The 115,343-nt window shown below is 54.9% G+C and carries 96 protein-coding genes, 1 pseudogene and 1 riboswitch (2 of these 98 running past the window's edge); of the genes and pseudogenes, 47 read left to right on the plus strand and 50 right to left on the minus strand.

The window, feature by feature from the left end; all coding sequences use genetic code 11:
- The 5 genes in view from cobN to cobJ are tightly spaced (each overlapping or abutting the next) and all read left to right on the plus strand, a layout consistent with a single transcriptional unit that may run on beyond the window.
- Nucleotides 1–2,954 carry the 3' portion of a cobaltochelatase subunit CobN gene (gene cobN, locus GCE01_RS10640; RefSeq protein WP_099212832.1) on the plus strand. 415 nt of this gene lie to the left of the window's left edge, so 2,954 of the gene's 3,369 nt are visible here — the last part of the coding sequence; its start codon lies off the left edge, out of view; it ends in the stop codon at nt 2,952–2,954.
- Nucleotides 2,951–4,135 carry a precorrin-3B synthase gene (gene cobG / locus GCE01_RS10645; protein ID WP_099212833.1) on the plus strand — a complete coding sequence of 395 codons (1,185 nt, stop codon included), beginning with the start codon at nt 2,951–2,953 and terminating at the stop codon, nt 4,133–4,135. Before cobN ends, cobG begins: the two co-directional genes overlap by 4 nt.
- Nucleotides 4,132–4,773: a precorrin-8X methylmutase gene (locus tag GCE01_RS10650; protein WP_099212834.1), complete on the plus strand. Its 642-nt coding sequence runs from the start codon at nt 4,132–4,134 to the stop codon at nt 4,771–4,773. The genes cobG and GCE01_RS10650 overlap by 4 nt, the downstream gene beginning before the upstream one ends.
- On the plus strand, nt 4,770–5,495 hold the full coding sequence (locus GCE01_RS10655; protein WP_099212835.1) for a precorrin-2 C(20)-methyltransferase: 726 nt from the start codon (nt 4,770–4,772) through the stop codon (nt 5,493–5,495). The genes GCE01_RS10650 and GCE01_RS10655 overlap by 4 nt, the downstream gene beginning before the upstream one ends.
- Nucleotides 5,492–6,244: a precorrin-3B C(17)-methyltransferase gene (gene cobJ / locus GCE01_RS10660; RefSeq protein ID WP_099212836.1), complete on the plus strand. Its 753-nt coding sequence runs from the start codon at nt 5,492–5,494 to the stop codon at nt 6,242–6,244. Before GCE01_RS10655 ends, cobJ begins: the two co-directional genes overlap by 4 nt.
- Here the strand turns inward: cobJ and GCE01_RS10665 are convergent.
- Entirely contained in the window at nt 6,217–6,978 is a 762-nt protein-coding gene (locus GCE01_RS10665; protein WP_099212837.1) for a cobalt-precorrin-6A reductase, read from the minus strand. The two genes, cobJ and GCE01_RS10665, sit on opposite strands and share 28 nt — an antisense overlap.
- Nucleotides 6,979–7,007: 29 nt before the next feature.
- On the opposite strand from GCE01_RS10665, the gene cbiE reads away from it, so the two are divergent.
- The 3 genes from cbiE to cobM are packed head-to-tail and all read left to right on the plus strand — an operon-like array spanning nt 7,008 to nt 9,374.
- Nucleotides 7,008–8,228, plus strand: coding sequence for a precorrin-6y C5,15-methyltransferase (decarboxylating) subunit CbiE (gene cbiE, locus GCE01_RS10670; protein ID WP_099212838.1), 1,221 nt, complete (start codon nt 7,008–7,010; stop codon nt 8,226–8,228).
- Nucleotides 8,225–8,593: a cobalamin biosynthesis protein gene (locus GCE01_RS10675; RefSeq protein WP_086634670.1), complete on the plus strand. Its 369-nt coding sequence runs from the start codon at nt 8,225–8,227 to the stop codon at nt 8,591–8,593. Before cbiE ends, GCE01_RS10675 begins: the two co-directional genes overlap by 4 nt.
- Before the next feature lie 13 nt (nt 8,594–8,606).
- On the plus strand, nt 8,607–9,374 hold the full coding sequence (gene cobM, locus GCE01_RS10680; protein WP_099212839.1) for a precorrin-4 C(11)-methyltransferase: 768 nt from the start codon (nt 8,607–8,609) through the stop codon (nt 9,372–9,374).
- Here cobM and GCE01_RS10685 read toward each other — a convergent pair.
- Nucleotides 9,338–10,426 carry a cobalt-precorrin-5B (C(1))-methyltransferase gene (locus tag GCE01_RS10685; protein ID WP_167386162.1) on the minus strand — a complete coding sequence of 363 codons (1,089 nt, stop codon included), beginning with the start codon at nt 10,424–10,426 and terminating at the stop codon, nt 9,338–9,340. The genes cobM and GCE01_RS10685 overlap by 37 nt on opposite strands.
- 62 nt (nt 10,427–10,488) lie before the next feature.
- On the opposite strand from GCE01_RS10685, the gene GCE01_RS10690 reads away from it, so the two are divergent.
- From GCE01_RS10690 to GCE01_RS10700, 3 genes are read left to right on the plus strand one after another with little or no spacing between them, the layout of a single operon-like run.
- The gene (locus GCE01_RS10690; RefSeq protein ID WP_099212841.1) at nt 10,489–11,805 is read left to right on the plus strand and encodes a cobyrinate a,c-diamide synthase; all 1,317 of its coding nucleotides are present in this window, start codon (nt 10,489–10,491) and stop codon (nt 11,803–11,805) included.
- A 2-nt stretch (nt 11,806–11,807) separates the two neighbouring features.
- Complete coding sequence (gene cobO / locus GCE01_RS10695) at nt 11,808–12,416, plus strand: cob(I)yrinic acid a,c-diamide adenosyltransferase (RefSeq protein WP_099212842.1); 609 nt, start codon at nt 11,808–11,810, stop codon at nt 12,414–12,416.
- Between the two features lie 29 nt (nt 12,417–12,445).
- Nucleotides 12,446–13,888, plus strand: a complete 1,443-nt coding sequence (locus tag GCE01_RS10700) for a cobyric acid synthase (protein ID WP_099213041.1) — start codon at nt 12,446–12,448, stop codon at nt 13,886–13,888.
- Between the two features lie 4 nt (nt 13,889–13,892).
- Here the strand turns inward: GCE01_RS10700 and cbiB are convergent, their stop codons facing one another.
- Entirely contained in the window at nt 13,893–14,885 is a 993-nt protein-coding gene (gene cbiB / locus GCE01_RS10705; RefSeq protein WP_099212843.1) for an adenosylcobinamide-phosphate synthase CbiB, read from the minus strand.
- A gap of 36 nt (nt 14,886–14,921) precedes the next feature.
- Here cbiB and cobD point away from each other — a divergent pair, with 36 nt between their 5' ends.
- On the plus strand, nt 14,922–15,959 hold the full coding sequence (gene cobD, locus GCE01_RS10710) for a threonine-phosphate decarboxylase CobD (RefSeq protein WP_099212844.1): 1,038 nt from the start codon (nt 14,922–14,924) through the stop codon (nt 15,957–15,959).
- The gene (locus tag GCE01_RS10715) at nt 15,956–16,537 is read left to right on the plus strand and encodes a histidine phosphatase family protein (protein ID WP_099212845.1); all 582 of its coding nucleotides are present in this window, start codon (nt 15,956–15,958) and stop codon (nt 16,535–16,537) included. Before cobD ends, GCE01_RS10715 begins: the two co-directional genes overlap by 4 nt.
- A 330-nt stretch (nt 16,538–16,867) precedes the next feature.
- Here the strand turns inward: GCE01_RS10715 and GCE01_RS10720 are convergent, their stop codons facing one another.
- Nucleotides 16,868–17,983 carry a PQQ-dependent sugar dehydrogenase gene (locus GCE01_RS10720; RefSeq protein WP_099212846.1) on the minus strand — a complete coding sequence of 372 codons (1,116 nt, stop codon included), beginning with the start codon at nt 17,981–17,983 and terminating at the stop codon, nt 16,868–16,870.
- 273 nt (nt 17,984–18,256) lie between these two features.
- Here GCE01_RS10720 and glgP point away from each other — a divergent pair, with 273 nt between their 5' ends.
- The 3 genes from glgP (at nt 18,257) to GCE01_RS10735 (ending at nt 22,616) form a co-directional block, all read left to right on the plus strand.
- Nucleotides 18,257–20,764, plus strand: a complete 2,508-nt coding sequence (gene glgP, locus GCE01_RS10725) for an alpha-glucan family phosphorylase (protein ID WP_099212847.1) — start codon at nt 18,257–18,259, stop codon at nt 20,762–20,764.
- Between the two features lie 50 nt (nt 20,765–20,814).
- Nucleotides 20,815–22,314, plus strand: a complete 1,500-nt coding sequence (locus GCE01_RS10730) for a CYTH and CHAD domain-containing protein (RefSeq protein WP_244591180.1) — start codon at nt 20,815–20,817, stop codon at nt 22,312–22,314.
- A gap of 101 nt (nt 22,315–22,415) precedes the next feature.
- Nucleotides 22,416–22,616, plus strand: coding sequence for a hypothetical protein (locus GCE01_RS10735; protein WP_099212848.1), 201 nt, complete (start codon nt 22,416–22,418; stop codon nt 22,614–22,616).
- 8 nt (nt 22,617–22,624) lie between these two features.
- On the opposite strand, the gene GCE01_RS10740 is transcribed toward GCE01_RS10735, so the two are convergent.
- Both GCE01_RS10740 and GCE01_RS10745 read right to left on the minus strand, forming a co-directional pair.
- A complete protein-coding gene (locus GCE01_RS10740) occupies nt 22,625–24,889 on the minus strand; it encodes a TonB-dependent siderophore receptor (protein ID WP_244591181.1) in 2,265 nt (754 codons plus the stop codon).
- Nucleotides 24,890–25,189: 300 nt separating this feature from the next.
- A complete protein-coding gene (locus GCE01_RS10745; protein WP_099212850.1) occupies nt 25,190–26,035 on the minus strand; it encodes a fumarylacetoacetate hydrolase family protein in 846 nt (281 codons plus the stop codon).
- A 153-nt stretch (nt 26,036–26,188) separates the two neighbouring features.
- Nucleotides 26,189–26,390, plus strand: a riboswitch (cobalamin riboswitch).
- A 92-nt stretch (nt 26,391–26,482) separates the two neighbouring features.
- Between GCE01_RS10745 and GCE01_RS10750 the strand changes: the two genes are divergently transcribed.
- From GCE01_RS10750 to GCE01_RS10765, 4 genes are read left to right on the plus strand one after another with little or no spacing between them, the layout of a single operon-like run.
- Nucleotides 26,483–28,708: a TonB-dependent receptor gene (locus GCE01_RS10750; protein ID WP_099212851.1), complete on the plus strand. Its 2,226-nt coding sequence runs from the start codon at nt 26,483–26,485 to the stop codon at nt 28,706–28,708.
- 2 nt (nt 28,709–28,710) lie between these two features.
- Complete coding sequence (locus GCE01_RS10755; protein WP_099212852.1) at nt 28,711–29,469, plus strand: ABC transporter ATP-binding protein; 759 nt, start codon at nt 28,711–28,713, stop codon at nt 29,467–29,469.
- A complete protein-coding gene (locus GCE01_RS10760) occupies nt 29,466–30,419 on the plus strand; it encodes an ABC transporter substrate-binding protein (RefSeq protein WP_099212853.1) in 954 nt (317 codons plus the stop codon). The genes GCE01_RS10755 and GCE01_RS10760 overlap by 4 nt, the downstream gene beginning before the upstream one ends.
- The gene (locus GCE01_RS10765) at nt 30,419–31,411 is read left to right on the plus strand and encodes a FecCD family ABC transporter permease (RefSeq protein WP_099212854.1); all 993 of its coding nucleotides are present in this window, start codon (nt 30,419–30,421) and stop codon (nt 31,409–31,411) included. Before GCE01_RS10760 ends, GCE01_RS10765 begins: the two co-directional genes overlap by 1 nt.
- Before the next feature lie 21 nt (nt 31,412–31,432).
- Here the strand turns inward: GCE01_RS10765 and GCE01_RS10770 are convergent, their stop codons facing one another.
- Together GCE01_RS10770 and GCE01_RS10775 are read right to left on the minus strand one after the other, a co-directional pair.
- A complete protein-coding gene (locus GCE01_RS10770) occupies nt 31,433–32,188 on the minus strand; it encodes an SDR family oxidoreductase (protein ID WP_099212855.1) in 756 nt (251 codons plus the stop codon).
- A 46-nt stretch (nt 32,189–32,234) separates the two neighbouring features.
- Nucleotides 32,235–33,575, minus strand: coding sequence for a GntT/GntP/DsdX family permease (locus GCE01_RS10775; RefSeq protein ID WP_099212856.1), 1,341 nt, complete (start codon nt 33,573–33,575; stop codon nt 32,235–32,237).
- A gap of 399 nt (nt 33,576–33,974) precedes the next feature.
- On the opposite strand from GCE01_RS10775, the gene GCE01_RS10785 reads away from it, so the two are divergent.
- Complete coding sequence (locus tag GCE01_RS10785; RefSeq protein ID WP_099212858.1) at nt 33,975–34,973, plus strand: LLM class flavin-dependent oxidoreductase; 999 nt, start codon at nt 33,975–33,977, stop codon at nt 34,971–34,973.
- On the opposite strand, the gene GCE01_RS10790 is transcribed toward GCE01_RS10785, so the two are convergent.
- From GCE01_RS10790 to GCE01_RS10830, 9 genes are read right to left on the minus strand one after another with little or no spacing between them, the layout of a single operon-like run.
- A complete protein-coding gene (locus GCE01_RS10790) occupies nt 34,974–36,185 on the minus strand; it encodes a tetratricopeptide repeat protein (RefSeq protein ID WP_099212859.1) in 1,212 nt (403 codons plus the stop codon). It lies immediately after the preceding gene.
- The gene (locus tag GCE01_RS10795) at nt 36,182–37,045 is read right to left on the minus strand and encodes an alpha/beta fold hydrolase (protein ID WP_099212860.1); all 864 of its coding nucleotides are present in this window, start codon (nt 37,043–37,045) and stop codon (nt 36,182–36,184) included. The genes GCE01_RS10790 and GCE01_RS10795 overlap by 4 nt, the downstream gene beginning before the upstream one ends.
- Nucleotides 37,038–38,066, minus strand: a complete 1,029-nt coding sequence (locus GCE01_RS10800; protein WP_099212861.1) for a P1 family peptidase — start codon at nt 38,064–38,066, stop codon at nt 37,038–37,040. The genes GCE01_RS10795 and GCE01_RS10800 overlap by 8 nt, the downstream gene beginning before the upstream one ends.
- A 12-nt stretch (nt 38,067–38,078) precedes the next feature.
- Nucleotides 38,079–38,855 carry an ATP-binding cassette domain-containing protein gene (locus GCE01_RS10805; RefSeq protein WP_099212862.1) on the minus strand — a complete coding sequence of 259 codons (777 nt, stop codon included), beginning with the start codon at nt 38,853–38,855 and terminating at the stop codon, nt 38,079–38,081.
- Nucleotides 38,852–39,685, minus strand: coding sequence for an ATP-binding cassette domain-containing protein (locus GCE01_RS10810; protein ID WP_099212863.1), 834 nt, complete (start codon nt 39,683–39,685; stop codon nt 38,852–38,854). The genes GCE01_RS10805 and GCE01_RS10810 overlap by 4 nt, the downstream gene beginning before the upstream one ends.
- Nucleotides 39,682–40,515: an ABC transporter permease gene (locus tag GCE01_RS10815; RefSeq protein WP_099212864.1), complete on the minus strand. Its 834-nt coding sequence runs from the start codon at nt 40,513–40,515 to the stop codon at nt 39,682–39,684. Before GCE01_RS10815 ends, GCE01_RS10810 begins: the two co-directional genes overlap by 4 nt.
- Nucleotides 40,512–41,462, minus strand: coding sequence for an ABC transporter permease (locus tag GCE01_RS10820; RefSeq protein WP_244591182.1), 951 nt, complete (start codon nt 41,460–41,462; stop codon nt 40,512–40,514). The genes GCE01_RS10815 and GCE01_RS10820 overlap by 4 nt, the downstream gene beginning before the upstream one ends.
- A complete protein-coding gene (locus tag GCE01_RS10825) occupies nt 41,459–42,937 on the minus strand; it encodes an ABC transporter substrate-binding protein (protein WP_099212866.1) in 1,479 nt (492 codons plus the stop codon). Before GCE01_RS10825 ends, GCE01_RS10820 begins: the two co-directional genes overlap by 4 nt.
- A complete protein-coding gene (locus GCE01_RS10830; RefSeq protein WP_099212867.1) occupies nt 42,934–44,262 on the minus strand; it encodes an LLM class flavin-dependent oxidoreductase in 1,329 nt (442 codons plus the stop codon). Before GCE01_RS10830 ends, GCE01_RS10825 begins: the two co-directional genes overlap by 4 nt.
- A gap of 153 nt (nt 44,263–44,415) precedes the next feature.
- On the opposite strand from GCE01_RS10830, the gene GCE01_RS10835 reads away from it, so the two are divergent.
- The gene (locus GCE01_RS10835; protein WP_099212868.1) at nt 44,416–46,773 is read left to right on the plus strand and encodes a TonB-dependent receptor; all 2,358 of its coding nucleotides are present in this window, start codon (nt 44,416–44,418) and stop codon (nt 46,771–46,773) included.
- Between the two features lie 42 nt (nt 46,774–46,815).
- Here the strand turns inward: GCE01_RS10835 and GCE01_RS10840 are convergent, their stop codons facing one another.
- From GCE01_RS10840 to GCE01_RS10850, 3 genes are all read right to left on the minus strand, one after another.
- Nucleotides 46,816–49,506 carry a secretin and TonB N-terminal domain-containing protein gene (locus GCE01_RS10840; RefSeq protein ID WP_099212869.1) on the minus strand — a complete coding sequence of 897 codons (2,691 nt, stop codon included), beginning with the start codon at nt 49,504–49,506 and terminating at the stop codon, nt 46,816–46,818.
- Nucleotides 49,507–49,606: 100 nt separating this feature from the next.
- Entirely contained in the window at nt 49,607–50,545 is a 939-nt protein-coding gene (locus tag GCE01_RS10845) for a FecR family protein (RefSeq protein ID WP_099212870.1), read from the minus strand.
- Nucleotides 50,545–50,979, minus strand: a complete 435-nt coding sequence (locus tag GCE01_RS10850) for an RNA polymerase sigma factor (RefSeq protein WP_369690489.1) — start codon at nt 50,977–50,979, stop codon at nt 50,545–50,547. The genes GCE01_RS10845 and GCE01_RS10850 overlap by 1 nt, the downstream gene beginning before the upstream one ends.
- Here GCE01_RS10850 and GCE01_RS17155 point away from each other — a divergent pair.
- Entirely contained in the window at nt 50,887–51,108 is a 222-nt protein-coding gene (locus tag GCE01_RS17155; RefSeq protein WP_244591206.1) for a hypothetical protein, read from the plus strand. The two genes, GCE01_RS10850 and GCE01_RS17155, sit on opposite strands and share 93 nt — an antisense overlap.
- A 98-nt stretch (nt 51,109–51,206) precedes the next feature.
- Nucleotides 51,207–52,802, plus strand: coding sequence for an alkaline phosphatase D family protein (locus GCE01_RS10855; protein ID WP_099213043.1), 1,596 nt, complete (start codon nt 51,207–51,209; stop codon nt 52,800–52,802).
- Nucleotides 52,803–52,818: 16 nt separating this feature from the next.
- On the opposite strand, the gene GCE01_RS10860 is transcribed toward GCE01_RS10855, so the two are convergent.
- The 6 genes from GCE01_RS10860 to GCE01_RS10885 form a co-directional block, all read right to left on the minus strand.
- The gene (locus GCE01_RS10860) at nt 52,819–54,036 is read right to left on the minus strand and encodes a Bcr/CflA family efflux MFS transporter (protein ID WP_099212871.1); all 1,218 of its coding nucleotides are present in this window, start codon (nt 54,034–54,036) and stop codon (nt 52,819–52,821) included.
- Nucleotides 54,029–54,793 carry a DeoR/GlpR family DNA-binding transcription regulator gene (locus GCE01_RS10865; protein ID WP_099212872.1) on the minus strand — a complete coding sequence of 255 codons (765 nt, stop codon included), beginning with the start codon at nt 54,791–54,793 and terminating at the stop codon, nt 54,029–54,031. The genes GCE01_RS10860 and GCE01_RS10865 overlap by 8 nt, the downstream gene beginning before the upstream one ends.
- A gap of 108 nt (nt 54,794–54,901) precedes the next feature.
- Complete coding sequence (locus tag GCE01_RS10870; RefSeq protein WP_373321779.1) at nt 54,902–56,329, minus strand: outer membrane beta-barrel protein; 1,428 nt, start codon at nt 56,327–56,329, stop codon at nt 54,902–54,904.
- A 67-nt stretch (nt 56,330–56,396) separates the two neighbouring features.
- Nucleotides 56,397–57,761 (minus strand): ethanolamine permease, encoded by a 1,365-nt coding sequence (gene eat / locus GCE01_RS10875; RefSeq protein ID WP_099212874.1) that lies wholly within the window; start codon nt 57,759–57,761, stop codon nt 56,397–56,399.
- Complete coding sequence (eutC, locus tag GCE01_RS10880; protein ID WP_099212875.1) at nt 57,758–58,555, minus strand: ethanolamine ammonia-lyase subunit EutC; 798 nt, start codon at nt 58,553–58,555, stop codon at nt 57,758–57,760. The genes eat and eutC overlap by 4 nt, the downstream gene beginning before the upstream one ends.
- A 2-nt stretch (nt 58,556–58,557) precedes the next feature.
- A complete protein-coding gene (locus GCE01_RS10885) occupies nt 58,558–59,940 on the minus strand; it encodes an ethanolamine ammonia-lyase subunit EutB (RefSeq protein WP_099212876.1) in 1,383 nt (460 codons plus the stop codon).
- Between the two features lie 182 nt (nt 59,941–60,122).
- Between GCE01_RS10885 and qhpR the strand changes: the two genes are divergently transcribed.
- The 4 genes from qhpR (at nt 60,123) to GCE01_RS10905 (ending at nt 64,425) form a co-directional block, all read left to right on the plus strand.
- Complete coding sequence (qhpR, locus tag GCE01_RS10890; protein ID WP_099212877.1) at nt 60,123–61,181, plus strand: AraC-like transcriptional regulator QhpR; 1,059 nt, start codon at nt 60,123–60,125, stop codon at nt 61,179–61,181.
- A gap of 43 nt (nt 61,182–61,224) precedes the next feature.
- Nucleotides 61,225–61,647, plus strand: coding sequence for an alternative ribosome rescue aminoacyl-tRNA hydrolase ArfB (arfB, locus tag GCE01_RS10895; RefSeq protein ID WP_099212878.1), 423 nt, complete (start codon nt 61,225–61,227; stop codon nt 61,645–61,647).
- A 16-nt stretch (nt 61,648–61,663) separates the two neighbouring features.
- Complete coding sequence (locus GCE01_RS10900; RefSeq protein ID WP_099212879.1) at nt 61,664–62,221, plus strand: DsbA family protein; 558 nt, start codon at nt 61,664–61,666, stop codon at nt 62,219–62,221.
- Between the two features lie 74 nt (nt 62,222–62,295).
- Nucleotides 62,296–64,425, plus strand: coding sequence for a M3 family metallopeptidase (locus GCE01_RS10905; RefSeq protein WP_099212880.1), 2,130 nt, complete (start codon nt 62,296–62,298; stop codon nt 64,423–64,425).
- Nucleotides 64,426–64,429: 4 nt separating this feature from the next.
- Here GCE01_RS10905 and GCE01_RS10910 read toward each other — a convergent pair whose 3' ends face one another.
- The 3 genes from GCE01_RS10910 to GCE01_RS16880 form a co-directional block, all read right to left on the minus strand.
- Nucleotides 64,430–65,602, minus strand: a complete 1,173-nt coding sequence (locus GCE01_RS10910; RefSeq protein ID WP_099213044.1) for a cytochrome-c peroxidase — start codon at nt 65,600–65,602, stop codon at nt 64,430–64,432.
- Between the two features lie 161 nt (nt 65,603–65,763).
- Nucleotides 65,764–67,416 (minus strand): phospholipase C, encoded by a 1,653-nt coding sequence (locus tag GCE01_RS10915; RefSeq protein ID WP_099212881.1) that lies wholly within the window; start codon nt 67,414–67,416, stop codon nt 65,764–65,766.
- A gap of 12 nt (nt 67,417–67,428) precedes the next feature.
- Complete coding sequence (locus tag GCE01_RS16880; protein ID WP_157091186.1) at nt 67,429–67,596, minus strand: hypothetical protein; 168 nt, start codon at nt 67,594–67,596, stop codon at nt 67,429–67,431.
- A 204-nt stretch (nt 67,597–67,800) separates the two neighbouring features.
- On the opposite strand from GCE01_RS16880, the gene GCE01_RS10920 reads away from it, so the two are divergent.
- The 3 genes from GCE01_RS10920 to GCE01_RS10930 all read left to right on the plus strand — a co-directional run bounded on the left by GCE01_RS10920 (nt 67,801) and on the right by GCE01_RS10930 (nt 73,754).
- Entirely contained in the window at nt 67,801–69,153 is a 1,353-nt protein-coding gene (locus tag GCE01_RS10920) for an inorganic phosphate transporter (protein ID WP_064274565.1), read from the plus strand.
- Nucleotides 69,154–69,344: 191 nt separating this feature from the next.
- Nucleotides 69,345–71,714: a TonB-dependent receptor gene (locus tag GCE01_RS10925; protein ID WP_099212882.1), complete on the plus strand. Its 2,370-nt coding sequence runs from the start codon at nt 69,345–69,347 to the stop codon at nt 71,712–71,714.
- A gap of 12 nt (nt 71,715–71,726) precedes the next feature.
- Entirely contained in the window at nt 71,727–73,754 is a 2,028-nt protein-coding gene (locus GCE01_RS10930; RefSeq protein ID WP_099212883.1) for a phosphocholine-specific phospholipase C, read from the plus strand.
- Nucleotides 73,755–73,800: 46 nt separating this feature from the next.
- Here the strand turns inward: GCE01_RS10930 and GCE01_RS10935 are convergent, their stop codons facing one another.
- The 7 genes from GCE01_RS10935 to GCE01_RS10965 all read right to left on the minus strand — a co-directional run bounded on the left by GCE01_RS10935 (nt 73,801) and on the right by GCE01_RS10965 (nt 81,889).
- Nucleotides 73,801–74,574, minus strand: coding sequence for an SDR family NAD(P)-dependent oxidoreductase (locus tag GCE01_RS10935; RefSeq protein WP_046901882.1), 774 nt, complete (start codon nt 74,572–74,574; stop codon nt 73,801–73,803).
- Nucleotides 74,575–74,598: 24 nt separating this feature from the next.
- A complete protein-coding gene (locus tag GCE01_RS10940) occupies nt 74,599–75,702 on the minus strand; it encodes an ABC transporter ATP-binding protein (RefSeq protein WP_099212884.1) in 1,104 nt (367 codons plus the stop codon).
- 53 nt (nt 75,703–75,755) lie between these two features.
- On the minus strand, nt 75,756–76,583 hold the full coding sequence (locus GCE01_RS10945; RefSeq protein WP_086633853.1) for a carbohydrate ABC transporter permease: 828 nt from the start codon (nt 76,581–76,583) through the stop codon (nt 75,756–75,758).
- 1 nt (nt 76,584) lies between these two features.
- Nucleotides 76,585–77,493 carry a carbohydrate ABC transporter permease gene (locus GCE01_RS10950; protein WP_099212885.1) on the minus strand — a complete coding sequence of 303 codons (909 nt, stop codon included), beginning with the start codon at nt 77,491–77,493 and terminating at the stop codon, nt 76,585–76,587.
- 11 nt (nt 77,494–77,504) lie between these two features.
- A complete protein-coding gene (locus GCE01_RS10955) occupies nt 77,505–78,821 on the minus strand; it encodes an ABC transporter substrate-binding protein (protein WP_099213045.1) in 1,317 nt (438 codons plus the stop codon).
- Between the two features lie 71 nt (nt 78,822–78,892).
- Nucleotides 78,893–80,539 carry an FGGY-family carbohydrate kinase gene (locus GCE01_RS10960; protein WP_099212886.1) on the minus strand — a complete coding sequence of 549 codons (1,647 nt, stop codon included), beginning with the start codon at nt 80,537–80,539 and terminating at the stop codon, nt 78,893–78,895.
- A 327-nt stretch (nt 80,540–80,866) separates the two neighbouring features.
- On the minus strand, nt 80,867–81,889 hold the full coding sequence (locus GCE01_RS10965; RefSeq protein WP_099212887.1) for an aldo/keto reductase: 1,023 nt from the start codon (nt 81,887–81,889) through the stop codon (nt 80,867–80,869).
- Between the two features lie 238 nt (nt 81,890–82,127).
- Here GCE01_RS10965 and GCE01_RS10975 point away from each other — a divergent pair, with 238 nt between their 5' ends.
- Nucleotides 82,128–83,246 carry a THUMP domain-containing class I SAM-dependent RNA methyltransferase gene (locus GCE01_RS10975; protein ID WP_099212889.1) on the plus strand — a complete coding sequence of 373 codons (1,119 nt, stop codon included), beginning with the start codon at nt 82,128–82,130 and terminating at the stop codon, nt 83,244–83,246.
- An 18-nt stretch (nt 83,247–83,264) separates the two neighbouring features.
- Here GCE01_RS10975 and GCE01_RS10980 read toward each other — a convergent pair whose 3' ends face one another.
- Nucleotides 83,265–84,176, minus strand: coding sequence for a LysR family transcriptional regulator (locus GCE01_RS10980; RefSeq protein ID WP_233126160.1), 912 nt, complete (start codon nt 84,174–84,176; stop codon nt 83,265–83,267).
- A gap of 511 nt (nt 84,177–84,687) precedes the next feature.
- Between GCE01_RS10980 and GCE01_RS10990 the strand changes: the two genes are divergently transcribed.
- Entirely contained in the window at nt 84,688–87,093 is a 2,406-nt protein-coding gene (locus tag GCE01_RS10990; protein WP_167386158.1) for a TonB-dependent receptor, read from the plus strand.
- Nucleotides 87,094–87,255: 162 nt separating this feature from the next.
- Here the strand turns inward: GCE01_RS10990 and GCE01_RS10995 are convergent.
- The 9 genes and pseudogenes from GCE01_RS10995 to GCE01_RS11035 all read right to left on the minus strand — a co-directional run.
- Nucleotides 87,256–87,973 (minus strand): annotated as a pseudogene (locus GCE01_RS10995) (IS5 family transposase); the annotation flags it as partial.
- Between the two features lie 183 nt (nt 87,974–88,156).
- Nucleotides 88,157–88,918 carry a cysteine hydrolase family protein gene (locus GCE01_RS11000; protein WP_099212891.1) on the minus strand — a complete coding sequence of 254 codons (762 nt, stop codon included), beginning with the start codon at nt 88,916–88,918 and terminating at the stop codon, nt 88,157–88,159.
- Nucleotides 88,915–89,340 carry a cupin domain-containing protein gene (locus tag GCE01_RS11005; protein ID WP_046901873.1) on the minus strand — a complete coding sequence of 142 codons (426 nt, stop codon included), beginning with the start codon at nt 89,338–89,340 and terminating at the stop codon, nt 88,915–88,917. The genes GCE01_RS11000 and GCE01_RS11005 overlap by 4 nt, the downstream gene beginning before the upstream one ends.
- A 5-nt stretch (nt 89,341–89,345) precedes the next feature.
- Nucleotides 89,346–90,968, minus strand: a complete 1,623-nt coding sequence (locus tag GCE01_RS11010; protein ID WP_099212892.1) for a CocE/NonD family hydrolase — start codon at nt 90,966–90,968, stop codon at nt 89,346–89,348.
- Nucleotides 90,968–92,254 carry a cytosine deaminase gene (locus tag GCE01_RS11015; RefSeq protein ID WP_099212893.1) on the minus strand — a complete coding sequence of 429 codons (1,287 nt, stop codon included), beginning with the start codon at nt 92,252–92,254 and terminating at the stop codon, nt 90,968–90,970. The genes GCE01_RS11010 and GCE01_RS11015 overlap by 1 nt, the downstream gene beginning before the upstream one ends.
- Complete coding sequence (locus GCE01_RS11020) at nt 92,251–93,015, minus strand: ABC transporter permease (protein ID WP_099212894.1); 765 nt, start codon at nt 93,013–93,015, stop codon at nt 92,251–92,253. Before GCE01_RS11020 ends, GCE01_RS11015 begins: the two co-directional genes overlap by 4 nt.
- On the minus strand, nt 93,012–93,809 hold the full coding sequence (locus tag GCE01_RS11025) for an ABC transporter ATP-binding protein (protein WP_099212895.1): 798 nt from the start codon (nt 93,807–93,809) through the stop codon (nt 93,012–93,014). The genes GCE01_RS11020 and GCE01_RS11025 overlap by 4 nt, the downstream gene beginning before the upstream one ends.
- Entirely contained in the window at nt 93,806–94,807 is a 1,002-nt protein-coding gene (locus GCE01_RS11030) for an ABC transporter substrate-binding protein (protein WP_244591183.1), read from the minus strand. Before GCE01_RS11030 ends, GCE01_RS11025 begins: the two co-directional genes overlap by 4 nt.
- A 123-nt stretch (nt 94,808–94,930) precedes the next feature.
- The gene (locus tag GCE01_RS11035; RefSeq protein ID WP_099212897.1) at nt 94,931–95,455 is read right to left on the minus strand and encodes a DUF2165 family protein; all 525 of its coding nucleotides are present in this window, start codon (nt 95,453–95,455) and stop codon (nt 94,931–94,933) included.
- A gap of 219 nt (nt 95,456–95,674) precedes the next feature.
- Here GCE01_RS11035 and GCE01_RS11040 point away from each other — a divergent pair, with 219 nt between their 5' ends.
- Together GCE01_RS11040 and GCE01_RS11045 are read left to right on the plus strand one after the other, a co-directional pair.
- Nucleotides 95,675–96,511: a creatininase family protein gene (locus tag GCE01_RS11040; RefSeq protein WP_046901866.1), complete on the plus strand. Its 837-nt coding sequence runs from the start codon at nt 95,675–95,677 to the stop codon at nt 96,509–96,511.
- Nucleotides 96,508–97,866: an FAD-binding oxidoreductase gene (locus tag GCE01_RS11045; RefSeq protein ID WP_099212898.1), complete on the plus strand. Its 1,359-nt coding sequence runs from the start codon at nt 96,508–96,510 to the stop codon at nt 97,864–97,866. Before GCE01_RS11040 ends, GCE01_RS11045 begins: the two co-directional genes overlap by 4 nt.
- A 44-nt stretch (nt 97,867–97,910) precedes the next feature.
- Here the strand turns inward: GCE01_RS11045 and GCE01_RS11050 are convergent, their stop codons facing one another.
- Both GCE01_RS11050 and GCE01_RS11055 read right to left on the minus strand, forming a co-directional pair.
- Nucleotides 97,911–98,792, minus strand: a complete 882-nt coding sequence (locus tag GCE01_RS11050) for a bifunctional 5,10-methylenetetrahydrofolate dehydrogenase/5,10-methenyltetrahydrofolate cyclohydrolase (RefSeq protein ID WP_099212899.1) — start codon at nt 98,790–98,792, stop codon at nt 97,911–97,913.
- A 9-nt stretch (nt 98,793–98,801) separates the two neighbouring features.
- On the minus strand, nt 98,802–99,557 hold the full coding sequence (locus GCE01_RS11055; RefSeq protein WP_099212900.1) for an IclR family transcriptional regulator: 756 nt from the start codon (nt 99,555–99,557) through the stop codon (nt 98,802–98,804).
- Between the two features lie 153 nt (nt 99,558–99,710).
- On the opposite strand from GCE01_RS11055, the gene GCE01_RS11060 reads away from it, so the two are divergent.
- Genes GCE01_RS11060 through GCE01_RS11080 form a run of 5 tightly spaced genes read left to right on the plus strand, consistent with a single transcriptional unit; the run spans nt 99,711 to nt 104,581 of the window.
- Nucleotides 99,711–100,292, plus strand: coding sequence for an NAD(P)H-dependent oxidoreductase (locus GCE01_RS11060; RefSeq protein WP_099212901.1), 582 nt, complete (start codon nt 99,711–99,713; stop codon nt 100,290–100,292).
- 28 nt (nt 100,293–100,320) lie between these two features.
- Entirely contained in the window at nt 100,321–101,175 is an 855-nt protein-coding gene (locus GCE01_RS11065; RefSeq protein WP_099212902.1) for a bifunctional 5,10-methylenetetrahydrofolate dehydrogenase/5,10-methenyltetrahydrofolate cyclohydrolase, read from the plus strand.
- Nucleotides 101,172–102,041: a methylenetetrahydrofolate reductase gene (locus GCE01_RS17475; protein WP_099212903.1), complete on the plus strand. Its 870-nt coding sequence runs from the start codon at nt 101,172–101,174 to the stop codon at nt 102,039–102,041. Before GCE01_RS11065 ends, GCE01_RS17475 begins: the two co-directional genes overlap by 4 nt.
- Complete coding sequence (locus tag GCE01_RS11075; protein WP_099212904.1) at nt 102,038–103,342, plus strand: lipase family protein; 1,305 nt, start codon at nt 102,038–102,040, stop codon at nt 103,340–103,342. The genes GCE01_RS17475 and GCE01_RS11075 overlap by 4 nt, the downstream gene beginning before the upstream one ends.
- 57 nt (nt 103,343–103,399) lie before the next feature.
- Nucleotides 103,400–104,581 (plus strand): MFS transporter, encoded by a 1,182-nt coding sequence (locus GCE01_RS11080; protein WP_099212905.1) that lies wholly within the window; start codon nt 103,400–103,402, stop codon nt 104,579–104,581.
- Between the two features lie 3 nt (nt 104,582–104,584).
- Here GCE01_RS11080 and GCE01_RS11085 read toward each other — a convergent pair whose 3' ends face one another.
- The gene (locus GCE01_RS11085) at nt 104,585–105,607 is read right to left on the minus strand and encodes an isopenicillin N synthase family dioxygenase (protein ID WP_174694834.1); all 1,023 of its coding nucleotides are present in this window, start codon (nt 105,605–105,607) and stop codon (nt 104,585–104,587) included.
- 312 nt (nt 105,608–105,919) lie between these two features.
- Between GCE01_RS11085 and GCE01_RS11090 the strand changes: the two genes are divergently transcribed.
- The 7 genes from GCE01_RS11090 to nadC all read left to right on the plus strand — a co-directional run bounded on the left by GCE01_RS11090 (nt 105,920) and on the right by nadC (nt 113,845).
- Nucleotides 105,920–106,927, plus strand: a complete 1,008-nt coding sequence (locus tag GCE01_RS11090) for an ABC transporter substrate-binding protein (RefSeq protein WP_099212907.1) — start codon at nt 105,920–105,922, stop codon at nt 106,925–106,927.
- On the plus strand, nt 106,924–108,282 hold the full coding sequence (locus tag GCE01_RS11095; protein WP_099212908.1) for an amidohydrolase family protein: 1,359 nt from the start codon (nt 106,924–106,926) through the stop codon (nt 108,280–108,282). Before GCE01_RS11090 ends, GCE01_RS11095 begins: the two co-directional genes overlap by 4 nt.
- Before the next feature lie 105 nt (nt 108,283–108,387).
- The gene (locus GCE01_RS11100; RefSeq protein ID WP_099212909.1) at nt 108,388–109,458 is read left to right on the plus strand and encodes an NAD(P)-dependent alcohol dehydrogenase; all 1,071 of its coding nucleotides are present in this window, start codon (nt 108,388–108,390) and stop codon (nt 109,456–109,458) included.
- A gap of 99 nt (nt 109,459–109,557) precedes the next feature.
- On the plus strand, nt 109,558–110,439 hold the full coding sequence (locus GCE01_RS11105) for an NUDIX hydrolase (RefSeq protein ID WP_099212910.1): 882 nt from the start codon (nt 109,558–109,560) through the stop codon (nt 110,437–110,439).
- Between the two features lie 81 nt (nt 110,440–110,520).
- Entirely contained in the window at nt 110,521–111,504 is a 984-nt protein-coding gene (nadA, locus tag GCE01_RS11110) for a quinolinate synthase NadA (RefSeq protein WP_099212911.1), read from the plus strand.
- Nucleotides 111,505–111,506: 2 nt separating this feature from the next.
- Nucleotides 111,507–112,976 (plus strand): L-aspartate oxidase, encoded by a 1,470-nt coding sequence (locus tag GCE01_RS11115; RefSeq protein WP_099212912.1) that lies wholly within the window; start codon nt 111,507–111,509, stop codon nt 112,974–112,976.
- Between the two features lie 11 nt (nt 112,977–112,987).
- Nucleotides 112,988–113,845, plus strand: coding sequence for a carboxylating nicotinate-nucleotide diphosphorylase (gene nadC / locus GCE01_RS11120; protein WP_099212913.1), 858 nt, complete (start codon nt 112,988–112,990; stop codon nt 113,843–113,845).
- A gap of 61 nt (nt 113,846–113,906) precedes the next feature.
- On the opposite strand, the gene GCE01_RS11125 is transcribed toward nadC, so the two are convergent.
- On the minus strand, nt 113,907–115,343 hold the 3' portion of the coding sequence (locus GCE01_RS11125; RefSeq protein WP_099212914.1) for a phosphocholine-specific phospholipase C. The gene runs 642 nt beyond the window's last position; the window shows 1,437 of its 2,079 coding nt (coding positions 643–2,079); its start codon lies off the right edge, out of view; it ends in the stop codon at nt 113,907–113,909.

The following is a 115,343-nucleotide window of genomic DNA, read 5'->3' on the forward strand; positions in this document are numbered from 1 at the left end:
AGCATTCCAGACTTACGGGGTTTCTGAGGGAAGGTGGTCCTGAGAATGCACGTCGTGCCCTTTTGCTCATGGCTCATCTTGCCGGATATGGAGATGACGTTTCAGGGCAACCCGCGGCGCTCCCCCCAGCTGGAATTTATCGCCAGACGACAGCGGATTTTTCTTTAAGAGCCACAATCGTTTTCTACCGCGCTCACCTTCTGGCTGCAGATACAGCAGCGATTGATGGTCTTGCCGATGAACTGGAAAATTCCGGGGTCGCGATAGATGTTCTATATGTCGCATCGCTGAAGAACCCGGATGTTGCCGAGTGGATTCAAACCCGCCTGATTGAAACTCAGCCAGACATTATTCTGAACGCGACTTTCTTTTCTGCGCGCGGAAAAGAGGGGGCATCTCCTCTTGATATTGCTGCTGTTCCTGCTCTTCAGGTTTTGCAGCCTGGTGTGACAGTCTCGGCCTGGGCTGAGAGCGGGCGCGGTTTATCGCAATCCGACCTCGCGATGCAGGTCGTTTTGCCAGAACTTGATGGGCGGATTTCTTCGTCTCCGATCTCCTTCAAATCCGAAACAGTCCCGGGGGATGCGGCAAGGCATGAGCCCTTTCAACCGGGTATTGCCGCTGCTGCAGAGCAAGCTCTCGCATGGGCAAGGCTCAAGAAAACACCGTCGCGCGAGAAGCGTCTTGCGATTGTCCTTTCTGATTATCCCGGTGCGGATGGACAGACTGCACATGCCGTCGGGTTAGATACTTTTGCCAGCCTTGAATCCATCCTGCAGGCCTTGAAACAGGCAGGGTATGACTGTGAAGCTGCGAAAATTCCCACCAATAGGGCGTTGGTGGGAGCTCTGTGTGAAGACCTGCCGCAGCCCTGCTTGTCTCTGAACGATTATAACGAACTCTTTGCGCGCTTGCCCGCTCCCTTCCGGGACGCTGTGACCCAGAGTTGGGGCACCTCTGCGGAAGACCCCGCCGTTCAGGACGGTTCATTCTGTCTTAAATTCGTGGCGCTTGGTAATGTTGTAGTCGCTGTCCAGCCCGATCGTGGCAGCGCGCAGGATCGTAAAGCCCAGTACCACGACCCTGATACACCCCCACGCCATGCCTATATTGCGTTCCACCTCTGGCTACGTCATGTCTGCCAGACAGATGCCATGGTTCATCTTGGAACGCATGGCACACTCGAATGGCTGCCTGGCAAAGCTGTGGCGCTTTCCAATCAGTGCGCTCCCGCCGTTCTTCGCGGCGCTTTGCCGGTTCTTTATCCCTTTATCGTCAACAATCCGGGAGAAGCAGCTTCGGCGAAACGTCGTCTCGGCGCAGTCACCATCGGACATATGACACCGCCTGTTATGAAAGCCGGACTTGATCCGGACATGGCAGAGCTGGAACAACTGATCGATGAGTTTGCAGAGGCGGATGGTCTGGACAGGCGTCGTGGCGCCATTCTGAAGCGTGATATTCTGGACCGAGCCACGCGCATGGGACTTCTAAGCGAAAGTGGTGTCAAAGCGGGGGAAGGCGACGAAGCAGAGGCTCTGGCGCGGCTGGATGCTTATCTGTGTGATGTGAAGGACCTTCAGATCCGTGATGGTCTGCATGTTTTCGGTCAAGTAGCACCACATGCCGAGAAACTGGCCGAAATGGTGTCTTCTGTCGCACAGATGCCCCAGCAAATGGTTGCTACTCTGATCGAAGCCAGCGCAGATGCGGAAATGAAGGCACTTCTGGCCGGGCTGGAAGGACGGTTCATTCAACCCGGGCCGTCTGGTGCTCCGACACGTGGGCGAGTGGATGTTCTGCCGACCGGCCGCAATCTTTTCACGCTTGATCCGAGAGCTGTTCCGACGTCTTCTGCGGTAGAGCTTGCCCGGACGCAGGCAAAGCAGATTCTGCTGTGTCATTTGCAGAACGAGGGCGAGCCGCTTCAAAGCATCGTTATAGATCTATGGGGTTCTTCCACCCTGCGCACGGGAGGAGAGGATCTGGCACTGGCTCTGATCCTGATGGGAGTTGACCCCACGTGGGATGCGTCGAGCGGTCGGGTATCAGGATTTGAAATTACACCGCTGGCTGTTCTCGATCGTCCGCGTGTCGATGTAACACTTCGAATTTCAGGATTGTTCCGGGATGCCTTCCCAGCACAGATTTCTCTTTTCGATCAGGTGGTTGAAGCTGTTTCCTGTTTGGAGGAAGGCGAGGAATGGAACCCGTTGTCTGCCCGTGTGAGAAATCTGGAAGGTGAGGCTCGAAAAATTGCTGGAGCGCGGATCTTTGGTGCAGCGCCCGGTACGTACGGGACAGGCATTGAAGACGCTCTAACGCGGAGTAACTGGGAAGACCGGTCTGAGCTCGGCCAGTCTTATCTGGACGACAACGACTGGATGTATGGCGGCGGCCGTGACGGGACACGTAGCAGCGCAGCATTGGCCCAAAATCTGGCACGGGCAGATGCAATCCTGCATGTGCAGGACCATGCAGAGACGGATATCCTCGAAAGTCCGGATTTTGCTGCTCATGAGGGTGGGCTTGCAGCGGCTGCCGCTCTGCTTGGGGCCGATCCCGTCCTTTGGCATGGCGATACGTCCTGTGCGGACGCGCCCCGTCTTCGGAGAGTTGAAAACGAAGTGAAGCGCATCGTTCGAGGGCGTCTGGCCAATCCCCGTTGGCTGGCAGGGATGCAGCGGCATGACTATCGGGGAGGTGCCGAAATTGCACGGGGACTGGACGCGCTCTGCGCTTTTGCCTCGACCCTTTCTGTTCGGTTTGACCAACAGTTTGACCTAGTCTTTGCCGCAACGCTTGGCGATGACACCTGTGATGCTTTCCTGAAAAGCGCTAACACTCAGGCACGTCAGGCAATGCGCACGCGGTTCCAGGATATGATCCGTCGAGGCCTTTGGCACCCGCGCCTGAATAGTGTCTCTGCGATGTTGGAGAGTGGGAGCGAATGACAGTTCCCCCCCTTGTTCGCGGCTGGTGTCCGGATATGTTCGCGCCGATGGAAGCACGAGACGGATATCTGGTCCGTATCCGTTCCCCGCTCGGTGGTTTTGAGGGGCCACAAGTGCTGGCTATTGCAGAGCTGGCAAGACGTTTCGGAAACGGCGTTGTTGAACTGACCAATCGTGGCAACGTGCAGTTGCGAGGATTTTCTTCGACGAGTGCAAAACTCGCGTTAGAAAGCGCACTGGCAGAAGGGCTTGTAGATCCTGATCCAGCAAAAGAGCGACGAAGGGCCATTCTGGTTTCACCCCTTGCTGGTTGGGATCCTGCATGTAATCCGGAAACATTGGACGTCGCCCAGTCGCTTCAGACGGCGCTTCTTGAAGAAAACGCATTGTCGGCGCTGAGCGGCAAGTTCGGTTGGGCCGTTGATGGTGGCGGGTATGTTCCAGAAGGAACGTTATCAGCTGATATTGCCCTTCAGTCCCGCCCGGATGGATGGTCAGTTGTCTGTGGCGCTATGGAAACCGGAGTGCTGGATAACGCTCGGGCTGTCAGAGCAGCCGTGGTGATGTCCCGGGTTTGTGCAGAAAATTCTGACCTTGGCCGACCATCGCGAGACACCGATATAGCAGCATTCGTCCTCGCGAAGGCCGGGCTAGAGGGCATTCCGTGCAAACGGCAGGGTACTCGTCCGGTGTCTCTCATAGGGCCCCTGCCGGGGAAGGTCATGGGTGTTGGCCTGCCATTTGGTCGATGCCATGCCAAAGACTTGGAGGTTCTTGCCGAACTCGCCGGGACATCACGGCTGCGGGTTACACCTTGTCGTAGTGTTCTCCTGCCGCAGCAGGACGGAACATGGCCCGGCTTCATCACCAGTTCGGTAGATCCATTGTTGAGAGTGGAAGCCTGTATTGGCCGTGCCGGATGTGCGAAAGCCACCGCAGATGTTGTCGAGACAGCCTTGGCTCTGGCATCTGATGTGCCGCCCGGCTGTGTGCTGCATGTTTCAGGCTGCATAAAGGGGTGTGCGCATCCCCGTGCGGCAGATATGACGCTTGTTGCTGATGACGGGCATTATGAGGTTGTGCGCAATGGGCGCACAACAGACACGCCATCATGGCACGACAGGGATATTCCGCAGATACGGGCCTTGTTGCGTCATGAATTGAAGGAGACACAGGTTTGAGCGCCGGACCCTCTTCCTACGACTATATTCGGGATGGCGCGGCCATTTATGCCCGGTCTTTCGCAACGATCCGCGCAGAGGCCGATCTGTCGGGCTTTACGCCCGAGCAGTCCAAAATTGCAGTGCGCATTATCCATGCATGCGGAATGGTGGAGGTCGCAAGATCAGTCGCCATGACGTCTGATCTTGTTAGCAAAGCGCGTGCAGCGTTGCAGGCGGGTAAGCCAATCCTATGTGATTCCGAGATGGTCGCCCATGGTGTTACGCGCGCCCGGTTGCCAGCCAATAATGCAGTTATCTGCACGTTGCGCGATGAACGGACGCCAGACCTGGCCAGACAAATTGGTAATACGCGCTCTGCCGCAGCTCTTGATCTTTGGGGCGATCAGATTGAAGGAGCTGTTGTAGCGATCGGGAATGCCCCGACAGCGCTTTTTCATCTTCTTGAGCTCATTGATGCAGGTGGCCCGCGCCCCGCGGCAATTATCGGTATGCCCGTTGGCTTTGTGGGGGCCGCAGAATCCAAGGACGCACTGGCGGCTCGCTCTGACCTTGCGCATGTCATCGTACGAGGACGGCTGGGCGGAAGCGCCATGGCTGCCGCTGCCCTGAACGCCCTTGCCAGCGAGGCAGAATGACAGCTGCAACAGTTTACGTCGTCGGCGTAGGGCCGGGTGATCCGGAACTTATGACGCTCAAGGCAGCGCGGGTCATTTCAACAGCTCCCGTCATCGCCTATTTCTGCCGTCATGACAAAATGGGTCATGCGCGCAAGATCGCTGACTCGCACATTAAGCCGGGCACGAAAGAGCTGCGTTTTGCGTATCCCTTTACGACGGAGCGCCTCGTTAATGATCCGTCCTACCATCCTGATATGTCGTCGTTTTACGATGAATGTGCGAAGCAGATTGCGGTCGAAATAGAGGCTGGCCGGAGCGTTGCTCTTCTTTGTGAGGGGGACCCGTTTTTGTATGGGTCCGCCATGTATGTGTTTGATCGGCTTGAATCTGTCGGGCCTTGCGAAGTCATTCCCGGAATCACAGGAATGAGTGGATGCTGGACGCAGGCGGCACTCCCTATGACGCATGGTGATGATGTCTTGTGCGTCCTGCCTGCCACTATGCCGGAAGATGATCTGGCTCAGTGGCTGAAGCAGGCTGATGCGGCCGTTGTGATGAAACTGGGACGCAATCTTCCGAAGCTTCGCACAGCACTGGAACGCGCGGGGCGATTGCAGGACGCTGTCTATGTGGAGCGGGGGACGCAAGAAGAGGCTCGTGTTCTACCGTTGAATGACATGAACGGTGCGGCTCCTTATTTCTCTCTGGCGTTGTTGCCAGGGCGCCGGGGTGTCCGGTGAGCCAGATCTTCGTCATTGGTCTCGGGCCGGGAAAGCCCAGCCAGAGAACCCCTGAGGCTGAAGAGGCACTTGCTCAGGCAACAGACGTCATAGGATATGGTCCATACGTGGATCGTGTGGATCTGCCAGCGCATATCACTCGCCATCCATCGGATAATCGTGTCGAACTGGATCGCGCTCGCCATGCTCTTGAGCTTGCGGAGCAGGGGCGTTGTGTGGCGATCGTGTCAGGCGGGGATGCGGGCGTGTTTGGCATGGCAAGCGCCCTGTTTGAAGCCATCGATCACGAACCGGATCGATGGAGTGATATGAATGTCACGGTCATTCCCGGTGTTTCCGCCGTTCTGGCTGCCGCAGCCCGTATTGGCGCGCCCCTCGGGGGAGATTTCTGCGTCATGTCCCTGTCAGATAATCTCAAGCCCTGGGAGACAGTCTGCCGACGTCTGACGTTGGCAGCGCAGGCGGGCTTCGTTATTGCGCTCTACAACCCCCGTTCAAAGGCACGTCCCCGGCAGTTGGGCGAGGCTTTCGAAGTGCTGCGTCAGGAATTGTCTGGAACTGTGCCTGTTGCCTTCGCAAGGGCTATTGGAAGGGCCGATGAACGGCTGCATCTGACGGATCTAGACCATGCTGATCCCGAACTGGTGGATATGAGTACACTTGTCCTGATCGGGACCACTCTGACACATCGCATCGAGCGGCCGGATGGACAGGCATGGCTTTACACGTCCCGGTCTGTGCCCGCGTGATCATGGCGCTCCAACCAGTCCAGCGCGTCTTCGACCGTCGTGACACTCTCCGCTGGCGGAAGCGTCGGGCGGTCAATCATGATAACGGGCAATTTCAATGCTCTGGCGGCAATCAGCTTGGCAGCCGTCGCGTCAGCTCCAGCATTCTTGGTGACGAGAACCTGCACCGCATGATCTCTCATGAGCGCGATTTCGCTGTCCACCGTGAATGGAGGGCGGGCGAGCAGAAGCGTGACGTTAGACGGCAGGGACAAGGGATCAGGCTGGTCTATACTGCGCAGAATGTAGTGATGATGCGGAGCCTTCTGGAACGGCAGCAGGTCCTTGCGGCCCGTCGTCAGAAAGACTGTCTGTGCGGCGGTCCCCAGCGCTTCTACGGCGGCATCAATACTGGGAACGAACGTCCATTGGTCGTCAGGTTGGGCTTCCCAGCTAGGGCGGTCTATCCGCAGCAGAGGAAGGCCCATTCGCACACAGGCCGTCACGGCGTGGCGGCTCATTTGTGCGGCGAACGGATGGGTCGCGTCCACCACCGCATCAATGTTCTCTGTGGCCAGGAACGTTTCCAACCCCGAAATGCCGCCAAATCCGCCAATGCGCACAGGGATTCCGGGAAGAACTGGATTTTTCGTTACGCCAGCAAGAGAAAAGACTGGCTCGAAATCCTTTCTTTCCGCGAGGTGCTGCGCCAGTTGGTTGGCCTGTGTCGTGCCGCCAAGGATCAGAACGCGCATGGATTTGGTTCCTTTGCCGGAGCAGGCCAATGAAGACCCCATGGCTGAGCGTTATCGGAATTGGTGAGGATGGTGTCGAGGGGCTTTCGTCTCTCGCCCGTCAGATCGTTCGTCAGGCCGAGTTTGTGATTGGCGGTGAAAGGCATCTTGAACTGGCTGCGAGTTTGATCTCCGGGCAAGCTGAACCTTGGGGTTCACCGTTTTCATCTGGAGTGCGCCGTGTTCTTGAACGGCGCGGACAGCCCGTCACCGTCCTCGCATCCGGAGATCCGTTCTGCTTTGGTGTGGGAAGCACGTTGGCACGTCATATTCCGCCAGAGGAAATGCTCTGTGTGCCCGCGCCGTCTTCAATATCCTGGGCCTGCGGGCGCCTTGGATGGGCTGAACAGGACGTGCGTGTCGTATCGCTCTGTGGGCGACCAATTGAGACATTGGTTCCGCACCTTCATCGGACTATGCGGCTGATTGTTTTGTCAGAAGACGGTAGCACGCCGAGAAAAGTCAGTCAGTTTTTGACTGGGCGAGGCTTTGGACCCTCTCGCATTCATGTCATGGAACGGGTAGGCGGCCTCAATGAGCAGTCGCGTGTAATCGTGGCTTCGGACGGGCTCGAAGATGTCGATCCTCTAAACCTTATGGGAATTGAAATCGAGGCGGATCCAGGGGCGAAGATGATCCCCCTTTCCAGTGGTTTAGAGGACGATCTGTTTGAGCATGACGGGCAGATTACCAAGCGCGAAATTCGTGCGGTTACGCTTTCAACATTAGCCCCGCATCCCGGAGAACTCCTCTGGGACATTGGTGGAGGGGCCGGGTCTGTGGCTGTTGAGTGGATGCTTCATCATCCCGCCAATCGGGCCATCGTCATTGAGAAAAATCCACTACGGGCGGCGAGAATAGCGAGAAATGCCCTGAATTTAGGTGTGCCAGGACTAAAGATTGTGGAAGGCACTGCGCCTGATGCTTTGCCTGAACTTGAAAGACCAGACGTCGTTTTCATAGGCGGAGGGCTGGCACAGGTGGATATTTTCACGCAGGCGAGAGCCGCACTTCCCGTTGGCGGACGTCTTGTCGCCAATGCCGTAACTCTGGAAGGGGAAGCGGTTCTATCCGCTCAATATACGCGCTATGGCGGGACGCTAACGCGGATCGGCGTTGAGCGGCTTGATGCTGTCGGTGGGCTGCATGCTTTCCGGCCCGCCATGCGCGTGACGCAATATGCGACAGTGATTTCTGAGGACAGGTTATGATCGTCGCGGGTATCGGCTGTCGACCAAAAGTGGACGAACAATCCCTGCTGGACCTCATCATGCGGGTGACGTCTGGCCGCAGGTTCGATCGGCTTGCTGCTCCAGAGTTCAGAAAAGCGGAGCCAGCTATTCCAGAGCTGGCAAAACGTTTGAATGTTGAGCTTGTGTGGATTGATACTGAAAGCCTGACGGAGCGTCAGGTAGAGTGCGAGACCCATTCCGCAATTGCTTTTGAAAAGACAGGATTCAGCTCGGTGGCGGAGGCTTGCGCGCTGGCTGGTGCCGGACCAAAAAGCCGTTTGATCGTTATGCGGCAGAGTGGAAAAGACGTGACCTGTGCTCTTGCGCAGTCAGTTGAGACATGAGGAAAGAGAACGGATGACGGTTCATTTTATTGGTGCAGGACCGGGCGCCGCTGATCTTCTGACGCTGCGAGGCCGCGATCTTCTGGCCTCATGTAAAGTCTGTCTATATGCGGGGTCTATCGTCCCGGCGGAAATGCTGGAGCACTGCCCGCCAGATGCCCGAAAGGTGAACACGGCGCCGTTATCGCTGGACCAGATCGAGCAGGAATACATCCGGGCACACGCTGAAGGGCAGGACGTCGCGCGTCTTCATTCTGGGGATCTGTCTATCTACAGCGCGGTTGCCGAACAGACGCGCCGCCTGGATAGGCTCGGTATTCCCTGGACAATGACGCCGGGAGTGCCTGCATTTGCGGCAGCAGCATCTGTCTTGGGCCGGGAACTCACTGTCCCTGAAGTTGCGCAGACCGTCGTGCTGACCCGCGTCAGTGGCCGAGCGTCTTCCATGCCAGCGCGTGAAACGCTCTCAGCCTATGCTGCTACCGGCGCTACACTGGCCATTCACCTGGCAGTGCATGCGCTGGACCGCATCGTCACTGAGTTGCTGCCACATTACGGAGCAGAATGCCCTGTGGCGGTGGTGGCACGTGCAAGCTGGCCGGACCAGATGACCATTCGCGGCACGCTTGGGACACTTCTTGAAAAAGCGGCAGCTAACCCAGTGGAGCGCACCGCTCTGGTTTTGGTTGGTCCCGCGCTGGCGGTTGATGAATTTCGGGAGAGTGCGCTCTATGACCCGGATTATCAGCGCCGGTTCAGGTCTGGATCATCAGCCAGATGACTGCGTCCTACGCAGTTGCCTTGTCGGTTAAAAACCATAACGTCCAAAGCGATACTGTTGTCTTCCAGAACGCTGCTGGCGAACTGGTACGCAGCCCGGGCGATGTGATTACCCAGCGGAATATTCTGCCCGGAAGCAAGAAGAAATGCTTCTGCGACCGTGGGGGAAACTACAATAGCATCGGCCAATTCCGCGCTCGCGCCTGCCTGCGTTGCCAGGGCCGCCAGAGCCGGCATATCTGCGGCCCCTCGCTTGGAATGCAGATCCATCCGGCCCTGAGCCAACTTGGTCATCTTGGCGATGCCTCCGCCGATTGTAAGGCGAGGGACCGGGTGTCGACGAATATATTTCAGGACGCCACCTGCAAAGTCACCCATTTCGATCAGGGCTGTTTCAGGCAATCTGTAGAACGCCTGAACAGCGCGTTCGGAAACATCTCCTGTGGTCGCGGCCAGATGTGGCAGGTTCAGAGCGCGCGCGACGTCGATCCCACGATGAATGCTGTCAATCCAGGCCGAACAGGAGAAGGGCACGACAATTCCCGTTGTACCCAGAATGGACAACCCGCCGACAATGCCCAGCCGACTATTCAGGGTTTTTCTGGCCAGCGTAACGCCATTTTCAACACTGATTGTGACCTCAGCGGAGGCACCCTGAAGTGCGAGACGGATCATCTGGCGGGGGACGGGGTTAATGGCCGGTTCCCCCGGCAGAAGGGGAAGACCCGGGCGCGTAATTGTTCCAACACCATCGCCTGCGCGAAAAATAATATCTTGCCCCTCCGGCAATTGGCGCACATCTGCCCGGATAAGGGCGCCATGCGTAACATCGGGGTCGTCTCCGGCATCCTTGACGACCGCTGCCCAGGCGCCCGTTTTGTTCATCCCATGAGCAGCCAGTGCAAATGCCGCCTGTTTGCCGCCAGGCAGCTCGATGGACACGGGATCAGGAAACGCTCCAGTCTGGAGCGCTATCCATGCAGCTTTGGCCGCTGCGGTTGCGCAGCTTCCAGTCGTCCAGCCATATCGCAGAGGGGAGCCTTGGGCAGTCATCGAAGACAGGATACGATATTTCATGCTGAAAGCGAGACATGCCATCAGAAAGGATCGCTGATATGACCCGTGCGATCATGATTGCTGCGCCTCGCTCAGGGGGGGGTAAAACGACCGCCACGCTTGGTATTCTGTCAGCTCTGAGGGCCAGAAATATCGAAATTCAGGCCGCCAAGACAGGCCCGGATTATATTGATCCAGCGTTTCATGAGGTTGCAACCGGGCGTTCCAGCTTGAACCTCGATAGCTGGGTGATGACGCCTGAGCTTCTCGAGAGCATGCTGGCGCGTGCGGCCGAAGGTGCGGATCTTTTGGTCGTTGAATCTGCTATGGGGCTGTTCGACGGCTTGCTGGGGCCTGCTGACGCGCGCGGTGCACCGTCCGATATTGCGGCTCGTTTCGGTATTCCAGTTATTCTTGTGCTGGATGTATCAGGGCAGGGTCAGTCTGCCGCGGCCATTGCTCACGGTTTCGCCACGCTCGATCCCGCTCTGCATGTTGCTGGTGTCATCCTCAACCAGGTTGCGTCCCCACGACATCTGGCTATGGCTCGCGAGGCCATTCTGGCCGCAGGTATCCCTGTTTTGGGTGCATACATGCGGGACACCACTCTGAAACTTCCGGAGCGACATCTTGGCCTTGTGCAGGCACGGGAACAGGACACACTGAAAGACCTTCTTGCTAGCCTGCGGGAGAGGACGGAAAGTTCGCTTGACCTCGATGCCATCATGGCCGCGGCAGCACCTCTCACTATTGAGGATCATGGCTGTGTTGCCATAAGCCCTCCGGGGCAAAGGATTGCGGTTGCCGATGATGCCGCGTTTTCGTTCCTTTATGGGCATGTGGCGCAGAGTTGGAAGAATGCAGGAGCCGAGCTTGTTCCGTTTTCTCCGCTGGCAGATCAAGGGCCAGATGAAGACTGTGATGTCTGCTGGCTTCCGGGGGGATATCCAGAATTACATGCTGAACAACTGGCGGCATCCCGTCACTTTCAATCCCGTCTGGTGAAGTTCTCGGAGACACGACCAGTTCATGGAGAATGCGGAGGCTTCATGGCGCTGGGAGAGTTTCTGGAAGATGCAAACGGTGTGACGCATAAGATGGTGGGCCTTCTGGGGCACGGAACCAGCTTTGCAAAGCGTAAAATGAATCTGGGATATCGTGAGGCGATACTGGCAACAGACTGCGCGCTGGGGTCAAAAGGCAGTATCTTTCGGGGACATGAATTTCATTATGCCCGCGTGATCCAGGCCGGAACGGACGAGCCTCTCGCAACCTTGAGAGATGGCTACGGCAATGATCTTGGGATGGCTGGAGGTTGTCGTGGGCTGGTGTCCGGATCATTTTTTCACGTGATGGCACGTAGAGACAGGAAGTGAGCATGAACACCACGGATGATGCGGCCCGGCACCGGGAGAAAATGCAGAAACGCAAAGACGTGCAGGACAAAGAAGTCGCGTCAAAGACTGTCGAAAAAGGCGTTCTGGCGGTTCACACAGGCCCGGGGAAAGGTAAGTCTACCGCAGCCTTTGGCCTCGCGCTGCGTGCGCTGGGCCATGGAAAGCGGGTTGTTGTCGTGCAGTTTATCAAGGGCGCCTGGGTGACTGGAGAGCGTGCTGCGTTGGAACGCTTTGACGATCTGGTAGAGTGGCACACGATGGGCGAGGGGTTCACCTGGGAAACGCAGGATCGCTCAAAGGATATTGCTGCCTGCGCCCGGGCGTGGGAGGTGGCGCAAGCTGCCCTGAAACGCGACGATGTCGCTCTTGTGGTTCTCGATGAACTGAATATCGCCCTGCGATACGACTATCTGCCCTTGGAGCAGGTTCTGGAGGACCTGAAAGCGCGTCCTGTCATGCAGCATGTCGTCATAACCGGGCGCAATGCTAAACCAGCCCTTGTGGACGCTGCGGATCTGGTGACGGAAATGACACTGGTAAAACATCATTTCAGTGCAGGCGTGAAAGCTCAGGCCGGGTTCGAATTCTGATGACGCAGCGGAAGGGCCCCAGGGCTCTCATGTTTCAGGGAACGGGCTCCAGCGTTGGGAAATCTGTGCTTGTTGCAGGGATTGCCCGAGCCCTGACACGACGTGGCCTCACAGTGCGTCCGTTCAAGCCTCAGAACATGTCAAACAACGCTGCCGTGACCAGAGACGGGGGCGAAATTGGGCGCGCCCAGGCTCTTCAGGCTCGTGCCTGCGGGGTTCCTCCCACCGTGGACATGAATCCTGTGCTGTTGAAGCCGCAGAGCGAAACAGGATCCCAGCTTGTCGTTCGAGGGAAAGTGCGAGGAACCGTGCGGGCCCGTGCTTATCAGGACGTTAAAACAACTCTCATGCCAGACGTGTTGTCCGCGTTTCGCACTTTGGCGGCAGAAGCTGATATCGTTTTGATTGAAGGGGCCGGATCGGCTTCAGAGGTCAATCTGCGGGAAAATGACATTGCCAATATGGGTTTTGCCGAAGCCGCCGATGTGGACGTCGTGCTCATTGGTGATATCGACCGGGGGGGAGTGATTGCCAGCCTTGTCGGAACCAAAATGGTACTGTCAGAGCAGGACGCAGGGCGGATCAAGGGATTTATCGTAAACAAAATGCGTGGAGACGCCTCGCTTTTTACCGACGGCATGAACATTATTTTACGCCAGACGGGGTGGGAAAAGCTTGGTCTTGTCACACACTGTGCGCATGTTGGTGACCTGCCCGCTGAAGACGCATCTGATCTTGTGAACGAAACGCCAGTAGGCGACGGCTTACGGGTTGTCGTGCCGCAGCTACCCACGATCGCCAATTTCGATGATTTAGACCCTTTGCGATCTGATCCGGGCGTCACTCTGGAGATCGTGGCACCTGGTCGGCCACTTCCAGTTTGTGACCTTGTAATCATACCAGGCTCGAAGGCGACTATTTCTGATCTGGCATTTTTCAAGAAACAGGGATGGGACATAGACCTGAAGGCGCATACCCGGCGTGGCGGTCGTGTTCTTGGCATCTGCGGCGGATATCAGATGCTTGGAAAATCTATTGAGGATAATGAAGGGATCGAAGGCCCCCCGGGTCTCGTTGAGGGCTTGAGCGTACTAGACGTGCAGACAGTCCTGACGAGTGACAAGCGTTTGACCGAGGTAAGGGGATTACTGGTGCCGGAGGGCGTCCCGCTCACGGGCTATGAAATTCATGTCGGGCGAACGACTGGTCCGGCTACTCAGAGGCCATTTGCAACGATAGACGGTGAGCCTGAAGGTGCCGTTTCGCCTGACGGTCGTATTTGGGGAACCTATCTACACGGGGTTCTGTCTGGTGGAAACGCGCGGAAAGCTCTTCTTTCACGTGTAGGGCGCGCCGGGTCTGACCTTCAGGACCATGATGAGCGGGTTGAGGCTGCGCTGGATGCCTGGGCGGATCATCTTGAAGCCTGTATTGACCTGGATGCGCTACTTGCATTGGCCCGACCTGTCTGATCCTTCAAATGCAGAATAGACCAGAAAGAACGGCCAGAGCCACGCCCTGAAAAATGCACGCCCGACGGTAGAGTTGAAGCGCACGCCAAAGATCATTAGCAGTCGCGGTGGCGCGTCCGTCGCCCATCCATGAATCATTGACCAGAATACCGTCATAAACTCTGGGGCCAGCTAATTTTAGTCCTAAGGCTCCTGCCATAGCAGCTTCTGGCCATCCGGCGTTGGGGGAGCGATGATTGCGCGCATCACGCCGAACGGCACGAAATGCATTCGTTGAATTGGCACCGGGGATCGTGAAAGCCGCCAGAAAGATCCAGAGAGCGGAGAGGCGGGAGCCTGGGAGATTGACCAGATCATCCAGCTTCGCAGAGGCCCATCCGAAGGCTTTATGACGGGGGGTAAGGTGGCCGATCATGCTGTCTGCTGTGTTAATAGACTTGTAAGCCGTTGTGCCCGGCAAGCCAAAGAGGGCAGTCCAGAAAAGCGGCGCAACAATTCCATCTGAAAAATTCTCGGCCAGACTTTCAATGGCGGCCCGTATGACGCCAGCTTCATCCAGCTGTTCCGGATCGCGGCCAACAATCATGGACACGGCTTTCCTGCCCGCTGCCACACCGCTTTCCTGCAAGCCCGTGTGAACTGCCCTGACATGCTCCCACAGGGAGCGCTGGGCAATCAGAGTGCTGCCCACAGCGCCTTCGATCCCCCAGGCAACGAGAGGAGGAAAGAGAAGGTCCAGGGCCTGAATGGCCGTGTAGATAATCAGAGTGGGAAGACCGAAAAGAATGGCCAAACTTACAATACCGCCTAGACGTTGCCGGAAAGCGCTATCGTGTGAGCGGTTGAGTGAACGATCCAGTCGCGCGATAAGGGCACCAATCCACATGACTGGATGGCCAATTTTGCGAAAAAGCCAGTTCGGGTAACCGAAAGCGGCTTCAATCGCACAGGCCAGACAGGCGACAGAGAATGTGTGGGACAGGGGAGAGAAAGTCATGGGCCTGCGTGTTTCATCCAGATGCCGTGATCTAGCATGATGCCTACGGTGCTGGAAAACATGCCGATCCATGGTGGCCAGGTGCGGCAGGTTATGAAGCGGTTTCCCCACGCTCCAAAGCCCTTCATCGATCTCTCCACGGGTATCAGCCCGTACGAATACCCTCTTGCCCCCTTGGATGTCGCGGTTCTCACTAGGCTGCCAGAAGCAGCGGACGAGGAAGCGCTTTTAGCGGCCGCTACGACAGCCTACGGCGTACCGAATGCAGGCATGATTGTTGCGGGGCCAGGCACACAGCTGCTGATTGCGTTGCTGCCCTTGGCTCTGAAAGCGGAAAAAGTCGTTATTTTTGGTCCCACTTACTCCGGCCACGAACAGGCGTGGAGAAATGCGGGAGTGGGCGTGTCGATCGTGACGGATCTTCAGGCATTCAGGGCTGCTGCAGGACGAGCGGGGACTGTATATGTCGTCTGTAATCCGAATAATCCAGACGGACGACGCCTGCCTGTCGAGATACTTTTAGAACTCTCGGATCGTTGCGCGACATCCGGTGGCTGGTTAGTCGTCGATGAGGCGTATGCGGATTTCGATCATGAAAGTGCTGCCTCGTCTTTTCCTCGGGCAGGACTCTTGGTTTTGCGCTCTTTTGGGAAAACCTACGGGTTACCCGGTGTCCGCCTTGGTTTTTTAATCGCCTCTGACGGAACAGCGGATCGACTTCGGTCCATGATGGGGGACTGGGCGGTAAGCGCTCTGGCTCTGTCCGCGGGACGGCAAGCACTGTCGGATCAGGAGTGGTTGAACAGCACCAAAGGTCGATTGGAGCGGGATGCCAAGCGCCTTGTAAACCTACTGAAGGGATCGGGTCTCGTCGTTAAAGGAAACACCCTTCTGTTCTGCCTGGTGAGTTTGAATGAGGCTGCTTCGCTGTGGACCTTCCTCTGTGAACGCGGGATCGTGACCCGTGCGTTCCCTGAGCGGCCAACGGAGCTGAGGTTTGGTTTGCCGCGGGATAGCGCGAGTTGGGACCGCTTGGAACGCGCGCTCCATGATTGGTCAGAGATCGCAAAATGAAGCTGTTCTGCTTTGCCCTTCCATCGCTCCCGTCTTCGAAGCGAAGCATTTTTCCACCGAAAGACGAACTGCGTGATGTGACGAGTATGGAACCTGCGTTCTGGCCAAAATCTCTACCCATCCTGATAGGGCGTGCGGCAGATGTTGAGTGGATTGAGGCGTATTCCAAGTGCGCTGTCACCGTGGACGAACGGCTTCGCGGCCGTGATTACGGTGACTGGTGCGGGCAGAGCCTTAAAGCCTTATCGCCTGGAAGTCTGTCAGAGTGGATGACAGACCCCGATTTTTCGCCGCCTTCCGGTGAAAGCCATAAGGAGATGTATGTCCGTCTTGCAGAGTGGCTGTCGAATATCCGTGACGCGGAAAAGTCTGTGATCCTGGGTGTGGATGCTGATGTTGTGCGGGGGCTTGTTCTGCTAGCGATGGGCTTGAATGCAGAAGCGGCAGGGAAGCTTGATATTCTCCCGCAGAGCTGGAACGTCCTGTCTTTTTACAGGACGTGGAGGGTGCAGGCCCTTTCGGTTCCAGACAACAGAATAACGTCTGAAATTATTTTCGGTTCAGAAAGCGATCGTTAATCCAAGCTGCGGCGCCCACGGCCACAAGGATGGGGCCGAGAATAAAAAGTACCGCTGCAAGGGCTACTAAAATAATAATACCGAAAGACATTTTCTTTTTTCCTTATTCAGGATGAAAACTGTTACGCTCTGAAGCACGTTTGCCATAGTTCATGCGCATATTCGCCAAGTTTATGCTTCACAATAACCTCTGAAAAGGGGAACGATATGCGTTATTTTCTCATGATTCTACTCGGGGCTGTCGTCACCCGCTTCTGGCTGCGGATAGCCTCCGTTCAGACGGTTCCGCGTGTCTCGTCACCTGTCCGGGCTCTTCCAACTTTATGACAGTTATTTCTGTACGACAGGAGTATAGGTCAACCTGTAGAGCGACCCGGAAAAATCGTCGCTAACGAGGATACTGCCGTCGGGCATCGGCTGAACATCCACTGGGCGGCCAAAGGTCCGCCCATCGCGATGAAAGCCCCAGATTAACTTCTTTGGCTGTTGCGGATGGCCCTCTTTATCAAATTTGACGGAGACGACCTGATACCCTGATGGAACACTTCTGTTCCATGATCCATGCTCCGCAATCAGCAATGCACCTGTCAAAGAGCGCGCTGCGGCTGAGCCATCGTAAAATCGCAGCCCCAATGCGGCGACATGGGCTCCAAGCTTCAGGGCAGGCGGAGTAAACTCACCGCACGAGTGGCCTTTTCCGTAATGAGGGTCCGGGACGTCTCCCTGATGGCAATATGGATAGCCGAAAGACTGCCGGGGCTGGGTAAGGGTGTTTAGTTCGTCAGAAGGGACGTCATCGCCCATCATGTCCCGGCCATTATCCGTAAACCACAGGTCTTTTCCTGTTCGCCGCCATGCGAGACCAACTGAATTGCGAATGCCGTAAGCAACGTCCTGCCTGTCCGTGCCGTCGGGATTCATGCTGATGATTTTTCCGAGATCGTGCCCCACGTCGCAAACGTTGCAAGGTGCGCCAATGGTCACATACAGCCTGCCATCCGGCCCGAAAGCGATAAACTTCCAGAAATGGTCGCCGTCTTTAAAAGGCAGGTGATCCGTAATGACTTCCGGTTCGGGCGGATTGTCTAGGTAGTTCTCGATATTTCGTAGAACCAGAATGCGTTCGGGTTCCGCGATGTAGAGATCTCCATCATGGTATGCCACGCCTGAAGGGGTTTCGAGGCCGCTGGCAAGTGTCCTGATTTGAACGGGACTGCCTGCATCACCCACTCCAGAGACTGCATAGACCTTTCCGGGCCCCATGGAGCCAAGGAAAACAGTTCCTCTGTCTCCAAGGGCGATTTCACGTGCTCCACGGACCTGTGCCGATATAACGTCCAAATGAAACCCGGGCGCGACAGACAGGCCTTCAGACAAAGGAGCACCCCATGCAGGCAGGGTCAGGCACGAGCCTATCACTGAGAATAGCAAAAGTTGCCGGAGCATGATGCACCTCATCAATGTGAAGCAGGGCTTGAAGGACAGCGCTGGTAACCGCAACGGACGAATGGCTCAGAGGTTTTCAGGTGTTCAGTTACTCTTCCATTTGAAAATGTGATGTCACGAAGAATGTCTGGAGCTCCAAAGCCCTGATACTTCCTCGGTTCTGACGCGTTAGAGGTCCAGTTGCTGCCTTAATGAACGCATTCTGTCCGTCTCTCTGAACATGTTCACCATGTTGGAGAGCGAGTGAGAACAGTCATGGGAGTTTCCAGGTCTATGGTTGACACTTCCCCCCGTAAGCCGCGCGCAGCAGAAGCCGCACTGCGCATGCTGGCACTTGATCTGCATTGGACATGGAATCACGAGGCGGATCTGCTGTGGCAGACGATCAATCCGGATCTTTGGTCCCGAACGTGTAATCCCTGGATAACCCTGACCCGAACACCTAAAGCACAACTGTGGGAAGCTCTACAGAACCCGGATGTCCGCAATCTATTGAAGGCCAGTATGGAGCGCCGGAAATATGAGTTGGAGCGTTCCACCTGGTTTGCGGAGAAATATGCGGACGCGGAACTGTCTGAAGTCGCCTATTTCAGCATGGAGTATATGCTGAGCGAGGCACTTCCCATCTATTCTGGCGGGCTCGGGAATGTTGCTGCAGACCAGCTGAAAGCCGCGAGTGATCTGGGTGTTCCTGTTGTTGCGGTCGGGCTTCTCTATGCGCAGGGTTATTTTCGCCAGGTTATTACTCCGGCAGGTGAACAACGGGCGCTCTACCCATTCAATGACCCTGACCAGCTTCCGATACAGCCCGTCCTCACGCCGGATGGGGACTGGTTCCGGCTCTCTGTCCAAACGGCAACCGGAGAGATCTGGCTTCGCGCCTGGAAAGCCGTCGTAGGTCGGACGACACTGTACCTTCTGGATACGAACGATCCCTCCAATCCGCCCGCTGTTCGCTGCATCACGACCCAACTCTACGGCGGAGATGCAGAACTGCGGCTGAGGCAGGAGATGGTTCTCGGGATCGGGGGGTGGAGGCTGCTTCATGCTCTAGGGCACCGGCCGGATATTTGCCACCTGAATGAGGGACATGCCGCGTTTGCAGCTCTGGAACGAGCTCGGTGTCTTTCCGAAGAAGAAGGTATTCCTTTCGCGCAGGCGCAGGTCATTGCCCGCGCGGGAACGGTCTTCACGACACATACTGCCGTGCCAGCTGGGTTTGATCGTTTTCCGCCTAAGCTGATTGAGAGCCATCTCACGTTCTATGCTGAAGACCGTCTGGGCATGCCAATTCAGGACTTTCTCGCGCTAGGGCGTCTTGATCCGGCGAATAAAGATGAATTTTTCAACATGGCTTATCTCGCCGTTCGGTGCAGCGGGGCCGTTAATGGCGTGAGCCAGTTGCATGGAGCTGTGAGCCGGTCCTTGTTCACGCCACTTTTCCCGCGTTGGCCGCAAAATGAAGTCCCGATCTCTCATGTGACGAACGGCGTGCACACCCCGACGTGGGATTCAGCATCTGCTGACGAACTCTGGACCCAGGTGGGGGGAAGAAGCAGGTGGGAAGGAGATCTCGAAGGGCTAGGCGATGCCGTTCGTCATCTTGATGACGACACTCTTTGGCGCAGCAGGTGCAACTCCCGGGCGGAGTTTGTTCACGTACTGGGGCAGGAGCTTTCCGCAAGGCAATGCATCGTTGGCGAAGAAGGGTTATGGTGCCTGCCTGCGCCGTCGTTGAACCCGGAGGCGCTGACAATCGGATTTGCGCGCCGGTTTGCCACCTACAAGCGTCCAGACCTCTTGTTGTACGATGAGGAGCGACTTGTCCGGCTGTTGCGGGACGCTCATAGGCCGGTCCAGATCGTTCTATCCGGCAAGGCCCATCCGCAGGATCTGGAAGGGCAGGCCATGATCACACGCTGGGTCCAGTTCTGCCAGCGTCAGGATGTCGTGGGAAAAGTGGTATTCCTCGCGGATTACGACATGGCTCTGGCCCAGAAAATGGTTCAGGGGGTGGATCTGTGGCTGAACACACCGCGGCGTCCCTGGGAGGCCAGCGGGACCAGCGGAATGAAGGTCCTGGTAAATGGCGGGCTTAACCTGTCAGAACTCGATGGATGGTGGGCCGAAGCCTACGCGCCAGAAGTCGGCTGGGCGTTAGGGGACGGCTTAGAGCACGCGGGAGATCCGGCCTACGACCATTCTGATGCACAGGAACTTTACAGGCTCTTGGAAGAGCACGTTCTTCCTGAGTTCTACGAACGCGATGCTGGCGGAATACCTAGGGCGTGGGTCGCGAAGATGCGCGAAAGCATGGCGCGTCTGACGCCTCAGTTTTCCGCAAACCGTACAGTTCGCGATTATACTGAACAGTTTTATCTGACGGGTGCGCAGCGCTACAGGCGTCGCCTGTCTGACCATGGGGTGAGTGCTGGAACGGTTCTCGACAGGCAAAACGCCCTCTCTGCTGACTGGAGTGGCCTAAGGATCGGAGAGGTTATCATTCCTGAGAACGGGGGGGATCAGAAAGCGCATGCCTTCATTCATCCCGGAACTCTCGATCCTACATTGCTGCGTGTTGAACTCTACGCCGACGCTCAGGATGGGCACCCGCGCATCAAGTCCCTGACACAGGGAGAACATCTTCCGGATGGCTGGATTGCCTATACTCTTGAGACTGAGCTTCCTGCCCCCGCGGCAGAGTGTACACTGCGGATCATTCCAGCCGCGGAGATCATGAGTGTTCCGCTCGAAGCGCCTTTTATCCTCTGGCAACGGTAGGACATGAAGGCTTACGCTTCATGTGTCGCCATGCTGGAGGAGAAAGAATAATGATCCGAAGCCTTTTGCCGCAACGTCTGACATTTCGCTTTCTACCAGAAGCATGGCCTCTCGTTCGTCACCACACAGGCATAGCACCCGCTTTGAAAAGCGTGCGACCGAGGCATCGGATCCGGACATTTTACGATACCGCATCCGGCATATTGTCTCGCCACGATTGGGCACTCTCCACCGCGCGAGAAGGCCGTGCGTCAGTTCAGGTGCTTGAGCCTGTTTCCTGGGCCGGGTTACTCAACATGACGCGTCCTGAACAATGGGTCTGGTCCCGGAGAGGATTACGTCCAGATATCAAGCTGCTCGAAGGGACTGAAGCTGCAAAACTCGATTTTTCAGGCATAATTCTGCCAATATACCGCACAGATTTTTGGCAGTTACAGGGGGAGGCAGAGGTTGGTACCAGCAGCCTCAAGGTGACTCTGTCTCGCGGGTCAGTTCAGGCTGGAGAGCAGGCGGAAGCTGTTTGTGCACTGGATTTGACGCTCCTGAGCGGTGAAGCGCGAGATCTGTATGCGTTTGCACACACTTTAAATGATCTTCCCATATGGCTGACGGGCGAGACGCTTCCCATGAGGGGAGTGCGGCTGGCGCTTGGACAGTATGATGAGGATGTCACAGTTCAATCGGCGCTACCTTTCGCGGGAGATATGACGGTTGGGAAAGGGTGGAGCCAGTCTGTTCGTGCTTTTCTGACGGTATTTCTTGCTGCGCAGCCTGCGGCTGAACACGGGAGCGTCGATGCTGTGCATGAGATGCGCGTCGCCGTCAGACGGCTTCGAACGATCCTGAAAGCTTTTCGCCCTCTGTTCCCTAAAGGTGCGTTAGCGAATGAGATGTCAGTTTTTCAGCAGATTGGACGGTTTCTCGGCAATGTTCGAGACTGGGATGTTTTTCAGACCGAAATTCTACCGGCTTATGTGAGCGGGGATATTGCGAGTGAATTCGTTCAGTTAGCCAAAGAAAAGCGAGTGTCTGCACTGGCGGAGATGCGACAGAAACTGACTGATCCGAGCATAACGTCTACGTTACTTTCTCTTGGACACAGCACGGAAGACCCGGCAGCTCTTTTCGGAGCCGAGACTGCTGACGCGCTTTTGGAAGACCATGCCCCTGTTCTGCTCGATCGAATGGCGCGTAAAGTCCAGCATCGGGGTCATCACATCGGGCACCTGTCAGACCGCCAGTTGCATGACGTCCGTAAATCTCTGAAGGGGTTGCGCTATAGTATTGAGAGCATTCTTCCTTTGTATAACGGGAGCCGCGTTGAAACCTATATGGGCCATTGCAAGGATTTGCAGGACCTGTTTGGTCGTTTCAACGATGCAGCAACGGCAGAGGCTCTGGTCAGGCAGGCGATAAAAGAAAGGCCTGACCTCACCGAAGCAGGAAATGCGATCGTTCACATGGCGCATCGGGAGCGGAAAAAGATCCTGAAAAAACTTCCCAAGCGATGGAAGATTTTTTCGAAGGACGTCCCGTTCTGGTGTCAGTGAGTTATTTCCTTGTGTGTAGCGGAAACCTTGGGTCCAGCTCTGATTTATGATCCAAACGGGCAGCCAAAAAGCGTGACTGATTGCCGCAAGGAGCAAAAATCATGGAAAAACGCTGGGTTCTTCTGACAATCATTATCCTGATCGCCGGGCTTATCATGATACTGCTGTGGGCCAGACAGACCGACCCGGGCACGATTGGCCCGGACACCCATACGGAAAAGACGGCCCCTCAAGCTTTGAACGCGGCACATCCATATTTATGGAGCCCCGCGTACAATCAAAGAGTTTATGAAGTTGGCTGAGATTTGCTTCAGAAATTAGAACGGAGCGTAAACATGAAGTTCCGCGGCTCTCCGTAGTAGTTGTAGTAATACAGATTTCCCAGTCGCTGATAATATCGTTTGTTGGCGATATTGTTCAGTGTTGCGGAGAGGGAAAGATATTTGTTCCATTGGTATCCAGCCTGGATGGACCCAATAATGTATCCGCCCTGCGTCACGGTGCGGTTTGTTCCGAATGTACTTGTTTGAGCGTTGAACCCGCCGCCGATACTCCAGACATTCTTTTGTGCCCCGCGATATGGCTCGAACCGGTAGTGTGTCCAGAGCTTCCACAGATGCTTGGGCGAGTTGCCAGCATAGGTTAGGCCAGACTGTGTGGCGCTACCGTTATTGACGATCCGGTTGTCGTTATAAGTATAGCTGGCATTGATATCCCAGCCCTCAAGAGGACGGCCAATCAGCTCTGCTTCAGCACCTTGGCTGCGTGTCTTGCCTGTCGCGACGTAGCAGTCATCCACGCCACCGGGTCCACAGATAGCGCCGATGGTGCCGTTATAGATGGCTTCGTTTTTCTGAATAATTTTGTAGCCGGACAGGGTCATGCCCAGGTGCCCGTGGAAGAACTCTCCCTTGATACCACCTTCGAGCTGATTGCCTCGGACCGGTGCGAGGCGGCCGGTGGTATCAAACGCAGACTGAGGCGAAAAAGTCGAAACGTAGCTGACATAAGCCGTGACATTCGGCCACAGGTGCAGAACGCCGCCGATGTAAGGGGTCAGGATGCCTTGCTGGTCGATATCGGTGCTGGTGGCACCAACAGTTGGGGAAATACGACGTGTTTTGCTGACATACCCGCTCACCCGGCCACCAATCAGGATGGAAAAGCGTGAAACAGGCTTGATCTGTGCCTGACCATACACGCCCCACTGCGTGGATGGCTCCCAGTAGCGGTTGGTAATGGTAGGGAGAGCCAGAGACGGAATGGCATTGTTCGCATTAATCGGGATACCGGCCAGCGCCGTGTAGGTCCGGGAGTTTGCACTGGCACCGCCGCCTTCATAGAGATAGCGATCGTAGTTCGCTCCCATCATCAGAACATGTTTCTGCCCGAAGAGGTGAAGCGGCCCGGTGACGTAGGCGTCCAGGCCATCATTCGTCTCGTCATACCGTGTATTGGCTGCGACGAAATTGCCAGTCTTTGCGGACGCGTTATACGCGTTGAGATAAGCGTATTGCAGTGTGGTGGCTGCGGTTCGGTGACGGTAGTTGAGGCGCCCGCGCCAGCCATGAGAGAACAGATGCTCCAGTTGTGCCTCAACTTCAGTCATCGGGACTTCGGATTTGCCCCAGTTGGCACCCACCAACGTGCTCGTCGGCAAGTTCAGATCCGCGCCATTACTGGCACGGGGAAGCCCCATATAACGGGTTGTATCGTTGCTTTGAGACGTGACGGAGACTGTCAGGGTATCATGCCGCGTTAAGTGCACATCTGTGACGCCATAAATCGTCCAGCGACGATCATAGGCATTGTTGTAGAACTGGTTGCGGTCGGTGCCTGCGACGACAAGTCGTGCCGAGACAATTTTTGAGTGCGCGAGAGGGCCGCCGACATCAAGGGTGGCATGGTAATTGTTCCATGAGCCAGCCGAGAACGAAGCATTGCCCTGAAAGTCATCGGTCGGGCGCTTGTGGACGAAATTGACACTCCCGCCGGGTGTGCTGGAGCCCTGAAGCATGCCGTCTGGTCCACGCAGGACTTCAATACGATCGTAGATGGCCAGATCATACTGTTGGCTTAAAGTCAGCCCACTCATGGACGGAACACCGTCATACTGGGCCTGTAACGAGAAGCCGCGGGCAGTGTATCCGCCCGTTCCGTCGCCATACATATTGACGTTCACGCCCGCGACCTGTTTGAGCGCAGCATCAACCGTATTGAGGTTCTGGTCTTTCATCTGCTGGCTGCTGAGAACCGAAATGGATTGTGGAACGTCCAACGGTTTGAGGAGCATTTTCGTCGTAGAGACCGCAGAAACCGTGTAAGTGCCGGTACCATCCGTAGAGGCATTGCGGCGATGACCTTGCACCAGAAGCTGCTCAATGCTGCCGGGGGTCTCATCTTCTTGTGACGCGTGTTTCTGTTGCGTGCGCTGCGATTTTGATGAAGCGGAACGTTCCTCTTTAAGACCGGTCGTTGAAGCTGATTTCTTACGAGCTTCTGGAGATACGTCATCGGTGGTGGCGGCAAAGGCGCCATTCCACGTGCCTGACAGCAAAAGTGCTGTAAAAAGCATTGGGCCTAGATGTGTACGTTGAGGAACGTTCGACGCTGGAAGTCTCATGGAAAGGGCTAACTGCCTCCTGGAAAATGAATTTTCACGAGAATTTCAGCTGACTTTCCCGCATTTCTAAAGTTACAAATGATATTCATTCTCAGAAACTTCAATCTTTAATTCACGTACCTTCGCAGTTGTTACATTGTAGGCAGCATTCCTGCGACGTTGAGCGGGCAAGTCGTTCGTACAAAAAAATAATTATGAAAATGGGTGTTTTTTAAGAATCGCTTCGTAAGAGACGTTTTCCTGTCGATTCAGCTAAGAATTGGCCTTCACGGTCTGCCTTTGAATGCCAAGCCCTTCGATTTCCAGCTCTACGACATCCCCTGGTTCGAGATAGACTGGGTGAGGCTTGATGCCCATTCCGACGCCGGCAGGTGTGCCTGTAGCAATAATATCGCCCGGCATCAGGGTCATGTAGTTGCTGACATGTGAAATGATGCTGCGGACGTCAAAGATCATGTTGGAGGTATGCCCCGTCTGCCGACGGTGTCCGTTGACATCTAACCGCATGGAGAGTGCTTGCGGATCGGCGATTTCATCGGTCGTCACAAGCCATGGTCCCAAAGGCCCGAATGTGTCGCAGCCTTTGCCTTTGTCCCACTGGCTTGTCTGCATCTGAAATGAGCGTTCAGAGATATCATTGGCGACACAATATCCCGCAACATGCTCCAAAGCCTTCTCCGGGGAGACGTAAGACGCTTTTGTGCCAATAATGACTGCGAGTTCGACTTCCCAGTCCAATTTGGTGGCATGTTGGGGGACCAGAATACCATCGCTCGGACCCGTCAGGGCAGAGATGGCTTTCATGAAGACGATTGGCTCTGAGGGGAGGGGAAGGCCTGCTTCCTCGGCATGATCCCGATAGTTCAGGCCAATGCAGATGTACTTTCCGGCACCGGAGAACGGAATACCGTAGCGTGGTGCTTCTGAAACGACAGGGAGAGTGTTCGGATTAATCGCCCGCAAGGCGTCAAGCTGCTCTGGAGACAGGTGGCCAACCGTAATATCAGGCAGAATCCCTTTGAGGCTTCGCAGCATGCCAGTGTCATCAATGAGTCCGGGTGTTTCCTGATCCAAGGGACCAAAACGACAGAGCTTCATCCTGCGACACTTTCTGTCCAGAGTGGGGAAGCATGAGATTAGGCATGTTTTGGTTTTTCTTCCAAGGATCGAAGGGCCTCCATTGTTCAAATTGATAACTTCAGTTATTGATATGTTATAACATACGTGTTTGACTATATGGGAGTTTCGGTTATGCCCCTGCTCAATGATGGTTCCCCGGAAGGGGATGAAAAGGGAACGCAGTGAAATGCTGCGGCTGCCCCCGCAACTGTGAGCGGTGAGGCTGATCACGATGGGTTCTATGAACCCGGCCACTGGGGCGTCAGCCTTGGGAAGGCTCGCGATTTGCCGATGATCCGCAAGCCAGGAGACCTGCCATCGAAAATGGTCATGGACGAAGCGAAAGGGCGGGGTGCACCTGACGCAGCAGGATGGTTCATCCTGCTCATCGTAGTGACGCATTGTTGAGTGAAGTTTGCGTTATCTATGAGGAAAATCAGTTTTGTCGGTGTGTTGCCCGTCGCAGCATTGACCGTTTTTCAGCCTGCGTTCGCCCAGACAGAAGACGTCAGGAAGGCGGCGGCCAAAGCGAAAGAAGAACACATTACGGCGCATGGTCGGGCGCAGCCGCTGAAGGATAGTGCTGTTATCGGGGGCAGACTTGGGCTGACGGTTCAACATAATCCTGCGACGATCAATGTGATTCAGCGCAGCGTGATGGAGCAGCGCGGTTATGCGCACGCTGAAGACGCCGCAGACAGTGCACCGGGTGTTTCTTCCGGTGGATCTCCAGGAAGTCCGGCGCAGATGATGATGCGCGGCTTCAGCGGAAATCAGGTTCTGATCCTGCGAGATGGCATTTATTACGGCCCGACCACGATGGTGAACCGTCCGCTCAACAGCTTCAATCTTGAGAGCGTTCAGGTTCTCAAGGGGCCGTCGTCTGTTCTGTACGGGCAGGGCGCTGTTGGGGGCACGGTGGACATGCGAACGCGTGACCCTGCGTTTGATGGGCCGCATGCTAATGCTCTGGTATCTTATGGCAGTTTCAATACATGGAATGCTGGTGTTGGCAGTTCGGTTCCCATTACTGACACTTTGGCCATTCGAAGTGATTTCAGTCGTACCTCGTCTGATGGATACGTTGCTGGCGCAGACCCACACAGCAACGATTTCACGACAACGTTGCTCTGGCACCCTTCGAAGAAATTTACAGCTCGCTTTGGCGTCGACTATCTGACAGATCGCTTGTCGACGTACTATGGAACCCCTTTGGTCCCGCTGGCGCAGGTCCATGATGGCGTGGGCGGCCTGCTGTCGTCTTCCAAGGGATTAGGCGTAAGCCGATCATCGCTCTGGCGGTATTACAATGCCAAGGATGCAAAAGCTGGCTCGGTTAATGTGACTCCGACGCTCCATCTGACGTGGCAGCCAACGGAGAACATGACGTTCCACAATAAAACCTATGTCCTTTATGCCAAGCGCAACTGGAATAACGCTGAATCCTACAGCTATATCGGTTCAGCCGGGCAGACGGACGCAGCGGGAAATGCCATTGCACCCGGTCGGGTCGGCCGGGATCGGTTCTATGTTTATATGAACCAGCACCAGGTGGGTGACACGCTGGATGGTCAGTTTGATTTTCATGTTTTCGGAATGAAGAACCGTCTGGTCGTCGGTGGAGACGCGTATTATGTGCGGCTCATCCGGAACCGTGGTTTTCCGGACGCGACATATGCGGACAGTGTTTCTCTGAGTAGTCCTGAGAGTACGGCCGTTGGGAGTTTTGCGGGGGAGTATCCATATACCAAATCTCCCACAACCATGGTGGACGCAGGCATTTTCATGGAAGACGTCCTGACCGTGCGGGACGATCTGCGTGTAGTGGGTGGATTTCGCTATGACTGGCTGAAACTGGACCGTCAGAATTATAGCCAGACCGGTGCGTTCAATCCTGCGACCAGCTTCAAGGGGAACTACAATCCTGCCAACTTTAGGATTGGCCCTGTTTATGATCTGACAGACAACATCAGCCTCTATGGCGTGTACACAACGGCTGAAGATCCGCCGGGCTCCAATATCTTCCTGGTTAATAAAGGGCAGTTTTCACGCCTGAGTCAGTCCAGGCAGGGAGAAATCGGCGCCAAGGGTTCTTTCTGGAAAGGGCGCCTGTCCTCTACGCTGTCTCTGTACGATATCCGCCGTACCCGAGTTCTCGTTGCTACCGGTGTGGACAGCGTGGCAACGGCGGGCGTTCAGAAGTCACGGGGTTTGGAATGGCAGGGAGACCTCACGCTGGGGAAACACTGGAGCCTGTCGGGAAATGTTGCCTATACGTGGTCTCGTTATGGATCATTCCATCCTTCAGCGTCAGTGAATGCTTCCGGGAACGAGGTCCCGAACGTTCCGGCTGTAACGGCTAACCTGTGGGGTGTCTGGTCCCGGGTTGCAGATCTGCCGGTCGATCTGGGGGCTGGTATGCGTTACGTATCTGCCCGTAAGGGCGATTACGCCAACACCCTGAGTCTGAAAGACTATGCGCTCGTCAATCTTTTCGCGGCATGGCACGCCTATCGTGGCGTGACGGTTTATGGCCGGGTAGACAATGTGGGAAACAAGCACTTCATTCAGTGGGCTGATACCAGTTATCCGAGTGAAGTGATGTTGGGGGCGCCGCGGTCCTTCTCGATCAGTGTTCAGGCCGGTTTCTGATCGTGCCTGAGGTTGTGCTTCAGACACATGGTGCCGGGTATGACTGCATACTCTCTTTGACGGATCTCTCCGTCAGGGAGGGTGAGCATGTTGCACTTATTGGCCCCAATGGTGCTGGGAAAAGCACGCTTCTGAAGCTCCTTGCTGGATTAATTTCGCCCACGGAAGGGGAGATATTTCTGGAAGGAACGCTGCTCAGCACCCTGTCCAGACCAGCGGTAGCGCGCGAGATTGCATGGCTTTCCCAGACCGATGATGTAACTCCTGAATTCATAGTTGAGGATTATATCGCACTTGGTCGTCTCCCGTTTCGGGGCACTGTCCAAGCGCAGCAGGATACTGCGGCTCTGCAAACAGCAATCCAGTATTTCCGTGTCGAACCTTTTTTAAAACGGTCGATTGGCAGTCTTTCTGGTGGCGAGCGTCAGCGTGTGATGCTGGCGCGATGTCTGGCCCAGACCCCCAAAATACTGTTGCTGGATGAGCCCACCAATCACCTGGACTTTGCGGCGAGAGCAGAACTGTTAAGTTTGTTGCGTGACCTTCCTCTAACAATCGTGGCCGTCCTGCATGACCTGTCTTTCGTGCCTAATTTTGCGCCGCGAGCTCTCTTGATGAGGGACGGAAAAATCATTCTGGATGGGGCGTCTTCTGAGGTTCTGCTCTCTTCGGAACTAGGGCATGCGTTCGGCTTGAATGTTCATCCCGTTCAACTGGATGATGGCAGCACGACGTTCGTTTTTAGGCCGCGAGGCGCATGAAAACGCCTGCCTTTATGCTGTTTCTGGGGATTTGTGGCTTTGCCCTGCAAACGGCTTTCGCCTACCCGGTTACCGTGCAGAGCTGCGGGAAGCCCGTAACGATCACGCATCAGCCAGAGCATGCTGTCATCCACGACGTTAATATGGCGGAAATGGCTTTTGCTCTGCATTTGCAGCCCTATATTCGTGGTTTGACGGGGATATCAGGCTGGAACAAATACACACCGGGTTTCAAAGCTCAGCAGGGCGATATCCCGGAAATTGCGACTCATTATCCCAGTCTCGAACAACTGCTTGATGCCGGAACAGATTTTTTCTTTGCCGGCTGGAATTATGGGATGCATGTCGGTGGAGATGTGACACCCGAGACCTTGGCAATTCAGGGTATCCCGACGCTTGTTCTGTCTGAAAGCTGCTTCCGGGCCGGGCACTCCACAGCTCTCCCGACATTAGACCTTCTGTATGGCGACGAAGAAAAACTTGGAGAGGTTTTTGACCGGGAGCAACAGGCTCGGCAATTGGTCGAAGGCTGGCAGAGGCGCGTTCAGCACATTCAGGATCGTCTCAATGGCCATCGTCCGTTACGTGTTTTCCTTTATGACAGTGGACGCGATCGGCCATTTACAGCTGGCCAATATGCCCTCGCGACAGAGCTGATCCGGCTGGGCGGGGGCGAAAATATTTTTCGTGATTTACCAACAAACTGGGGTGCTGCTTCGTGGGAAAACGCGGGTTTGCGTGATCCTGAAGCTATCTTGGTGATGGATTACGGGGCAGGTGTTTCAGACAGTCTGAAATTTCTGCGAAGCCAGCCATTGCTGACGGAAAGTACGGCCCTGAAGACAAACCGTGTTTTGGTTGTGCGCTATGATGAAATGACGCCGTCTCCCGCGAATATCGATGTGATCGAAAAAATTGCAGCCTTTCTCCACCCGGACGCAGCACCTTGATGAAGCGCGTTCTTAGCATCAGCGCTTTACCGGCTCTGAGTGTGCTGGCATTTTTGGAAGTTACGCTCGGAAGTGCTTCTCTTCCCTGGCATTCGTTGCAAGCGGGACTTTTGGCCGGTCCCGCCAGTCATGATATTGCCGCCCGGATTATCTGGTCCCTGCGAATGCCAAGGCTGGTTCTGGCCTTCTTGACCGGAGCAATTCTTGCCGGTGCAGGAGCACTTCTTCAGGCCGTAACCCGCAACCCCTTGGCAGATCCGTTTCTCTTCGGGTTATCTTCGGGCTCAGCAACAGGGGCTGTTGCTGTCATCGTATTGTTGGGGGACGTTTTCGGCGTCTGGACGATCGCTTTTGGTGCAGTCGGTGGGGCATTTGTAGCAACCTTCGCACTTCTATTGCTAGTATCGTTCAGATCCCGGTCTGGCGCACGGGTTTCAACGGAACGGATGCTGCTGTCTGGTCTGGCGATTTCCTTTGTCTTCTCTACTCTGACAAATCTGCTGATTTTCTGGGGTGACCGTAATACGGCGCAATCCGTTCTGTTCTGGACGATGGGCAGTTTTTCCGCCGCTCGCTGGTCGGCCCTGCCACTTGTCGTGTTGGGGCTTCTGCCCGTGATCTTCGGTAAATGGGCTTTTGGCGCTGATCTGGATGCCTTGATGGCCGGGGAGGAAACCGCAGCGTCCCTCGGGGTGCAAACAAGAAAGCTACGGCTTTGTGTTCTCGGCCTTTGCGCCTTTAGCTGTGCAACGACAGTGGCTTTGTGTGGGCCGATCGGCTTCGTCGGACTGATTGTGCCTCATCTCATAAGGCCCTTCTGGGGACGGTCTGTTCGAAATATCCTTATCCCCGCTATGGTCGCGGGGGGGATGCTGACAATCCTTTCAGATCTTCTCAGCCGCTGTCTTTTGCCGTCTCAGGAGCTGCCGGTTGGGATAGTCATTTCTGCGATAGGCGCCTGTTTCCTGATGGGACTTCTGACACGGCGTTGATGTGTCCTTGGCGCGTTTGCCTCAGAGAGACACCGTGATACCGCCGTCCACATACAAAACATGGCCATTCACAAACGACGATGCGCCGGAAGCAAGGAAAATACAGGCCCCCGTCAGCTCATCAAGCTGTCCCCATCGACCCGCCGGTGTTCGCTTTTCCAACCACGTTGAAAATTCTGCATCATTTACGAGCGCAGCGTTGAGAGGCGTATCGAAGTAACCCGGCGCAATGGCATTGCACTGAAGGCCGTGTCTTGCCCACTCGGTCGCCATCCCCTTCGTCAGATTCCCCACGGCACCCTTGGTGGCCGTGTAGGGGGAGATATTCGGGCGGGCAAGGGCCGTCTGGACGCTGGCAATATTGATGATTTTACCCTGCCTACGGCCTAGCATATGTCTTGCAACAGCCTGTCCAACATTAAAAATGGACGTCAGGTTTGTCTGAAGAACCTTCTGAAACATTTCTGGTGGGAAGTCTTCCAACGGCGCGCGGTGCTGCATTCCTGCGTTGTTGACCAGAATATCAATGGGCCCGGTATCTTCTTCGAAGCGATCGACTGCCGTTCGAACAGCCGCGTGGTCGGTCACGTCAAAAACAAGTGTCTCGACACCTCCCAGTTCCTCGGCTGCGGCCGAGAGTTTGGAAGCATCCCGCCCATTCAGAACGACTTCAGCCCCGGCGGCTTGAAGTCCTTTGGCCAAACTGAAGCCGATACCTTGAGACGATCCCGTAATCAGAGCGCGACGTCCCGTCAGGTCAAAAAAAGATATACTCATGGAAAATCCTTCTTCCTTTGCTGTGTCAGCGCTCTGTCAACGCGGATCAGATGAACATTGAAATACCAACGCAGAAGACCAGTCCCAGAACGGCAATGATCGTTTCCAGAACTGACCAGGTCTTGATTGTCTGCGGCACGGTCAGGCCAAGATATTCTTTCATCTGCCAGAAGCCCGCGTCGTTCATGGGGCCGAAAGCTACGGACCCTGCGCCGGTGGCAATCACCATGAGTTCTGGCGATACGCCCTGCGAGTGCGCGAGGATCGGACCCGCAATGCCGGAGGCCGTACTCATTGCAACGGTAGAAGACCCGCAAGCGACGCGGACGATCGCGGCCAGAAGCCATGCGAGCACGAGAAGTGGAACGTGCGCGCTGACGGCCGCGTCCGTGATGGCTTTTGAAACGCCACTATCAATGAGTTCACGACCAAAGCCACCGCCCGCACCAACCAGAAGCATGATCAGGGCCGTTGGGCCAAGACACTCATTAGTGAAGCGAAGAATGGTTTCTCGTGAAAAGCCGCGGGCCAGCCCCAGCACGTAAAACGACATGACGGTTGCCAGAAGCAGCGCAATGTCCGTGTTGCCGATGAAGTGCAGGAACATGTTTGCTGCGCTTCTCGGCGTCGTAAACATGTCCGCGGAAGAGCCGATCAGCATCAGAATGACCGGGCATGTGATGGTCAGGACGGTAACCATAAAGCCTGGGAGGTTTGTCGGGATTTCACGCTGTACAAACTGTTCTGCCAACGCATTCTTTTCTGTGATGAGAACACGGGGGCTGATGAAGCGCGCAAATAGCGGGCCTGAGATGGCCGCAATCGGTGTTCCCAACAGAACGCCCCAGAAAATCGTTGTGCCCGTGTTGGCGTGATAGGCCGAGAGGGCGAGCAGCGTTGCCGGGTGAGGCGGGATCATGGCGTGCGTAACGGAAAGCGCCGCACCCATGGGAAGGGCCACTCGCAGCAGCGATGTTTCCGTTCGGGCTGCAAGAACGAAAGCGAGCGGGAAGAGCAGGACAACGCCAACTTCGAAGAAGACTGGCAGTCCCACAAGCAGGCCAATCACCATCATCGCCCAGTCAATCCGTTGACGACCCGCGCGCTCTGAAATTGTCAGGGCAATCCGGTCAGCACCGCCGGACTCAGCCAGCATTTTGCCAAGCATGGTGCCGAGCGCAATGATCGTGCCAACGTGCCCGAGGACGTGTCCGGCACCGGCTTCGAAAGATGCGACAACCTTGTCCGCAGGCATACCCGCGCAAAGAGCCAGCAGAATAGAGACGCTGAAGAGAACGATGAAAGGATTTAGACGAAAACGCGCAATGAGTACGACGACTGCAATGATTGCGGCTGTTGCCAGCAGAATGGCAAAGGTTGTTGTCATATGGAACGCAGCCCTGTCAGAACGAGGAAACAGTTCAGAAGCGGAAACCAGAAAAAACCGTTACGTGAGAGGCTCCTGCAGAGAACTGAAACTTTCTCAGACCCATACGCCGATTGCCTCAAAGAACGGATGTAAAGTCTGCGTCATGATCTCGGCAGAAGGCTTCCACCATCGCTCAAATGCGTGCGTTGAAAAATATGAAAGCTGTGAATTTTTAAATTATTCCTGCATTTTTCGGTCTTGGCTCGACAGTAATGAAGCGCCTGAATGACGGGAACTTGAACGCAACGCATCAGTGAAGTGCCGCGTCAGGAGTCTGTACGGTGACAATGGCTACGGCTTTGTCGGTTCGTGCTACGATGCCGCAAGTCTGAACGCATTGACCTCAAGGACCACACAATGATCCCGTTTTCTGTTCTTGATCTTTCAATCATCACACGGGGCGCAGGCCCTCGTGAGGCGTTCAGGAATACAATCGATTTTGCCAAATTAGCAGAAAATCTGGGGTTTCATCGGTACTGGCTGGCTGAACACCATTCAATGCCGGGAATTGCGTCTGCGGCAACGGCTATTCTGATTGGTCAGGTGGCTGGGGCAACGACCCGTATCCGAGTGGGCTCTGGCGGGATCATGCTCCCAAATCACTCGCCCCTTGTTGTCGCAGAGCAATTTGGAACATTGGAGACGCTCTTTCCTGGCCGCATAGATCTGGGTCTAGGCCGGGCACCAGGGGCTGATCAGAGAACAGCCCGTGCTCTGCGGCGCGATCCATCAGCACCTGACAGGTTTCCGGAAGATGTGGTTGAGCTTCTGCATTACTTCGAGCCCATGGCGGCGGAAGATACGCATTTGATACGTGCCATTCCCGGAATGGGCCTGCGCGTTCCGGTCTGGATTTTGGGATCGTCTCTGTTTTCGGCCGTTCTCGCCGCCCAGTTAGGGCTACCGTATGCCTTTGCATCTCACTTCGCGCCAGCACAGATGGAGGAAGCCATTGCCCTCTATCGGTCGCGGTTTGAGCCGTCTGAGAGGTGTGCGCGGCCTCACGTGATGCTGACCGTCAATGTCATTGCAGCGGATGAGGAAGCGGATGGCAAGCGTCTCGCGACGTCGCTATACCAGTATTTTATGGCTTTGCGCCGCGGGCGGCCTATCGCGTTTCCACCTCCTGTCAACAATATCCTGTCGTTGTGGTCGGTAGAGGAGCAGGCGTTGCTTGAGCAGACACTGGCTTATACGTTTTCTGGGTCCAGAGAGAGTGTGACGGGACAACTGAGACATTTCTTGGAACGCCACAAACCTGACGAGCTGATGGTGGCAGTCCCGATTCATGATCAGGACAGTCGCAAGCGTTCGCTTGAAATTACAGCCAGGATCAAGGCAGACGTGGGGGCTTGATCAAGCCTTTGACATGCGCCGCTTCAGGTCCTGATGGATTTGAATGAACAGGTCTCTCTGGGCGTGACTGCCACCAATGTCCTGCAAGTGAGGAAGCGCAGCGTTGAAGGAGAGCAGGGCTGAAGCGTTTTCATTGTGAAGATAGGCGTTTAGCCCACGGGCTAAAGGAATGCCCACCAGATCCCACGCTCGCTGATCTGGTAGGCTTTGCCCGGAGAGGCCCTCGATACGGCGCAGCAGATGCTGCCCTTCCGGACGATGGGCGCGGAGTAGTCCGTAAAGATATTGCAGGGTCAGAAAGGGCTGACTGACATCGTCTTGCCGTGAAGCGAGCCAGTTCGCAAGGTCCGTCCATCGGTCCTCGACATCAGCTCCCGCCAGCTCCAGACGGACCAGAAGGGATACTGCGCCAACCTGATCCTGTGAGAAGCTGCGTTCTCTGGTCCAGCAATGCTGGTCATAAACGGAGACAGCGTCGCTTACCCGATTGCGTGCAAGGTAAAAGAGAGCCAGATGCCACCATAGGTGCGTGTCCATGAAGGAGGTCAGCGTTTTCCAGCCAGCACACCGCTCTTCAAGAAACGCGGTACCTTCATCAATGCGTCCCTGCGTCAGGTAAACATGAGCAAGGGCATGTTGGGCCCACGGCTCCGATGCATCCATGGCAAGGGCTGTGCGGGCAGAACGCTCAGCAGCAGGTAAATCGTGGCACTGCTCATAGGCAAAAGCCAGCATACCGTGCAGGGCGGCAACGTCTCCGGCGGCATCTTCGCTGCGTAACGCAACGGCCAGCATGTCCTCAAAGCGGCCTCGAATGAAATCGTGATACTGGCGAAGCTTCAAAGTCACCAGATCACGCGGCCATTGGGAAAGAATACAATCTGTCAGGCGAATAATAGCCTCTGGATCGTCCGCAATAGAGGCCTCCAGAACTGAAAACAGAAGCTTTTCACGCGGAAGGGCATTGGTAACGGATTGAGCTGCGCGTTCATGATATCGGCGCGCTTCCGACGGAACATCACCTGTTTCAGACAGCATCCAGAGCAACCCGGCATAGGTGTTTGCCAGACAGTCTTCGGACTGATCTGCAACTTCAAGAATTTTGACCAGACGCAGGTCATATCCAAGGTAACCAAGGATAAAATCATTGATGCCAGCGATCGTGGACGCTTGGTCAGCAGAAATATCGTTGTTCAGAACGTCCTGAGTCATGGCGCCTCTCCGGGAGAGGGGGAAAGTCGCTGAAGTTCTTTTTCAATGTACTGGTTTACGACATCAGGCTGTTCCAGCATGATTTGATGACCACAGTCTGGCAGGATATCCAAGGTGCTGGCGGGAAGGAAATCATCTACTTTTCTGACTTCCGCCAGAGGGACGATGCCATCGTTCTGACCCGCAAGAATATGCACGGGTTTGTCAAAATGGCGCAGGATTTCCGTATTGACCGGGGCCGCACCTGAACGGACAGCATTGATCATGAACAGGCTGTTGCGCTTCGTCGCCTGACGCTCGGTTTTGAGTATCTCTGGATCTACGTCTGGAGCCCATGCCAGCTTCTCGAAGCGCGCCTGTAAAGCCGGTCTTGCAAACGAGGCGATCCAGAAGGGCAGACGGTCCATCCAGTTTCCAAACATCGGTCCCTTCAGGGACGGGGCAAGAGATGCTGGCCCCAACAGAATGAGGCCATCAACGGGTATGTCCTCTCCAGCAGCAAGTAATCCGGAAATCCATTCCAGCGTGATGCGGCATCCAAATGAATGAGCGACGATGATACGTTTGCGCGAGGGGAACGCTGCCAGAACAGCGGCAAGGTCTTGTACCGAAAACCGACTGGCAAAAACCTGTTCGTGCTTGGAGCGCGCACTCTCGCCATGTCCAAGCGCATCCCATGCGACGAGATTGACAGGCTCTTTGGAAAACCGGTCCCATTGCAGCCGCCACTGCTGACGGTTCCCACCCAATCCGTGCACGAAAAAGAGCGTTGTGTCACTTCCTGCCTGTTTTGAAGAGACGGCAAGCCTGCGGCCTGGAACGCGGAAAAATGTTTCTGCTGGTGGAATTGTCTCAGTCATGGCTGGTATTCCTCCCAAAACGTTCCTGCCACGTGGGGCGAGTGGGCTCACCCGGCAAGGGCGATGCCTCATAAACGCCGCGCGCGATCGCTCGGGCTGTGACCTGCGTGGCCGTATGCAGAATTTCGGTCCACTCCTCAATGGAAGCGGGCGCGGGTGCATCGCCTGTAGCGATGCCGAACACTGCGTCTCCATCCTGTGGGAGATGCGCGGGGAAAACGCCCCGTGCGACGCCATCCTGCGCCAGAATGGCCAGCCGTTTGGCTTGCGCTTTCGTCAGGGTGGCATCAGTTGCAATAACGCCGATTGTGGTTCCAGCGACGTAATTCGGCTTCATGCGGAGTTTGAGGTCATCTGCTGTCAAATGAGGCGGGAAACCGAGCCCTCCGAATTCCGCGTCCTGTTCGAAAGGCGCGCTCCAGAAGTGCGGTCCGTCTCCAACTGTGGCCGTCCCGACAGCATTGACGACCATAAGCGCTGCGACCGTGTGCCCGCTGGAGGTTATGGCGCTGGCTGATCCAAGTCCCCCTCTCACGGTCGCGGTGGTTGCGCCCGTTCCGGCGCCTTCGGTCCCTAGTTTGAAGGGACCGTGAGATGCTGTTTGTGCGGCCTGATAGCCCAGTTCCGCATAAGGCGAGTATCGCCCCCAGTCTTTATCCCCTCCGTTCACGAGGTCAAAAAGACTGGCCTGCACCACAATAGGCACACGGACCTGGCCTTCCGGCGTAGGAAGAGCGTCAAACTCTCCCCTTAGCCATGCCTGAACGCCGGCAGTTGCATCCAGACCATACGTCGATCCACCGGAGAGTACGATGGCGTGAATGCCATCGACCAGCATTTCTGGCTCCAGTAGCGCGTTTTCCCGAAGTGCAGGGGCTCCGCCAAGAAAGCTGCCTGAAGCGACAACTGGCCGGTCGAACACAAGCGCCGTCACGCCAGTTCTTTGTTGAACATTGCGCACATTTCCGACGCGAATGCCCGGAATGTCCGTGATGAGATTATGGCGAGTTCTGGAAGTCATGGTGGTGTGATTTCAGAGGCTGGCGTTGATGAGGGCGCGGGTTGTTGGGTGTTGAGGGTGCGTCAAAACGTCCGCTGCAGGCCCCGTTTCGACAATTCTCCCACCATCTAAAACAGCAATACGATGTGAAATGTGTCGGATTACAGCCAAGTCATGGCTGACAAAAATATATGACAACCCATGACGCTCCTGCAGATCCAGCAAAAGGTTCAGAACGATGGCCTGAGTGGAGACGTCCAGCGCCGAAACAGCCTCGTCGGCCACGATAACATCGGGGCGGGTTACGAGCGCGCGGGCAATTGCGATACGCTGTCTCTGGCCACCTGAAAATTCCCTCGGATAGCGGCTGATGGCGTCTTCCGGCAGAGCTACGTCCGCCAGAACGTCAAGAACACGACGGTTCCTCTCTTCAGCATTCAAACCGGTCTGATAAAGAGGTTCTGCGACGATTTTTTCAACGGTCTGCCGAGGGTCCAGAGCTCCTTGTGGGTCTTGGAAAATCATCTGGATGTGGGGTCTGAAGCGGTGTCGGGCAGTGCCGGTGGGGGAGGTAATATCCTGTTCTTCAAAGAAAATCAGACCACTTTTGGCACCGACCAAACCCGTAAGGATACGAGCCAACGTGGATTTTCCGCTCCCAGAGGACCCAATAAGTCCCAGTGTTTCGCCCCTATCTACGTGAAGCGAGACATCTTGTAGAATGGTCCTCGGTTTCTGGGGGCGAAACAGCGATGTTCCCCGGCCTGCAACATCGTACTGGATATTCCGGGCTTCCAGAAGGTGGCTCATGGCTCCACCCCAGACGCCAGATTTTCTGGCACTGGCAGGCGTGTCAGCGGCGGATGGTTCACTCCGTGCAGGGACATGCTCAGTAAAGCACGTGTATATGGGTGCTGAGGTGCTGAAAAAAGTGTTTCCGTCTTTGCGTTTTCCACGAGTGTCCCGTGTTGAAGAACCAGAACATGACGGGCTTTATGGCGGATCAGGCCCAGATCATGGGAAATCATCAGAATGGCCATCTGATTTTCAGAAGCAAGATCCTGGACCAGATCCATGATCTCGGCTTGGGTTTGGCTATCCAGTGCGGTTGTGAACTCGTCAGCAATCAGCAGTGCTGGTTTGCACGCGATTGCGATAGCCAAGAGCACACGCTGTCGCTGACCGCCTGACAGCGTGTGAGGGTAGTCGCTGGCTGAGATGCCTGCGCGACTGAGGCCAACACGATCCAGAAGCTGATGAACGGCCTCTTTGATTTCGCGACCTGTCATGGCGGTGTGCAGTCGGAACGTATCCCCGATTTGCTGACCAATCCGACGGATTGGGTTAAGCGCGGTCATGGGTTCCTGAAAAACCATGGCAATCTTCTGACCGCGCAGGCTTCGAAACTGGTGCTCCGGAAGAGAAATGAGGTTCTGGTCTTCAAACAGAGCCTGACCTGACGTTTCAAAGCCATCAGGGAGCAATCCCATAAGCGTACGGGCAAGCGTGGATTTTCCCGACCCAGACTCTCCTGTGACAGCAACGGTTTCACCAGCGTTTATGGTGAAGGACAAAGGATGCAAAATAGCTGTGGAGCCAGCATGGACTGACAAATTTTGAACGGACAGAAGGCTGGTCATGACGGCTGTCCTTTCAGCCGATTGAAAGGGCGCTCCAGAAGGTCACGCAGGCCGTCGCCAAGCAGATTAAACCCGAGCACCAAAACCATCACGGTCACACCTGGAATTGCAACAAGCAGGGGATGGTCAAAAATATGGATTTGATAAGACGCGAGCGTTCGTCCCAGATCCGGCTGAGGAGGCGGTGCCCCAAGCCCCAAGTAGGATAGGCCGGCCTCTGAGAGAAGGGCCAACGCCAGAGAGGTCGAGGCATGAACGATCAGGATAGGCGCGATGTTCGGAAGAACATGGCGAAGGATCGTATCGATTGAGTTCAGTCCGGCCATGCGTGCGGCTGCAATGTAATCGAGCACAAGAATGGAGTGTGCAGCCTGGCGTGTAATCCGGATCTGGGCTGGAATGCCGAAAAGGGCAATAGCGAGAATTTCGCCCGTGGCAGAGGCGCCTTGCGCTGTGACGAGCATGGCGGCGATCAGAATAGGTGGAAAAGCCAGTCCCAGATCTGCTGTGCTCATCACGGCTTTGCCGCGCACACCGCCGTAAGCCGCGACGAGCCCCAAGGCTGTCCCGATGACTGTCGCGAGTGTCACCGCAATTACGGCGATTACCGTGCTGTTGAAAGCCCCTGTCAGGACATAACTCGCAATGTCACGTCCGAACGGGTCCGTCCCCAGCGGGTGGGAGAAAGAGATCGGAGCGTAACGATGCGCGATATCAATCAGAGGAGAGCGGCCACTCCGCCAGATCCACGTAAGTGTTGCTGGGACAAGGCACGCCAAAAGAAGGGCACTTCCAGCAATCAAACTCCTGTTCGTGCGAAGCCGGGTCATGCCCTTTCTCCTGCAAGGCGCGGGTCTAACCAGCGCACAACGATGGAAAGTGCCAGATTGAGCAGCAGGACACCCGCGACAATCAGCATGACAAGGTTTTGTACGACCGGAATGTCACGCTGGTTCACGGCTTCCAGAAGCAGTTTTCCGCAACCGGGAATATTGAACACGCTTTCGACAATGATTGCCCCAGTCACCAGAACGGGAAGCTGAATGCCGATCAGTGTTAGAACTGGGATCAGTGCGTTTGGAATGGCGACTTTCCAGAGAACGCCCTTGCCGCTGTAGCCTTGAGCACGTGCTGTCCGGATAAAGTCCTGATTCAGAACATCGATGAGAGAGGAGCGCATGAAGCGTGCTGTGATGGCTGCCTGGGGGATGGCCAGCGCGACTGTGGGCAGGAAAAGAGCTCGCAGTCCGGTAAAAAATCCTGCGTTCCAGCCCGTAAATCCTCCTGCCGGAAACCAGTGCAGCGTCAGGGAAAACAGCAGCGTCATCATCATGGCCAGCCAGAAATCCGGAATGGATTTGAGGAACTGCAACGTTGCCATGACGGCAAGATCAAGACCTTTTCCACGATGAGTGGCTGCGATGGCGCCCGTGGGTAACCCAATGAGAAGAGCGAGGCCCGTAGCCAGCAGGATCAGAGGGAGGGTGCTCTGGAAGCGCTCAAAGATCAGCCCACGAACGGGGACATCATAGGCGTAACTCGTGCCAGCCTCTCCGTGCAGCAGGCCAGAAATCCAGCGCACATACCGTGTTGCGGGGGAAACATCGAGGCCTAGCTGGTGATGGAGAGCCGCAATGCTGTCCGGGCTTGCATCCAGCCCAAGCATCACTGTGGCCGGATCCCCCGGAAGGAGGTTCAACAGAGCGAACACGATCACACTGGCGACTGTGAGCACCACCAGTCTTCCTGAAATGGCAGAGGCAAGATTGGTCATCATGGTTGCCACGTCACATCTGCCATAGGGCAGGCTGCGATCTGCTGGTCGATCCATAACCCGGAGATACGCCGGTTCAGAACTGTGTCCCGAGGGCGGGAATACAGGAAGACGTTGGGCTCGTCCTGCGCGAGGCGATCTTGCAGGGCGACGGAAAGCCGATGCCGATCCTCCGCGTTGTCACTGGCTTCATACTGTTCGAATAGCTCATGAAACTGCGGGTTCTTGTAATGAAAGTAGATGTTATCCCGATCGTAGATTCCGATGTCATGCGGCTCTGTATGGGCAATGACTGTCATGTCAAAAGAGCCCTGCCCAAAAACGCGTCCCAGCCATGATGGCCATTCCAGCGGTTGCAACGTGACGATCAGGCCAACCTGCTCCAGATAGGCGGCAACGATTTCGCTCGTATCGCGAGCATAGGTGATGGGCGGGTAAGAGAGCGTCAGCTGCGTTCCCGGTTTGATGCCAGCCTCTTTGAGAAGCTCCCGTGCGCGCTCCGGATTATATGGATACCGATCGGGGAGTGCAGCATAGTCTGGGTCATTGGGAGCCATATGAGATTGCAGGACCGTTCCGTCTCCATCGGCCCCAGCCTGAATGAGGGCTTTTCGATCGATAGCGTAGGCAAGAGCCTGACGGACGCGTAGGTCATTGAATGGCCTGCGCGCATTGTTCAGTGCCAGAATGGCTTTGAACGGAAAGGTTCCACGTACGACCTTGAGGTTCGGGTTTCCTGCAAAACGGCCAAGAATTTCAGGGGCAGGGAATGACGGATAAGCATCCAGTTCTCCCGCCAGAAGCGCATTGCTGGCAGCAAGCGGATCAGGCATGAACCGGAATGTGACAGCCTTTAGTTCTGGCGCCTTTCCCCAATAATCGGGATTACGAAACAGCGTGACATGATCGCCTCTTTGCCAGGCTTGGAAGAGAAACGGACCTGTCCCTATGGGATGGCTGGCGTTCTTGTCTGCTGATGAGGGTGACAGGATGGAGGCATCATTCCACGTAAGCTCATAGGTGAAGCTGCCATGGGCTTTTTTGAGTGTGATATCTGCGTGGGTAGTGTCGGGGCAGCTCACATCCGCGATGTTTGTAAAGAATGTACGATCGGGGTTTGTGCTGGACGTTGCTCCCGCACGTAAAAGAGAGAACCGCACATTTTCACAGGTGAGAGGAGTTCCATCATGAAAATGAACGTTCTCTTGCAAAGTAAAGTGATAAACGCGGCCCTCGTCTGAGACAGTCCAAGCCCGTGCAAGCAGAGGTTGGACGTGCCCGTCACGGTCTAGCCGGGTCAGGCCTTCAAAGACGTTGTTATATGTGATTGTGCCGATGGCCTCGCTTGGGCTGCGGGTCGGGTCCAGGCCAGGCGGCTCAATGGAGACGCCAATGCTCATTGTATCGCGCGTCTGGGCCAGTGCGGACGTACCCAGACTCAGACCAGCCATGGTTAAAAGCGCAAAAGATGACTTCATGGGGTCTCGCCGGGAGCCGGACGCTTGAGGCCCAGGTGCTCGCGCAGGGTGGAGCCCTCATAGGCTGTACGAAACAGGCCGCGTCTCTGAAGTTCTGGCACCACATGATCCACAAATGTTTCAAGGCTCTGCGGCAGAATGGGAGGCATGACGTTAAACCCGTCTGCCGCACCTTCCACAAACCACTCTTCAAGCTGATCTGCAATCTCCTTTGGGCCACCATAAATGGACCAGTGGCCGCGAGCGCCGCTGACCTCCAGATACAGGTCTCGCAGGGTCATGTTGCGCTTTTTGGCCATCTTTACCAGAAGTGTCTGACGGCTACGGTTTCCGTTGAAGTCCGCGGGGGCTTCTGGAAGGGGCGCATCAAGGGGCAGACCACGCAGATCTGTGCCCGTCATGCCTCCTAGCAAAAACAACCCGACGTCAGGATGGGTAAGTTCATCAAGTTCACCCTTCAGATCTTCTGCTTCCATCTGTGTGCGACCAACGAGCGGATATACGCCTGGCATAACTTTCAGAGATGCAGGGTCCCGCCCGATTTCTTTCATGCGGCGGTGGAGATCAAGGCGAAAAGCTTTTGCTTCCTCAAGGTCTTGCTGGGCGGTGAAGACCATTTCGGCAGTTTCCGCAGCCAGTTGGCGCCCCGGCTCGGAAGAGCCCGCCTGCACGAGAACAGGTCTGCCCTGCGGCGAGCGGGGAATATCGATCTGCCCCGCTGCAGAGAGAAACTCGCCTTTGAAATCAAATGGACGCCGGCCTTCAGGCGCGAAGAATGCTCCGCTTTCTGTATCTCTCAGGAATGCATCGTCGGTCCAGCTATCCCAGAAATTCTCTACAATCTGTGCAAATTCGCGGGCCTGACGGTAACGGTCTGCATGCGGGACATGGCTTGGACGCCCGTAATGAATGGACTCCTTGACGTTGGCTGTCGTGACAAGGTTCCATCCAGCGCGTCCGCCGCTGATCTGGTCAAGCGAGAGGAACTGCCGGGCGAGGTGATAAGGCACCGAATAGGTGGTGCTGACAGTACCAATCAGGCCGATCTTATCTGTTGTGGCAGCCAGTGCGGAAAGGAGCGTCAGAGGTTCGAAAGACGCCGCATATGTCATCCTGCGGAAGCCATCGATTGTCGCTTCGTCAATGGAGCTTGTAAAATCAGCGATAAACACGGCATCAAACAGCCCCCGTTCAGCGAGGCGTGCCTGTTCAAGCTGGCGTTTGAAATTGCTTCCTGCGTCAGGGGCGGATCCTGAATGGCGCCAGGCTGCCGCATGATGGCCGGTCGGGAGAAGAAATGCGGCGAGTTTCATCTGGGGAGCCATGGATCTTGATCTCTTGCTTATATCGCGGTCAGAAACACAAAAAATTGTTGCATCCACAACATAACCTGTTGTGAATCGTTTTTCTATCCCTTAAACGCAATTAAATAGTTGTTTCTATTAACAACTAAAAAACTTAGTTATTAGGCGGAACCGATGCACGACGTACTTACTGCTCCGTACCGCAGGAATGCCCTCCTTGTTCGTGGGCGTATTGCACTGATTTCCAGCGTTGCATTTCTGCCGCTCTGGAATGTTGCTGCGGCTGCGGACGAGAATGCCCAGACGAAGAAGCCTGCTCAGGCTACGTCACGCAAGGGCAGCGCGCTTTCTGCAAAAGCTGCTCATGCACCGGCTGCGCCTAAAGTTCACGCATCTGAAGCCTCCCGCGTGGAAAACGTTGTCGTGACGTCGGAGCGCAAGGCAGACAGCCCACAGAACATCGGTACGTCAATCAGCGTCGTTTCCGCAAAGATGCTGGAAAATCGGAACATCAACAATGTGTTCGATCTCCAGTACGCTACGCCCTCGCTTCAGATCCAGCCGTCCTACGGCAGTGGGCAGTTCACTTATACGATCCGCGGTGTCGGATTTAGCAATTACTCCAGCAACAATTCCCCGACTGTGGGTATCTATATTGATGAGGTAGCGAACCCGGTCCCGTTCGGTATCAACGGAATGATGTTTGATATGCAGCGCGTGGAAGTTCTGCGCGGGCCGCAGGGCACGCTGTATGGTCGGAATACGACAGGCGGTGCGATCAACTATATCACGAACAAACCGACCGATAAGCTGGCGGGAGGCGTGAGTGCCCAGTATGGTCGTTTCGATAGCGCCAAGATCGGCGGATATATTTCCGGTCCAATCAACGACAAGCTGAAGTTTCGCCTGTCTGGCGAAACACAGCAGGGCGGGGCATGGCAGTACAATCCTGAGGCTCAGGCCCATCTCGGGAACGTCAATCGTGGCGCGGCTCGCCTGTTGGTGGATTATACCCCGTCAGAGAGCTGGAAGGTGGAGTGGAACCTTCACGGTAGTCGGGATCGCTCTGACGGAACGGGCGTCTATGCGTGGGAGCCTATCACCAGCCTCAGTTCCACCAATCCAATGCCTGCGTCCACCAGTCGTTATAATACCCGCTGGGGGACTTCGGAGCAGTTTGCCAAAGAAACTGGTCTGACGCCGGATCAAAAGCCATACAGCCATATCGATACAGGTGGCAGCAGTCTACGGGTTGAGAAGCATCTCCGTGATTTCACGATTACGAACCTCGCCAGCTACGATTACATGCAGCGCGACGAATACGACAATTTCGATGATTCCTCATTGTCTCTGGCGGACGTGAAGTTCAATACGCGGGCTAATGTCGTGGCCGATGAACTGCGTTTCTCATCCAATACATCTGGTCGGCTTCACTGGATTGGAGGCATTTACTACGGTCATCAGTGGCTGAATGACCGGTACCAGTCGGGGTTTGAGGCTCTTTACAATACGGATGGAGACGTCCGTTATTCGCAGACGGTCAATACAATCAGCGGTTTTGGTCAGGTGACGTATGACCTTACGCCAAAGCTGCAATTGGTTGGTGGCATTCGCGTCGAGCACGAGAAGCGCACCCTTGATAACGCCTATGCTCATTACCTCGTCGGCGGGGTGGTGACGAACCCGCAGAACGCTGTCGCCCAGCAGTCGCAATCCTATACGTTGCCATCTGCAAAATTCAGCATTCAGTATCATCCGTTCAGCCATGACATGACGTATTTCACCTTCAGCAAGGGTGTAAAATCCGGTGGCTTCACGGTGTACAATTCATCTGACGTTACGCAGATGACCAATCCGTTCAAGCCTGAACAGCTTTATTCTTTCGAAGTCGGAAACAAGCTGATCCTGCCAAGGTATAACCTGCGGGTGAATGCTGACTTCTTTTATTATGATTATTTTGACCGTCAGGTTCAGTCCATCGCCTACAGCCCGACGACAGGCTCCGCGATTGGTCTGTTCGTAAATGCGCCGCGCTCCCATATGTTTGGTGGCGAATACGAAGTCGAATGGTCCCCGATCCCGGGGCTGCACGTGGCGCAGTCTGGGGCTTATGTCGAAGGTGCCTATGACAAGTTCAGTGCTGTTACGAGCTCAAAGCAGGTCAATGGTGTTTGGGTCGGTGTCACGCAGGATGTATCTGGACGTGGAATTGAGGTGCCTCATTTTACGGCCAATGGTTCCGTCGATTATACGTGGCGCGTTGGAAAATATGATCTCGTTTCAGGTGTGGATTACAGCCTGCGCACCACGAGTACGGCTCTGAACTCAGCCAATACCATTCCAGGCTATACGTTATGGGGCGGGTATATTTCGTTTGCGCCCCATAAGGGCCATTGGAAAATCGAGGGTATTGGTCGCAACATCACCGACAAGCACTATGACGTGACACGCGGCTATTTTGTGGGTGGAGACAACATTGCAGTTGCTGGCCGACCAGCAACCTGGGAAGTCCGTGTTCGCGCAGACTTCTAAAAATGCGAGGGATGGCGTTTTTTGCCATCCCTCTGACGTTTTTCAGAACGAGGCCGCCACCGTGCCAAAGAACATGCGCGGAGGTGTAGGATAACCCACATACGTTGAGCCATCTCCCGCGGTGATGGTGGACCAGGAGCGCGTGTTCGTCAGGTTGCTGACGTTGAACTGGAGCTTCAGGCTCTGCATGTGTGGGATATGCTTGAATGTATAACCAGAGCTGAAACCAAGCTGGAACCTTGGTGGCACCATGACGGTATTCGTGATTGTACCTGGACGAACACCCATATAGGTTCCGAAGAGCTGAGCGTTGAAGCCTGCCTGATTGTAGTTGATGGCGAACTTGTCAGACCAGACGGGAATAGCCGGGACTTTCTCGCCTTTTGTTGCGTAAAGCGTGGTGCCGTCCATGAAATCGCTGCCATAAATGCTGCTGACATAGGATACGGCATCATAGATCGAGAAGTGCTGCCCGAACCGGAGTGTGAAGGACAGATCCATACCATTTGTTGAAACGCTGCCCAGGTTGGCTACAGTGCCACCCACGCCGGAAATTCCCTGATTAGGCGGCTTGATCGAGCCAAGACGATTGAAGAAATCGACATGGTAATACTCAAGCTGACCACTGATCCCCGTGAGTGGGCCAAGAAACAGCGGCCGATTGGTTCGGATGCCTGTTTCATAGGTCCAGGACGTTTCCGGTTTTCCTGTTTTCTTGAAGTCTTCGAACGCTTCCTGGCTGGTCACGGCCCAAGGTGACGTGCTGCCATATCCGGTCTGGGCAAACGAATTCATGTTTTCCTGAATGTTGGCAAATAGCTGCTCATGGGGCGTGAAGCTCCACAAGGCACCAAAAGCAGGAAGAAAGGGTTTGTAAGACGGGATCGTTCCACCAGCCACTGTGTGAGTGCTGGTATCAACAATCGTTTTTGCACCTTTAACCGATGCTGCAAGTGACTGTGGCAAAGCAGCGACGGGCAACGTGCCGTTGGTATAAACCATCTCGGACTTGAAGCCTGCTGTCAGGGTCAGATGGGGCGTTACGCGCCAGCTATCCTGCAGGTGTGTGACAAACGTGTTCGTGTAGAACGCATTCATCCACTGAGTAAAAAGAGGATTGGTCGCGCGCTTATAAGGCGTCAGCGTGTCCGTTGCGGTGAGCGGATACCAAAGACGCCCTTGTGTATTGTTGTTGCGTTCGTACCATCCGCCAATCTCAATATTATGGTGGCCCAGATGATAGTGCAGGGTGCTGGTCAGGCCTCCGCGATAGTCTTCATACTCCGTCGTACGAACAGCAAAACCCGTCCCGCCGGTTGCATTCCAGACCTTCGGGTCAATTCCGGCATTGCTATACGTAAACTGACCATTCTTGATGTATTTGGATCCAGTCGGGTCCAGGTAGCTCCCAAGGATCGTCAGGATAGCGTTGGTGCGAATAGACGTTGCGACCACGCCCGCGCCATCGTCATAATGAAAATAAAGCTGGTTATCCCACGTCAGATTTGGGGAAAATTTGTGCGAAATTTTCAGATAGGTGAAGTAATCGGTTCGCTGCGCTGCTGAGTAATAGTATTTATTATTGGGTGTTCCTGGAGCAGCGGATTTGGAGGTCATGGCAGGATAGTTGGCCATGGCAGCGTTCAAATCAGGGAAAAACGCACCGCGAGCATAGAGGTCTGTAGGCGCCGTCAGTCCTTGTGTGTTGGGCTCTGCCTTGTCCTGCCAGTCAAAATACGCCGTGATGGTGGTTTTTTCACCTTTATGAACAAACTTGCCATTTACCTGATAGCCACCCTGATTGTTTCCTTCACCAAGATTCCAGGGTCTGGCGTCCTGTCGTGAGAAAGAGACATAGGCCGCGTTTCCATTACCAAAATTACCGGTGTCTAGGCGGGCATAGGTGCGAAACGTGGAATAGCTGCCGAAAGTCTGCCGGATTGTTGCGCCGGCTTTTGCTTTCGGGTCCCGCGTATTAAACTCAATCGTTCCGCCCAGGTTACTGGTGGACGCTGTTCCGAGTGCGCCCGCCCCAGAGGACAGGGACGTTTGGCCGATATTTTCGCTGATGGCTGCTCGTTGCGGGGAAAGGCCATTATAATTGCCATAAGCGCCTGCACCGAGCGGCACGCCATCAAGGGTGTAGCCAAGCTGGCTGTTGGAAAAACCGTGAACGTAAATGCTTGAGTTCTGCTCGTTGTTGCCCCAAGGATCAACATTGGTGAACGTCACGCCCGGCAAGAGATCCAGAGCCTGCATCGGGTTCTGACCCGGCATCATTTCCTGCATCTGGTCGCCGCTGATGCTCAAGACAGACCGCGTGCGATGGCCTGTTGCAACAATCTGCTCAATGTCGCGCTCATCCCGGGTCCGCGATGCGCGTATGTGCTTTGGGAGGCGTTTTGTAGCGGCACCACGTCGAATGACCATGCCGCCGCCTGGAGCAACCTCGGCAACCAGGCCGCTCCCATTGAGCAACCGTGTTACGGCTGCGTCAGCTGACAGGTCGCCATTAACGGACGGAGCCTCAAGGTGGTCCACCAGTTCAGGGGAGAAAATGACGCTCTGTCCGGTCTGTTGGCTCAGGGATTCCAGTGCCTGTGCCATTGGCTGACGATTAATGTGAATATTCGCTGTGGCTGACGGTGTAGCCAGAGCAGAATGGGTCAGAATGGTCGTCCCTACAGTCAGAAGCAGAGCTGCGCGAAGGGGGCACCGGACGTTGACGGCCATGTATTCTCTATCCTGTTGGTGATCGCAGAAGGCGGTCTCAACAGGAAGACAAACGAAAACTGAAAAACCTCAGCATTGTTCAACGGTTTTCATGAAACCGTCATAAAGCACGAAAGATGAAAACGTTTCCCTGTTCCTGGAGCGTCAAGGGAAGAAGGCGCGGAAGCATCCGCAAAAACATCTCGCCCTGCGACACAAAATAAACCCCGCTTAACCGCATATTTGAAACAGTTGGCGACGCTAGGATGATCTGACGTTGGCTATACCGTCGGATTTCTGAAACAGCCTCCTCCAGAGGCGTATTGCGAAAAATCAGACGTCCGGTCTGCCAGGAAAGAAGCGCTTCGATGTTGGGATAATCGATGCTCACCGCACCATTCTGGGCGATGCGAAAGCGCTGCCCCGTGCGGATCCAGATATCACGCGCGGCAGTTGTTCCGCTTCGGAGCAATATCCTGCCCCGCAGCGCCGTGATGTCTGTGCAGTTCTGTTCCATGCGGACATTCGCTGAGGTCTGTCGTGAGAGCCGAACTGTGACGTTTCGAACTGAGAGGTGAAAATCTGATGGGCTTTCAGGGGAAAGCAGCACTTGTCCGTGTTCCAGTCTCGCGCGGTGCCCATCTTCAGACAGCGTCATTCGGCTTCCTGAATCCAGAAGACATGTGCCGTAATCAGGCAATGCAATGCGCAGAGTATGCCCAGTCGATGCCTGCAGAACACGGGATGCCCGAGCAGTCTTGTTCATCGGCACAAGTGCTATGAGCGCAGCTGAGGCAAGGGCCAGTGCACTTCTACGCCCTAACGGAAAACCATGCGTATCTGAGCGTTTTGCGGGCGTTGCAGGAATGCTTTGTGTTTGAACGCCGCCGCCAAGCTCCCAGTAATCCGTCAGGAGTTCAAAAGTATTGGCGTTACAGGTGTCCTCACGCATCCACTGTACAAAGCGGGCACGGTCCGTGTCGTTACAATCATCAGCGTGCAGGCGCGCAATCCAGAGGGCGGCCTGTTCCCGAACTGCGAACTGCTTTTCGGAGGGCATTAATGGTCCATCCAGGAAGCAAGGAAGACAAGGGCTTTTGCAATATGCTTTTCCACGCTGCTTTCGCTCATTCCCAGCGTTAAAGCAATCTCCCGATACTTCATTTTTTCAACACGATTGAGAAGAAAGGCCTGCCTTGTCTTTTCGGGAAGCTGTCTGCAACCCTCGTGAAAGCGATCCATTCTTTGGCCTGACGCATAAACGTCTTCCTGGGATGGCCCAGGATCTTCTATTTCTAATGTAATATCCCGATCATCGCTGAAAGATTGTAGGCGCGATGAGGCTTTTTTCAAATCATTGAGATGCAGGTTGAGCGCACTTCTGGTGATGTATGCCTCCGGATGCGTCACGTCGTCTTTGGCGCGTTCATAATAATTCGCCAGCGCCGTCTGCAGATGATCTTCCGCATCGTCGCGATGCGTCAGGCTCTTGATGCGGCGGCAAAGGCGCAGCCATTCCTGCTGACAGGGAAACCAGTTTTCCGCCAAAGCTTCTATCATCCTGTTTTAAAGATGGACTGCCTGAAGCGCTCCATTACGGATTTTGGCGGGGTGGGTCTGTGACAGTTTCATGAAAAGAGGCTGAAAGGCATGGGCAAACGCTCTCATTCGCTGTCTTGGAAAGAGTGCGACCGCTCGATTTCAGCGAAAGATTTTTCATCATGCTTTTAAACCGCCGACGGGTACTGACAGGTCTGGGAGCCGGGCTCCTGTTTTCCTACCGCCTGAAGCAATTGTCTGCTGCCGCCCCGCATAATCTGGACAAAACTCCTGAGTTTGATGCATCGCCCTTTCAGTTGGGTGTAGCATCCGGAGATCCGGCACCAGACGGTTGCGTAATATGGACACGCCTTGCGCCGCACCCGCTGGAAGAGGCAGGAGGAATGAAGCGCCTGAAGCCCGTTCTGGTGGACTGGGAAATCAGCGAGGATGAGCGTTTTTCAACACGCCTGCGGTCGGGGCAAACCATTGCTCACCCAGAACTCGCTCATTCCGTTCATGTTGAAGTTGATGGGCTCCTTCCAGATCGGCCTTACTGGTATCGTTTCCATATTGCCGGACATGAGAGCCCGATAGGTCGTGCCCGTACTTTGCCGATGCCCGGTGCAAGCGTGCAGCGTGTAAGGTTCGCCGCCGCAGGGTGTCAGCACTACGAATTTGGATATTACAGTGCCTGGCGGGCTATCGCGAACGAGAACGTCGATTTTGTTTTCCACTACGGGGACTATATTTACGAAGGAGCCGATATCGGCGCAGGTGTACACACCGTTTATGGAAAGCCATTTACGGCGGTCCGTCGGCACATCGGGCCAGAAATCTATTCCCTCGACGAGTATCGCCGCCGTTACGCGCAGTACAAAATTGACCCGGATCTACAGGCTGCTCATGCCGCTGCCCCCTGGCTGGTGAGCTTTGATGATCATGAAGTTGATAATAACTGGGCAGGGGATACCGATCAGGACGGTACTCCGGCGGATATTTTCCGTCTGCGTCGGGCATCCGCCATGCAGGCCTATTACGAACATATGCCCCTTCGTATCAGCTCTCTTCCGGACGCCAGTCACATGCAGATGTACCGAAGCTTCCGCTTTGGTGATCTGATGAATACGTTCGTGCTGGATACCCGTCAGTACCGGAGCGATCAGGCTTATGGTGATAAAGACGTTCCGCAGGGACCGGATGTCTGGTCACCCGAACGTACCATGATGGGACAACAGCAGGAGGCCTGGCTTTTCAACGGGCTGGGACAGTCTGACACGCGGTGGAACCTGCTGGCGCATCAGGTCATGGTTATGGATCTTGCTCACCGCAAGTCAGCCCATTCGGAGCTGCTTTACAGTATGGATCAGTGGTCCGGTTATATGCATAGCCGTAACAGACTGCTTCAGTTCATCGGAGAGCACTGCCCCGGAAACGTGGTCAACGTGACAGGCGACGCACATCGGCATTATGCGGGTAATCTCGTGATTGATCCCGCCAAGCAGAAGCCAGTGTCGGTGGAATTTCTGGCGACGTCCATTTCGTCAGGCGGTGATGGCGTGGGGGATAATGACGCCCATAGCCAGTCGGTTCGGCGTGAAAACCCGCATCTTAAGGCAACGACAGACAAGCGTGGCTATGTGTTGTGTGATGTTGGCCGGGATGTCTGGCGAGCAGATCTTAAAACTCTGGATCAGGTGAGCAATCACGACGGGCAGCTCTCAACCTACGCCAGTTTTGCAGTTGAGCGTGGTAACCCAGGCCTTCAAAAGGCCTGAACGGATATGTCGACCATCAGGGCGTTTCGTCCTGATGGCTTGAGGTCATGCGAAAGCAGGTCAGCAAGCCTGCAAGAGAGGTAAAGAACAGAACCAGTCCCATCGGTAAGGCACTGGTTTTGCTCAGTCCGACGAGAGGAGCAGCAACGCCGCCAACCAGGAGGTTGAGAGAGCCAAGGATGGCACTCGCACTTCCTGCACGGTGGCCCTGCTTGGCAATGGCGAGAACAAATGTGGCCGTCAAAATCATGCCGATGCACATCATGTAAAGGAAGATGGCTGCCACTAACAGGAAGAGCGGTCCTTTCAGTGTCGCGATAAGTGTGATGAGTGCGGCTGCGGTGGTGATGCAGATCACAGATGCCCGAAGCATTGTATTGGTTCGCGCCATGCTGCCTGCACGGCCAATCAGCCAGCTCCCCCCGACGAGTGCCAGACCATTGATTCCAAACAGAAGACTGAATGTCTGGGGCGAGACGCCGTAGATGTCCTGATAGACGAACGGCGTACCGGCCACATAGGCAAAGCTGCCGCCATGGATCAGTCCCACAGTCAACGCATGCCCAATGAATTCCCGGTCCGTCAATAGACTATGGAATGTCTCTAGCGTCGAGCGTGCTGAATTGGGGAGGCGACGGTGTAATTCAAGCGTTTCATTCAGGCGCCCGCCGACGAGACCTAGCGCCACGACGCCGAAGCCTGTCAGGAACCAGAACATGGTGCGCCATGTTGCTGATGGCAGGGCCAGAATGGCTCCACCCATCATTGGTGCCACCATAGGGGCGACAGCATTGATGATCATGAGTCGGGAAAAGAAGCGGGCAAGTTCCGGTCCATTAAACACGTCTCGCACCACCGCCCGGGACAGAACCAGTCCGGCTGATGCTGTGAGGCCTTGAAGAAAGCGGGCAACGATGAACGCTGTGATGCTGGATGAAATGGCGCAGAACAGGGATGACAGCGCAAAAAGCGCCATCGCTGCTAGCAACGGCCCTTTCCGGCCACGTGAATCGCTGAACGGGCCCACCATGAGCTGTCCCAGAGCCAACCCGATCAGGGTGCTGGTCAGGCTGAACTGAACCGCGGTCTCTCCAGCGTGGAAATCATGCCCGATACTGGGGAAACCCGGCAGGTACATGTCGATGTTAAGCGGACCGAGACAGGTCAGCAGCCCGAGGATAAGGATAAGATCCCGTTGGGCGGGACGTGATGTCTCGGTAGTGGGATCAGTCATGGACTGGAACCTTGATAATGGTGACGCCAGAGGCAGTCATGCGGGTGAGTTCGTCTGTTGGGGCATCATCGGTAACGATCAGGGTCTGGACAGTTTCAAGAGGGGCAACAGGGAAGCGCCCCCCGGACCCGATCTTGCTTGCTTCGGCCATGATCACCACGCTTTCGCTCCGGCTCAGAACCTCACGTTTGAAGGCGGCTTCCTCATGATCCCAGACACTTGGTCCTTCGGCGGAAATGGCCCAGACGCCCAAAGAGCAGAGATCAAAACGGTAATGCTGAAGAGCCTGGACGGCGACCGAACCTGTCACGCCACCCGTTGTTCCTTCCAGACGTCCGCCAATCATAATGGTTTCAATCTGGTCTGCGTCGCTCAAAGCAACAGCAACGGCGGGACTGGATGTGACCACAGTCAAAGGTGTATCGCGGGGAAGCGATCCAGCCAGCGCAATATTGGTTGAACCTGTGTCAATGAAGACAACCTGCCGTGGCTTGAAAAGCGTTGCGGCCTGCCGTGCGAGAGCGTTCTTCAGCGGAACTTTTTCGCCCATTCTCGCCCGGATATGAGACGCATTGGGCTGTAGCCTCAGTGCACCGCCATAAACGCGGCGACATTCTCCTGCTTCAGAGAGCTCACGCAAATCGCGCCGGATCATATCGACCGGGACGGTCCATTCCGTGGCCAGATCAGCCGCGACAACACGGCCGTGGCTTCGCAGACGGGCCCGAATATGGCTGAGACGTTCGTCCTTGAGAATGGGACTTTCTCCGAAACGGGTTAAAACACGCGCAAACCGTCATAAACGCGCACAACCTGTCAAGAAGTTTTGCATGTCTCTCTGTTTTGAAAGGGAAGGTGTGGCAGATCAGAAACTCAGGACAGCATCCAGATTGAACCACAGCATGTTGTTCGTCCCGTTATTCACCGTTCTGGAAGAGACTGTGCCGGATTGATTGAAGGGGTGTGTTCCATTCAGGGATTTGTCCAGACGGATTTCAGGTCGGACGGTCAGGCTGGCTGGACCCAGATGTCGATTGATGAAGCTGGGCCGGTATGCCACCCCAACTGTCAGGTCTCCGTATATGGTCGGCAGGGCGTTATAATACCCGAACGGGCGGTTTCTCAGCGAGTTTGTGTAGGACATGTCGCTGGAATACTGGTTGATGATGCCGCCAGTGTTGTCTCGGAAAATCTCACCTCGGACGTTAAGTGTGAGGGATGGCCGGATGTCCCACGATAGATATGAAGAAACGCCATACGCATCGTCGCGCGACGCATCGTCGTGCAGATAGAGGGCTTCTGCCATGACGGACAGGGCATCTGTCACGTGATAGGTGGCGAGAAGATCCGCGTTATACTGCATGAGATCGTTGGCGGACCGCCCGATGCCTGCACTGCTCCATCCAGCGGGTGAGACGATCGTGCGGCCATTATTTGCCTGCGGGCCGAAATGGCCAATGGCATGGACATTCAGCTTGCCGCCCATCAGATTATTCCAGGCAAAGCCAAAGTAGCCTTTGGGTCTGCTGTTGTTTCCAGCGCCTCCGAAGGTTGTGGAATTGCCTGCATCGATGCCAAGGATCCAGTCCATGTGATGGCTTAAATGCATCGTGGCCACGACGCCTACCGTCTCGAAGGGAACGATATAGTCGGCAGCGTAGTTGAAAGAATAGAACGGACGGGCGAGGGCTGGCGTGCCTTCAGCGCCCATCAGGCCGTACATTTGACCGGCCTGGAAATCGATGCCGTGATGGAAAATCCATGGCGTATGGATGTCGATATGGGCCTGTGTGGGTGCCCACTGGTACAAGCCGCTAATCGTGCCGTCGCCCATTCCGATCGTCGGGTCGAAACGTGAGTCAGATCCGTACATCATCTCTACGACAAACCCGATCCCGTAACCGCTTCCGATGGAGGTGACGGGATGGGAGAGAGAACCCATGATCTGGTTAAGGGTCACGGTATTCGCACGATCCAGATAAAACTGCCCGAAATTGCGTCCAGATCTCGTCCACGGGTTCCCGCTTATACCAGCTTCGACCGTGAGATGTCCGACCAGCCCATCCCAATAGGTAAGGGGACGTCCTGCTTTGGGAGAGAAAAGATTTCCGGCTTTCAACGCTGGAAGATCAGGATCTCCGGCATCGTTGGTATGGGATGCTGTTGGCGGTGGTGTAGGGTGATTGGGGTTGGGCGTGCCGTTTGGTGTGATAGTCGTGTTTGAAGAGGCCGCCGCCTGCGCATAGGCGAAAGACGGCAGGGCGGTTCCGGCCAGCAGACAAAAGACTGCCATGACGTGTTTTTTTGACACGCGAAATTCCGTTCCTGAAGGTTTCGGAAGGGTCGTGAGGAAAAACGGATCAGATTTCTGACGCTGCCTGCTTCTGCCTGTTCTGGTATTTCCGCATGAAGAAGAGGCTCAGTATCGTCATGAAGGCCACGTAAATCAGGCAGACTTCTGGGTTGTAATACGTGACGGCGACCAGAAGGATCACAGCGCCTGCCAAGGCAACGCCCGGAAGAACGGGGTAGAGCGGGGCACGATAACTGCGCGCAAGATCTGGTTCCGTCTGGCGTAGGCGAAACAAGCTTACCATGCTGAGAATGTACATCGTCAGGGACCCGAAGACGGCCATGGTGACAAGCGTTGCCGTCAAAGACTGACCGTGGATCGAAATGACGTCATCAGAGAAAATGGCAGCAATGCCAATAACGCCACCGGCAATCGTCGCGGTGTAGGGTGTGTGGAAGCGTGGATGCACCTTGCCGAGAACAGCGGGCAGAAATCCTGCTCGCGCCATTGCGAAAATCTGGCGCGCATACCCCATGATGATCCCGTGCAGAGACGCGACAAGTCCAAACAGACCCAGCCAGACCAGCATATGCAGCCAGCCGCTATGTGCGCCGACAACATGCTTCATCGCCTGAGGCAGGGGATCATTCAGGTTGGCTAAAGCGTGCCAATCTCCCGCACCACCAGCGAATACCATGACGCCGAAAGCCAGTGCGACCAGCGTCAGAACACCCGCAACGTAAGCGATGGGGATGGATCGGCGAGGATTGCTGGCTTCTTCCGCCGCCATGGCGACGCCTTCGATCGCCAGGAAGAACCAGATGGCAAAAGGAATGGCCGCGAAGATGCCACCCATGGCCTCCAGTCCGAAATGAGGTGCAACGCCCCATCCGTCGTGCAGGAAATTGTCCCATGAAAAAGCGGGAGCAACGACGCCCATGAATACCAGCAGTTCTATGATTGCGGCGATTGTTATGAACAGTTCGAACGTGGCGGCAATATGGACCCCCACGATATTGAGCGCCATGAAGACGATATAGGCGCCCAGTGCTGCCACCTTTGGGTTCAGATGAGGAAACTGAACGTTCAGATAGGCTCCGATGGCAAGCGCGATGGCTGGCGGTGCGAAAATGAATTCAACCAGTGTGGCCAGACCCGCAATCAAACCACCCCAGCGGCCAAGCGCACGCTGGCTGTAAGCGAACGGGCCCCCTGCCTGCGGGATGGCACATGTCAGTTCCGTGAAGCTGAAAATGAAACTGGTATAAACGAGCGCGACAAAGACTGTGGCAATCAGAAAACCTAGTGTTCCTGCTGTTGCCCAGCCGTAGCTCCATCCAAAATATTCACCCGAAATGACGAGACCAACCGCAATTCCCCAGAGATGAAACGCACTAAGGGACTTGTTGAGATGCGTCGGAGCAGTGCTCATTGGTCATTGTCCTTTTCCAGGGTGGGAGTGGTGTTTTCAATCAGAGGGGCATCTGGCGCCGCGTCTTTGAGGCCGACGCCAGTGAATTTCAGATGGCGGGCTTCACGCATGAGCCAGGCCAGCTTTGTCGCAGCGGCCGGGATGGTCATGCCATGAGCATGAATGTTGGAGAGGCAATTCCGTGCTGAATCCGGGCAGCCCACAAAAGGCGCATATGTCAGGTACACGCCCAGACTATCCGCGACGCTGAGACCGGGTCGCTCGCCAATCATCATCACAACCATTTTCGCTCCGAGACTGGCGGCAATGTCGTCCCCCAGAGCGACGCGTGCTTGTGTCGCAATAACCAGCGGGGCGATTTTCCAGTCCGGAAGGCGGCTCTTCATGGCCTGAAAGAGCGGGATGGCGTTTTGCTGGGTGGCAAAAGAAGACAGGCCATCGCCCGCGACGAACACCACGTCCCAGTCTCCTTTTGTGAGAGTGCCGAGCGTTTCTGGGGCCAGCCGGCGGCCAAGATCGGGGCGACGCAAATAAGTGGACCGGTCTGATGCGCGGCTATGGACGATCAGATAGGGCTCAGGCCTTAAAGTCGCTGTCAGGGCTGAAACGTCCAAAGGTGTGTGGACCGCGTCGCGGGCCTGAGCATGAGAGGCCTGAAAATCGAGCACATCCCCGGTTTTCAACGCGTTTCCGGTGCGACCCAAGCCGATCCGGGCACGGGTCAGACGCCGCAAATCCTGCCAGAGGTCTGCTGTGTGCAGTGGGGCGGAGGGCGCGTCGCGATCATCCGTCATGGTCAGCGCGCCATTTCACCAAGAAGGGTCTGGCCGGGTGGAATATCCAGCATGCGCTCCGTTTGCGGATCATAGAGGCCCATTTTTTCCAGCCAGCCAGAAAATTCCGGAGCGGGCTTGAGGCCCAGAAGCTTCCGAAGGCTCAGAAGGTCGTGGAACGACAGGCTCTGGTAATTGAGCATGATGTCATCAGCTCCGGGCACCCCGATCAGAAAGGTGATCCCGGCAGCTCCAAGAAGAACCATCAGGTTGTCCATATCATCCTGATCCGCTTCGGCATGATTGGTATAGCAGGCGTCACACCCCATCGGGACGCCCAGCAACTTCGCACAGAAATGATCCTCCAGCGCGGCACGGATGATCTGCTTTCCATCGTACAGATACTCCGGCCCGATGAATCCGACGACGGTATTGACGAGAAGGGGGTCGTAGGCGCGAGCCACAGCATAGGCGCGGGCTTCTACAGTCTGCTGATCAACACCGTGATGGGCATCGGCGGAGAGTGCAGCACCCTGACCCGTCTCGAAATACATGACATTGTTGCCAATCGTACCGCGGTTCAGCGTTCGAGCGGCCTCATGGGCTTCCTTCAGAATTGAGAGGCTGACTCCGAAACCTTCGTTGGCTTTCTGGGTGCCTGCGATGGACTGAAACACCAGATCAACCGCGCCGCCACGGTTCATGATCTCGAGCGTGTTGGTGACGTGCGTCAGAACGCATGTCTGTGTGGGAATGTCATAGCGCTGGCGGGCATGGTCCAGCATCTCCAGCAGGGCAAGACCATTGGAGACGCTGTCTGTCGCCGGGTTGATGCCAATGACGGCATCGCCCATGCCGCGCAAAAGACCATCAAGCGTAGAAGCGGCAATACCCCTCAGATCATCTGTAGGATGGTTGGGTTGCAGCCGTGTGGACAGACAACCTTCGAGGCCGATGGTGTTGCGAAACTTTGTGAGGACGCGGATCTTGCGCGACACTGTCATAAGATCCTGATTTCTCATGATCTTACTGACGGCAGCGGCCATTTCCGGTGTGATGCCTGGAGCTACGGCTGCCAGTGCTTCTGTCGTGGCGTCTTCGGACAGCAGCCAGTCCCGGAGGCCAGCAACAGTCAACGATGAGAGCCGGGAGAAGGCGTTCCGGTCATGTGTATCCAGAATCAGGCGCGTCACGTCATCCGTTTCGTAAGGGATGAGCTCTGATTTCAGGAATGTGTCGAGGGGGAGGTCTGCGAGAGCGTAACGGGCGGCAACGCGTTGAGCATCGGAAGAGGCAGATAGGCCCGCGAGTTCATCACCAGAGCGGGCAGGAGACGCTTTGGCCAGCAGCGTCTTCAGATCATCAAAGGTGTACTGTTCCCCTCGCAGGGTGCATCTGTAAGCCATGGCCAGAGTCCTCTGCCTTTGCTCATCCCAAAAGTCGGAATTGGGAGAATCAAGGTTTTGTCCGTTATCGCAATTATATCTCTTTCGGACCGAGTTTGACTTGACCCGAAACAACAACGTTTTGACATTTGACGACAATGCGCCCAACACTCGTGTCAAGTGAGCAGCAACAGGAAGACACCATGTCATCCTTTCCCAAGTCTTCCGGATCAGACGTCTATGTCTTGGCGGCCGCCGCTGCCGGTGTGGAAAAATTCCTTACGGAGCAAGGTGGAGACATGGACCGGATCGCTGGGCGGTCGGGTCTTTCAACGCATCAATTCGCCATGCCAACAGATGCATTGAACCTAGGCGCGTACTGCCGTCTGTTTTCCGAAGCCGAAACAGATACGCACGACGGAAACATCGGTCTGCATTTCGGGCAACAGTTCAGACCGAGGCAACTCGGGCTGATTGGTTACATCGCGCTTTGTTCAGAAACAGTGGGGCAGGCGGCGCAGAATCTGGCGACTTATTTCGGGTACCATCAGGCCCAGACCATTACACGGTTTGTTGAAGCGGATGATCATGTCCGGCTCGAATATATGATCGCAGACACGGCCATTCAGGACAAACGTCATGATGCCGAGCTGACGATGGGCATGTTTGCCAATATTTTAAGGGCTGGTCTTGGTGCAGACTGGTGCCCGCAGGCCGTTCTTTTTGCTCACGAGCAACCGGAACAGGCTTCTGAACATCGAGAAGCGTTTCAGGCCGATATACGCTTTTCCGCCGGGATGAATGCTTTAATGTTCCGGAAAGAGGGGCTGAAAAAGCCAATGCCAGACGCCGATGCTGCCCTGCTGCAGGTGATGAAATCTTCACTTGTGACTTTGGCACGAGGGGCAGGGCACACGGTGCCTGATTCAGGGCAGAGCCTCAAAGAACAGGTTATGGTTCAGGTTCGCAAGTCGATGCGGCAGGGCAGCTCTGAATTCTCTGACGTGGCGGAAAAACTGTCCCTTTCGCCCTGGACCCTTCAACGCAGACTTGCCCAACTCGGCCTTTCATATTCCGGGCTTCTGGATGAGACACGTCAGATCGATGCGTTGCGATATCTGGCAGAGCCGAACAAAGATGTTAGTGAGATTGCGTCTCTCCTTGGATATACTGAAACCAGTGCTTTCAGCCGTGCATTCAGACGATGGTTCGGGGTGTCTCCGCGGGTCTGGAGACAGCAGAACAGCGTTCCACCGATCTAACTGATGGTCGCACGTTTAGCCGTCTGTGTGGTATGGCAGAGGAATGAGTGTTGAAGTCATGCCCGGCCTGTCCCTGCGGGAAGAGGATCTAAGAGTTACCTATATTCTGGCGTCTGGCCCAGGTGGTCAGAACGTCAACAAGGTTGCAACTGCCGCCCAGTTGCGTTTCGATGTCTCCGGTTCTGCTGTTCTTTCAGAGCGGATACGAACCCGCCTTTTGGAAATTGCGGGAAGTCGTGCGACCCGGGATGGGGAGATCGTTTTGACCGGGCGGCGTTTTCGGACGCAGTTACGCAATCGGGAAGATGTTATCGAGCGTTTGGCAGAAATGATCCGTGAAGCTGCGCATCGACAGGCCTACCGGGTGCCAACACGCCCCGGAAAAGGGGCGCGGCAGCGCCGACTGGATGGCAAAGCCCATAGGGCCGGGATCATACGCAATCGTCGCATCCGGCTTGATGATTGAGAGGGAGAACAGACACATGACCTTCCAGCTTTCTGCTTTGGAATGGGGCGCAGGACCCAAGGTTCTTGAAGTCTTTCTGGAACCGACCTGCCCATTTTCCGTCAAGACCCTACGCAAAATACCAGATCTCCTTCAACTTGCGGGGCAAGACCGCCTGACGGTTCGCGTGCGGCTCCAGTCCCAACCGTGGCATATGTTCTCCGGCGTCATTGTACGGGCCATTCTGGCTGCGTCTTCGCTGGACGAAGGCCGGGATGCTGCCTTAGCCGTCATGATGGCTGTTGCAGATCATCGGGAAGAGTTCGAATTTACCGATCACTGCCGTGGACCGAATATGGACGCTACACCGGCAGACATTCTACGGCGTATCGAGGTTTATAGCGGCGTTCCGCTTACTGAGACCTTTGTTCGTCCCGAGGTGACGGCAGCGGTCAAATGGCATGCTCGTTACGGTCGCCAGAACGGTATCCATGTCTCGCCAACCTTCATGGTGGATGGTCTGATTGATCCAGCCTTCAGTAGTGGCGACACTGTGGACGAGTGGGGAGTCAAGCTGTTTCCCGTAAAGGGCTGACGAGACAGAGAGATTGGACGTTATGCGGCTTCTTCAATACAGTCGCCATAACGTTTAGCAGTCAGGACTTTTCAATGACTTCCAACCTCTGGACCAGAGCGGCTTTTGCACTCTCGTTTGCCGCGCTCGTTGGCACTGAAGCACATGCTGCCGCAGAAAATCCGTTCTTCAGCGCCAGCACGCTCCCCTATCAGGCTCCCCGTTTTGACCTGATCAAGGACAGTGACTACGCGCCCGCTTTTGAGCGCGGTATGGCAGATCATCTGCGCGAGATCACAGCGATTGCCAACAACAAGGCCGCTCCGACATTCGAGAACACGATTGTCGCCATGGAGAAGTCTGGTCGCTTGCTGGATCGTGTGCAGGAGACGTTCTTTGGTGTTTATCAAGCCAACAGTGATGCCGAACTGGACAAGGTTGAAAGCCGTGAAGCGCCGCGTCTGTCTCAGCATGAAGATGAAGTCTATCTGAATGAGCGGCTGTTTACGCGCGTAAAGGCAATCTACGATGCTCGCGCAAGCCTGAATCTGAATGCCGAGCAGGCGCAGCTTCTGGATGTTTATTACCAGCAGTTCGTCCATGCGGGCGCCCAGCTTTCCAAAGCGGACAAGGTCAAGCTGCGGGCCATCAACACGAAACTTGCTAATCTTGAATCTGCCTATCAGCAGAAGCTGATTGCCGCTGCAAAAAATGGGGCTCTCGTCGTTGATAGCAAGGAGGCGCTTGCAGGACTGGATGACGGGACGATCGCCTCCGCGCAGAAAGATGCTGAAAGCCGCAAGCTTTCCGGTAAGTGGGTTCTGCCGCTCCAGAACACAACGCAGCAGCCAGCGCTGGAAAACCTGAGCAAGCGTGAAACGCGTCAGGCCTTGTTCGATCAGAGCTGGAACCGTGCGGAGAAGGGCGACAAGAACGATACGCGGTCCACAATCTCAGAACTCGCCCAGCTTCGTGCGCAGAAGGCGGCTCTGTTTGGTTACCCGAGCTTTGCGGCATACACGCTGTATGATCAGATGGCCAAGACGCCGGAAGCTGCCGAAAATTTCATGAAGCAGCTTGTTCCTGCGGTTGCAGCTGAACAGAAGCGGGAAGCTGGTGTCCTTCAGGATGCCATCCATCGGGATGGTGAGAACTTCACACTGAAGCCCTGGGACTGGAGCCGTTACGCGGAGCAGGTGCGTCATGAGAAGTATGCGCTCAACCAGGATGAAGTGAAGCCATATTTCGAACTGAAGACCGTTCTGACAGACGGTGTTTTCTTTGCTGCCAACCAGCTTTACGGAGTGACCTTCAAACAGCGCACTGACATCCCGGTTTATAACCCTGACGTCATGGTGTTTGAGGTTTTTGATAAGGATGGTTCACAGCTTGGCCTGATGTATTTTGATTACTTCAAGCGTGATACCAAATCCGGCGGCGCATGGATGTCCAACTTCGTTGGTCAGTCCACGCTGTTGGGCACGAAGCCGGTCATCTACAACGTAGCCAATTTCACAAAGGCCGCACCAGGTCAGCCGCAGCTCATCACGTCTGATGATGTGACGACCATGTTCCATGAGTTTGGGCATGCCTTGCATGGACTGTTTGCCAGCCAGACATATCCTTCGATTTCAGGGACCAGTGTCGCACGGGATTTCGTTGAGTTTCCGTCTCAGTTTAACGAGAACTGGGCGCTCGATCCGAAAGTGCTCTCCCATTACGCTCGGCACTACAAGACTGGCGCTCCGATGCCGCAGGAACTGGTCGCCAAGATCAAGAAGGCTGCCCGTTTCAATCAGGGCTACGCCTTGGGTGAGATCGTCGCTGCAGCAGAACTGGACATGAAATGGCATGCTCTCCCGGCGTCAGCACCACGTCAGGATGTGGACAAGTTTGAAGCTGATGCCCTGAACAGCATGGGACTGGACGTGGCCAACGTGCCACCGCGCTATCGTTCCAGCTACTTCCTGCATATCTGGTCCAATGGCTATTCTGCTGGATACTATGCGTATCTGTGGACCGAAATGCTGGATCAGGATGCCTTTGCCTGGTTCACGCAGCATGGTGGCTTGACGCGTGAGAATGGTCAGCGTTTCCGCGACATGATCCTCTCCAAGGGGCACACGATGGATTATGGCCCGATGTTCAGTGCATTTTACGGGAAAGACCCGGACATTGAGCCGATGCTGGCGCATCGCGGGCTGACGGCTGATAGCCAGAAGTAAGATGTTACGGACGGGTGGGAGACCATCCGTCCGTAAGCGTCTTTAGAAACTGGATGATTTGACTGCGCTCCTGAGGTGTCAGGGCAGGCAGGTCATTTGATTTTCGATCCATCGGTGCGTCAGTGCGATCAAGGTTAGAGCGATACTGAGGCGGGATATCATCCGGAACCTGAAGATGGCCGTGTGTGTCACGGCTGTAGAAGCGTTCTGGGTGGATGTCTCGCAGGACGTAGAAATCCAGAACCTGATGAAGGTCATGAAACACGCCATTGTGGAAGAATACCTTGCGTTCTGCCACATTGCGGAGAGTTGGCGTGGCGAACACACCGCAATAGGCCGATGACGTTTCGACCCCTCCCGGCATGACTTCACACAATCCCAGATCGAAATGCCCTGTGTCGTACGGCCCCATCAAAGCCTGATTGCGCGGGGCGCCTAGTGCTTCGTATTGGCGATCCGTGAAAAGTGGTGGGAGATTACCGGGAAGCGGACGATCCAGGTGACAGGCTGCGCAGTTGCCTTTTGTCGGATCGTTGAAGAGCCGATATCCGGCACTCTCTTCCGGTGTAAAACGAGCTTTCCCTTCAAGCCACGCATCGAACTTGCTGTCATAGGCATGAAAAGACGGGTCTTCGATCTGGTAGCGCGCAAGAGCAAACAAGGCTTCAGACAGCAGCAGGTCACGGGATGCGTCAGTCGCGGGCCCGCCTAGAGCTTTTAGCCGTTGGATGTACCGGGCATTTTCAAGCCGATGAAGCGCAATCTCCGGGGTAGAGGCCATTTCAGCCGGATCATAAAGGGGGCCTGAAGCCTGCTGCTGGAGCGTATCGGCCCGACCGTCCCAGAACATTCCTCCTTGAGGCACCATACTGATCGTTGGGGACGCGGCTGCATTCTTCGGTGACCGATTAGCATCGGGTGCTGCCGAAGCCAGAACGGGAGCAGTCTCACTTTCTGGATTATCCGGGCCAATGCTGAAATTTGGCACGTGCTCCAGATATGTCAGGGACGGAATGGCTCTGCGGCCATGGCTTGCCAGTGTTGGGCCTCCCAGAAACACGGAAGCAGCACCGGAAGGCCCGTAATGATGTTTGGGGCTGTGGCAGGATGCACAGGACAGACGTCCTGACCCTGAGAGCAAGGGGTCGTGAAAGATTTCACGCCCGATCTTCGCCATCTCGGAAAGCGGTGCATGAGCCGGCCGATGTAATTCGACCGGACATGGATTGCTGCCGTCCTGGGTTGGCAAACATTGATCCGAAGCGACGGCTTGACTGGCCAGCATGGCGGACATCAGGCCGCCAGCCAATACGACTGTGAAAGAACGGAGTGAGACGGTCAAAGCGGTGTAGCAGGAGCGTGCTTAACAGGTTCGCCTGTCTCAGGGTTCAGGAAAACGGGTGTAAGATGCGGGGTTTGCGTGAAGTCGAACAGATCAGACATATCAGTAGCATCTGCGTCAAATGATCCCTGTCCAAGGCGCTGACTCTGAAGCCAGTTATCTTCGATAAAGCGCGTGATGGAACTCTGGGTAATCTGGATATGGCTGACGTAGTTAGGTTTAGCCCATGGAGATAAAACGATCAGCGGTGTTCTTGTTCCTGGGCCACAACGGCCGTTTACAGGCTGACCCGAAACTCCGCTCGGCGCCGGGGCTGTGCCGCAGCGGCCAGGGCCGTTGAGCTGATCTGCCGGATTATCGTAGGAGCCATGCGACGGCGTGACATAGGCATGATCGTACCAGCCATCGGAATCATCATAGGCGATGATGATGGCTGTATCGTGCCATTGCGGGCTGTGCTGAATAAGGTTGATGGCCTCTACCACGCCATGCTGCTCGTCCAGTGGGTCCGAGTAACCGGCATGGCCATCCTGAAAGGCTGGCATTTTCAGGAATGAAACAGCAGGAAGGTTTCCTGCAGCGACAGTTTTGTAGAAGTCTTTCAGGTCATACTGATGGTTGGCCGGGTCCCGGTGGATACCGTCCTGCTGAAAAGTACGGCCAATGACGGCGAGAGAGGATGGTCTCGCATGTGTCGGATTTGATGTGCTGGCGTAATACTGAAACCAGTTGTGGTGAGGGATATAGTCAACCACATTTTGGGCCACGACAGATGAGTAGGTCTGGCGGTTGCAGCCTGTCGTGCCGTCAGGGTTGCGAGCAGTCAGATCGAAGCCACCCATGAAGCCGCCCCAGGTCAGGTGCTTGTCGTTCAACAGGTCACCGATGTTTTTGCTGGTCATCATGACCTGTTCGGTCGGGACGGAACAGACATCTTCAGCAGGGTCGATATCGTTGACCATCGTCCAGCCCCCTTGTCCGTCCGGAATGAACGGAGACTGGACTGTCAGGGTTGACCGTCCTTGAGCGCTTTTGACGATCTTCATGCCGTTGGTTTGTCCGGAAACCACTTCCAGAGCACCAGGAGTGGATGGACCGTATGTGTCCGTATAGGCGGCGTCGCTCATGGCGAAATTCTGAGCGTAGTTCCATAGGGCTGTGACGGTGTTACCGTCAAAATAACCCATCACCTGGCCGCGTGTTGAAAATGCTCCGACGCCACCCGGTGCGCCGCGACCGGTGTGAAGAGGGAACAGGTCTGCCAGGCCATGATGATAAGCCTGTTGCTCAGCAGTATAGGCGTGGTTCTGATCGGCGGTGCTGGCTTGTGTCCTGTCCAGACGGAAGGGCAGAGCTGCATCCCGGCCGTTTTCAGCGCGCGTATTGGGGTTTTTCAACAAAAGGTCAGCCGCGATGAGCGTATTGGCCTTTGGGGTTTCTGCCGCGGCATGAAAAGCGGGCTCTCCGGCAGGGTTCGCTGCGGACGGATATGTTCCGAAGTAATGATCAAAGGAGACGTTTTCCTGATAGATCACAACAAGATGGTGAATTGGCGTTGCAGGTTCCGGAGCCTGCGTTTCCGCGGCTTGAGCCGGAGCAAGCAGGAACGGAATGAACGTCGTGAGGAGGAGAGCTGAACGTAAAGTCATGCAGGCAGAAATCTAGCTTCTCTGGTGAGACTGGGAAGTACGGCGTTTGTCAGCCTGTTCTGTACTGGCAAACAGGAGGTGGAGGCCAGAACTTTTGTCCTGCCCGATCCGGTCGTTCCAGGCGGTCATGAGTGTTTCCCGCCAGAGTTCGTGAGGCTGCTTTTTCGTGGGCTGGTTCATTGGAAAGCCTTCTGGGTGAAGCAGGCGACAGAGCCAATGGCACCATAACGGATTAATGGACGGGGAAATATTATGGTTCGGTTAAATATAAATCAGTTTCAGGGTGTGATGAAACTTTCATGAAAGAAGTTCCCTGGATCTTTAGTAAAATTACCGAAACAGCTACCAGATTAGACATACCTTTATTTGGAGATGGCATCCGGAATGCTGCACTTCGCCCCAGAGTCAACATGGTCAATCATTGCGCTTGGGATCTGCTTCCTGCTGGTCTGCGTATTTGAATTTGCCAATGGCTTCCATGATACCGCAAATGCTGTTGCGACAGTCATTTACACGAATTCCCTCAAACCGAAGGTTGCGGTTGTCTGGTCCGGCCTAATGAACCTTCTGGGTGTGTTGCTCGGCGGTATTGCCGTTGCTTACACGCTCGTAGAGTTGCTGCCGCCGGATGTTTTGTCTCCGCCGAATGGAAATCCGGCAGTTCCAATGCTGGTCGCCCTGTTTGGCACAGCTCTCGCCTGGAACCTTCTTACATGGTGGTTCGGTATTCCGAACTCTTCCTCTCACTGTGTGATTGGCTCCCTGGTCGGTATCGCCATTGGTGATTCCTTCCTGCATGCCCGCGACCTGGGGCACAGCGTGGACTGGAACCAGATCTGGAAGGTCCTGACGACGCTGGCCGTATCTCCGCCGCTCGGCTTTATTGGGGCAGGCATTCTGTTCCTGATCATTCGGAAATTCGTGCATCTTCCGGCCCTTTATCAGCGCCCTGAGCCGCATCACAAGCCGAACCCGGTTGTTCGTGCTCTGTTGGTCACCACCTGTACGCTGGTCAGCTTTTCGCATGGTAACAATGATGGGCAGAAGAGCATTGGCCTGATCATGTTGACGATCATCGGTCTGATGCCAGCGACGTTTGCCCTGAACCCTCAGGTGCCGGTGCAGTACGATATTATTCGTCAGGACGTGCAGGCTGCTCGCCCGCTTGTTGCTGAGTTTGATCGTTATTCGTTCAAATCGGATGCCCTTGCATCCATTGATCGACTGGAAAAGGGCGCGGAAATTCATGCCAGCCCGGCTGAAACACGCGGGGACATCTATCAGGTTCTGTCTGGCCTGCGTTCCGTAGCGTCTAATCCTGCTGCATCCAACGAGCAGAAGAAAGAAGCCGGATCTCTGGCCAAGAAGCTTCGCCCCACAGTGGAATACGCGCCTTTCTGGGTTCGACTGCTGAGTGCACTTTGCCTGGGCGTGGGAACAATGATCGGTTATCGCCGGATTGTTCAGACACTGGGTGAGGGCATTGGCAAGGCACACCTTACGCCTGCACAGGGCGCTGCTTCCGAAGTTGTTGGCGCAGGCCTGATCATGACGGCTGGCTACACGGGCCTTCCGGTCTCCACTACGCACATCATTACATCAGGTGTGGCTGGAACCATGGTTGCCTCAGGCTCCGGGATCAACATGCACATGTTGACCAAGATTGCTCTGGCTTGGCTGTTTACACTGCCTGTAACGATCACTGTCTCGGCGATCCTTTTCTATATTCTCGCTTGATCGTCAATTTCACAATAAGACAGTATTCAAGAAGGATCTGCCGTGAGGCAGGTCCTTTTTTTATAGGTGAACTGCAAATTGTTAAAGTGGTGTGGCAATGTCTTGAAACGATCACAAGACACAAATGAACCGTCTGCATAACGTTCCCGCGAATTCACGGGCAGTGCCGTGCCCTTTGCAGGAATACATTGATGAAGCTGATGCTTGCACTGACGACTTGCCTGAGCGGCGTTTTCGTCTTCTCCAGTGTACAGTCTGCCTTTGCAGATGATCTGAGCCCGTCACAATCTGCCCGTAAGGCCGCTCCGTCGAGTGTGCCGGTTAAGAAAGCATCAGCAAAAAGGACGGTTGCGCAGCCTGTTGAAGCAACAACGTCGGAATCCGTTGTCGTCCTCGGAGCGGGCGCCGCTCGCGAAACACAAACCGTGTCGCGCCGTGCCATTCAGGAGATGACGCCGGGAACCAGCCCGTTCAAAACACTCTCCAAACTGCCGGGCGTCATGTTCACGTCGTCTGATCCCTTGGGATCTTACGAATGGTCTCAGCAGATTGTCATCCGAGGTTTTGACCAGAGCCGTCTTGGCTTCACGATGGACGGCATTCCGCTCGGTAATCTTGCTTATGGTAATGATAACGGCCTTTCGATCGGGCGGGCCCTTGAAACTGAAAATAACGGGCCATCAACCCTGACACAGGGCGCCGGTGCTCTTGGTGTGGCAGCATCCAACGATCTGGGCGGTGCTCTTCAGTTCACGTCTGTTGATCCCACAAAGAAATTTGGCGTCGATGTTGCGGGAACGATTGGCTCTGCTTCGACCTGGCGCACATTTGCCCGCATTAACAGCGGAGAGCTGAAGGGTGGCGGTCGCTTCTACGTGTCCTACAACCATCAGGATGCCAACAAGTGGAAGGGTGATGGCGTTCAGGTGCAGGACCAGGCGAACGCCAAGTACATTCAGCCGTTTGGAGAGCATGTAAAGCTTACGGTTTATGGAGACTGGTCCAAGCGTAAGGAAAACGATTATCAGGATCTCTCGCTCGCTCAGATCAGCAAATACGGGTATAATCTCGACAATATTACGGGGAATTATGCCCTCGCCAAGCAAATTGCTACGGCTTACCAGACGGGCACAGCTTTCCCCTCAAGCGTTCAGGACCAGGACACTGTCTACTACAACGCAGCAGGTCTGCGTGAAGATGCGATGGGATATGGCCGTCTGGATTTTGACATTACGAGCCGCCTTAAAGGATTCGTGACCGGATATGGCCACACCAATACGGGTGAGGGCGCATGGATCACGCCTTATCTCGCCACCCCCGCGGCTCTTGGTGGATCACCGCTCACGACCCGTACTACGGAATATGACATCCATCGTGCAGGCTTTATCGGTGGTCTGAGCTACAAGATTGCTAATCACACGATCGACTGGGGCTTCTGGTTCGAAAATAACAATTTTGAGCAGGCGCGGCGTTTCTACCCGCTTCAGGACAGCGGATCTCCGTCATCCATTCACTGGTATCAGGGCAATTCCTTCTACACGCAGTGGCAGAGCACATTTAATACCAAGACTTATCAGGTCCACCTGGGCGATACCTGGCAGATCATGCCAGCGCTGAAGCTGACTTACGGGTTCAAGTCCCTGATCGTGGACAACTCTGCTCGCGCACTCAGTGGCAACCTGATGGGTACGCCAACCGGCACGACCTATCCGTCGGGTTCGCTGAGCGCCTCGAATGGCTTCCTGCCGCAGATTGGTGCGAACTACCGCATTAACCAGCATAATGAAATCTTTGCTGATTTCGCTCGCAACATGGCAGCTTTCGATAGCGCGCAGACATCAGGCCCGTTCTCTACAACGACGGCTGGCTTCGAGGTGCTTCAAAAGAAGCTGAAGCCGGAAATGTCCAATACTGAAGAGCTGGGATATCGCTTCCATAACCATACATTCCAGGCTTCTGTCACCGGCTACTATGTCGAGTTCCAGAACCGCCTTCTGGCTGTGACGCAGGGTGTTGGCATTCAGGGCAATGCGTCGGTTCTGAGCAATGTTGGTGGTGTAACAGCGCGTGGCGTGGACGTTGCCGCGAACTGGAAATTTGCCCGGAATTGGTCGCTCTTTGCATCCTACGCGTTCAACAACTCCCTGTATGATAACAACGTTTACGCAGACGGCGTGGTCTCTGCGCGCATCAAGGGCAAGCACACAGTCGGGATGCCGTCCAATCTCGCCAATGTGGAACTCGGATATGATGATGGCGCGATCTGGGGCAATGTTCTGATGCAGTTTCAGGACAAGCGATACTACACCTACACCAACGATGCCTCTGTGCCGGCCAATGCGATCTTCAACCTGAACGTTGGCTACCGTTTCCAGAGCCAGAACTGGTTCCTGCGTGGCATGGATGCTCAGATCAACGTCACCAATCTGTTTAACAAGCGTTATGTGGCAACAGTCGGAAGCAACGGCTTCGTCAATTCCGACCCCTCGGGGACTTTCCAGACACTACAGGCTGGTGCTCCGCGCATGGTCTTCTTTACAATTCGCAAGCATTTCGACTGATCGGACGACATCATGACCGGACCGCTTTCCAGCCGACGCAGATTTCTTGAACTGGGAGCAGCTTTTGCTGCTGCAGGGTCACTGCCGGGTAATCTGCGGCAGGCCCTTGCGGTTCCGGCCAACCGGAAAACCGGCACAATTCAGGACGTCGAGCATGTGGTGATCCTGATGCAGGAAAACCGCTCTTTCGATCACTATTTCGGTTGCTTGCAAGGTGTTCGGGGGTATGGAGACCCGCGTGCCCCGCATCAACCGGATGGAACGTCAGTTTTCGCACAGAAAGCTGCGGATGGGGCTGCGGTTATGCCCTTCCGCATGAACACAGTTCATACCTCGAGTGCCTGCATTGCCAGTCTGGATCATAGCTGGAAAGGCAGTCAGAAAACCTGGAATGAGTGGGACTGCTGGGTCCCTCACAAAACCGCCATGACGATGGGGCATTTCACCCGCCGTGACATCCCTTACTACTATGCTCTGGCGGACGCATTTACGATCTGCGATGCCTATCATTGTTCGATTTTCGGTCCGACCAACCCCAACCGCCTGTTTTTGTTCTCAGGTACGAATGGTCTGAGTGTCGGGCATGACGGCAGGCAGGCCGTTGAAAATGTTGATGATGGCAACACGTCGGCTGATATGCGGCATGACAATCCGAAGTTTCAGGCCTTCCAATGGACCACTTATGCAGAAGAGCTGCAGAAGGCGGGCGTGTCGTGGAAAGTATATCAGGAGTACGACAATTTCGGTGATAATGCCCTCGCTGGATTTAGTGCCTTTCGTGGGTTGTCAGAGGCGTCATGGCAATATCAGCGAGGTCGGGCGATTGTTGAAGGCTCAACCGCCGGAAATGCTGCGACATCTGAAGGACAGTTTCTTGTAGAGGCGTTTGAGAAAGATATTGCTTCGGGTACTCTTCCGCAGGTCTCCTGGATTGTGCCGTCCGCCGCTCTTTCTGAACATCCTAATGCTCCGCCCGGATATGGCGAACATCTGATTTCAAGACTGATGGACGTGTTCGTTCGACATCCGGACGTCTGGTCAAAAACCGTTTTTATCTTGAATTATGATGAAAATGACGGGTTCTTTGATCATGTTCCAGCGCCTGTTCCGGCTTTGCATCCGGATGAGGGCAGCAGCACTGTTTCAGTTAGCGGAGAAACCTATCACGGTGTTGCTGTGGGGCTAGGTCCTCGGGTTCCGGCAATTCTGATCTCGCCATGGAGTAAAGGAGGACGTGTCAATTCGGAGCTGTTTGATCACACATCCGTCCTGATGTTCCTTGAAGCCAGGTTTGGGGTGCGTGCTCCGAACATCACGCCTTGGCGTCGGTCTGTGTGTGGCGATCTGACATCGGCTTTTGATTTTTCCGAGACTGACACATCATGGCAAGCGAGCCTGCCAAATACAGACGACTATATGCCTCGGACGCGAAAGTCCTGCATGCTTCCGCTGCCGTTGGTTCCACAATATCAAACGTTACCGCGACAGGAGGAAGGGCAGCGAACAACTTGTGTGCTGCCATATAAGTTATCAGTTGATGTTCAGGTCACGGGGCAATTGCAAAATCTGATAATCGCCAACAGTGGGACGCGTGGGGCGGTGTTCCGGCTTTCCGGCCAGGAGGTATCACGTCAATACACTGTTGGGGCAGGGCACGCGCAAAATATCCCGCTAGAGATTGAGCATGATTTCACGCTGCATGGTCCAGCCGGGTTTTATCGGGCGGGCAAAGGATTTTCCGGATTGCAGGTCCAGCTTTTGGAAGAGCACGATGGAGTGAGACTTGCGCTCAAGAACGTCCAATCAGAGACTGCAGAATTGACCGTTGAAGATGCTTACGGTCCTGCAGGAGAATGGACGACCACACTACCTGCTGGGCAGGAGACGTCACGCTTTTATCCGTTGGTCGGAAGTGACTTCTGGTATGATCTGACCGTGACCAGCCGAAGCGGGAAAACTGGAGGACACGTCCATTTTGCCGGCCGGATCGAAACGGGGCGGCCGGGGAAGACAGACCCTCTTATGGCCCGGCGTTCCTGAGGAACGCCGGGCCCTTCACCGAGAGGCCCGATTGCAGAATTGATACTTACCAGACAGTAAAACCGGCATCGACGTTAACGATGGCACCGGTCATGAGGCTGGCGGCGTCGGAAGCCAGGAACTGAACGACGGATGCCACTTCATCCGGCTGGCCCACTCGGCCCATTGGGGTTCCGGCGATCCAGGCGTCATAGAGTTCCGGCTTTTCCATGCCGAAACGCGTCAGGGTTGTCTCAATGTAAGTCGGGGCGACAGCATTCGCGCGGATGCCATGAGGGGCCCATTCTGCGGCCAGCGAACGAATATACTGGTGTACGCCCGCTTTTGACGCGTTGTAAGCCGCCTGCTGCTGGGGGCGATTGACGATTTGTCCGGACATGGAGCCAATCGCAACGATGGCGCCCTTTTTCTGCTCGATCATGATCCGGCCAACAGCTTGGCAGCACCGGAACATGCCGTTCAGGTTGATGTCCACCTGTTTGAGCCACTGCCCATCCGTCATATCCTCGGCTTTGACCTCTGAAATACAGATACCGGCACAGGCAACCAGGATATCCAGATGCCCCTCTTTCTCGTGAAGGGTTTTGATTGCGGACTGAACGCTCTCCGTGCTGGTGACATCCATCCGGATGCTATCCACATTCAGGTCCTGCTTGCGCAGGTCTTCTGCGGATTGTGCAGCAAGTGTTTCATCCAGATCTGCGATGATGACGCGTGCGCCTGCTTCTGCCAGAGCCGTGACGCAGGCGAGGCCAATATTCTGTGCACCGCCCGTAACCACTGCGACGCGACCGTCAAGGCGAAGTTTTTCCATGTACATGATGTATATTCCTGGGAAGAAAAATCAGGCGGCAAGGGGATGACGGCGGCAGGCCTCGAACGCCAAACCATCAGGGGCGAAAAGGTGGCAATGCTGCGGAGGAAGCTTCAGGCTGACCGGCGTGTCGACTTCGAGGGTTGTGAAACCGTCTGTCTGAACAACGATGATCTGCCCGTCGGCACAGCGGACATGAACCAGCGTGATGGCACCGAGGCGCTCGATAACTTCCACAACCCCGCTATCATCACTCGCGGGAGCCAGCTCAACGTGTTCTGGGCGAATACCGACCGTAATCTTGGTTCCGGGCAGAATATCCGGTGGCGAGACCGGGACATGAAGAAGAGTACCGTCCCGGAGCTGAACACTCGATCCGTCGTGCCCGCCGTTCTGGAAGATTGCGGAGAAGAAGTTCATGGGAGGTGAGCCGATGAACTTGGCGACAAACAGGTTGCGCGGGTGGTGATAAAGCTCCAGCGGTGAGCCAATCTGTTCCACAACACCCTTCTGGAGAACCACGATCTTGTCCGCCATTGTCATGGCTTCTACCTGGTCATGGGTCACATAGATGGTGGTTGCGTTCAGCTTGCGATGAAGGGCCGAAAGCTCCACTCGCATCTGGCCTCGCAGGGCTGCATCCAGGTTTGAGAGAGGTTCATCAAACAGGAAGACCTTCGGGTTACGCACAATGGCGCGGCCGATAGCAACGCGCTGCCGCTGACCGCCTGAGAGCTGACCCGGCTTGTGATGCAGGTAGGGTTCAAGCTGAAGCGTGGCGGCAACATGCTGGATCTTCTCGCTCCGTTCTTTCTCCGGTACCCCCGCGAGTTTGAGGCCAAATTCCATGTTCTTGTAGACGTCCATGTGCGGATAGAGCGCGTAGGACTGAAACACCATGGCGAGGCCGCGTTTTCCCGGTTCCACGTCATTAACGCGCTGTCCATCAATCAGAAGGTCTCCGGAGGTGATGTCTTCAAGGCCTGCAATCATACGAAGCAGCGTGGATTTTCCGCAGCCGGACGGGCCGACAAAAACCACGAATTCTCGGTCCTCGATCGATAGCGAAATGCCTTTGATGATTTCTTCCGTAAGATAGGTTTTACGGAGGCTTTTGAGTTCAAGAGTTGCCATGAATCAGGTCCCGTTCCTGAGCGTTTGGGGGACGGAGAATGCTAGGGTAGCCATCATTTGACGGCTCCAAAGGTGAGGCCACGTACGAGCTGTTTCTGGCTGATCCAGCCCAGCACAAGGATCGGAGCGACTGCGAGTGTGGATGCGGCGGATAGCTTGCCGAAAAACAGTCCTTCCGGTGAGGAGAAGGAAGCAATGAATGCTGTGAGCGGAGCGGCATTGGAGGAGGTGAGATTGAGAGACCAGAAAGCCTCATTCCAACACAGGATCAGCGACAACAGAGCTGTGGAGGCGATCCCCGGGAGGGCAAGCGGAAGCAGGACCATTGTCATTTCCTGCCAGCGTGTTGCCCCATCCATGCGACCAGCCTCAAGAATTGGGGCAGGAACTTCCCGGAAGAAAGTAAACAGCATCCAGACGATGATGGGCAGGTTCGTCAGCATGTTGACGATGGCCAGGCCTGTGCAGGTGTCCAGAAGGTGGGTGCTGCGAGCCAGAAGATAGATTGGTACGAGCACCCCAACAGGAGGCAGCATGCGTGTCGACAGCATCCACAGCAACGTCCCGCGTGTGCGCTTTGAGGGCATGAAGGCCATCGAGTATGCCGCCGGAATGGCAAGCAGGAGCGCCCCCACAGTAGCGCCAACCGAGATGATGACGGTGTTGAAGGTGAAGTGCCAGTAACTCGCGCGCTCGAACACTTCCGCGTAGCTGCTAAGGGTTGGCGCGAAGATCAGTTTTGGCGGTGTTGAGACCGCCTGAACTTCGCTTTTGAAGCCCGTCAAGATCATCCAGAAAATGGGAAAGAAGAGCCATAGCGCGATCCCCCAGCCCAGACAGGTGACGGCGATTTTTGTACTGCGTTTTGTCTTGATCGCCATCTCACACCTCCAGGTTGCGTGCGACGGAGCGCACGAGGAACATCGCAGCGACATTCGCGATAATGATGGCCAGCACACCACCGGCAGAGGCACCGCCGACATCAAACTGAAGCAATGCGCGGGAGTAGATGAGATACGCCAAGTTGGTGGATGCCACTCCAGGGCCGCCTGCCGTCGTGACGGAGATCTCCGCAAAGATTGTCAGCAGATAAATCGTCTCGATCATCACGACGACGCTGATTGCGCGGCTGAGGTGAGGGAGAATGATATGACGGAACTGAGCGATCGGACCGGCACCATCCATCCGTGCGGCCTCTTTCTGCTCGCTATCCAGTGACTGGACGGCTGTAAGGAGAATGAGGACGGCAAATGGCAACCATTCCCAACTGACAATCATCATGACTGTCAGGAGCGGAAACCGGGCAAGCCAGTCAATTGGCGTCAAACCGACAGCCCGCATCATGGCGGAATAAACGCCATAGATCGGGTGCAGCATCAGGTTCTTCCACAGCAGGGCAGACACTGTCGGCATGACGAAGAACGGAGAAATGACGAGAACACGTGCAATGCCGCGCCCAAAGAACTCCTGATCGTAAAGGATGGCCAGAAGCGTGCCACCACCTACGCTGATGATCAGGACGCCAACGACCAGAATAACTGTATGCAACAGGGAATACAGAAAATCCGGATCAGTCAGAAGGTACCAGTAGTTGCTGAAGCCAGCGAAGCCGTGAAGCGTCGGGTCAATCAGATTGTAGTTGATCAGCGAATACCACAGCGTCATTGCCAATGGGACGAGAGACCAGACGAGAAGGATCAGAACGGCAGGCGAAAGGAGTAGAAGCCCCGTTCGCTTGCCTTTGCGTTCTGATGCCCCTTTCGGGGCGCTGTGTTCTAGAACTGCCTGCATGGCACTCTGCCTTACTTGGCGCGGCCGGACTGGCGCAGCGAACGGGTGACAGAAGATTGTGCTGCAGTCAGTGCCTGATCCACAGTCATCTGGCCGGAAAGGGTCGCGGCGACTGTCTGCCCGACCTGAGTACCAACCGCCTGGAATTCAGGAATTCCGACAAACTGTGCTCCGGTATAGGGGCGTGGTTCTGCTGTTTGTCCACTCGGGTCGGCAGTCTTGATCGCGTTCAGAACGAACGACGCAAATGGGGCAGCTTTCTGGTACTCGGGTGCAGCATATGTTGAGGCACGGGTTCCAGCGGGAACGGCAACCCATCCCTTTCGGTCCGCAACCAGCTTCACGTATTCCTTGGAGGTTGCCCATGTGATGAAGGTCTGGGCATCCGTGCCCTGATGGGAACTGACGGGAACGGCAAGGCTCCAGCTCCACAGCCATGTTGGTCCCTTGCCGTAGGGGCCTTTGGGGGCCGACGCGAAGCCGACCTTGTCGGCTACCTGAGACTGCTTCGGATCGAACAGGAGGCCGCCGGCAACGGTGGAATCAATCCAGATGCCGCAATGTCCGCTCGCGAAGAGTGCCAGATTTTCATTGAAGCCGTTGGATGTAACGCCCGGTGGGCCGTCTTCCTTCAGCGCCGAGACATACCATGTCAGAGCTTTTTTCCATGCGTCTGACGTCAGCATTGGCTTCCAGGACATGTCGAACCACTGGGCACCGTATGTGTTCGCCAGTGATGAGACATAGGCCATGTTCTCACCCCAGCCAGGCTTGCCACGAAGACAGATGCCATAGACCTGTCCTGACTTGTCTGTGATCTTGTCGGCGAATTGCCGGATCTGGTCGTAGGTGGGGGCGTCTGGCATCGTCAGACCGGCTTTCTGGAATAGATCCTTGCGGTAGTAGGTCATGACGCTCTCGGCATAGAAGGGCAGAGCGTAAAGCTTGCCATCTGATGTCAGGGCCTCCCGAACCGATGGCAGCACATCGTTGATGTCGTATGCAGCGTCCGGCTTGATTTCTGTGAGCCATCCCTGTTTCGCCCAGATGGGAACTTCGTAATTCCCGATCGTCACAACGTCGAACTGACCGGTTTTCATGGCAATGTCGGTTGTGACGCGCTGGCGCAGAACGTTCTCTTCGAGAGTCACCCAGTTGAGATGAATATCGGGATGCGCTTTTTCAAACTCCTGCGACAGCTGACGCATGACGATCATGTCCCCGTTGTTCACGGTTGCAATTGTCAGGGTGCCTGCGGCTTGCGCAGTAGAAAGAACTGAACCGCTCAAGAGAACTGCAAGGGTGCAGGCTGTTTTCAGACGGGACATGGAACTCAGACCTTTGAAAAAAGAGCTGTGAACGGGATTACGGACGACAGCTTGGGTTTTCGGGAGGCAGATCAGTAAGCGGACGTTTTTTCCAAAGCGTCCTGCATTTGCTGACGCCATGCGAGCTGGCTGGCGAGCATATCGTGGCAGATCGACCGCTTGGCTGTGTGATAAGTATGGGTCTTTGCATCTGGTAGAATTTCGCTACCGGCGTGGCTCATCTGAGCCATAGCTGCGCGCAAAGTGGCATATTGCCCGCTGGCGACAGCCCCCAGAATTGCTGCCCCAAGAAGAACGGAATCAGGCTCTTTGGGCAGAAGGATACGACAGCCAGTGGCGTTTGCATGTTCACGCAGGAAAATGGGGTTCTTGGTGCTTCCTCCCGTGGCGAGAATGGTGTCGATCCGGTAGCCTTGGGCATTGAGGGCATCGATGATGTCCTTTGTGCCGTACGCAAGGCCTTGAAGGGTTGCCAGATAAAGCCTGGCGAGATCATCAGGCGTCGCTGACAGGGCGAGTCCGCTGATAACGCCCTTCAGATCCGGATCTGCGTGGGGAGAACGATTTCCATGAAAATCTGGCAACAGGTGAAGATTGGCTGTGCTGCCTCCTGGCAGTTTACCAGCTTCCAGCTCTTCAATTCGGGCATTGAGGAGGGCGTAGATATTACTGCCTGATTGCTCAGCCTGCTGCTTGAGCTCGGGCCCCGCGGCATGCTGAGAAATGACGAAATCAATCAGCGCACCGGTTGCTGACTGACCTGCTTCATTCAGCCACATATCCGGGACCATGGCGCTCCAATAGGGGCCCCACACGCCTGGCACGAAACGGGCCTCCTGTGACACCGCCATATGGCAGCTGGATGTGCCACAGATTAAAGATATTGATCGCTCAAGAACATCGTCAGAGAGTTCGCCGTGAGCTTCAATCCCTAGAATGCCAAGGCCGCCAGCATGAGCATCAATGGCTGAAACACCCACGGGAATGCCAGCCTCGAGACCCAGTTCAGTGGCGGCCTCTGGGCTCAAGCCATTTCCGACGATCCCGCCGAGCGGACGAATGTCATTGCCAATACGGGCGTAGTTGTCATCCGTTAGTTCTTCCAAGCCGATAGCCTTGAAATAAGTATCGTCCCATCTGTCTTCATGAGCCAGATAGGTCCATTTGCAGGCTGTGGAACAGGCTGAACGTGACAGGGAACCGGTTGCCCTCCAGGTCAGGAAATCGGGGAGGTCAAAGAAATGGCCAGCCCGGGCAAAAATCTCGGGCAGATTACGCTTCAACCAAAGAAGCTTGGGTGTTTCCATTTCTGGCGAGATTTTTCCGCCAACATAACGCAGGACTTCATATCCTCCGTTGTTAATTTCGGCAGTTTCTCTCAATGCCCGGTGATCGGCCCAGAGAATAATGTTCTGCTCTGCCGGGCCTTGCGGATCCACCGATAGCGGTTTGCCCTCTGTATCGAGCACGACGAGAGAACAGGTTGCATCAAAGCCAATCCCAATGATGCGGAAAGGCTCAGTCAGGGTGGCGAGTGCAGTGCGCGTGGCTGTGCAGATGGCTGTCCAGATGTTTTCTGAGGACTGCTGAACAAAATCTGGTGCTGGTGACCACGTTTTGGTTGGCTGAACGGCAGAGGCCATTTTCTGCCCCGTCAGGGTGAAAATGCCAGCGCGCGCACTGCCAGTCCCTACATCAATTCCGAGAACCAGATCCATACAGCACACCTAAAGCTGACAAACGCGCAGAGAACAGGCCGTTGGGCTGGGTCATCCTGAAAGACGCACCATCAGATCAGAGACCGAACATTCTGGAATGTTACGTTCGACGGAACTGACATGTGCTTCTTGTTGCAGGAATAACGTTCACACAACAACATATAACGTTATTAACGTTACATGTATCATTTATGGTGTCCAGAGTGTGGGGCATCATTTTCGACGAATAAGGGTTCGCCTCTCAAAAAGATGATGTTTTGAGGCTCGGGATTATGTCTCAAAGCAGGAATAGCCCTCAGAAAAATCCCGAGCTTACGGATGGCAAGGTCAAGCCATGGCTGGAACGGGAGCGCGTTCTGCAAGCAGGCCGGTTGACTTGAGTTTAGCCCAGAAGTCTTCAGGGATGGGATGCGTAAACCATTTCAGATTCTGCTGGAGTTGGCTCACATTTCGTGTCCCTGCGCAAAAAGAAGAAATTGTGGGATGTGCCACCACAAATTGCAGCGCAGCCGCCGGGAGAGGCACATTATAGTCTGCGCAGACAGCTTCAATTTTCTTGACGCGTTCGAGGATACTCGTGGGAGCAGGGGAGTAATTATACTTCGCGCTAGGAACTGCCCCTGTCGCCAAAATGCCTGAATTGAAGCCGCCCCCCACAATAAGCGTAGCGCCTCGTTGTTCGCAGAGAGGCAGGAATTCGTTCAGGGCGTCCTGTTCCAGCAACGTGTATCGGCCTGCCAGAAGAAAACAGTCAAAATCTCGCTGCTGAAGCGCGGTATGGCAGACTTCCCATTCGTTGACGCCGACGCCAATGGCTTTGACGACGCCTTCTGATCGAAGCTTTTCCAGCGCACGCCAGCTTCCGTCCATCGCCTGCCGAAAAACTTCAGGTTGGTTGGGGCCATGAGTAAAGCGGTCGATATCATGAATGAAAGCGACGTCGATGTGCTCAAGAGCGAGCCTTTGAAGGGAGTCCTCAAAGGCTCGCATCGTTCCATCGTAGCTGTAGTCAAAGGTCATTTTGTTAGGGGCCGCATTGACCCACGGGGCAAAGTCAATCTCAGCCCTGCGGGCGGAATGTAGCGTCCGCCCGACTTTTGTTGTGATGACAAAGTCATCTCTGTTTTTCCAGCGGAGGGAATGCCCCAGCCGAAGCTCTGCCAATCCATGACCATACATGGGCGACGTGTCATACAGGCGAATACCAGCGTTCCAGGCCTGCTGGATCATGTCATCTGCCTCCTGCTCGCCGACTTCCTGTAGAAAATTTCCAAGTGGGGCCGTTCCGAAAGCGAAGGCTGTAACGCTAAAGTCTTTCCGCCCGAACTTACGACGTTCTGAAGGATTCATGATCGGTCCTCCTGATGGGATGATCGCGTTGCACAGAGTTTGTGAGAGGAAAGGCCGCTGGTTAAAGGATCATCAGGGGGCTTCCGCGTATCTTCAGCTTACGTTGCAGGGAGGCGCTTGTTTGCGTGAGCACAAAAATTTTATGGTCGGCGGTTGTGATCCACCGGCCCAGTTTTAGCTCAGCTGAAACTCAGAACGGACGATTGCTGTTTCCTTCTCTTCCTGCCATTCAGAGCGCATGACGAATAACAGGCACTTTGAGATCTTTCTTGCTGCTCCTCCGGGACTGGAAGAGACCCTTTGCTCCGAAGTCCGGATGAAGGGCTTTCGCCAGCCAAAAGTCGTACCTGGTGGTGTGACACTGCGGGGTGGGTGGCCTGAAGTCTGGCGTGCCAACCTCTGGATCCGGGGTGCAAGTCGGGTTCTGGCGCGCGTGGCGCAGTTCAAGACAGAATACCTGTCCCAGCTTGAAAAACGCGCCCGAGAAGTGAAGTGGGCAGAGTTTCTTCGCCCTGATGTGCCGTTCAAAGTGGAGGTCTCGTGTTCGTCCTCGCGGATCTATCATAGCGGCGCAGCGGCTGAACGTATCTCCAAGATTGTCACGGAACTGTTAGGCGCTCCTGCGGAAGATAATGCAGATGTCGTCCTGCGCGTTCGGATCGATCAGAACTTCTGCACCATCAGTGTCGATACGTCTGGCGATCTCCTGCACAGGCGAGGGCACAAGGAAGCCGTTAATCGTGCTCCCATGAGAGAAACCATGGCTTCGCTGTTTCTACGAAAGTGCCGCTATAATGGTCAGGAAACTGTGCTGGACCCTATGTGTGGTTCCGGGACTTTCGTGATTGAAGCAGCAGAGATCGCTTCCCGCCTCAATCCGGGACGATCACGGCATTTCGCCTTTGAGCAGTTGGCCACCTACGATGAAGACGCTTGGCAGACAATGCGTTCTGTTAAAAGTGCGCGTACGCCTGAGTTCCGCTTGTACGGAAGTGATCGAGACGCGGGCGCTATTACTATGAGCGAAGCCAACGCGTTGCGAGCGGGTGTCACGGCATGTACGGAGTTTCGTCAGGCCACGATCAGCGAAATCATGCCGCCAGAAGGGAGTTCTCCCGGACTGGTTATTCTGAACCCGCCCTACGGCACACGTATCGGCGACAAGACGAAGTTATCTGCTCTCTATCGTGCTCTGGGAAACAGGCTTCTGGAGCAGTTCAAGGGATGGCGTGTCGGTATTCTGACGACGGAAGTCTCATTGGCCCACGCAACAGGTCTTCCATTCCTGCCGACAGGCGCGCCCATTCCCCATGGCGGGTTGAAGGTGTTTCTTTTCCAGACTGAAGCGCTCTCCTGATAGCGTTTATCAGCCGGATCAAACCGGGTAGGTACTCGTGTAATCCTGAAGAAAATACTCCACTCTCTCAATGAAGAGCGCGGTAAATGGATTGGAAATCTTAGATCTCGCCACGATCGAGAGGGTTTGGGGCTGAGTACCTTGCTCGTTGAGCGACAGAAACTTGAGCTTGCCCTCTGCTCTTTCCTGAATGATGTCCAATGGTGTCAGGAAGGTGATATTTCCCGGGGATAGAGCCATCTGACGCATGAGTTCAATGGAGTTGGTCTCGATGGCTGGCGTCAGGCTCAAGTCGCGGGCGGCATAGAGATCTTCAAGGTGGGGGCGGATGGCCATGCTGTCGTCTGCTACCGTCAGGGGCCATGCGTTGCATTCTTCAAGAGTAATGGATTCCTGATGGGCGAGGGGATGATGCACACTCATCACGACGCCAAGAGGAACGGTACGCGCAGTCTGAACAACGAGGCTGTTGTCCATTGGAATATCGAACCCAATACCGATATCGGCCTGTCCATTTTTGACTGTCTCGACCAGATCATGTGTGCCGTAGGTGCTGACATGAATACGAACATTCTGGTGCGTATTATGAAAGTCAGCCAGAGCAAGTGGTAGAAAGGTCGAAATCGGACCTACCATTGTGGCGATCGAGAATTCGCCGCGTTTGAGGCCTTTCAAGTCCTCAAGAACCTGCCGCGTGAGATTCATGTTTTTGAGCGTATCACGGACGTGAGCGAGCAAAATCTCTCCTGCGGCTGTCAGGACCAGCTTGCGTGGAAGACGCTGAAAGATTGGGGTCCCCAGGTTATCTTCCAGTGTCAGGATCTGTCGGTTGATAGCCGTTGAGGCCACATTCAGATGCTCGCCTGCCTTTCGGATGGATCCGCAGCGGGCGACCGTATCCAGATAGATGAGAAGGCGACTGTGAAGCATCGTAGTTTTCGCACCGAAAAGATGCAGACTAAGAACGTTCCGAAGATCTTTCAAGAAAAGAGAGTAAACTGCCTGCAAGATCCGTTGGTAAGCACAGTTTTCGTAATTAGGGTAGGGTATGTTGCCTCAAAAGCACACTGGAGTATCCACTGCCCTTGGGCGGAAAATAATAGCCTGAGCGGTAGAGATGTAGCCACTCGAAAGGTGCATATTTTCCAGCCAAAAACTCTTATAGATTATTGAAATAAAACATATATTCCTAATATCAAAGAACTTGGCATGATCTATCGATGGAATGTTGCAAAACATGTGAAGGCGTGTGAAAAAGACACATCAGGTGTTCGGGATCTGCCTTGTGTCCTATTTTTGATGTCGGTGCGAGGCAATTATTCGCCTTCTGAGGTAGCGCTCGATTATGTTACGTTTTCGTTATGGGAAAGGGTCTCTTCTGACAGAGATCAGGTCCTGTCAGGAACGAAAATCGTTTTGCAGCAGGAGAAGCCAAAAGGTTATGTGTCCGTACCGATTTGAAAAGTACTCGTCCAGGAAGGCACTTCTTCTTGTAACGTGTCTGGCTGGCTTTGGTTCGTCGTCTCTTGCTGCATCTGCGCAGGCAGCTTCGAGTGATGCTCCAGTCCACCATAAGGCTCACGCGCGTCATGCAGCCCGCGCCCAAGCTGCTGCGGGTCAGAAAAGCGATGTCGTAGCTGTTCCTGCACATCCGAAAATGCGTCGGCCTGCCTCGATCAATTCGACTGGCGATGAACACGTTACCGTATCGACATCTCGCTTAGCCAGAAGCCGCGGCGGCGGCATGATGCGTGTCGAGACTGCTCCTTACGCAATCCAGACGATCACGAAGGCATTCATTGAGGCTAAAAGTCCGACAAGTACGGCACTTGATCTCATCAAGAACCTGCCAAGCGTAAACGTCTCCACGCCGGATACGTCCGGTATGCAGGGTGGACGTATTCAGAGCCGAAGCCTGACCGATGCTGATATGGCCCTTATGGTCGACGGTGCGCCTGCAGCTAGCGCGGCTTATATGGCCGAAGACATTGATTCAGAAAATCTGGATAGCGTCAGCCTCACACCGGGTTCATCTGCAGTTGATCTGCCGGCCACGTCTGCTGCTGCGGGCGTCATGAACGAAGTATCCCATGATCCGTCGCATGAGTTCGGCGGCTTAATGGATTTCTCATACGGCACGAATAACCTTTCTCGCGAATTCCTGCGCGTTGAGAGTGGTGATATCGCAAAGACTGGCGTTCGCACCTTCCTCTCATTTTCGAATACTCATGCCCGTTCATGGATGGGTGCCGGTATCAACGAGCGCCGTCATCTTGATTTCGGTATTCGTAAAGACTGGGAGAACGGCTCTTTTGCAAAGCTCTTCATGTCTTGGAATAATGAAGACTTTACCATCGACCGGTACCCTACCGCCGCCCAGTTCTACAAATACAAGGCAACGGGCGAAGGCTACGGGCGCAAGGCTGGGTTTGACTCCAGCGGAAATGACTATTGGAAGAACAATATCGATCATTGGAACCAGATTTTCCTGAGTGCTCCAATCCATATCGTTCTTACAGACAAGCTGCAGTTTGATCTTCGCCCGTATTACAACATGGGCAAAGGCTGGGATGGCTCAGCTGGAACTGCTGCTAGCGGTGCTACGAACTATAAGTCGGGCGAGACCATTGCTAAAGGTACACCGATCACAAGTTACTTCCTGGAAAACGCAGCACTTGATGTCGGGGCGACAGCCAAGCTGGGATATGACATCGACAAGCACAACCATTTTGAGCTTGGTTACTGGTATGAAAATCAGGACTATACCCAGCATTTCCCAACCAGTGTGACGAAAGCAGATGGCTCCAATCCGAGCCCGAACGACTCAACGTATCAGGTGTATTCTGGGACTACCCGTTCCTACCCGGGCAACACAACTGGTTACGAAATTCACTCGCTATTTCTGCAGGACACAGCGAAGTATTTCCATGACCACCTGCTGGTCAATGCTGGCTTCAAATATGTGATGTCCAATGTCTGGTACACAACATATCCTGGGCACAAGCAGATGGGTCAGAACCTGACGGCACCTCTGCCGCACCTGTCCGTCAGCTATCACTTTAATGAGCACCATCAGGTTTACATCAATGCTGAGGGTGACTTCCGTCAGCCGTCTGCATCAGCATTGGCCAACACGACCTACACTGGGACGCTGCCTAAGAACCAGTATTCCATTAAAGAAGAGCTTGGATATCGGTATAACGACAAGTACGTTATCGTAGACCTCGATCTCTTTAACTATAATATTACCAATCGCTTGCTGACAACGTATCTTGGAAATAACCAATCTGGTGTCGTTAATGCTGGTAATCAGACCGCTCGCGGTTTTGATGCCATGTTCTCTACACAGCCGATCTATGGTTTCAGTCCGTATGTTTCGTTTGAATATCTGAATGCACGGATGGACACGAATATTGCGGCATCCGATGCGAGCGGTAATCTGACGGCCTTCAGGACTAAGGGTACGCAGGCACCTCTATCCCCGCACGTGATGGCGAATTTTGGTCTGACGTATGTGCATCAAGGGTTCTTCGCGAATGCAACCGTTCACTACACTGGGCCGCAGTCCGTCACCATCGCAGGTGATCAGCGTATTCCTGGGTATGTAACGAACACACTGTCACTCGGCTATCACTTCAAGCCAGTGTGGTATGCGAAGTCTCCGACAATCCGCCTGAACTTTACGAACCTGACAGGGTCGATTGTCCGGACGGGTGTCGTGGGTGTGGGTACAAACGCATCCGCTGTTCGTCTGATGAATGGTAATCTTTCCGGCAATGGATCCAGTGCCCAGTTCTATGTTGAGCCGCGCTTCAGCATGACAGGGACGATTTCTACAGGTTTCTAATTTTCAAACTCTTTATCAGCCCTCGGAACATTACGTTCCGGGGGCTTTTTTTATTGTTGAGTTTCACGGACTCGTGGCTGCCGTTTCTTCCCGTCAAAAACAGCAGTGTGATGGTTGTGTCGAGCAACGTGAGGTCTGACGTGTGTCTGGGCTCAGGACGCATAGCCAGAACAAGACGGTTGCAGCGAGGCAGATTGACGAGAAGAAACGGTGGGACATCTGTCATAGTGTGTCACGACCCGTCTCCAGTCCTTGAGCCTTCCGAACATGATCTCGATGCGATTGCGGCGTTTATATTTTCGCTTGTCGTATTGTACCGGTTTCCAACGAGATTTTCGCCCCGGAATGTAGGGTTGATCCTTCTCTCCTCTAAGGCACTCCTGAATCAGTCAGCGCCATAGCCCCGGTCTGCAAGCATCCATTCGGCTGGTAGGAGATCGTCCAGAAGGGGAGCTGCACCGGTGTAATCACTGATCTTGCCTGCTGTCATGAAGAAACCGAGCCGACGTCATCCCGCCTTTGGTGAGCCCAATCAGACGGCCTAGAGTCCCTTTTTTAACCGCAGGCTCGAAGTTGTGCGATGTGCCTTGAGATAGGTCGCATCACTCATGATCGTCTGAGGCTTTGCCTTACCGGGAGTCAGCCCCTCCATCATGCGGATGAATATTCCCATAGCACTCCAGCGCTTGCAGCGATCGTAGAGCGTCTTGTGTGGACCGTATTCCCGGAGAGCATCACGCCAGCGCAAACCATTTCTGTTTGCGAAAATGATCCCATTCAACACACGAAGATCATCAACACGAGGTTTGCCATGGCTCTTCGGGAAAAAGGGCTGCAGACGCTCCATTTGCTCGTCTGTCAGCCAATACAGGTCACTCATCTCCAGTCTCCTCAAGGAGCCTGAATCATATCCGGCCATTCAATATCAATGGGGCCTGAGCCTAGTCATTAAATTAGAGGGCTCATATTGCCTCTCCTTGCGGAGCAAAAGCATCGGAAGACCCTTGTCTGTTCGGCTTCCAGCAGCACTGAGGTTGCTCCTGAAAGCCGCTGTGTCCACCGTTCAGCGAATAAGATTTTTCGCCAGATCTGAGCCGGATGCTACAAATCCGTAGCACTGGCGAACATTGTAAACAGTTGCGTCTTGGCAAAAATCTGGAGAAGTCGTCGCGGAACAGTCATCGAGGAGGATGCAGTCGTAACCGAGGCATCCTGCGTCTGTCAGTGTACTGAGAACGCATTGATCGCTATTGACGCCTGAGAAAAGCAGGGTGTCTACGCGAAGGTTTTTGAGTATCGCTTCGAGTGGCGTGTCCCAAAAGCCGCTCATTCGATACTTGGAGATGTGAATATCTTCCGGATCGACTTCGAGCTCGTCAATGATTGCAGCATTCCAGCTGCCATCTTCCAGAACTTTGCGATCTGTGGAGCCTATAGCCGCGCCGATGCCTTTATCTTCCCCTGCAGGGTCATAAACATGCAGGACAGACGGGGGGAGGTTAAGCCTGTCAGGGCGGTTTCCCCAATTTAGCCAGATAACAGGGACATCATGCTTTCGAAGCGCGGGAAGGAGTGTCTTCAGCGGATCAATGGGGCGGCGGGCAGCCGTGATGTCAACACCAATGGACGCTAGCCAGCCGTCCGGGTGGCAGAAGTCATTCTGCATATCGATCACAATAATCGCGGTACGAGCAAGATCGAACGTCAGTGCCTGAGGCTGAGACGGAACACTAACGGGCCGGGAAGGACGCTCTGGTCGTAACAGACTTATGGAGGACGCAGTTGCCCCCCAACTGTTAACGTGTGTGCTGCCCAGACGCCTCATTGACTGCCTCCGCACAGCACCGCAAGATCCTCGGCATCAAGCTTGACTGGAACTCCGCTACGGATCAGTTTTCCGAAGTCTTCGTCTGGGGTCATTACTGTCAAAGTGTAGAGCTTATTGGTGCCTGTATTTTCCAGAACATGCTCTGATCCCGGCTTGACCAGAAGCGCGTCGCCAGCCTTGAGTTCGCAGCTCTGACCATCACACCAGGCGCGGCCTGTGCCGGACAGCACGAAAAACATTTCGTCCGCATCAGTGTGTGTGTTGGGCGGTGTTGCGCCACCAGGTTCAAAAATTTCGACAACGGCAATGGACGCATAATCGCCAGCCGTCTTGTCAAACAAAATGGCAAAGTAATTGGTTGAATCCGGGGCAATCCGGAAGGCTTCAACGCTATCAGGGCTGCATTTTGCAAAAGGCATGAGAATTATCTTTCCTGTTTGATCCAAGGAAGAAGAAGGTAGGTTCCGGAGCCGCATTTGAAGTGAACTGTCGTCACCTGTTGTTGGTCCAGAGTGGCGGTAATAGGGCTGGCCCCTGTGCCGGGGTTGATTGGAAACACGGGAAAGCAGGAGAGAGACAGGGAGAGTCTCAATCTTTCGCCGGCTTTCAATGTGACGCATGTTCCCCGTAGCGGCAGAGACGTCTGACCAGGGGCGGTCAGCGCATATCCTTCTGCGAGGGGGTGTACTTTGCCGTTCTGATCGATACGCGAGACGCAGGCATAAAGGTCAAAACCGGCGTATTCACTCTCGATTTCAAAGCACCCTGTGATCGTTCCTGCGAGCAACTGATCGAATTCGAGCGGGAGCGTCGTGAATGTCAGGACGTCCGAACGCGCATCGGTGCGGGCACGATCTACGGGGCCTCCCGGAAACCCGAAGCTTCCACCACACGGACCCGAAGGGCGCCACGGATCGAGAGTAAGGCTCTCTGACGGTGCTGTAGGAGCTGTCGACGCGCTCAGAATACCATCGCGTGTGTCAATCGCGGAGCGGCCCGTCCCGGCTGGATAGCTTGGAACTTTTCCCGCCGAGAGTGTCGGGAAGTCCTGCCAGCAACAGGCGCCCATATCGAAAAGGCGTACTGGGTTCGCGTCGGGTATAGGGGCAGCTTTTAGATATTGATCGAAAAATGCGATCTGCTGCTGATCGATGTCTGTAATGGCAGCCTCGCCGACGTCCACATCCCCGATATTTCGATCCCAAGGAAAGTGTGACCAAGGGCCAACAATCAAGCGTGTTGGCATGTGCGGGGACAGGGCACGATATGCTTCCAGCGTGCCCGGAAGGTGGCTGTCGTACCATCCCCCAATCAGTAGAACTGCGGGTGCCAGCTCCGCAATTTCGGTCAACCGCGATGCGGGGGAGATTTTGTCCCAGTAGGCATCTCCCGGAGGCGTCTCCCTCCAGCGGGTATAATGGCTATATTTTGCCAGAAGTGCTTCATGTGCAGGCACAGTTGGCTGTCGCCCATTGAAAGACATGCCCCGACTAGCAGCGAAGAGAGCCTGCTGGGCTTCGTAGTCTCCCTGAAGCCTTGCTGTTTCTGCTGCCAGTTGCGTCGCCCAACCTAGATTGGCGCGCATCGGGAATGCCCCATTTTCATACGCCCAGTCCTGATCCAGCTGCCAGCCGATCATGGCAGGCGCAACCGCTTTGAGCGCTGCTGGTTTTTCTCCGGCTGCCAGAAGTTGGTTGCTCCCCTGAAAGGAGAATCCAAACATCCCCACGTGACCATTGCTGCGCGGTAAGGATGCGGCCCAGGCGATCGTATCGGCGCCATCTGTCGCTTCATATTCGAACAGGACAAACTCACCGCCAGAATCTCCGCGTCCCCGCACGTCCTGCATAATGACGATATAGCCGTGACTGGCATACCATTCCGGTGGTGCGTAGCAGAGCGACGTACCAATCTTGCGGCCGTAAGCCTGTCGCATCAGAAGAACGGGGAACGGGCCGTCTCCGTCTGGTTCCCAGATATCAGCAACCAGTGAAACGCCATCCCGCGTTTGCATCGTCTCCGTCCGGCGAGGTTTCAGCGCGAACATCAGATTTCACCTCCCAGAGTTTCGTATGAGGGGGGAGCTGCTTCAAGAATGCGACCGTTTCGGAGAACTGTCCGTCCGGCCTGAGAGCGGCTCATCCATTCATTCATGGAACGAGCTGGAAAGATAATCAGATCCGCTGGTGCACCTTTTTCCAGGCGATGGGTCCTTCCCATCCAGGATCCCGGACGGCTTGTGACCGATTGCGCCCAAGGACGGTGAGTATGATCCAACTGGCCGATCCTCGTACCGCCCTGAAGAATTTCGTGCATGTCAAAGTCCCCGTAAGCGTAGAAGGGGTCTCGGACATTGTCGCTGGCGAGCATGACTGGAATACCCGCGGCATCGAGTTCCTGCAGCAAGGTTACACCTCTCCACCTTGGTGTGCGCCCTGCGGTGCGGTCCTGAAGGTACATGTTGCAAAGCGGAAGACTCACAATCCCAATCCCGGCTTCGCCGAGCAGGGGAATAATGTGCGTCTGTTGCGTCTCGCTTTGGACGCTAAGGCTACAGCAATGGCCGCATAAGATCTTTTGACGAAACCGAAGCTTCAGGGCTGTCTTGGCAATCAATTCCAGAGCCGTTCCGTCTGTTTCTCCATTCTCATCGACATGAAGATCCAGTTCGAGCCCGTATTCTGTGGCCAGTCCAAAGAGAACTTCGAGGGCTTCCGGCGTCGTGTTGTGCTTCATCAGGACCGCACCCAGAACGCCCCCATCCGTCTCGGCGACATTTCTCACGATGCCGTCCCGGTCTTCACCCATGTAGCGCTCAGGCATGGTCAGGGAGACGCCTTGCAGAGCAACTTTCCCGGACCATTTCTTTTGAAGGCGACGCAAAAGCGGCCAAACGCGGTTCCCGTGCGTGCCGAAGGTGTCCAGGTGCGTTCTTATGGCGCTTGTCCCGTGCGCGTAGGCACAGTTCAGACTGAACTCCATGCGGCGTTCAACGTCTGCGTCCGTCCAATACCCTTCTCGATCCTGGGTTGTGGCTTGCAAGGCCCCCATGAAGGTTCCATCAGGATTGGGTGTGCGCTCCCAGATGAAGGCCTTGTCCAGATGGGTATGAATATCTGCAAAGCAGGGCCAAACCATCTGACCCTTCAGATCAGTTGCGTCCCCGACGGAAGAAAGACTTCCTGCCGGTAGAATATCCGAAATTTTCCCATCTGAGAGCGCGATATCATAGCGCATGGACTCATCAGTGAATGACGAAGGCCGCAGGCCTGCCGGAATAGTCGCGTTCAGGAGGACGCCTAGGGCGGTGCTGGAAGAAGCTGGAAAAGTCATGAGCGATGTCTCAGAGCAAAGCGCTGGAGGCTGGCTGCTGCGGCATACAGAACAAGGCCTGCGACTGTAATAAGGAACAGTGCCGCGAACATCCGGGGAATATCCATCTGGAAGCCGGATTGAAGGATTTGGTACGCCAAGCCAGCCGAATTGCCGCCGGTTCCGGCAACAAACTCAGCTACAATGGCGCCCACAAGTGAAAGGCCTGTTGCGATGCGCAAGCCCGCCATAAACATGGGAAGAGCACTTGGAATTCGCAGTCGCAGCAGCATTTGAAGGCGGGTGGCTTTGTGCATCTGAAAGTAAGCCGCAAGATCTGGATCTACGCTGCGCAGGCCTTGCAGAGTGTTCGAGATCACAGGGAAGATCGCTACCAATGCTGCGCAGGCAGTGAGGGCGAGGGGAGTATTGTGGATCAGGATGATGATCAGCGGCGCAATTGCTACAATCGGGGTCACCTGCATGATGACCACATAAGGCATCAGGCACCGTTCGATCAGCGGGCTCTGCACCAATAGGAAGGCTATCAGAACACCCCCGAGAACGGCCACAACGAGCGCCGCAAATGTGATTTCCAGAGTGATAAGCAACGCATGGAGTAATGACATGCCGTCCAGCATCAAAGCACGCCAGATGGCAGACGGGGACGGCATCAGGTAAGGCGGAATATGCCACAAGCGACAGATCGCTTCCCATGCTGCCAGAATGATGATTCCGAGCGTGATGGGAGCAAGGAGCGAGAGAGAACGGGATGTCATCATTGCCGCGCCTCCTGACCAATCATGCTGTCCCGACTGGCATCTTCGAGGAGGATCGCCAATTCTTTGCTGATGCCGGCAAACTGATCGGAAAGGCGGAAAGTTTCGTCGCGAACGATGCCACGGTCTATTTCGTATTGAGCATGAATACGCCCAGGGTGAGCCGCCATGACCATCACGCGGCTGGATAGAAATGCAGCCTCATGAAGGGCGTGTGTGACGAACAGAGTGGTGAGGCCGTCTTCATAGCAAAGACGAGCCATCTCTTCATCCAAACGGTTTCTGGTAAATTCGTCCAATGCACCGAATGGCTCATCCATCAGAAGAAGATCTGGTTCAGTAACGAGTGCACGGGCAATGGACACGCGCATTTTCATGCCACCGGAGAGTTGTGCCGGATATTGATCGGCCACATGACCTAGGCCAACGCGTTCAAGAGCTGCATGGGCACGCTTGTTCGCCGTTGTTCGCTCCACTTTTTCTAAATCAAGCGGAAGGCGCACATTTTTTACGATCGTGGCCCATGGCATGAGCGTTGCGTCCTGAAAGACGAACGCCATACGGCGCCCTTTCTGGCCTACGTCCTTGAAGCCACCGCCCCACCAGTTCAGCGTGCCAGCCGACGGGGTATGAAGATTGGCGATGAGCTTGAGGAGCGTGCTTTTGCCGCATCCAGATGGCCCAATCAGCGTAACAAAATCTCCTTTCTCCACACTCAGATCGACAGGAGAAAGACCGCGCACGCCGTTGGGGAAAATTTTCTCAACGCTGCTCAGGGAAAGAACGGGACTGCTCATGCGGGGACAGTCGCCAGGCTGTTGTGGACGACATCGAGGGTATACCCCTCTTTCCATTTCGGACTGTCTGCAATGAGTTGAGCTGAAAGCTGGATGTCGTAAATGCGCTGCCAGCGCTCATCATTCATTGTCATGATTGGTGCTCCCGGTGCGCCCAGAGCTTTGATATCGCGAAGTTTCTGGCGGGACCACGCGAGTTGGTCCGCGCTCATATCCGGATTGGCTTTACGGATCGCAGCATCCCCCTTGGTGGACTCTCCAAAAATATAGCGTTTCCAGCCTTCGCTGCTGGCCGCGATGAACTTCTGGAGCTCAGGGCCACGTTCTTCGAGGGTCTTGCGGGAGACCATCAGCACGTTTCCATAGGCAGCGTAGCCCAGATCATCGAGGAGGAAGAAATTGAATGGAATACCCGCTTTTTTTGCGCCGTAGGGCTCCGAGGAAACAAAGGCCTGCATGGCCATCTGCGGATTGAAAGCGAAGGGCTGGAGATTATAGGTGTAGGGATGGGCCTGGTCTTCCGTGAAACCATAACGCTTCTTAAGCCACACCCAGAAGCTGGCTCGCCCTTCTGAACTGATCAGAATGGGATGGCCCTTGAGTTCGGCGATGTCATGAATATCCGGGTGGGTCATCAAGCCGCCAACGCCTTTCTGGAAAGTCGTAGCGATTGCGACGGCGGGAATGCCCTGCACTGCACAGCGGATGGCTTCTTCACCCTGCATGATGGCGATGTCACATTGTCCCGCCATCAGAAGCTGGGTCATGTTCATCTGGGGGCCACCCATCTGAATGGAAACGTCCAGATTTTGAGCGTTGTACAGTCCGTCTTCGGAGGCCTGGTAGTAGCCTCCGTGCTCTGCCTGAGCATACCAGTTGGTCAGTAGACTCAGGGGCCTGGATGCCGCTTTTGCTCGCCCAGAGGGTAGGGAAGACACCGCGCCCGCAGCCATGATGCCGCGGAGCATACTGCGTCGATCAAGCCTGTAAGGTGTCATGAGCTGCCTCCCAACGTCCATTTATAATTAGACCGTAACGGTTTTTTTGTCTCCGTGGGAAGAGCTATTCTGCTGCTGGACCGATACCTTTTTAACCCATTTGTGCGCGCAAAAAGGATGCACTCACTCTTTTTGCTGAGTGAAAATACAAACTCCCAACATGGTCATGAAAAACCGGAAGGCGGCTTCCTGTCCGTTCCAGCTATGGGATTGCCACATCGCGAACCACTCACCTCCGACGACAGAGAAGCCGAAAAACCAGATAAGAAATCCTACGGCCGTCGCGACGGGAACAAGGGTATGAGCGGCCTTGAAGGCCAGACTATCCATGTTGATCGCCTTCGCCATCTTCCAGGCCGCAAACGAAAAAAGAGCACCGGTTGCGAATTCAGCGCCAATAATCAGGACGTAAAAAATATGCCACAGCAGCGGGACTGAGATCGCGCGCCATCTGAGGCTGTTGCCGGGAAACGTGGTATCCATCGACAGAACGTGACGAACAAATGCGTAGTTCGAACCATAATCTGTAATATTATTAAGTGCGACGAGAAGGCCGAAGACTCCCAGAGACGCGACCATCACGGTTTTGGAGAGACGATTCAGGCGCACGGAGCGCGTAGGCATTGAGTGTGTTGAAAGTTCGGACATGGCTAGCTCCTGTTTTTTGAAACGCTAGCGGAATGCCCGTGAAATTTGCGCCCTCTTTTTTGCATCGCTCCTGTCGAAAATAGATGCTTTAAAAGCTGCGATCTTCCTGTTTCATCTATCTTTTCGTTCCGGGATGATATCATATCGGAGCAGGGAATGTGTTGGCTCGTCCTCACCGGGGCGTGTCATTCCACACAAGAGACAACGGAAGACAAGCCCATGACAAGCAGTTCCGAGACGGTTTTCTGGCCCAAAAAGCGCTGGTGTGACATGATTTCCCGCCAGTTTCGTCAGCTTCCCCCTGAGACCGTGGCCATTCTTCCTGTGGCCGCGGTGGAACAGCATGGCCCACATCTTCCGGTCTATGTGGATGCCTGTATCAACGAAATGCTGCTTGATAAGGCAATGGAGGCGCTCCCCGCGACCGTCCCCGCGACCGCACTTCCTATTCAGGCTGTTGGCAAAAGCGAAGAGCATGTTGCTTATCCTGGAACACTGACCCTCAGCGCGCAGACCCTCACGCAGGTCCTCATCGAAATTGGTGAAAGCGTCGCACGATCTGGTGTGAAGAGGTTGGTGCTCCTGAATTCCCATGGTGGGCAGCCACAGATCCTGGATATCGTTGCCAGAACGCTCCGCCGGACCCATGGAATGTTTGTTGTCTGTGTTGGCTGGTCCCGTTTTGGCGTGCCGGATGGCATGTTTACCGAAGAGGAGCGCCGGTATGGGATTCATGGTGGCGACATTGAAACATCCCTGATGCTTCACCTGCGGCCGGATCTTGTTGAGATGGAACGCGCTGACAATTTCGAGCCATGGCCCCAGAAGCTTGCCGAGACGGCCAAATGGCTGGAAGCAGAAGGCCGTGTAGGCTTTGGTTGGTTGACGCACGATATTCACCCATCAGGTGCGGCAGGAAACGCCGGGATTGCTACGGCCGAGAAGGGCGAAGCTGTTGCCAATCAGTGGATTGAAGGTTTTCTTGAGCTTCTTGCCGAGATTGCTGAATATCCGCTGGATCGTCTTCGTCCCATTACGGAGGATCTGGGTCGATGAGCTCGGTTGAGACCTTCCTGTCGCTCCTTGGCGATATTCCTGTTCAGACGGTGCCGGCTCTTGTGAAGCGGAAAAGCCGTGATTTTTACTGGTATAGTCCGGTTCTGAAGCGGCAGCTTGATAGCTGTTTTGGCGATTGTATCGTTATGCCGCGCAATGAAGAGGATCTTCTTCATATTGCGCGGGTGGCACGTGAGACAAAAACGCCACTTACTCCGCGTGGGGGCGGCACCGGGAATTATGGACAGGCCGTTCCGATGGAGGGAGGCGCTGTCGTTGAAATGACGGAGCTCAATAAGCTCCTTTGGGTCAAGGATGGTGTCGCACGCGTACAGGCGGGCATGAACATGCTGGACTTGGATCGTGCTTTGCATGAAAGGGGCTGGGAAGTCCGCATGTATCCGTCCACGAAACGGACGGCAACGATCGGCGGATTTATTGCGGGTGGATCCGGCGGTATTGGGTCTGTTCGATGGGGCGGTCTTTCGTCACCGGGGAATATTCTGGGGCTCCGCTTTGTCACTCTGGGTGAAAATCCGGAAGCTCTCGAACTTCGCGGCTCTGACGCGAGAGGTATTCTTCACACCTACGGTACGACAGGCCTGATTACCGAACTGGAAATTGGTGTTGAGCCAGCCGTGGATTGGCAGGATATGGCCATCTCATTCGGCACATTTGAAGAAGCAGCGGTTTTTGCACGTGATATTGCTCTTCAGGCCGGTATTCAGAAGAAGCTGGTGTCTGTTGTTGACGGTGACCTGCCACCATTCTTCGCATCCGTACGCGAGCACGTGCCAGATGGTGCATCGTTAGTCATTCTCATGATCGCTCCGGCAGGTATTGAGACGGTTAAGGCGCTTGCAGAAGCGGCCAACGGTCACCTCTGTTATGAAGCCAACACCAGAGAAGCTGAGGACACGTCGGGTGCAACTCCGCTTTACGAACTGACATGGAACCACACGACGCTTCAGGTTCTGAAGAAAGATCGTGGTTACACATATCTGCAGTGCGGTTATCCGCACGTCGGGACACTAGAGAAGGTGGCGGAAATCCGTGCGCTTTTCCCTGATGACCTGATGATGCATCTGGAATTCTTTCCGATGGGCGGCCATGTGAGTTGTGCTGCATTGCCGGTTATTCACTTCACGGACGAAGAGCGCCTGAACTATATCATCGCGGAACACGAGAAGCGGGGGGTCAATATTGCCAACCCGCATGTCGTGACCATTGAGGAGGGCGGCATGCACCGTGTGGCATCACCGGCTCTGGCCGCAATCAAGAAGCGATATGATCCGATGTTACTTTTGAACCCCGGAAAGATGCTCAGCGTCAAAACGCTGAAGGCAGAGGGTTAAAAGACTTTGGGCCGGAAAGAGCTTCTTTCCGGCCTTTTCTATTGTTATTGCGAAAGAGCGGGATAGCTGAAGTTTAATTCCGCCCGGTTAAAAGCACTTTTCACGGTATTGGCCAGTAATGTACAGGTTGTCAGTGGCCCAACACCATCCGGAACCGCAGTAACCGCATATGCGATATCTTCGACAGATTTGAGATCAACATCCCCTACGACACGCCCCTCATCCGGGCAATAGCTGATCCCTATGTCGATGAGGCAACTCTCTGGTTTGATCCAGTCCGCAGTCACTAATCTGGCTTTTCCTACCGCTGAAAAGAGAACATCCGCTTTCCTGCAATGCGACTTGATGTCCTGAGTATCGATGTGAACAACGGAAACCGTTGCGCCGCGATCCAGAAGAAGCATGCTCAAAGGACGCCCGACAACCGGCGAACTGCCAATGATGACACAGTCTTTTCCGCGCAGATCTCCGACGAGATGTTCTGCCGCCATCAAGGCGCCTGTTGCCGTGCAAGGCTCGAAGTATGGAGCGCCGTTCATGATGCTTCCAAGATTGAGTGGATGGAGACAATCCACATCTTTCTCCGGGGGAAGGGCGTCTATGATGGCTTGGCGGGAAATTTCTTCCGGGAGTGGGAAGAGAATCAGAATTCCATCGATCTGCTTGTTAGCACCAAGTTCTCGGACCGTTTGGCAGAAATTTCTTTCATTTTGTCCCGCAATGTCAATAATTTGTAGGTTGATTCCGGCTTGTTCCGCCAGTCCGCTAATGCGGCGCAGATAGGCCGATGGGCCTGCCTCAGAAGAGCCTGTGACGACGGCTAGAGTGGGCGCATGGTCCAGAGTTTTCTGCTGTGAGCGGATCTGTGCCTTGAGGCTAGCCAAATAGTTTTGGGCAAGCTCAGAGGTATGCAGGATGATTGTCATTTGTGGGTCTCACAGGGCGCTTACAAGATAAGTTGCGCATCGCTGAAGGTGGGGAACCAGATCCTTCTGGATCTGTGTCATGGAGTATCGACTGGTTGGAAAGACGACGCTGAGCGCACCAGCAATTTGGCCATTTACATTAAAGGCAGGCACCCCAAGGGCACGCAGATCGCTTTGCGGAGACACATCTCTCAAGGCGAACCCCTGAGAGTGAACGTCTTTAAGACGCTTAGCCACGCATGCCGCTTCTGTTTCAGAAAGGCCTGAGGTGGCCAGTATGGTCTGTTGTCTGATCTCGGGTAGAAAGGCGCAAATGGCTTGGCCAGTCGCGGTTCTGGCAAGAGACATGCTGCTGCCGATAGTATGCCCTGACATTTCGGCGGATTTGTCTGCGGGATTATGGAAGACATAGATTGCTTCGCCTGCGTCCAGCAGAGCGAGAGAAATGGATTCTCCGATAACAATGGACTCAGCTCGAAGCACCGGCCCGACAAGATGACCGATGGAGCGGCTTTGTAGAAAGCCAAGCCCCAGTTTCAAGGCGCGTGCTGTAAGCCTGTAGCGCTGATCGATACTCCGGACATATCCGAGAACTTCCAACGTTCTGACAAGTCGCCTCGTGGCGGCCCTCGTGTGCCCTACCAGACGCGCAATGTCTGCGACAGTCATGTCTGTTTGGCCATTTTCAAAAGCACGTAGGACTTCGAGGCCCTTAACAAATGTCAGGGAAATCTCGGTATCGGGGACAGGCGAGGGCTGGTCCATGGACAAATCCGTTTCTGGGCAAAAAACTATGCATAGCCGTTACGAATATCATTGCAGGCTGAAAATGATTATGCCTAAAATAAATATAACGAACAAGTGTTCGAATAACGAACATAACTCTTCTGATAGAGCCAGAAAAACAGGGAACCCCGCGTGAAAGTCCACGTCATTTTCGCCCACCCGCTTGAAGATAGCTTCAACGCGGCACTGTTCAGGCTGGTAACGCAGACACTGGAAGCTGAAGGGCACGAAGTCGATGCTCTGGACCTGTATCGGGACAATTTCGATCCTGTTCTAAGTCCGCAGGATCGTATCGAGTATCATGATGTCAGCATTAATCAGCATCGCGTAGCGGATTATGTGAAGCGTCTTCAAAGTACGGATATACTAATTTTGTGTCATCCTGTTTGGAATTTTGGTTGGCCCGCAATTCTTAAAGGCTATTTTGATCGCGTTTTTCTTCCGGACGTCTCCTTTAAGTTGATAGATGGAAAGCTTTCTCCTGGCTTTACAAATATCAAGAAGGTCATGACCGTCACGACTTACGGTTGCCCGCGGCACCGTGCGTTTGTTCTTGGTGATCCGCCTCGGAAGAATGGGACCCGTTTTCTGCGTGCCGTCATGAACCGTCGTGTCAGCGTCGACTACCTGGGGCTTTACAATATGAATAACACCACGTTGAACGCCCGTCGGACGTTTATGAAAAAAATCATTCGTCGTCTCAAAGCTATCTGAGACCGTTTCTGGCAGGGGAGTAATTGCGGTGGCTGCTCGTTTCTTTGATCTGGATGCACTGGGTCTCGCACTTCTGGAGGAGAGCAAGAGCAGGGCCGCAACGCTGAGGCAACAGGGCACCATTCCCTGCCTGGCGCTAGTGGAGGTAGGCGATGATCCACAAAGCGCTACATACGTCAGTCGTAAAATCGAGGACTGCGAAAAGGTTGGAATAGCAGTTCGGAAGATTGTTCTGTCTGAATCTATCACGCAGGCAGATCTTTTAGAGCAAATCCTAAGGCTTGATGAAGATTCAGCCATCACTGGAATTCTGGTTCAACTTCCTTTGCCGACGCACTTAGAAGAAGGGCAGGTTCTTCAGGCGATCAGCGCTGAAAAGGATGTCGATGGTCTTCATCCGGTTAACCTGTTGTCTCTGACGACATCAGATCCGTCAGTTATTCCCTGCACTGTGAGGGGCATTGATGCAGTCTTGCAGCAGGCAGGCCTTGTTCTGGAAGGGGCCAATGTTGCTGTTCTGGGGCGGGGACGTCTCGTCGGCGGCCCGGCGGCGCTCTTGCTGTCTGGAAAAAGCAGAAACGCGACCGTTACGATATTGCATCGTAAAAGCCGGAACCTTAAGAATGTTCTGAAGAACTCCGACGTCATTATAGCCGCCGCCGGTTCAGCGCATCTGATAACATCGGATATGGTGCGATCAGGAGCTGTCGTCATTGATGTTGGCATGAGCTGGCCCGAGGGCTCTTTGCAAGGTGATGTCCATCCTGCAGTTGCTGATGTCGCGAGCTGGATGACGCCACCTGATCGAAGTTTTGGCGTGATGACACGCATGATGCTTCTCAAAACCGTTTTGGATCTCGCGGAAAAAAGGATTGCTGCATGACTATATCGGTTGGCCAGGTGCGTGCAGATCTGATGACGGAAAGCTCTATCGAGCTTTTGCCATCCCGTATTCTGGAGCTCTCGGGTGTTCTGCCTGATCTTGCCTGCGGATCAAGGGTCTTCGTCACCTGGCTTCCAGGTGTTCCATTTGCAGACGTTCTAGCGGCCTGTGACCTGCTGAAGTTGTGCGGTTACCTACCAGTTCCTCACGTTGCAGCCCGATCTATCCGTGATGAAGGCCATCTGCAGGAAATCTGCTCTGCATTGACCGAGCGGGATATTCCGCGAATGCTCCTGATCGCGGGTGGAGCGGATAAGCCTGCTGGTATCTTTGCCGATACGGTGCAAATTTTGGAAACAGAGATCCCGGTTCGCACCGGCATTCGCACTGTCTACGTTGCTGGGCATCCTGAAGGGCACCCACAGGCCTCCGAGGTTACATTATTGGAATATATGCGCCGAAAACAGGCGCTTGCACGGACGCAGGGTTTGAATATGCAGATCGTAACGCAGTTCTGCTTTGATGCGGCTCCAGTTCTTGCCTGGGAGAAACGGCTGAGGGATGGTGGGATTACACTGCCAATCAACCTGGGAATTTACGGGCTAACGACGCCAAAAACGTTGGTGCGGTATGGCCTGGCCTGTGGTGTTGGGCAGTCTTTACGTTTCATGCAGCGTCAACGCTGGAAACTTCATCGCTGGTTTGTGCCCTGCAATCCGCAACATCTTGTTGATGCTGTAGCCCAAGAAATTACTCAAACACCCAACACGAATTTTCGTGGGCTACATTTTTATCCGTTTGGAGCAATTGCACGTACGCTGGAATGGCGCCGTGCACTCTCCCTCAGCACCGGAGACCACTCATGAAGCCAAGACTATCTGGCCTGACATGCGCTACAGGAGCTTTTCTGCTGGCACTGGGGGGATGCACAGTCGCACCTGAATCATCAACCACCGCGAGTGTTGACGACCGGTATGGCGACGGTGGCGTAAGTGCTTTTTACACGGCCAATACGGCTATACCCTCAATACCCGGAACGGCGATCCAGCATGAAGACATGGATCTGACCAAACTTCCCCAAGGCGCCAGTCGCGGCGTCAGGGTCCTGTATTCTTCCCAGAACGGCGTGAACAAAAGCGGTCCGATTGCAGTTTCAGGGCAGATTCTTTTTCCGAAGGGGAAGCCTCCTGTTGGTGGATGGCCTGTTGTAGCCTGGGAGCACGGAACGACAGGCGTTGCGGATGTCTGTGCTCCATCCTGGCGCGGGTATTCCAGTCGGGATAAAGCCTATCTGTCGCGGTGGTTGTCTGAAGGGTTTGTCGTTGTCGCGACGGATTATCAGGGTCTGGGGACGCCAGGACCGCACCCGTACCTGTTTTATCGACCGGAGGGTTATAGCGTTCTGGACGGATTGAGAGCGGCTTTGCGCGGTTTCCCAAAAGAGATCAAAAACTGGATCGTTCTGGTCGGGCAATCGCAGGGATCCGGGGCAGCGCTTGGAGCCGCATGGTTAGCACCATCATACGCTGCCGAGTTAAACATTCGGGGAGTCGTTACCACAGGCCTTGTAACAGGTTTTGCAGTCTCACCAGGCGCGAGACATGTGCCTATTCCTGAAGTTTATACGGACGCCAGCAAAATGGATTCCGCCTTTGCCATGTTGCGGGTTGAAGGATCTGACCAGTCTCTGCAGCCTGAGACAGACAGCCGGACAGTTCTGACGAGTGCGGGGCGCCAGATGTCCCAGATCGCTCGCCACGCCTGCCTGCACAATCTTTTTGACAAAGCGGACCAACTCAAAGTGCAAAGTAACGCACTTTTCAACGAGAAGCTTCCTGCTTTCGAAGCTGGACACGACGCAGCCTTCACGATCCCCAATGCCAAAATCAGCTTTCCTGTGTTTGCCGGGACAGGTCTGGCGGATGGTGAGGCCGGAGTGAATGGGCAGTATAATGCCGTTGCAGCCATGTGTGATGCGGGGACTCACGTTCTGTGGAAACGCTATCCGGGTATGACCCATAATGGCGCAGTCAACGTGTCTTTGAAGGATTCCATTCCTTTCGTGAAAACGCTTCTGGCTGGTCATATGCCTCCGCAAAGCTGCGCTTCGATCAAGCCGCCAGGCCCGGTAGAGCCAGCTTTGCCGAATGTTCCATGGAATAACTAAGCCGACTGAATAGCCCTTAGCCGGACCCGTGGCCGGCCTTTTCAAGGATACAAGACCATGCAAACCACGAGCGACAGATCAGGCTATCATCTCTTTCTTGTTCTGGTGATTTACGTTTATTCGGCAGTATCCATGGCCGTTGTCGGACTGGTTGTTCCGTTTATCAGTGCGATCGCGGAAGCCCGACATGTTTCTCCGGGCCCTGTGGGCACCAGTTTGTCCTTCTTTTCGGTGCCCGCAGCCTTCACATCCTTCCTGTTCGGCATGGTGGTTGACCGTATTGGCGTAAAGCGCGCCTTTCCAATTTCCATTGTTCTTACGTTGATTGGTGACAGTCTCCTCCTGTCAACATCCACGTTATGGAGCCTGCGGATCGGGCTTATGCTGTGTGGGTGCGGGTTTGCGTTCGCAACAGCAGGTTCGCCGGTGTTGTTTATGCGCTATCTGCCGGAAAAAAGTCGCTCCAAAGCTTTGGCATTCTGGTCCACTTTTGCTCCGGCCGGTTATTCAGCCGGTCTTCTTCTCGCCATTCCTTTTTTGAATGGGGGACGCTGGCAGGCAGCCTGCACGGCCCATATGGCCCTGATGGTCGTTATTCTTGCTGTTGGCGTTCTGACACTCGCTGGCTTGAAAGAGCCGCCTGCTGTCTTGACTGAAAGCGGTCCCGCCAAGCGACTGTCACCTTGGCTGGTCACGGCTCTCGGGCTGTCAGTAACGCTCCCGAATGGGATTGCTTATGGAACCAGTTTGATCGCGCCGTCTTACCTTGCGCGCGTTCACCATGTGAGTTTGGCTGCGTCTGCCGCAGAAGTCGCGATCATCAAGATTGTCGTCATGCTGGCTGGGGGGCTGATTGTCAGTCTGTGTGTCGGAACGGAGCGTCGTTCCCGGCTGATGTTCTGCATCATGGCGGCTATTGGCATGCTGGCTCAATGGCTGCTGCTTTTCCCGGGAAGCACGATGCTGGTCGCGTCTGCGGGGCTATTTCTTTGGACATTCGCCTATAGCGGCCTGAGTGGTGCAGGGATGTCTTTGCTGCCGGTGGTTGCGACAGACAGGAAGACCCGTGGCGTTGTCGCAGGCACGGTCGGCCAGTTTATTTCGGTCTCGGCAGTTCTGATGCCTTACCTGTACTTTTCGACAACGCTCTGGACCAGTTATGCCCTGTTTGCGTTCTGCGCCCTGGGAATGGGTTGCCTGACAATTTTCCAAGTCAGGCAACGTAAGGCGCTGGCTTGATCTTTAAAGGGCAGCACCAGTTTCTGGGGGGCTGCCTTTCGCTTCAGTCGCCGCAAAATTAGCCTTCAGGCGCTCTAAAAGATAATTCTGAGCAGAGATCGGAGCATATTTCTTCTCTGGCCCCTGAATGATTGCATCCCGATTGGCTTGGCAGAAAAAGGGAATGGAGAGGCGCTCACCAAGATATTCGTCCGGTTGTGGCATGCGAACACGATGAAGCGTGGACAGCAGCTTGTCGTCGCTCCACCGCATCAGCATGTCGCCAATATTGCAGGTCACATATCCTGAGACGGGTTCAACGTCGGTCCATGCCCCGCTCTTTGCATCCTTCCCAGGGCAAACCTGAAGACCGCCTTCGCCTGTTCGCTGATGAAGAAGTGTCAGGCAATCAAAATCCGAATGGGCGCCTGCACGCCAGCGTTTGAAGTCCTCCGGCAGAGCATTCTCCATGCTCATATAGTGAATGAGACGAAGAGTGCACTGGTAGTCAGGGGAGGACGGGTCGTGCAGTTCGGTGAAGAACTTTTCGTCAAATCCGAGTTTGATGGCAAAGCAGGACAGGATCTTCATACCCAGAAGCCAGTTCTGGTGCTCGAAGTGAGATAGAAATTCCCTGAAGTCCGGCGCGTCTTGCTGTGTTGGCCACAGAGCCGTCATTCTGGGAAGAGTGATCTGAAATGATTCTTTATGGTCAGGTGTACCTGTTGAGGGCCGCACCTGTTCCTGAAATTCCCATCCGGCGTTCGTACCAGGTTTGAGGGGAAGGCGGGCCTTTGCATCTTTAGGGAGGGCAAAGAAGGCTGTTGCCAGTGAAAACGCTCGATCTATGTCGTTCTGCGGAATGCCGTGATTATAAACCTGAAAAAAACCGATTTCCGTAGCCGCAGACCAAAGTTCGTCGGCAATCTGGTATTTCCGCTCTTCAAAAGAGGAGAGATCGATCCTGGGAATTTGACGGGCGATATTCGTCCCCATTCCGCCAATATGGCGTTCGGTTTCAAGTTCGCTCAGACCTGTCGGGACCATACTCGTTTTCTCCATAAACGTATTGAAGACAACAGAGACGGAACTACGGCATGGGTAAGGGGCTGTGGCGATCAAATATGGCATATGCCCCCAACCAGAGCCTTGATCCGGATCTGTTGGAGCAATGCCCAAAGCCTGTAACAAGACTTCGACCGCTTCTACTCGTTTCCAACACAAAACATGGTGGGCATTTGCCTGTCAATTACAAAAGCCGTTCTCATAAAAGCATTCCGATATTCTCAAATAGGCACTTTCATGAAAACCGTTTCGATTCATAAACTGTGACTGAATAAAGAATGGAGAACGGTCCGTATGTCCAGGATGTCTCTCGGTCGCAGGCAAACCCTTTTGGGGTTGGCTGGAAGTCTCGGCGGATTATCCATGCCGCTCATCAGTAGGGCGCAAAATGCGGGGACGCCCGTCAAGCTTATAACATCCTGGTATGCACAAGCTGAGTTTGGTGGGTTTTATCAAGCTCTGGCCAAGGGGTATTACGCACAGGAAGGACTGGACGTCACGATAGAGGCTGCCAGCCCGCAAATGAATGTTCCTCAGCTTCTGGCTGCCGGCCGTGCAGATTTCATTACTGGCTACGACTTCCAGCTTCTTTCCGCCGTTGCCTCTGGTATTCCTCTTGTTGCCGTAGCCAGTACTTTCCAGCACGATCAGCAGGGCCTGATGACGCATGCTGGCGTCAAGGATCTCGCCCAACTCCGTGACCATCCAATTCTGATAGCAGCGTCTTCCCATGCGACGTTCTGGCCATGGCTCAAAAATCGCTTTGGTTACAGGGAAGAGCAGGCGAGGCCTTATTCTTTCAATCTCCAGCCATTTTTTCTGGATCCGGAAATGGCCGTTCAGGCTTATGCATCCTCCGAACTGTGGGATGCCCGGCAGAAAGGAATGCCGGTCGAGTTTTTCCTATTCAAGGATCTGGGTTATCCGCCCTATGGCGCCCCTATGGTCACGACTCAGCAGATGGTTGCGACCGATAAGAAAAAGGTAAGCAGCTTTGTGAAAGCGTCTTTGATGGGATGGCGTGATTATTTTCAAAACCCCGATCCGGGGAATGCTCTGATCCTCAAAGCTAACCCTAATATGACGCTGGAGCATCTGGCTTTCGGCTACGCCGGACTGAAAAAAGCAGATGCTCTGTCATCCCCAGATGTCAAAGAGCGAGGTCTTGGCGCGATGACGCTTGCCCGGTGGCAGGCCACACGGGACTTTATGGTCAGCCAAAACCTTTTGCCAGCCGATGCTGACTGGAAAAGTGCCTTTACCACAGAGTTTGTGGATACTCTCCGGGTGATGCCAGCATGAGCTTACTGATACAGAATATCGGTGGAATTCTGACTGGACTACGCGGCGAGTCTGCCAGAAGTGCCGGTGACATTCGCATTCGCGACGGCAGGATCACGGAAATCGGTCATTTGGCACCTGACTCTGGGGAGAAGGTTCTGAATGCCAAGGGAGGAATTGCAACTCCCGGACTTATCAGCACGCATCATCACCTTTTTCAGAGTGTGCTCAAAGCAGTTCCCACGGCCATCAATAAGCCATTGGAACCATGGCTTCGCCTTGTGCCCAACACCTACTGGAACCGCATAGATGAGCGGGCGCTGAATGTGGCGGCCCGAATTGGAATGGTGGAACTGCTCTTGTCGGGCTGCACGACGGTCGCTGATCATCATTACCTGTTTGCAGATATGTATGCATACGATCCGGCTGCCGTACTGTTTGAAGCTGCTGAAGATCTTGGTCTGCGCTATGTTCTCGCGCGTGGAGGCACCACGCGCGCCAGAAAATTCGATACGGACGACATTATTCCAGCCCCGACGGAGACGCTGGATGTGATGATGAAACGTGTCGAAGGGCTTGTCGGCCGGTATCATCAATCTGGCCCGAATGCGAAACGCCGAATTGCTCTGGCCCCTAATACGCCAACCTGGGGCGTCACGCCGGATGAGCTTCGGGAAATGGCTATTGCCGCCCGAAGCATGGGTATTTCGCTCCACTCGCATCTGTCTGAAACAGAGAACTATGTTCGGTTCTGTCTGGAAACTTACGGAATGCGGCCCCTTCAGTTTGTTGCCGAGCATGGCTGGGTTGGAGAAGACGTCTGGTTTGCGCATCTGGTTCATCTTGATGAGAGCGAACTGGCGCTTATGGCCCAAACCGGGACAGGTATGGCGCATTGTCCTCAGAGTAACTGCCGCCTTGGGTCAGGTATTGCGCCTGCACCGGCCTTGGACGCTCTGGGCGGACGCGTATCGCTGGCAGTTGATGGAGCTGCATCCAATGAAGCGTGTGACATGGGGGCAGAGATGCATTGCGCGTGGATGATCCATCGTGCTGTTCACGGTGCTGACGCTGTCATGGCTGAGGACGTCATGCGCTGGTCAACTTCCGCAGGAGCGCAAATCCTAGGGCTTCCTGATGTTGGCCGGGTTGAGGTCGGCGGAGCGGCGGATCTGGTTATCCATGGTCTGGATGCACCCAGATGTGCTGGATTGCATGATCCACTGATCGCTCCGGTCGTGTCAGGCGCCACAACTGTACGTCATGTCCTTATGGATGGTGTGCCTGTGGTAGTGGATGGCGCTATTCCCGGACTGGATCTTGAGGCTTTACTGGTAGAGGCTCGTGACGTTGTGGGTTGTCTTACGCGTGCCTGAAGAAACCTGTGCCAACTCAGCATGGGTACAGTTCAGTGGGACTTCCTGTTAGGGTAGGCCAATCGTTTTGACGCTTTGATTCTTCTGTCTCGACAAGGACCTGCAATGCTTACCTGTGTTGGTTACGCGGCCTCCAGCCCGACGTCTCCCTTGGCTCCCTTCGCTTTTGAGCGCCGTGACTGCGGTCCTTTGGACGTTCAGATTGACATTACCCACTGCGGTGTCTGTCACTCTGACATTCATACCGCACGGAGCGAATGGGGACCTGCTTCTTATCCATGCGTGCCGGGACATGAGATTATCGGGCATGTCAAAGCGGTTGGGCCTGACGTAACACGCTTTAAAGTCGGTGACCGTGTGGGCGTGGGCTGTATGGTGAATTCATGCCGAACCTGCGCGTCCTGCGAGGCTGGTCTGGAGCAGTATTGTGATGCCAGCCCAACATGGACATACAACAGCCCCGATCCGGCATTTCCGACAGAAGGCGCCTACACGTTCGGCGGATATTCGCGCGCTATCGTTGTCGATGAAGGTTTCGTCCTGCGTATTCCCGAAAATCTCGATCCTGCCGCAGCGGCACCATTGCTTTGCGCCGGGATCACGACATGGTCTCCGTTGTCTCACTGGAAAATCGGAACAGGGCATCGCGTTGGTGTTGTAGGGCTCGGTGGACTTGGCCATATGGGGGTCAAATTTGCCGTTGCGCTTGGTGCCGAAGTGACGCTGTTCACAACGTCTCCGAGCAAGGTCGAAGATGGGAAGCGACTTGGTGCACACCGGGTTGTCATTTCCCGCGATGAACAAGCGATGGCTGCCGAGGCGAACCGCTTTGATTTCATTCTTGATGCTGTGTCGGCAGATCATGACATCAATGCCTACCTGTCCCTGCTGAAGCAGGACGGGCATATGGTGCTTGTAGGACTGCCGGAAAAGCCGATGTCCGTTGGGGCCTTCAGCCTTGTTGCCAAGCGCCGTAGTCTGGCTGGCTCCGCTATCGGTGGTATTCAGGAAACGCAGGAAATGCTTGATTTCTGCGGTCAGCATAACATCGTCAGTGACGTGGAAATCATTCGGATGGATGAGATCAATCAGGCGTATGAGCGCGTCCTGCGTTCAGACGTCAAATACCGCTTCGTGATCGATATGGCGTCCATGCCAGACAGCATCGCAGGCTGAATCCTTGGAGGGGAGGCGGTAGCAAGAAACTCCCCGCCTCCTTCCTGAGAAGAGTTTTACTTCTGGAGTTTCTACCCAACGGGAAGACATGATTTTAGAATGAATCATCACGTTGCGACGTGTCGGGCGGAACTGGTTGCTGTCCTGACCACACTCCAGAGCGGAACACCAGAAATTCTGACCGTTCAGAACGGGGCGTGCTTACCTGCAGGCGCCCTGGAAACGGAACACTCGTCATTGCAGCGTGGTGTGCGCCATTGGGTAGAGGAACTCACGGGGTTCCGCCTGGGCCATGTTGAGCAACTCTATACGTTCGGGGACTCTGTTCCTGCTGAAACTGAACGGCTCGTGCGTATTTCCTATATGGCTCTGACGCGCGACAGTGGCGATCAGGCAGGATGGAGGGGATGGTATCAGTACTTTCCTTGGGAAGATCGCCGAACTGAAGGAAGCGTTGCCCTCCTCAAGACCATTGAGCGAGCCCTTCTTGAGTGGGCGGCCCATGAGGAGGAAAAGCTCGACCGCTGTAGGGTCACGTTTGGCCTAAATGGAGAAAGCTGGAACGACGAAGCCGTGCTTGAGCGTTATGAACTGCTGTGGGAGGCAGGGCTGGTCCAGGAGTCACCTTATTGCAGTGCCGGGCTGGGAGAGCGCCCCATGCTCTGGGATCATCGGCGTATTCTCGCAACGGCGATGTCCCGTTTAAGAGCGAAAATCCGTTACACGCCTGTCGTGTTCGAGCTCGTGCCCGAAGAATTTACGCTTCTTCAACTCCAGCAAGCGATGGAAGCTCTTTCCGGGCGTTTGATGCACAAGCAGAATTTTCGTCGTTTGGTACAAAATCAGGATCTGGTCAGTGAAACCGATCGCTACGAGAGCGGGGTTCAGGGGAGGCCTGCGCGGCTTTACAGGTTCCGGACTGACAATTCTGAAAATTGCTATCTGACAGGGGCTAAGCTTCCACTGGGAACGTTCTCCTGAAAACGTGTTGACCGACAGGCTTGTGAATACGGTAAGATACATTATGCTCAATAGGAGCATAATGTTATTATGGAGTCCGTCATGGGCCGTCAGCATGTCCTGGAAAGCCGTGACAGGCTTTACGAACCTGTCTCCCGCCTGATGGCGCGGGAGGATTGGGAACGTTTATACGCGGATGACATCGAGGCTATTCTTCGCCTGAAACGCGAACGAAATGCCGTTATTCTGGCTCATAACTATCAAACGCCAGAAATTTTTCACTGTGTCGCGGACATCCGCGGAGACAGTCTGGCTCTGGCTCGTGAGGCCCAGAACCTCGATGCAGACATCATTGTCATGGCGGGCGTTCATTTCATGGCGGAAACCGCCAAGCTGATGAATCCCGACAAGACGGTTCTAATTCCGGACGATCGGGCTGGCTGTTCTTTGGCAGAGAGCATAACGGCGGAAAACGTCCGAGAGATGAAGCGGCGCTATCCAGGAGTTCCGGTTGTCACTTACGTGAACAGTACAGCGCAAGTGAAAGCGGAAACAGACGTCTGCTGCACATCCGGCAATGCTAAACGCGTCGTGGAAAGCCTGGGTGTTCCTCGTGTTATTATGATTCCAGACGAGTTTCTGGCTCAAAACATCGAGAACGAAACAGGCATCGAAATGCTGACCTGGGCGGGTCATTGTGAAGTGCATGAACGCTTTACACCGCAGGAAATTCGGCAGTATCGGCGCATTCATCCAGGTGTGACAGTCATAGCGCATCCTGAATGCCCGCCGGAGGTGGTTGCCGAGGCGGACTATTCCGGCTCTACCGCCAATATGATTGACTACGTCGCGACCCACCGCCCGGAAAAAGTGTTGCTGGTGACAGAATGCTCGATGAGCGACAATCTGGCCGCGCTGAATCCGGAAACCGAGTTTGTTCGCCCGTGTAATCTTTGCCCACACATGAAGCGCATTACGTTGGCAGGAATCCGCAGAGCGCTCGAAAACCTCGAAACTCCGGTAACCATTCCGTCCGAGCTTGAAGGGCGAGCCCGCATGGCGGTCGAGAGAATGCTGGCAATCTAATTGTGACGGACATTCTTTTAAGTCATCTCGTTGGGCAACCCGTTATCGTAGGGGCAGGACTGGCAGGTCTTTCCGCTGCCCTGCACCTTCGCCAGCCCTGTGTTGTTCTCAGCCCGGCTCCGTTAGGGCACGAGGCGGCGAGTTCTTTGGCTCAGGGGGGAATTGCAGCCGCAGTTGGAGCAGAAGATTCACCGGATCTGCACACTCAGGACACGTTAGCCGCAGGTGCCGGCCTCAGTGTTCCCCACATAGTGAAACTGATTACGAACTCGGCACCTGACGCCATCAGGACTTTGCTCGAGTGGGGCGTCCCTTTTACAAAAAAGGGCGAAGCGCTGGACCTGCATCTGGAGGCCGCGCATTCCAGACACCGTATTCTCCATGTCGGCGGAGATGGAAGCGGTGCTGCGATCATGCAGACGTTGATAAAGCGTGTTCGAAGTCGCGATACCATCACTGTTCTGGAAGGAGCGCGACTGGAGGGCTTGGTTACGGAAGAAGGACGCCTTATCGGCGTAAGGACCTCACAAGGTTTTCTGCCCATCTCATGCTGCGTCATCGCATCCGGAGGCATTGGCGCTCTTTATGATTGTACCACCAGTCCTGGAACATTGACCGGGAACGGTCTGGCTCATGCTGCACGGGCTGGTGCCAGATTGGTCGACATGGAATTCACCCAGTTCCATCCAACAGCTCTCAAAGGCGTTGGCCAGACTGGCCGCAGACCTCTGGTGAGCGAGGCGGTACGCGGGGCGGGTGCTCTTCTGGTCGATGAAACTGGAAACAGATTTACGGAAGAACTCCAGCCACGCGATATCGTCGCGCGAGCGATTTCGGCTCATATTCAAAGCGGACACGACGTTTTTCTGGATGCGCGCGGAATAGGAAAAACGCCCTTTAGTGCGAGGTTTCCGGCCATAACAGCGTCATGCATGGCCATGGGGATTGATCCGGACGCACAGTTAATTCCGGTCAGTCCAGCAATGCACTATCACATGGGTGGTCTGGATGTTGATGAACAGGGGCGTACCTCTGTGCCGGGTCTGTGGGCCTGCGGAGAAGCGGCCTGTACCGGCCTTCATGGCGCTAATCGCCTGGCGAGTAATTCATTGCTCGAAGCCTTCGTAACCGGGAAATGGGTCGCAGAAAGCGTCGATAGCAGCATGCTTCCAAAGGTGCCGTTCGGGACGATTGTGCCGCGCGAAGTCAGCAATGCTCCTGCTATGCATGATTTGGCCTCACTCATGAGCCAGTATGCCGGACTGCTCAGGGACGAGCGTGGATTGCAGGCTCTTTTTGAAACAATTCTTCCGGATATCCACGTTAGTAATGAAGCGCTCATTGCCGCCTTCGTTGCATCGTCTGCCCTGAGACGTAGGGAGAGCCGTGGAAGCCACTGGCGCACGGACTTTCCAAATCAAACGATGCCTAACCGAACTGTGCTGACCATAACTGATCTTCCTTCGCCATAAGGACACATTGCATGACCTTTCAGACCTTTCTGCCTGATCTTCTCTGGGAACCTGTAGTTCGTGCCGCGCTTGTTGAAGACCTGGGAACGGGCGGAGATGTGACGACACAGGCTCTTCTTGATCCTGAACAGCCCCTTCAGGCAGTTTTTCGTGCAAGACAAAATGGCGTTCTGGCTGGGTTACAGGGAGCCCAGCTTGCATTCAGTCTTCTGGACCGCAAGGCTGAGTTTATTTCTCACCGGCAGGATGGTGACAGGATTGGGGCCGGGGATGTCCTAGCCGTCATTGACGGGTCTGCAAGTACGGTTCTGGCAGGCGAACGCACAGCGTTAAATCTCCTCTCGCACCTGAGCGGCATCGCCACAGCGACGCGGGCGATCGTGGATGCTGTTCATGGCACGAAGGCTCGGATCTGTTGCACGCGCAAAACGCTTCCTGGCCTTAAAGCGGTTCAGAAATATGCGGTACGTGCAGGAGGTGGTGCCAGTCATAGATATCGGCTTGATGACGCCATCCTGATTAAGGACAATCATCTGGCTTTATGTGGGGGTGTCTCAGCAGCTTTGAAGGCGGCGCGTCAGCGGGCAGGGCATCTGATGAAGATTGAACTGGAGGTCGATACGCTGGACCAGCTCGAGGAAGCGCTCGCGGCTGGCGGAGCAGATGCGTATCTTCTCGATAATATGGGTGTGGAAACGCTTCGTAGAGCTGTCAGACTTATCGATGGCCGCTCTATTGCAGAGGCATCCGGTGGAATTACACCGCAGACGGCGCGCCCGATTGCAGAGACCGGAGTGGACGTTTTGTCTTTGGGCTGGCTTACACATACGGTCAAAGCGCTGGACATCGGCCTTGATATAAGCGGCTAAGCTGGTTTTTCCGGCAAGAGCATTCCAGAGTATGCTCTTGCCGAGAGTATGACTGTGTCCGTCAGGCCAGGACGTTGCCCATGGCAGGGTCGGTGATGCTCGTTTGTCCGGTTTCTACATGCCCGGCAAATCGAGATTGATTGCCCGGTTCATCGGGGCAGGAGAGAACAAGATCATACCAGTGATGACTGGCATCGAGCTCAACAGAGACGGATGCCGAATGATTTCCTTCAAGGGAAAGAAAACGGCCTTCCGCACCATAAGCGTTATCCTGGATCCTGACCTTCTTTTCTGTAGATGCAGTATTCTTGAGGTTTAGAACCAGATTGCCGGTTCGAGCGTCTTCCCGCGCTTGAATCTGGATATCCATAGGTTGCGCGTTCTGGAAGTAACGCGCAAAACCATTTGGCCCGAGAATGGTGAAGTCGTGTTGTCCGGCGCTCTTTAATTTCCAAATGTCAGTTATGGCTTTTCCCGGCTCCAGAGTATGCCGGCGAGGGGTTTCCTCGGTTCCGTCACGATAAACGTAAAAACACGCCCCGGATGTGCCGTCATTGCGGATTTCGAAAGTCACGCTGTCTGCACTGGTCTCCAGGAGGTCTGCAGAGAGTTTGTATGGCAGTGGTCTTGCCAAGCGTGCACCTCGTTCCTGGTTGCCGATATCCTCGAGCGTGCTCTGATGAGGAATAACGGGCGAGGGAAGCTTACAGGACGCGTCAGCAATTTTCCTATAGGCGGCCGTGTCCGGAAGCGGCGGCTTAACCGTAGTTTTGCGCGAGAAATCGAACGCACTGGTCAAATCGCCGCAGACTGCACGGCGCCATGGCGTGATATTGGTTTCTTTGACGCCAAAACGGGCTTCGATGAAGCGTAGCACAGAGGTGTGGTCAAACACTTCGGAGCAGACAAAACCCCCGGTGCTCCAGGGAGAGATAACGAAAGCTGGTACACGCGGCCCCAGGCCATAAGGAAGATCGTCTGCCTTGTAGCGATCTGGCCTGAAGCTTTGGAGGTGATTGTGAATTTCGTCTCTTGTCGTCACCGTGCTCTGACCGGGGAGAACCGGTGTGGGAGGCTGTGGGGGCGGCATATGGTCAAAATACCCGTCGTTCTCATCATACATCACGAGAAAAACAGTTTTGGCCCAGACATCCGGATTAGCCGTCAAGGCATCGAGCGCGTGAGCAATAAAGGTTGCACCGTAGCCGGGCGTCCACCGGGGGTGTTCAGAATACGCCGCCGGAGGCAGGATCCATGACACCTGTGGCAGCCGATCGGCCAGAACATCCTGTTTCAAGTGATCAAGTGTTCGCGCAGTCATGGCACGCTCATGCAAGGCTGATCCCGGCTTGGCGTCAGCGAAATTCTTGAAACACATCAGAACGTTTGTGCCGAAATTACCATTCTCAACATCGGCGCCAGACAGGCCCTGCTGGTAAACCTGCCATGACACACCGGCCTCCTGAAGGCGCTCAGGGTAGGTCGTCCAGGTGAAAGG

Source organism: Gluconobacter cerinus, assembly GCF_002723935.1.
In the GTDB taxonomy this organism is placed as follows: Bacteria; Pseudomonadota; Alphaproteobacteria; order Acetobacterales; family Acetobacteraceae; genus Gluconobacter; species Gluconobacter cerinus.

Coding starts and splice junctions, on each gene's coding strand:
- cobG (WP_099212833.1), top strand. CDS start 2,951: ATGACAGTTCCCCCCCTTGTTCGCGGCTGGTGTCCGGATATGTTCGCG.
- GCE01_RS10655 (WP_099212835.1), top strand. CDS start 4,770: ATGACAGCTGCAACAGTTTACGTCGTCGGCGTAGGGCCGGGTGATCCG.
- GCE01_RS10665 (WP_099212837.1), bottom strand. CDS start 6,978: ATGCGCGTTCTGATCCTTGGCGGCACGACACAGGCCAACCAACTGGCG.
- cbiE (WP_099212838.1), top strand. CDS start 7,008: ATGAAGACCCCATGGCTGAGCGTTATCGGAATTGGTGAGGATGGTGTC.
- GCE01_RS10675 (WP_086634670.1), top strand. CDS start 8,225: ATGATCGTCGCGGGTATCGGCTGTCGACCAAAAGTGGACGAACAATCC.
- cobM (WP_099212839.1), top strand. CDS start 8,607: ATGACGGTTCATTTTATTGGTGCAGGACCGGGCGCCGCTGATCTTCTG.
- GCE01_RS10685 (WP_167386162.1), bottom strand. CDS start 10,426: ATGACTGCCCAAGGCTCCCCTCTGCGATATGGCTGGACGACTGGAAGC.
- GCE01_RS10690 (WP_099212841.1), top strand. CDS start 10,489: ATGACCCGTGCGATCATGATTGCTGCGCCTCGCTCAGGGGGGGGTAAA.
- cobO (WP_099212842.1), top strand. CDS start 11,808: ATGAACACCACGGATGATGCGGCCCGGCACCGGGAGAAAATGCAGAAA.
- GCE01_RS10700 (WP_099213041.1), top strand. CDS start 12,446: ATGTTTCAGGGAACGGGCTCCAGCGTTGGGAAATCTGTGCTTGTTGCA.
- cbiB (WP_099212843.1), bottom strand. CDS start 14,885: ATGACTTTCTCTCCCCTGTCCCACACATTCTCTGTCGCCTGTCTGGCC.
- cobD (WP_099212844.1), top strand. CDS start 14,922: ATGATGCCTACGGTGCTGGAAAACATGCCGATCCATGGTGGCCAGGTG.
- GCE01_RS10715 (WP_099212845.1), top strand. CDS start 15,956: ATGAAGCTGTTCTGCTTTGCCCTTCCATCGCTCCCGTCTTCGAAGCGA.
- GCE01_RS10720 (WP_099212846.1), bottom strand. CDS start 17,983: ATGCTCCGGCAACTTTTGCTATTCTCAGTGATAGGCTCGTGCCTGACC.
- glgP (WP_099212847.1), top strand. CDS start 18,257: ATGGTTGACACTTCCCCCCGTAAGCCGCGCGCAGCAGAAGCCGCACTG.
- GCE01_RS10730 (WP_244591180.1), top strand. CDS start 20,815: ATGATCCGAAGCCTTTTGCCGCAACGTCTGACATTTCGCTTTCTACCA.
- GCE01_RS10735 (WP_099212848.1), top strand. CDS start 22,416: ATGGAAAAACGCTGGGTTCTTCTGACAATCATTATCCTGATCGCCGGG.
- GCE01_RS10740 (WP_244591181.1), bottom strand. CDS start 24,889: ATGCTTTTTACAGCACTTTTGCTGTCAGGCACGTGGAATGGCGCCTTT.
- GCE01_RS10745 (WP_099212850.1), bottom strand. CDS start 26,035: ATGAAGCTCTGTCGTTTTGGTCCCTTGGATCAGGAAACACCCGGACTC.
- GCE01_RS10750 (WP_099212851.1), top strand. CDS start 26,483: ATGAGGAAAATCAGTTTTGTCGGTGTGTTGCCCGTCGCAGCATTGACC.
- GCE01_RS10760 (WP_099212853.1), top strand. CDS start 29,466: ATGAAAACGCCTGCCTTTATGCTGTTTCTGGGGATTTGTGGCTTTGCC.
- GCE01_RS10765 (WP_099212854.1), top strand. CDS start 30,419: ATGAAGCGCGTTCTTAGCATCAGCGCTTTACCGGCTCTGAGTGTGCTG.
- GCE01_RS10770 (WP_099212855.1), bottom strand. CDS start 32,188: ATGAGTATATCTTTTTTTGACCTGACGGGACGTCGCGCTCTGATTACG.
- GCE01_RS10775 (WP_099212856.1), bottom strand. CDS start 33,575: ATGACAACAACCTTTGCCATTCTGCTGGCAACAGCCGCAATCATTGCA.
- GCE01_RS10785 (WP_099212858.1), top strand. CDS start 33,975: ATGATCCCGTTTTCTGTTCTTGATCTTTCAATCATCACACGGGGCGCA.
- GCE01_RS10790 (WP_099212859.1), bottom strand. CDS start 36,185: ATGACTCAGGACGTTCTGAACAACGATATTTCTGCTGACCAAGCGTCC.
- GCE01_RS10795 (WP_099212860.1), bottom strand. CDS start 37,045: ATGACTGAGACAATTCCACCAGCAGAAACATTTTTCCGCGTTCCAGGC.
- GCE01_RS10800 (WP_099212861.1), bottom strand. CDS start 38,066: ATGACTTCCAGAACTCGCCATAATCTCATCACGGACATTCCGGGCATT.
- GCE01_RS10805 (WP_099212862.1), bottom strand. CDS start 38,855: ATGAGCCACCTTCTGGAAGCCCGGAATATCCAGTACGATGTTGCAGGC.
- GCE01_RS10810 (WP_099212863.1), bottom strand. CDS start 39,685: ATGACCAGCCTTCTGTCCGTTCAAAATTTGTCAGTCCATGCTGGCTCC.
- GCE01_RS10815 (WP_099212864.1), bottom strand. CDS start 40,515: ATGACCCGGCTTCGCACGAACAGGAGTTTGATTGCTGGAAGTGCCCTT.
- GCE01_RS10820 (WP_244591182.1), bottom strand. CDS start 41,462: ATGATGACCAATCTTGCCTCTGCCATTTCAGGAAGACTGGTGGTGCTC.
- GCE01_RS10825 (WP_099212866.1), bottom strand. CDS start 42,937: ATGAAGTCATCTTTTGCGCTTTTAACCATGGCTGGTCTGAGTCTGGGT.
- GCE01_RS10830 (WP_099212867.1), bottom strand. CDS start 44,262: ATGGCTCCCCAGATGAAACTCGCCGCATTTCTTCTCCCGACCGGCCAT.
- GCE01_RS10835 (WP_099212868.1), top strand. CDS start 44,416: ATGCACGACGTACTTACTGCTCCGTACCGCAGGAATGCCCTCCTTGTT.
- GCE01_RS10840 (WP_099212869.1), bottom strand. CDS start 49,506: ATGGCCGTCAACGTCCGGTGCCCCCTTCGCGCAGCTCTGCTTCTGACT.
- GCE01_RS10845 (WP_099212870.1), bottom strand. CDS start 50,545: ATGCCCTCCGAAAAGCAGTTCGCAGTTCGGGAACAGGCCGCCCTCTGG.
- GCE01_RS17155 (WP_244591206.1), top strand. CDS start 50,887: ATGCGTCACGTCGTCTTTGGCGCGTTCATAATAATTCGCCAGCGCCGT.
- GCE01_RS10855 (WP_099213043.1), top strand. CDS start 51,207: ATGCTTTTAAACCGCCGACGGGTACTGACAGGTCTGGGAGCCGGGCTC.
- GCE01_RS10860 (WP_099212871.1), bottom strand. CDS start 54,036: ATGACTGATCCCACTACCGAGACATCACGTCCCGCCCAACGGGATCTT.
- GCE01_RS10870 (WP_373321779.1), bottom strand. CDS start 56,329: ATGGCAGTCTTTTGTCTGCTGGCCGGAACCGCCCTGCCGTCTTTCGCC.
- eat (WP_099212874.1), bottom strand. CDS start 57,761: ATGAGCACTGCTCCGACGCATCTCAACAAGTCCCTTAGTGCGTTTCAT.
- eutC (WP_099212875.1), bottom strand. CDS start 58,555: ATGACGGATGATCGCGACGCGCCCTCCGCCCCACTGCACACAGCAGAC.
- GCE01_RS10885 (WP_099212876.1), bottom strand. CDS start 59,940: ATGGCTTACAGATGCACCCTGCGAGGGGAACAGTACACCTTTGATGAT.
- qhpR (WP_099212877.1), top strand. CDS start 60,123: ATGTCATCCTTTCCCAAGTCTTCCGGATCAGACGTCTATGTCTTGGCG.
- arfB (WP_099212878.1), top strand. CDS start 61,225: ATGAGTGTTGAAGTCATGCCCGGCCTGTCCCTGCGGGAAGAGGATCTA.
- GCE01_RS10900 (WP_099212879.1), top strand. CDS start 61,664: ATGACCTTCCAGCTTTCTGCTTTGGAATGGGGCGCAGGACCCAAGGTT.
- GCE01_RS10905 (WP_099212880.1), top strand. CDS start 62,296: ATGACTTCCAACCTCTGGACCAGAGCGGCTTTTGCACTCTCGTTTGCC.
- GCE01_RS10910 (WP_099213044.1), bottom strand. CDS start 65,602: ATGGCGAAGATCGGGCGTGAAATCTTTCACGACCCCTTGCTCTCAGGG.
- GCE01_RS10915 (WP_099212881.1), bottom strand. CDS start 67,416: ATGACTTTACGTTCAGCTCTCCTCCTCACGACGTTCATTCCGTTCCTG.
- GCE01_RS16880 (WP_157091186.1), bottom strand. CDS start 67,596: ATGAACCAGCCCACGAAAAAGCAGCCTCACGAACTCTGGCGGGAAACA.
- GCE01_RS10920 (WP_064274565.1), top strand. CDS start 67,801: ATGCTGCACTTCGCCCCAGAGTCAACATGGTCAATCATTGCGCTTGGG.
- GCE01_RS10925 (WP_099212882.1), top strand. CDS start 69,345: ATGAAGCTGATGCTTGCACTGACGACTTGCCTGAGCGGCGTTTTCGTC.
- GCE01_RS10930 (WP_099212883.1), top strand. CDS start 71,727: ATGACCGGACCGCTTTCCAGCCGACGCAGATTTCTTGAACTGGGAGCA.
- GCE01_RS10935 (WP_046901882.1), bottom strand. CDS start 74,574: ATGTACATGGAAAAACTTCGCCTTGACGGTCGCGTCGCAGTGGTTACG.
- GCE01_RS10940 (WP_099212884.1), bottom strand. CDS start 75,702: ATGGCAACTCTTGAACTCAAAAGCCTCCGTAAAACCTATCTTACGGAA.
- GCE01_RS10945 (WP_086633853.1), bottom strand. CDS start 76,583: ATGGCGATCAAGACAAAACGCAGTACAAAAATCGCCGTCACCTGTCTG.
- GCE01_RS10950 (WP_099212885.1), bottom strand. CDS start 77,493: ATGCAGGCAGTTCTAGAACACAGCGCCCCGAAAGGGGCATCAGAACGC.
- GCE01_RS10955 (WP_099213045.1), bottom strand. CDS start 78,821: ATGTCCCGTCTGAAAACAGCCTGCACCCTTGCAGTTCTCTTGAGCGGT.
- GCE01_RS10960 (WP_099212886.1), bottom strand. CDS start 80,539: ATGGATCTGGTTCTCGGAATTGATGTAGGGACTGGCAGTGCGCGCGCT.
- GCE01_RS10965 (WP_099212887.1), bottom strand. CDS start 81,889: ATGAATCCTTCAGAACGTCGTAAGTTCGGGCGGAAAGACTTTAGCGTT.
- GCE01_RS10975 (WP_099212889.1), top strand. CDS start 82,128: ATGACGAATAACAGGCACTTTGAGATCTTTCTTGCTGCTCCTCCGGGA.
- GCE01_RS10980 (WP_233126160.1), bottom strand. CDS start 84,176: ATGCTTCACAGTCGCCTTCTCATCTATCTGGATACGGTCGCCCGCTGC.
- GCE01_RS10990 (WP_167386158.1), top strand. CDS start 84,688: ATGTGTCCGTACCGATTTGAAAAGTACTCGTCCAGGAAGGCACTTCTT.
- GCE01_RS11000 (WP_099212891.1), bottom strand. CDS start 88,918: ATGAGGCGTCTGGGCAGCACACACGTTAACAGTTGGGGGGCAACTGCG.
- GCE01_RS11005 (WP_046901873.1), bottom strand. CDS start 89,340: ATGCCTTTTGCAAAATGCAGCCCTGATAGCGTTGAAGCCTTCCGGATT.
- GCE01_RS11010 (WP_099212892.1), bottom strand. CDS start 90,968: ATGTTCGCGCTGAAACCTCGCCGGACGGAGACGATGCAAACGCGGGAT.
- GCE01_RS11015 (WP_099212893.1), bottom strand. CDS start 92,254: ATGACTTTTCCAGCTTCTTCCAGCACCGCCCTAGGCGTCCTCCTGAAC.
- GCE01_RS11020 (WP_099212894.1), bottom strand. CDS start 93,015: ATGATGACATCCCGTTCTCTCTCGCTCCTTGCTCCCATCACGCTCGGA.
- GCE01_RS11025 (WP_099212895.1), bottom strand. CDS start 93,809: ATGAGCAGTCCCGTTCTTTCCCTGAGCAGCGTTGAGAAAATTTTCCCC.
- GCE01_RS11030 (WP_244591183.1), bottom strand. CDS start 94,807: ATGACACCTTACAGGCTTGATCGACGCAGTATGCTCCGCGGCATCATG.
- GCE01_RS11035 (WP_099212897.1), bottom strand. CDS start 95,455: ATGTCCGAACTTTCAACACACTCAATGCCTACGCGCTCCGTGCGCCTG.
- GCE01_RS11040 (WP_046901866.1), top strand. CDS start 95,675: ATGACAAGCAGTTCCGAGACGGTTTTCTGGCCCAAAAAGCGCTGGTGT.
- GCE01_RS11045 (WP_099212898.1), top strand. CDS start 96,508: ATGAGCTCGGTTGAGACCTTCCTGTCGCTCCTTGGCGATATTCCTGTT.
- GCE01_RS11050 (WP_099212899.1), bottom strand. CDS start 98,792: ATGACAATCATCCTGCATACCTCTGAGCTTGCCCAAAACTATTTGGCT.
- GCE01_RS11055 (WP_099212900.1), bottom strand. CDS start 99,557: ATGGACCAGCCCTCGCCTGTCCCCGATACCGAGATTTCCCTGACATTT.
- GCE01_RS17475 (WP_099212903.1), top strand. CDS start 101,172: ATGACTATATCGGTTGGCCAGGTGCGTGCAGATCTGATGACGGAAAGC.
- GCE01_RS11075 (WP_099212904.1), top strand. CDS start 102,038: ATGAAGCCAAGACTATCTGGCCTGACATGCGCTACAGGAGCTTTTCTG.
- GCE01_RS11080 (WP_099212905.1), top strand. CDS start 103,400: ATGCAAACCACGAGCGACAGATCAGGCTATCATCTCTTTCTTGTTCTG.
- GCE01_RS11085 (WP_174694834.1), bottom strand. CDS start 105,607: ATGGTCCCGACAGGTCTGAGCGAACTTGAAACCGAACGCCATATTGGC.
- GCE01_RS11090 (WP_099212907.1), top strand. CDS start 105,920: ATGTCCAGGATGTCTCTCGGTCGCAGGCAAACCCTTTTGGGGTTGGCT.
- GCE01_RS11095 (WP_099212908.1), top strand. CDS start 106,924: ATGAGCTTACTGATACAGAATATCGGTGGAATTCTGACTGGACTACGC.
- GCE01_RS11100 (WP_099212909.1), top strand. CDS start 108,388: ATGCTTACCTGTGTTGGTTACGCGGCCTCCAGCCCGACGTCTCCCTTG.
- GCE01_RS11105 (WP_099212910.1), top strand. CDS start 109,558: ATGAATCATCACGTTGCGACGTGTCGGGCGGAACTGGTTGCTGTCCTG.
- nadA (WP_099212911.1), top strand. CDS start 110,521: ATGGGCCGTCAGCATGTCCTGGAAAGCCGTGACAGGCTTTACGAACCT.
- nadC (WP_099212913.1), top strand. CDS start 112,988: ATGACCTTTCAGACCTTTCTGCCTGATCTTCTCTGGGAACCTGTAGTT.